Origin of the sequence: Chryseobacterium sp. (assembly GCF_045629545.1) — a bacterium.
GTDB lineage: Bacteria > Bacteroidota > Bacteroidia > Flavobacteriales > Weeksellaceae > Chryseobacterium.
In genome coordinates this window covers 57,672-173,014 of sequence record NZ_JAZQRK010000026.1, presented here as the reverse complement: position 1 = coordinate 173,014, position 115,343 = coordinate 57,672, and the positions used below count along the sequence as shown (strand labels likewise).

General features: G+C 33.4%; 116 protein-coding genes, 3 tRNA genes and 1 pseudogene (2 of these 120 cut by a window edge). 53 read left to right on the top strand and 67 right to left on the bottom strand.

Annotation, left to right across the window (positions count from 1 at the left end):
* On the bottom strand, positions 1 to 1,167 hold the 5' portion of the coding sequence (locus ACKI42_RS06225) for a carboxypeptidase-like regulatory domain-containing protein (protein ID WP_407403533.1). It extends 594 nt beyond the left edge of the window; the window shows 1,167 of its 1,761 coding nt (coding positions 1-1,167); it begins with the start codon at positions 1,165 to 1,167; its stop codon lies beyond the left edge, outside the window.
* A 267-nt stretch (positions 1,168 to 1,434) separates the two neighbouring features.
* Here ACKI42_RS06225 and ACKI42_RS06220 point away from each other — a divergent pair, with 267 nt between their 5' ends.
* From ACKI42_RS06220 to ACKI42_RS06205, 4 genes are all read left to right on the top strand, one after another.
* The gene (locus ACKI42_RS06220) at positions 1,435 to 3,669 is read left to right on the top strand and encodes a TonB-dependent receptor domain-containing protein (protein ID WP_407403531.1); all 2,235 of its coding nucleotides are present in this window, start codon (positions 1,435 to 1,437) and stop codon (positions 3,667 to 3,669) included.
* 444 nt (positions 3,670 to 4,113) lie between these two features.
* A complete protein-coding gene (locus tag ACKI42_RS06215) occupies positions 4,114 to 5,115 on the top strand; it encodes a class I SAM-dependent DNA methyltransferase (RefSeq protein WP_407403529.1) in 1,002 nt (333 codons plus the stop codon).
* Between the two features lie 23 nt (positions 5,116 to 5,138).
* Positions 5,139 to 6,212, top strand: coding sequence for a restriction endonuclease subunit S (locus tag ACKI42_RS06210; protein ID WP_407403768.1), 1,074 nt, complete (start codon positions 5,139 to 5,141; stop codon positions 6,210 to 6,212).
* A 118-nt stretch (positions 6,213 to 6,330) separates the two neighbouring features.
* A complete protein-coding gene (locus ACKI42_RS06205) occupies positions 6,331 to 7,047 on the top strand; it encodes a hypothetical protein (RefSeq protein ID WP_407403527.1) in 717 nt (238 codons plus the stop codon).
* A gap of 353 nt (positions 7,048 to 7,400) precedes the next feature.
* On the opposite strand, the gene ctlX is transcribed toward ACKI42_RS06205, so the two are convergent.
* The 4 genes from ctlX to eno all read right to left on the bottom strand — a co-directional run bounded on the left by ctlX (position 7,401) and on the right by eno (position 12,359).
* Positions 7,401 to 8,324 carry a citrulline utilization hydrolase CtlX gene (gene ctlX / locus ACKI42_RS06200; protein WP_407403525.1) on the bottom strand — a complete coding sequence of 308 codons (924 nt, stop codon included), beginning with the start codon at positions 8,322 to 8,324 and terminating at the stop codon, positions 7,401 to 7,403.
* A gap of 117 nt (positions 8,325 to 8,441) precedes the next feature.
* Entirely contained in the window at positions 8,442 to 9,356 is a 915-nt protein-coding gene (locus tag ACKI42_RS06195) for a dimethylarginine dimethylaminohydrolase family protein (protein WP_407403523.1), read from the bottom strand.
* A 340-nt stretch (positions 9,357 to 9,696) separates the two neighbouring features.
* A complete protein-coding gene (locus ACKI42_RS06190; RefSeq protein WP_407403521.1) occupies positions 9,697 to 10,983 on the bottom strand; it encodes a citrate synthase in 1,287 nt (428 codons plus the stop codon).
* 83 nt (positions 10,984 to 11,066) lie between these two features.
* Complete coding sequence (gene eno, locus ACKI42_RS06185; protein ID WP_407403519.1) at positions 11,067 to 12,359, bottom strand: phosphopyruvate hydratase; 1,293 nt, start codon at positions 12,357 to 12,359, stop codon at positions 11,067 to 11,069.
* A 147-nt stretch (positions 12,360 to 12,506) separates the two neighbouring features.
* Between eno and ACKI42_RS06180 the strand changes: the two genes are divergently transcribed.
* On the top strand, positions 12,507 to 12,926 hold the full coding sequence (locus ACKI42_RS06180; protein ID WP_407403517.1) for a hypothetical protein: 420 nt from the start codon (positions 12,507 to 12,509) through the stop codon (positions 12,924 to 12,926).
* A gap of 56 nt (positions 12,927 to 12,982) precedes the next feature.
* Here ACKI42_RS06180 and rplQ read toward each other — a convergent pair whose 3' ends face one another.
* From rplQ to rplC, 28 genes are all read right to left on the bottom strand, one after another.
* Entirely contained in the window at positions 12,983 to 13,483 is a 501-nt protein-coding gene (gene rplQ / locus ACKI42_RS06175; RefSeq protein WP_407403515.1) for a 50S ribosomal protein L17, read from the bottom strand.
* Positions 13,484 to 13,489: 6 nt separating this feature from the next.
* Positions 13,490 to 14,485, bottom strand: a complete 996-nt coding sequence (locus tag ACKI42_RS06170; protein WP_407403513.1) for a DNA-directed RNA polymerase subunit alpha — start codon at positions 14,483 to 14,485, stop codon at positions 13,490 to 13,492.
* A gap of 33 nt (positions 14,486 to 14,518) precedes the next feature.
* Positions 14,519 to 15,127 (bottom strand): 30S ribosomal protein S4, encoded by a 609-nt coding sequence (gene rpsD, locus ACKI42_RS06165; RefSeq protein WP_407403511.1) that lies wholly within the window; start codon positions 15,125 to 15,127, stop codon positions 14,519 to 14,521.
* Between the two features lie 19 nt (positions 15,128 to 15,146).
* Positions 15,147 to 15,536 carry a 30S ribosomal protein S11 gene (gene rpsK, locus ACKI42_RS06160; RefSeq protein ID WP_407403509.1) on the bottom strand — a complete coding sequence of 130 codons (390 nt, stop codon included), beginning with the start codon at positions 15,534 to 15,536 and terminating at the stop codon, positions 15,147 to 15,149.
* Positions 15,537 to 15,548: 12 nt separating this feature from the next.
* Positions 15,549 to 15,926 carry a 30S ribosomal protein S13 gene (gene rpsM / locus ACKI42_RS06155; RefSeq protein ID WP_407403507.1) on the bottom strand — a complete coding sequence of 126 codons (378 nt, stop codon included), beginning with the start codon at positions 15,924 to 15,926 and terminating at the stop codon, positions 15,549 to 15,551.
* Between the two features lie 9 nt (positions 15,927 to 15,935).
* Positions 15,936 to 16,052, bottom strand: coding sequence for a 50S ribosomal protein L36 (rpmJ, locus tag ACKI42_RS06150; protein WP_007839480.1), 117 nt, complete (start codon positions 16,050 to 16,052; stop codon positions 15,936 to 15,938).
* 63 nt (positions 16,053 to 16,115) lie between these two features.
* Positions 16,116 to 16,331, bottom strand: coding sequence for a translation initiation factor IF-1 (infA, locus tag ACKI42_RS06145; RefSeq protein ID WP_034684855.1), 216 nt, complete (start codon positions 16,329 to 16,331; stop codon positions 16,116 to 16,118).
* Positions 16,332 to 16,334: 3 nt separating this feature from the next.
* The gene (gene secY, locus ACKI42_RS06140) at positions 16,335 to 17,714 is read right to left on the bottom strand and encodes a preprotein translocase subunit SecY (RefSeq protein ID WP_407403504.1); all 1,380 of its coding nucleotides are present in this window, start codon (positions 17,712 to 17,714) and stop codon (positions 16,335 to 16,337) included.
* Positions 17,715 to 17,724: 10 nt separating this feature from the next.
* Entirely contained in the window at positions 17,725 to 18,174 is a 450-nt protein-coding gene (gene rplO, locus ACKI42_RS06135) for a 50S ribosomal protein L15 (RefSeq protein WP_407403502.1), read from the bottom strand.
* Between the two features lie 20 nt (positions 18,175 to 18,194).
* Positions 18,195 to 18,371, bottom strand: coding sequence for a 50S ribosomal protein L30 (gene rpmD, locus ACKI42_RS06130; protein WP_034756449.1), 177 nt, complete (start codon positions 18,369 to 18,371; stop codon positions 18,195 to 18,197).
* Positions 18,372 to 18,381: 10 nt separating this feature from the next.
* On the bottom strand, positions 18,382 to 18,903 hold the full coding sequence (rpsE, locus tag ACKI42_RS06125) for a 30S ribosomal protein S5 (protein ID WP_407403499.1): 522 nt from the start codon (positions 18,901 to 18,903) through the stop codon (positions 18,382 to 18,384).
* Between the two features lie 19 nt (positions 18,904 to 18,922).
* A complete protein-coding gene (gene rplR, locus ACKI42_RS06120; RefSeq protein ID WP_407403497.1) occupies positions 18,923 to 19,276 on the bottom strand; it encodes a 50S ribosomal protein L18 in 354 nt (117 codons plus the stop codon).
* A gap of 14 nt (positions 19,277 to 19,290) precedes the next feature.
* Entirely contained in the window at positions 19,291 to 19,836 is a 546-nt protein-coding gene (rplF, locus tag ACKI42_RS06115; RefSeq protein WP_407403495.1) for a 50S ribosomal protein L6, read from the bottom strand.
* 17 nt (positions 19,837 to 19,853) lie between these two features.
* Entirely contained in the window at positions 19,854 to 20,252 is a 399-nt protein-coding gene (gene rpsH, locus ACKI42_RS06110; RefSeq protein WP_407403493.1) for a 30S ribosomal protein S8, read from the bottom strand.
* 147 nt (positions 20,253 to 20,399) lie between these two features.
* Positions 20,400 to 20,669, bottom strand: coding sequence for a 30S ribosomal protein S14 (rpsN, locus tag ACKI42_RS06105; RefSeq protein ID WP_407403491.1), 270 nt, complete (start codon positions 20,667 to 20,669; stop codon positions 20,400 to 20,402).
* A 3-nt stretch (positions 20,670 to 20,672) separates the two neighbouring features.
* Positions 20,673 to 21,224, bottom strand: coding sequence for a 50S ribosomal protein L5 (rplE, locus tag ACKI42_RS06100; RefSeq protein ID WP_407403489.1), 552 nt, complete (start codon positions 21,222 to 21,224; stop codon positions 20,673 to 20,675).
* 13 nt (positions 21,225 to 21,237) lie between these two features.
* Entirely contained in the window at positions 21,238 to 21,564 is a 327-nt protein-coding gene (rplX, locus tag ACKI42_RS06095) for a 50S ribosomal protein L24 (RefSeq protein WP_407403487.1), read from the bottom strand.
* A gap of 21 nt (positions 21,565 to 21,585) precedes the next feature.
* The gene (gene rplN / locus ACKI42_RS06090; protein WP_407403485.1) at positions 21,586 to 21,954 is read right to left on the bottom strand and encodes a 50S ribosomal protein L14; all 369 of its coding nucleotides are present in this window, start codon (positions 21,952 to 21,954) and stop codon (positions 21,586 to 21,588) included.
* Complete coding sequence (rpsQ, locus tag ACKI42_RS06085; protein WP_123905735.1) at positions 21,954 to 22,211, bottom strand: 30S ribosomal protein S17; 258 nt, start codon at positions 22,209 to 22,211, stop codon at positions 21,954 to 21,956. The genes rplN and rpsQ overlap by 1 nt, the downstream gene beginning before the upstream one ends.
* An 11-nt stretch (positions 22,212 to 22,222) precedes the next feature.
* Positions 22,223 to 22,411 (bottom strand): 50S ribosomal protein L29, encoded by a 189-nt coding sequence (gene rpmC, locus ACKI42_RS06080; protein ID WP_407403483.1) that lies wholly within the window; start codon positions 22,409 to 22,411, stop codon positions 22,223 to 22,225.
* Positions 22,412 to 22,423: 12 nt separating this feature from the next.
* Positions 22,424 to 22,849 (bottom strand): 50S ribosomal protein L16, encoded by a 426-nt coding sequence (gene rplP / locus ACKI42_RS06075; protein ID WP_407403481.1) that lies wholly within the window; start codon positions 22,847 to 22,849, stop codon positions 22,424 to 22,426.
* A gap of 81 nt (positions 22,850 to 22,930) precedes the next feature.
* On the bottom strand, positions 22,931 to 23,659 hold the full coding sequence (gene rpsC / locus ACKI42_RS06070; RefSeq protein WP_407403479.1) for a 30S ribosomal protein S3: 729 nt from the start codon (positions 23,657 to 23,659) through the stop codon (positions 22,931 to 22,933).
* Between the two features lie 7 nt (positions 23,660 to 23,666).
* On the bottom strand, positions 23,667 to 24,065 hold the full coding sequence (gene rplV, locus ACKI42_RS06065; protein ID WP_034713017.1) for a 50S ribosomal protein L22: 399 nt from the start codon (positions 24,063 to 24,065) through the stop codon (positions 23,667 to 23,669).
* A gap of 2 nt (positions 24,066 to 24,067) precedes the next feature.
* A complete protein-coding gene (gene rpsS, locus ACKI42_RS06060; RefSeq protein ID WP_002983209.1) occupies positions 24,068 to 24,346 on the bottom strand; it encodes a 30S ribosomal protein S19 in 279 nt (92 codons plus the stop codon).
* Positions 24,347 to 24,348: 2 nt separating this feature from the next.
* On the bottom strand, positions 24,349 to 25,170 hold the full coding sequence (gene rplB / locus ACKI42_RS06055; RefSeq protein WP_407403476.1) for a 50S ribosomal protein L2: 822 nt from the start codon (positions 25,168 to 25,170) through the stop codon (positions 24,349 to 24,351).
* Between the two features lie 22 nt (positions 25,171 to 25,192).
* Positions 25,193 to 25,483 (bottom strand): 50S ribosomal protein L23, encoded by a 291-nt coding sequence (gene rplW, locus ACKI42_RS06050; protein WP_407403474.1) that lies wholly within the window; start codon positions 25,481 to 25,483, stop codon positions 25,193 to 25,195.
* A 3-nt stretch (positions 25,484 to 25,486) separates the two neighbouring features.
* On the bottom strand, positions 25,487 to 26,116 hold the full coding sequence (gene rplD, locus ACKI42_RS06045; RefSeq protein WP_407403472.1) for a 50S ribosomal protein L4: 630 nt from the start codon (positions 26,114 to 26,116) through the stop codon (positions 25,487 to 25,489).
* A complete protein-coding gene (rplC, locus tag ACKI42_RS06040; protein WP_407403470.1) occupies positions 26,107 to 26,733 on the bottom strand; it encodes a 50S ribosomal protein L3 in 627 nt (208 codons plus the stop codon). Before rplC ends, rplD begins: the two co-directional genes overlap by 10 nt.
* 578 nt (positions 26,734 to 27,311) lie before the next feature.
* On the opposite strand from rplC, the gene ACKI42_RS06035 reads away from it, so the two are divergent.
* Positions 27,312 to 28,190 carry a hypothetical protein gene (locus tag ACKI42_RS06035; RefSeq protein ID WP_407403468.1) on the top strand — a complete coding sequence of 293 codons (879 nt, stop codon included), beginning with the start codon at positions 27,312 to 27,314 and terminating at the stop codon, positions 28,188 to 28,190.
* Positions 28,191 to 28,216: 26 nt separating this feature from the next.
* On the top strand, positions 28,217 to 30,922 hold the full coding sequence (locus ACKI42_RS06030) for a hypothetical protein (RefSeq protein ID WP_407403466.1): 2,706 nt from the start codon (positions 28,217 to 28,219) through the stop codon (positions 30,920 to 30,922).
* A 77-nt stretch (positions 30,923 to 30,999) separates the two neighbouring features.
* On the opposite strand, the gene ACKI42_RS06025 is transcribed toward ACKI42_RS06030, so the two are convergent.
* Positions 31,000 to 31,485, bottom strand: coding sequence for a low affinity iron permease family protein (locus tag ACKI42_RS06025; protein WP_407403464.1), 486 nt, complete (start codon positions 31,483 to 31,485; stop codon positions 31,000 to 31,002).
* Positions 31,486 to 31,830: 345 nt separating this feature from the next.
* Here ACKI42_RS06025 and ACKI42_RS06020 point away from each other — a divergent pair, with 345 nt between their 5' ends.
* From ACKI42_RS06020 to ACKI42_RS06010, 3 genes are all read left to right on the top strand, one after another.
* Entirely contained in the window at positions 31,831 to 33,027 is a 1,197-nt protein-coding gene (locus ACKI42_RS06020; protein ID WP_407403462.1) for a hypothetical protein, read from the top strand.
* A 151-nt stretch (positions 33,028 to 33,178) separates the two neighbouring features.
* Positions 33,179 to 34,597: a hypothetical protein gene (locus ACKI42_RS06015; RefSeq protein WP_407403460.1), complete on the top strand. Its 1,419-nt coding sequence runs from the start codon at positions 33,179 to 33,181 to the stop codon at positions 34,595 to 34,597.
* Positions 34,598 to 34,705: 108 nt separating this feature from the next.
* Positions 34,706 to 35,182 carry a hypothetical protein gene (locus ACKI42_RS06010; RefSeq protein WP_407403458.1) on the top strand — a complete coding sequence of 159 codons (477 nt, stop codon included), beginning with the start codon at positions 34,706 to 34,708 and terminating at the stop codon, positions 35,180 to 35,182.
* A gap of 123 nt (positions 35,183 to 35,305) precedes the next feature.
* Here ACKI42_RS06010 and ACKI42_RS06005 read toward each other — a convergent pair whose 3' ends face one another.
* The 8 genes and pseudogenes from ACKI42_RS06005 to rpsL form a co-directional block, all read right to left on the bottom strand.
* On the bottom strand, positions 35,306 to 35,461 hold the full coding sequence (locus ACKI42_RS06005; protein ID WP_407403456.1) for a hypothetical protein: 156 nt from the start codon (positions 35,459 to 35,461) through the stop codon (positions 35,306 to 35,308).
* 693 nt (positions 35,462 to 36,154) lie between these two features.
* Positions 36,155 to 36,982 (bottom strand): annotated as a pseudogene (locus tag ACKI42_RS06000) (GLPGLI family protein).
* Positions 36,983 to 37,099: 117 nt separating this feature from the next.
* On the bottom strand, positions 37,100 to 37,927 hold the full coding sequence (locus ACKI42_RS05995; RefSeq protein WP_407403767.1) for a GLPGLI family protein: 828 nt from the start codon (positions 37,925 to 37,927) through the stop codon (positions 37,100 to 37,102).
* Complete coding sequence (locus ACKI42_RS05990) at positions 37,917 to 38,192, bottom strand: hypothetical protein (RefSeq protein WP_407403454.1); 276 nt, start codon at positions 38,190 to 38,192, stop codon at positions 37,917 to 37,919. Before ACKI42_RS05990 ends, ACKI42_RS05995 begins: the two co-directional genes overlap by 11 nt.
* A 273-nt stretch (positions 38,193 to 38,465) precedes the next feature.
* On the bottom strand, positions 38,466 to 38,771 hold the full coding sequence (rpsJ, locus tag ACKI42_RS05985) for a 30S ribosomal protein S10 (protein WP_034756512.1): 306 nt from the start codon (positions 38,769 to 38,771) through the stop codon (positions 38,466 to 38,468).
* A gap of 18 nt (positions 38,772 to 38,789) precedes the next feature.
* Complete coding sequence (fusA, locus tag ACKI42_RS05980) at positions 38,790 to 40,907, bottom strand: elongation factor G (RefSeq protein ID WP_407403451.1); 2,118 nt, start codon at positions 40,905 to 40,907, stop codon at positions 38,790 to 38,792.
* Positions 40,908 to 40,913: 6 nt separating this feature from the next.
* A complete protein-coding gene (rpsG, locus tag ACKI42_RS05975) occupies positions 40,914 to 41,390 on the bottom strand; it encodes a 30S ribosomal protein S7 (protein WP_407403449.1) in 477 nt (158 codons plus the stop codon).
* Positions 41,391 to 41,413: 23 nt separating this feature from the next.
* Complete coding sequence (gene rpsL, locus ACKI42_RS05970; protein WP_407403447.1) at positions 41,414 to 41,824, bottom strand: 30S ribosomal protein S12; 411 nt, start codon at positions 41,822 to 41,824, stop codon at positions 41,414 to 41,416.
* A 311-nt stretch (positions 41,825 to 42,135) separates the two neighbouring features.
* On the opposite strand from rpsL, the gene ACKI42_RS05965 reads away from it, so the two are divergent.
* Positions 42,136 to 42,612 (top strand): Dps family protein, encoded by a 477-nt coding sequence (locus ACKI42_RS05965; RefSeq protein WP_407403445.1) that lies wholly within the window; start codon positions 42,136 to 42,138, stop codon positions 42,610 to 42,612.
* A 39-nt stretch (positions 42,613 to 42,651) separates the two neighbouring features.
* Here the strand turns inward: ACKI42_RS05965 and ACKI42_RS05960 are convergent, their stop codons facing one another.
* Positions 42,652 to 44,043, bottom strand: a complete 1,392-nt coding sequence (locus ACKI42_RS05960) for a hypothetical protein (RefSeq protein WP_407403443.1) — start codon at positions 44,041 to 44,043, stop codon at positions 42,652 to 42,654.
* Positions 44,044 to 44,139: 96 nt separating this feature from the next.
* Here ACKI42_RS05960 and pncB point away from each other — a divergent pair, with 96 nt between their 5' ends.
* The 3 genes from pncB (at position 44,140) to ACKI42_RS05945 (ending at position 47,708) form a co-directional block, all read left to right on the top strand.
* Positions 44,140 to 45,318, top strand: coding sequence for a nicotinate phosphoribosyltransferase (pncB, locus tag ACKI42_RS05955; protein ID WP_407403441.1), 1,179 nt, complete (start codon positions 44,140 to 44,142; stop codon positions 45,316 to 45,318).
* A 125-nt stretch (positions 45,319 to 45,443) separates the two neighbouring features.
* Entirely contained in the window at positions 45,444 to 46,943 is a 1,500-nt protein-coding gene (gene rmuC / locus ACKI42_RS05950) for a DNA recombination protein RmuC (protein ID WP_407403439.1), read from the top strand.
* 3 nt (positions 46,944 to 46,946) lie between these two features.
* On the top strand, positions 46,947 to 47,708 hold the full coding sequence (locus ACKI42_RS05945; RefSeq protein ID WP_407403437.1) for a TrmH family RNA methyltransferase: 762 nt from the start codon (positions 46,947 to 46,949) through the stop codon (positions 47,706 to 47,708).
* A gap of 76 nt (positions 47,709 to 47,784) precedes the next feature.
* Here the strand turns inward: ACKI42_RS05945 and ACKI42_RS05940 are convergent, their stop codons facing one another.
* Positions 47,785 to 48,036, bottom strand: a complete 252-nt coding sequence (locus tag ACKI42_RS05940) for a hypothetical protein (RefSeq protein WP_407403435.1) — start codon at positions 48,034 to 48,036, stop codon at positions 47,785 to 47,787.
* Positions 48,037 to 48,216: 180 nt separating this feature from the next.
* Here ACKI42_RS05940 and ACKI42_RS05935 point away from each other — a divergent pair, with 180 nt between their 5' ends.
* On the top strand, positions 48,217 to 49,398 hold the full coding sequence (locus ACKI42_RS05935) for a hypothetical protein (RefSeq protein WP_407403433.1): 1,182 nt from the start codon (positions 48,217 to 48,219) through the stop codon (positions 49,396 to 49,398).
* A complete protein-coding gene (locus tag ACKI42_RS05930) occupies positions 49,382 to 49,969 on the top strand; it encodes a hypothetical protein (protein WP_407403431.1) in 588 nt (195 codons plus the stop codon). The genes ACKI42_RS05935 and ACKI42_RS05930 overlap by 17 nt, the downstream gene beginning before the upstream one ends.
* On the opposite strand, the gene ACKI42_RS05925 is transcribed toward ACKI42_RS05930, so the two are convergent.
* Together ACKI42_RS05925 and ACKI42_RS05920 are read right to left on the bottom strand one after the other, a co-directional pair.
* Entirely contained in the window at positions 49,921 to 50,493 is a 573-nt protein-coding gene (locus tag ACKI42_RS05925; protein WP_407403429.1) for a 5-formyltetrahydrofolate cyclo-ligase, read from the bottom strand. The two genes, ACKI42_RS05930 and ACKI42_RS05925, sit on opposite strands and share 49 nt — an antisense overlap.
* A 2-nt stretch (positions 50,494 to 50,495) precedes the next feature.
* Complete coding sequence (locus ACKI42_RS05920) at positions 50,496 to 51,866, bottom strand: rhodanese-related sulfurtransferase (RefSeq protein ID WP_407403427.1); 1,371 nt, start codon at positions 51,864 to 51,866, stop codon at positions 50,496 to 50,498.
* A 286-nt stretch (positions 51,867 to 52,152) separates the two neighbouring features.
* On the opposite strand from ACKI42_RS05920, the gene ACKI42_RS05915 reads away from it, so the two are divergent.
* On the top strand, positions 52,153 to 53,682 hold the full coding sequence (locus ACKI42_RS05915; RefSeq protein WP_407403425.1) for a trypsin-like peptidase domain-containing protein: 1,530 nt from the start codon (positions 52,153 to 52,155) through the stop codon (positions 53,680 to 53,682).
* 59 nt (positions 53,683 to 53,741) lie between these two features.
* Here ACKI42_RS05915 and ACKI42_RS05910 read toward each other — a convergent pair whose 3' ends face one another.
* From ACKI42_RS05910 to ACKI42_RS05900, 3 genes are all read right to left on the bottom strand, one after another.
* Positions 53,742 to 54,191 (bottom strand): hypothetical protein, encoded by a 450-nt coding sequence (locus ACKI42_RS05910; RefSeq protein ID WP_407403423.1) that lies wholly within the window; start codon positions 54,189 to 54,191, stop codon positions 53,742 to 53,744.
* Positions 54,191 to 54,571, bottom strand: coding sequence for a RidA family protein (locus ACKI42_RS05905; protein ID WP_407403421.1), 381 nt, complete (start codon positions 54,569 to 54,571; stop codon positions 54,191 to 54,193). Before ACKI42_RS05905 ends, ACKI42_RS05910 begins: the two co-directional genes overlap by 1 nt.
* A gap of 138 nt (positions 54,572 to 54,709) precedes the next feature.
* The gene (locus ACKI42_RS05900) at positions 54,710 to 57,298 is read right to left on the bottom strand and encodes a putative LPS assembly protein LptD (RefSeq protein WP_407403419.1); all 2,589 of its coding nucleotides are present in this window, start codon (positions 57,296 to 57,298) and stop codon (positions 54,710 to 54,712) included.
* Positions 57,299 to 57,352: 54 nt separating this feature from the next.
* On the opposite strand from ACKI42_RS05900, the gene ACKI42_RS05895 reads away from it, so the two are divergent.
* The 5 genes from ACKI42_RS05895 to ACKI42_RS05875 all read left to right on the top strand — a co-directional run bounded on the left by ACKI42_RS05895 (position 57,353) and on the right by ACKI42_RS05875 (position 59,698).
* A complete protein-coding gene (locus ACKI42_RS05895; RefSeq protein WP_407403417.1) occupies positions 57,353 to 58,645 on the top strand; it encodes an N-acetylmuramoyl-L-alanine amidase in 1,293 nt (430 codons plus the stop codon).
* Positions 58,646 to 58,702: 57 nt separating this feature from the next.
* Positions 58,703 to 58,777 (top strand) — tRNA-Glu (locus ACKI42_RS05890).
* A 387-nt stretch (positions 58,778 to 59,164) separates the two neighbouring features.
* Entirely contained in the window at positions 59,165 to 59,419 is a 255-nt protein-coding gene (gene rpsT, locus ACKI42_RS05885; RefSeq protein WP_407403415.1) for a 30S ribosomal protein S20, read from the top strand.
* A gap of 12 nt (positions 59,420 to 59,431) precedes the next feature.
* Positions 59,432 to 59,503, top strand: a tRNA-Glu gene (locus ACKI42_RS05880).
* A 123-nt stretch (positions 59,504 to 59,626) separates the two neighbouring features.
* Positions 59,627 to 59,698: transfer RNA gene (locus tag ACKI42_RS05875), tRNA-Glu, on the top strand.
* A gap of 109 nt (positions 59,699 to 59,807) precedes the next feature.
* Here the strand turns inward: ACKI42_RS05875 and ACKI42_RS05870 are convergent.
* From ACKI42_RS05870 to ACKI42_RS05855, 4 genes are all read right to left on the bottom strand, one after another.
* Complete coding sequence (locus ACKI42_RS05870) at positions 59,808 to 60,482, bottom strand: superoxide dismutase (protein ID WP_407403413.1); 675 nt, start codon at positions 60,480 to 60,482, stop codon at positions 59,808 to 59,810.
* Between the two features lie 49 nt (positions 60,483 to 60,531).
* Positions 60,532 to 61,197 carry an SCO family protein gene (locus tag ACKI42_RS05865; protein WP_407403411.1) on the bottom strand — a complete coding sequence of 222 codons (666 nt, stop codon included), beginning with the start codon at positions 61,195 to 61,197 and terminating at the stop codon, positions 60,532 to 60,534.
* Complete coding sequence (locus tag ACKI42_RS05860) at positions 61,184 to 61,462, bottom strand: YHS domain-containing protein (RefSeq protein WP_407403409.1); 279 nt, start codon at positions 61,460 to 61,462, stop codon at positions 61,184 to 61,186. Before ACKI42_RS05860 ends, ACKI42_RS05865 begins: the two co-directional genes overlap by 14 nt.
* A 163-nt stretch (positions 61,463 to 61,625) precedes the next feature.
* Positions 61,626 to 63,593 carry a heavy metal translocating P-type ATPase gene (locus ACKI42_RS05855; RefSeq protein WP_407403407.1) on the bottom strand — a complete coding sequence of 656 codons (1,968 nt, stop codon included), beginning with the start codon at positions 63,591 to 63,593 and terminating at the stop codon, positions 61,626 to 61,628.
* 570 nt (positions 63,594 to 64,163) lie between these two features.
* Between ACKI42_RS05855 and ACKI42_RS05850 the strand changes: the two genes are divergently transcribed.
* Complete coding sequence (locus ACKI42_RS05850; RefSeq protein WP_407403405.1) at positions 64,164 to 64,580, top strand: type II 3-dehydroquinate dehydratase; 417 nt, start codon at positions 64,164 to 64,166, stop codon at positions 64,578 to 64,580.
* A gap of 34 nt (positions 64,581 to 64,614) precedes the next feature.
* Here the strand turns inward: ACKI42_RS05850 and pckA are convergent, their stop codons facing one another.
* The 11 genes from pckA to rimP form a co-directional block, all read right to left on the bottom strand.
* Complete coding sequence (pckA, locus tag ACKI42_RS05845; RefSeq protein ID WP_407403403.1) at positions 64,615 to 66,231, bottom strand: phosphoenolpyruvate carboxykinase (ATP); 1,617 nt, start codon at positions 66,229 to 66,231, stop codon at positions 64,615 to 64,617.
* A gap of 129 nt (positions 66,232 to 66,360) precedes the next feature.
* A complete protein-coding gene (locus tag ACKI42_RS05840; protein WP_407403765.1) occupies positions 66,361 to 67,263 on the bottom strand; it encodes a GYDIA family GHMP kinase in 903 nt (300 codons plus the stop codon).
* A 9-nt stretch (positions 67,264 to 67,272) separates the two neighbouring features.
* A complete protein-coding gene (gene fabD, locus ACKI42_RS05835; RefSeq protein WP_407403401.1) occupies positions 67,273 to 68,148 on the bottom strand; it encodes an ACP S-malonyltransferase in 876 nt (291 codons plus the stop codon).
* 57 nt (positions 68,149 to 68,205) lie between these two features.
* Positions 68,206 to 69,933, bottom strand: a complete 1,728-nt coding sequence (locus ACKI42_RS05830) for a LysM peptidoglycan-binding domain-containing protein (RefSeq protein WP_407403399.1) — start codon at positions 69,931 to 69,933, stop codon at positions 68,206 to 68,208.
* Positions 69,934 to 69,970: 37 nt separating this feature from the next.
* Positions 69,971 to 71,557, bottom strand: coding sequence for a bacillithiol biosynthesis cysteine-adding enzyme BshC (bshC, locus tag ACKI42_RS05825; protein ID WP_407403397.1), 1,587 nt, complete (start codon positions 71,555 to 71,557; stop codon positions 69,971 to 69,973).
* Between the two features lie 12 nt (positions 71,558 to 71,569).
* Complete coding sequence (locus ACKI42_RS05820; RefSeq protein WP_407403395.1) at positions 71,570 to 73,507, bottom strand: putative porin; 1,938 nt, start codon at positions 73,505 to 73,507, stop codon at positions 71,570 to 71,572.
* A 90-nt stretch (positions 73,508 to 73,597) separates the two neighbouring features.
* A complete protein-coding gene (locus ACKI42_RS05815) occupies positions 73,598 to 75,082 on the bottom strand; it encodes a RagB/SusD family nutrient uptake outer membrane protein (RefSeq protein ID WP_407403393.1) in 1,485 nt (494 codons plus the stop codon).
* Between the two features lie 14 nt (positions 75,083 to 75,096).
* Positions 75,097 to 78,117, bottom strand: a complete 3,021-nt coding sequence (locus ACKI42_RS05810; RefSeq protein WP_407403391.1) for a SusC/RagA family TonB-linked outer membrane protein — start codon at positions 78,115 to 78,117, stop codon at positions 75,097 to 75,099.
* A gap of 338 nt (positions 78,118 to 78,455) precedes the next feature.
* The gene (infB, locus tag ACKI42_RS05805; RefSeq protein WP_407403389.1) at positions 78,456 to 81,410 is read right to left on the bottom strand and encodes a translation initiation factor IF-2; all 2,955 of its coding nucleotides are present in this window, start codon (positions 81,408 to 81,410) and stop codon (positions 78,456 to 78,458) included.
* Between the two features lie 73 nt (positions 81,411 to 81,483).
* Entirely contained in the window at positions 81,484 to 82,719 is a 1,236-nt protein-coding gene (gene nusA / locus ACKI42_RS05800; RefSeq protein WP_407403387.1) for a transcription termination factor NusA, read from the bottom strand.
* Between the two features lie 18 nt (positions 82,720 to 82,737).
* Positions 82,738 to 83,205: a ribosome assembly cofactor RimP gene (rimP, locus tag ACKI42_RS05795; protein WP_407403385.1), complete on the bottom strand. Its 468-nt coding sequence runs from the start codon at positions 83,203 to 83,205 to the stop codon at positions 82,738 to 82,740.
* A gap of 297 nt (positions 83,206 to 83,502) precedes the next feature.
* On the opposite strand from rimP, the gene ACKI42_RS05790 reads away from it, so the two are divergent.
* The 15 genes from ACKI42_RS05790 (at position 83,503) to ACKI42_RS05720 (ending at position 98,492) form a co-directional block, all read left to right on the top strand.
* On the top strand, positions 83,503 to 84,816 hold the full coding sequence (locus ACKI42_RS05790) for a UDP-glucose dehydrogenase family protein (RefSeq protein ID WP_407403383.1): 1,314 nt from the start codon (positions 83,503 to 83,505) through the stop codon (positions 84,814 to 84,816).
* 99 nt (positions 84,817 to 84,915) lie between these two features.
* Positions 84,916 to 85,995: a dTDP-glucose 4,6-dehydratase gene (gene rfbB / locus ACKI42_RS05785; protein ID WP_407403381.1), complete on the top strand. Its 1,080-nt coding sequence runs from the start codon at positions 84,916 to 84,918 to the stop codon at positions 85,993 to 85,995.
* A 78-nt stretch (positions 85,996 to 86,073) separates the two neighbouring features.
* Complete coding sequence (locus ACKI42_RS05780) at positions 86,074 to 86,442, top strand: four helix bundle protein (RefSeq protein ID WP_407403379.1); 369 nt, start codon at positions 86,074 to 86,076, stop codon at positions 86,440 to 86,442.
* Positions 86,443 to 86,490: 48 nt separating this feature from the next.
* Positions 86,491 to 87,354: a glucose-1-phosphate thymidylyltransferase RfbA gene (gene rfbA, locus ACKI42_RS05775; protein ID WP_407403377.1), complete on the top strand. Its 864-nt coding sequence runs from the start codon at positions 86,491 to 86,493 to the stop codon at positions 87,352 to 87,354.
* A 104-nt stretch (positions 87,355 to 87,458) separates the two neighbouring features.
* Positions 87,459 to 88,316, top strand: a complete 858-nt coding sequence (locus ACKI42_RS05770) for an ABC transporter permease (protein ID WP_407403375.1) — start codon at positions 87,459 to 87,461, stop codon at positions 88,314 to 88,316.
* Between the two features lie 49 nt (positions 88,317 to 88,365).
* On the top strand, positions 88,366 to 89,628 hold the full coding sequence (locus ACKI42_RS05765; protein ID WP_407403373.1) for an ABC transporter ATP-binding protein: 1,263 nt from the start codon (positions 88,366 to 88,368) through the stop codon (positions 89,626 to 89,628).
* On the top strand, positions 89,613 to 90,782 hold the full coding sequence (locus tag ACKI42_RS05760) for a glycosyltransferase family 61 protein (RefSeq protein WP_407403371.1): 1,170 nt from the start codon (positions 89,613 to 89,615) through the stop codon (positions 90,780 to 90,782). The genes ACKI42_RS05765 and ACKI42_RS05760 overlap by 16 nt, the downstream gene beginning before the upstream one ends.
* Entirely contained in the window at positions 90,772 to 91,185 is a 414-nt protein-coding gene (locus ACKI42_RS05755) for a sugar 3,4-ketoisomerase (protein WP_407403369.1), read from the top strand. The genes ACKI42_RS05760 and ACKI42_RS05755 overlap by 11 nt, the downstream gene beginning before the upstream one ends.
* A complete protein-coding gene (locus ACKI42_RS05750; protein ID WP_407403367.1) occupies positions 91,175 to 91,954 on the top strand; it encodes a DapH/DapD/GlmU-related protein in 780 nt (259 codons plus the stop codon). The genes ACKI42_RS05755 and ACKI42_RS05750 overlap by 11 nt, the downstream gene beginning before the upstream one ends.
* A gap of 6 nt (positions 91,955 to 91,960) precedes the next feature.
* Positions 91,961 to 93,844 carry an acyltransferase family protein gene (locus ACKI42_RS05745; protein ID WP_407403365.1) on the top strand — a complete coding sequence of 628 codons (1,884 nt, stop codon included), beginning with the start codon at positions 91,961 to 91,963 and terminating at the stop codon, positions 93,842 to 93,844.
* Positions 93,845 to 93,851: 7 nt separating this feature from the next.
* On the top strand, positions 93,852 to 94,955 hold the full coding sequence (locus ACKI42_RS05740) for a DegT/DnrJ/EryC1/StrS family aminotransferase (RefSeq protein WP_407403763.1): 1,104 nt from the start codon (positions 93,852 to 93,854) through the stop codon (positions 94,953 to 94,955).
* Between the two features lie 186 nt (positions 94,956 to 95,141).
* The gene (locus ACKI42_RS05735) at positions 95,142 to 95,633 is read left to right on the top strand and encodes a hypothetical protein (RefSeq protein WP_407403363.1); all 492 of its coding nucleotides are present in this window, start codon (positions 95,142 to 95,144) and stop codon (positions 95,631 to 95,633) included.
* Between the two features lie 199 nt (positions 95,634 to 95,832).
* Positions 95,833 to 96,741: a glycosyltransferase gene (locus ACKI42_RS05730; protein ID WP_407403362.1), complete on the top strand. Its 909-nt coding sequence runs from the start codon at positions 95,833 to 95,835 to the stop codon at positions 96,739 to 96,741.
* A gap of 45 nt (positions 96,742 to 96,786) precedes the next feature.
* Positions 96,787 to 97,659, top strand: a complete 873-nt coding sequence (locus tag ACKI42_RS05725) for a glycosyltransferase family 2 protein (protein WP_407403360.1) — start codon at positions 96,787 to 96,789, stop codon at positions 97,657 to 97,659.
* Complete coding sequence (locus ACKI42_RS05720; RefSeq protein ID WP_407403358.1) at positions 97,656 to 98,492, top strand: glycosyltransferase; 837 nt, start codon at positions 97,656 to 97,658, stop codon at positions 98,490 to 98,492. Before ACKI42_RS05725 ends, ACKI42_RS05720 begins: the two co-directional genes overlap by 4 nt.
* On the opposite strand, the gene ACKI42_RS05715 is transcribed toward ACKI42_RS05720, so the two are convergent.
* The gene (locus ACKI42_RS05715) at positions 98,477 to 99,367 is read right to left on the bottom strand and encodes a hypothetical protein (protein WP_407403356.1); all 891 of its coding nucleotides are present in this window, start codon (positions 99,365 to 99,367) and stop codon (positions 98,477 to 98,479) included. The two genes, ACKI42_RS05720 and ACKI42_RS05715, sit on opposite strands and share 16 nt — an antisense overlap.
* Positions 99,368 to 99,780: 413 nt before the next feature.
* Between ACKI42_RS05715 and ACKI42_RS05710 the strand changes: the two genes are divergently transcribed.
* From ACKI42_RS05710 to ACKI42_RS05695, 4 genes are read left to right on the top strand one after another with little or no spacing between them, the layout of a single operon-like run.
* The gene (locus ACKI42_RS05710) at positions 99,781 to 100,572 is read left to right on the top strand and encodes a glycosyltransferase family 32 protein (protein ID WP_407403355.1); all 792 of its coding nucleotides are present in this window, start codon (positions 99,781 to 99,783) and stop codon (positions 100,570 to 100,572) included.
* Positions 100,569 to 101,618, top strand: a complete 1,050-nt coding sequence (gene wecB / locus ACKI42_RS05705; protein ID WP_407403353.1) for a non-hydrolyzing UDP-N-acetylglucosamine 2-epimerase — start codon at positions 100,569 to 100,571, stop codon at positions 101,616 to 101,618. Before ACKI42_RS05710 ends, wecB begins: the two co-directional genes overlap by 4 nt.
* Positions 101,615 to 102,295, top strand: a complete 681-nt coding sequence (locus ACKI42_RS05700; RefSeq protein WP_407403351.1) for an NAD-dependent epimerase/dehydratase family protein — start codon at positions 101,615 to 101,617, stop codon at positions 102,293 to 102,295. Before wecB ends, ACKI42_RS05700 begins: the two co-directional genes overlap by 4 nt.
* Positions 102,296 to 102,351: 56 nt before the next feature.
* Positions 102,352 to 103,347 carry an SDR family oxidoreductase gene (locus ACKI42_RS05695; RefSeq protein WP_407403349.1) on the top strand — a complete coding sequence of 332 codons (996 nt, stop codon included), beginning with the start codon at positions 102,352 to 102,354 and terminating at the stop codon, positions 103,345 to 103,347.
* A gap of 40 nt (positions 103,348 to 103,387) precedes the next feature.
* Here ACKI42_RS05695 and ACKI42_RS05690 read toward each other — a convergent pair whose 3' ends face one another.
* Positions 103,388 to 104,386: a glycosyltransferase gene (locus ACKI42_RS05690; protein ID WP_407403347.1), complete on the bottom strand. Its 999-nt coding sequence runs from the start codon at positions 104,384 to 104,386 to the stop codon at positions 103,388 to 103,390.
* Between the two features lie 171 nt (positions 104,387 to 104,557).
* On the opposite strand from ACKI42_RS05690, the gene ACKI42_RS05685 reads away from it, so the two are divergent.
* From ACKI42_RS05685 to ACKI42_RS05675, 3 genes are read left to right on the top strand one after another with little or no spacing between them, the layout of a single operon-like run.
* On the top strand, positions 104,558 to 105,391 hold the full coding sequence (locus ACKI42_RS05685) for a glycosyltransferase family 2 protein (RefSeq protein ID WP_407403345.1): 834 nt from the start codon (positions 104,558 to 104,560) through the stop codon (positions 105,389 to 105,391).
* Positions 105,392 to 105,393: 2 nt separating this feature from the next.
* A complete protein-coding gene (locus ACKI42_RS05680; RefSeq protein WP_407403343.1) occupies positions 105,394 to 106,356 on the top strand; it encodes a glycosyltransferase family 2 protein in 963 nt (320 codons plus the stop codon).
* Complete coding sequence (locus tag ACKI42_RS05675) at positions 106,353 to 107,378, top strand: glycosyltransferase (RefSeq protein WP_407403341.1); 1,026 nt, start codon at positions 106,353 to 106,355, stop codon at positions 107,376 to 107,378. The genes ACKI42_RS05680 and ACKI42_RS05675 overlap by 4 nt, the downstream gene beginning before the upstream one ends.
* 83 nt (positions 107,379 to 107,461) lie before the next feature.
* Here the strand turns inward: ACKI42_RS05675 and ACKI42_RS05670 are convergent, their stop codons facing one another.
* Positions 107,462 to 108,232, bottom strand: coding sequence for a class I SAM-dependent methyltransferase (locus ACKI42_RS05670; RefSeq protein ID WP_407403339.1), 771 nt, complete (start codon positions 108,230 to 108,232; stop codon positions 107,462 to 107,464).
* A 225-nt stretch (positions 108,233 to 108,457) separates the two neighbouring features.
* Here ACKI42_RS05670 and ACKI42_RS05665 point away from each other — a divergent pair, with 225 nt between their 5' ends.
* The 8 genes from ACKI42_RS05665 to ACKI42_RS05630 form a co-directional block, all read left to right on the top strand.
* Positions 108,458 to 109,003 carry an acyltransferase gene (locus tag ACKI42_RS05665; RefSeq protein ID WP_407403337.1) on the top strand — a complete coding sequence of 182 codons (546 nt, stop codon included), beginning with the start codon at positions 108,458 to 108,460 and terminating at the stop codon, positions 109,001 to 109,003.
* A 110-nt stretch (positions 109,004 to 109,113) separates the two neighbouring features.
* Complete coding sequence (locus ACKI42_RS05660) at positions 109,114 to 110,274, top strand: glycosyltransferase (protein ID WP_407403335.1); 1,161 nt, start codon at positions 109,114 to 109,116, stop codon at positions 110,272 to 110,274.
* Positions 110,275 to 110,838, top strand: coding sequence for an acyltransferase (locus tag ACKI42_RS05655; RefSeq protein WP_407403333.1), 564 nt, complete (start codon positions 110,275 to 110,277; stop codon positions 110,836 to 110,838).
* Complete coding sequence (locus ACKI42_RS05650) at positions 110,839 to 111,996, top strand: glycosyltransferase (RefSeq protein ID WP_407403331.1); 1,158 nt, start codon at positions 110,839 to 110,841, stop codon at positions 111,994 to 111,996.
* 31 nt (positions 111,997 to 112,027) lie between these two features.
* Positions 112,028 to 112,588 carry a serine acetyltransferase gene (locus ACKI42_RS05645; RefSeq protein WP_407403329.1) on the top strand — a complete coding sequence of 187 codons (561 nt, stop codon included), beginning with the start codon at positions 112,028 to 112,030 and terminating at the stop codon, positions 112,586 to 112,588.
* 155 nt (positions 112,589 to 112,743) lie between these two features.
* Positions 112,744 to 113,412, top strand: a complete 669-nt coding sequence (locus tag ACKI42_RS05640) for a carbonic anhydrase (protein ID WP_407403327.1) — start codon at positions 112,744 to 112,746, stop codon at positions 113,410 to 113,412.
* Between the two features lie 26 nt (positions 113,413 to 113,438).
* On the top strand, positions 113,439 to 113,738 hold the full coding sequence (locus ACKI42_RS05635; protein WP_407403325.1) for a hypothetical protein: 300 nt from the start codon (positions 113,439 to 113,441) through the stop codon (positions 113,736 to 113,738).
* A 136-nt stretch (positions 113,739 to 113,874) separates the two neighbouring features.
* On the top strand, positions 113,875 to 115,343 hold the 5' portion of the coding sequence (locus ACKI42_RS05630) for a SulP family inorganic anion transporter (protein ID WP_407403323.1). Its footprint extends 127 nt past the window's final position; the window shows 1,469 of its 1,596 coding nt (coding positions 1-1,469); it begins with the start codon at positions 113,875 to 113,877; its stop codon lies beyond the right edge, outside the window.

The window sequence follows — 115,343 nt, the reverse complement described above, 5'->3', positions numbered from 1 at the left end:
ACCATTGGTAACATTATTTCCAGCACACGTTTTCAATGTACCAAAAATAGTAACCGTTGAAGCTATTGGTAAAATTATATCAGGTAGTACTGTAGTTGTTACTGATGGAAATGGCCCAATATTACCAGTTTGTACAGCCACATTGCAAGAATTATATATTCTAAGTTCTATATTTGCGTTAGCAGGTACAAAACCTGCAACCATCCCAGTATTATCTGTGTACTGAAACAATTCATAAGTCATGGAAGGAAGTTTCAATCCAACTTTTACATTGGATATAGGCAATCCATCTGGAGTTTTCAAACTTAATTTTATTTGGCTTAAATCCATTTGAACATCACAATTCCACCAAGAAAAATGTTTCACATTTCCTACATAGGTATTTCCTACTTTCGAGGCGCTACCTTCCTCCTTCCACATTCCTGTAATCTCGTCGAAAGACCATAATGGTATTGTAGATGGCGCAGTACCAGCTTGTGTTGGATTTATAGCCACAGTCATTTCGGCTTGATGCCCTTTTTCAATCTGTAAGTTTTGTCCAGCCGCGCCAGTAAGTTGCACATGAAGCATCCCAAAAGTTTCCATTAATTTTGCTTCACCTTGTGCATTACTTGCAAGTAGAGATCCAGGCATCAACTCGTTAAGATAAGTATCAGAAGGTTTTAGGTGAAACAAAGCTACATTCACTTTTCCAGAATATGGTGCGCCTGTATCATCTTTAAAACTACCATCGAATTTTACCTTCGTACCGTTGGGTAAAGAAACCGTAGATGTAATCCCAGAATCCACAGTTGCTGTATTGGTAATTGGGATCATCATGATTTTAATCAAATTGCTCCCATTAGTTGGCAAAATAGTCCTAGATCCTACCACGTAACCTTGCTTCGTTACTTTGGCATACGCGTAGTTCTCTTTCACGTTTGCATCTTTTATAATGAAAAATCCATCAGCATTAGTTAGCGCCGTTTTGCTCCCAATTACTACTGTTGCACCCGAAATAGGATCACCACTTGTGTCTAAAATGAGACCATGAAAATTTCTTATAGCTGCGTTTCCGTAATTGTAATTCGATGAGATTTTTACCGAATCGTCCGTTTCCATATTGAATTCTTCGGTACAGGAAAACATAAAGAATACCATTAAAAGTAAAGAGTAAATTTTAGACATATATAACAAATTTAGTTTCATCTAATGTACTTAAAAATTACCTTATCATTATTAATCCGTCGTGCCGCTACCATTTTTTTTTATTACCAAAGGATGATCTCCTTCAAATACTAAAAATTTAACTAAAAATTACATACCTGATAATCAATTATATAAATACATTATGTAAAATATATGAGTACTTTGCATTACATATTACTAAATTTATTATATATATTTGCAATGTAAAGTAGTTACAAACACCATCCTCTATAAAATTTAATAATCATGAAAAAAACGATACTTATATCTGCTCTATTCTTTACAGGATTGGCATTGGCACAAGAGAAAAAAGTAGACTCTACAAAAACTAAAAATATTGATGAGGTAACGCTTACCAAAAAAGTATTTAAAAAAGAAACAGATCGTTTCGTGTACGATGTAGCCTCGTCACCTGTAGCAAAAGGAAATACCACCTTCGAACTTCTAAAGCAAACGCCTCTACTATCCACTACCGATGATAAAACACTGATGATTGCTGGTAAAAGCAATGCCGTAATTTTCATCAATGGTAGAAAATCTACGATGGATGCCGAGTCGTTGGCTCAGTTTCTGAAAAGTACACCTGCTGATAATATCCAGAAGATTGAAGTGATTACGGTACCGGGAAGCGAGTTTCAAGTAGAATCATCAGAAGGAGTCATCAATATCATTTTAAAGAAAAAAATGACGGATGGCCTTAATGGAAGTATGAGACTATCTAACATCCAAAACAAATACAATGCTTCTTCATCTAGCTTTTCTGCTAATTATAGAAAAGATAAGTTGGGAATAAGTGCCAACCTTAGCGGGGGTGAAAATACAGAAGCTCAAAGTTATATTCTGAAAAACGGGAATCAAACCATTATGAACGAATCTGTAGGTAATGTAGATGATCCTAATAAAAATCTTGGTGGATATCTTAATATAGATTATCAACTTACGGATAAAAGCAATATAGCTTTATCTTGGAATACTTGGGCAAATAAAAGCAATAATTCTACCGTAGATCTTAATAACACAAGTACAAAGTATGATGATGCCAACAATTTGCTTAATACTGCCTACTCTCAATCTAAAAATAGTGATAATAGCAGATCTTATAATAATTCTTTTAACTTAAACTACGAACTAAAAACAGATTCTCTAGGAAGTAAATTGAACATAAATGCTGCTTACCTTAATTACAGAAAATTTCAAACAGCAGATAATAATACCATTGCTTCCAACTCCAATTGGGATAATCTAGGAACAACCTACCAAATTTTACAAAGTACCCCACAGCAAATCAATAATTATTCTGCGATGGCAGATTATATTCAGAAGTTTAAGAACGATTATACGGTTGCTATTGGTGGTAACTATAATAACACCAATACCGATAATGATACCCAATATTTCAGCAACGATTTTATAAACCCGATTGCGAGTAAACCCAATTACTTTGTTTATAAGGAGCATATTTATGGTTTATATTTAAATGTAGAAAAAAAATTCTCAAATCGCTTTTCAGGAAAAATTGGAGCTCGCTACGAAATGACAAACAGTCTAGGGACATCGGACCATGCACAAGACGAAAGCCTAAAAAGAATTGAAAGAAAATACAATAACTTTTTACCTTTCCTAAATTTGAATTTTGCCATCAATGAAAACCACAATCTATCCTACGCATTTTCTAGCCGTATGAGAAGACCCAGTTTTTGGGAGCTGAATCCTGTGAAAAATATTCTTACCAGAGATAATTATGTTCAAAATAACCCTTTTGTAAAAGCTTCTGCCAACTACAACCAAGAGCTTACTTATATGTACAAAAGTTCTTACTTCTTGATTCTAAGTCATAATTATGCTAAAGATAAAATTACGCAAGTCCCATTGCAAAGAGAGATAGAGAGAGATGGCGTGAAGTATCAGCAATTGGCTTACATCAGAAATAATTTTGGCAACAAACAAGAATTTTCTGCAATGTTGGGAATGCAAAAATCCTTTTTCAAACAATATCTTACTAGCAATTTCAATATAGGAGTTCAGCACAATAGAAATAACGGTTCTCTAAATACAGATCCTACTACAGGGGATATTTTTGATATTTACGAAAATCATAAAAACTCTACAAGTTTTGTGATACAAACCAATAACACGGTAAGATTGGATAAAGCTAAAACTTGGTTCGCGGGCGTAAATTTCTTCTTCGTAAACAAACAGCAGATAGAACTTGGGCAACTACAAGCATTATCTAGCTTGGATCTTAGCATCAAAAAAATATGGAATAGTTGGACGTTCTCTGCCAATTTCTCGGATATCCTAAAAAAGAATGTTGTCACGATAGAAGACAGACAAGTAGATGGTAACTACAACTACGTAAAAAATGATACCTACAATAGAGGAGCAACTATTAGCATTTCTTATAGTTTTGGAAACCAGAAAGTGCAAAAAATGAGAAATATAGATACCGCAGATAAAGACATAAAAAACAGAACCAAATAAAAAAAAAGCTTCTTCAACGCATTATTTTTACAGCAAAGCAAACGGAATATTTCTAGTGTGTTTTTTATTTTAAATCATTTTGTCATACCGAACGTAGCAAAGAGAAGTGAGGAAACTCTGGCTACTTGAGATTTCTCCTGCGTCGAAATGACAATATTCAGGAAAAGTATCAATCAAATTATCCACACTGTCATTCCGAATGGAGCAAAGCGGAATGAGGAATATATCACAACAAAAGATTTCTCCTTCGTCGAAGTGACAATATTCAGAAAAAGTATTAATCAAATTATCCACACTGTCATTCCGAATGGAGCAAAGCGGAATGAGGAATCTCTCACCATATTACACTACTTTTATATTCTTTTTGTTTTCATTATACTAAATTTATTTTAATATTACAAAATTGGCTTAACTACCGATTTTACAGGGAAACTATTCAACGAAATGTACGGTTGGTTGGGCTTCTCCCAAGACAAACTAAACGATGTAGTCCTCACACCATCTTATGTAGCTACTTTATTGGTAAAGTTGGCTCGTGTCAACAAAGACTCTTATGTTTGGGATTTTGCAACGGGTTCTGCGGGGCTTCTAGTAGCCGCGATGAACGAAATGTTGATAGATGCCAAAAACACAATACAATCTCCAGAAGAACTTCATCAAAAAGAAATTGCCATCAAAGCAGAACAACTACTAGGGCTAGAATTACTATCTAATGTCTATATGTTGGCTATTCTTAATATGATAATGATGGGAGATGGAAGTTCTAATATTTTAAACAAAGACTCCTTATCAGATTTTGATGGGAAATACGGATTTGGCAAGACAGATAATCATTTCCCAGCAAATGCGTTTATCCTAAATCCGCCCTACTCTGCTAGTGGTAATGGGATGAATTTTGTAGAACGAGCATTGGGTATGATGAAGAACGGTTATGCCTCTATCATTATTCAAAACTCTGCGGGTTCGGGTAAAGCAAAAGAGTATAACAAAAACATCTTAAAAAACAATACCCTTGTTGCAAGCATCAAGATGCCTATCGATATATTTATTGGTAAAAGTAGTGTACAAACCAATATCTATGTATTCCAAGTAGGGCAACCGCATCATAAAGACGAAGTAGTGAAGTTTATAGACTTTTCTTATGATGGCTACACACGTACCAACCGCAAGAAAGCAAGCAACAACCTAAAAGATACCGACCATGCAAAACAACGCTACCAAGAAGTAGTAGATTTGGTACGTTTTGGCAAAAGCAAACTCAAACTATTTACCGGAAAAGAATACCACGAAGGGCATATAGACCCAACCTATGGTGCCGATTGGAACCAAACCGCACCCATAGATGCCGAACCTACCCTAGCCGATTTCAAAAAAACAGTTAGCGATTACCTCGCTTGGGAAGTATCTAACATCATCAAAGGACAAAACGAAACGCTGGGAAAGTAGATGCCCTACTCAACGAAAAATTAATAAATGTTGAGTGGGGAGAATTTAAATTTATTCAAATTTTTAGGATTTTAAATGTTCCAAAAATGTACAATAAATCTATGCTAACCAAAATTGGAAATACACCTGTATATTCGTCAGAGTCATCCAACAATGGTATTATTGGTTATACAAATGATGAACCTGATTTTATTGTAGATGACACAATTCCATTATATATAGTTTTTGGTGACCATACAAGAACATTTAATTTAGCTTCAAACAGTTTTTCAGTAGCAGATAATGTTAAAGTACTACATACAAGAACAAAAATATCTCTTAAAACATTATTATTTATTGTTTCGTCTTGGCAGAAAAACATTCCCAATTTAGGATATTCAAGACACTGGAGTATTGCAAAGAATGTTCAGTTTAAATTACCTAAAACCAAAAACGGTGAGATTGATTTTGATTTTATGGAGTCTTTCATTGCCGAATTAGAGCAAGAACGTATGCAAACCCTACAAGCCTATTTACAAGCAACAGGTTTAGACAATTACGAACTAACTAAAGAGGAAGAAAAGGCAATAGCTGATTATGAGAAATTGGAATTTGCAGAATTTCCTATTACTCAAGTTTTCAATATTAAAAATACAGGCAATATATTATCTAGAGATATTGTCCTTAATAGTGGCAACACACCTTATCTGGGCGCAGGTTCAGAAAACAATAGTATAAGCTCCTATATAAAAAATGATGAAAAATACTTAGATAAAGGAAATTGCGTATTTATAGGTGGAAAAACATTTGTTGTTACATACCAAGAATCAGATTTTTTTTCTAATGATAGTCATAATTTAACATTAACACTAAAAAATGAAGCGTTTAAAAATAAACTTACTCAGCTATTTTTAGCCACATGTGTTAATAAAAGTTTAGGTTATAAATATTCTTGGGGCGATAGTGTAAGTAATAAGAAAATTCAAAAAGACTTAATTTCATTACCTACTGCTAATAATGAAGCTATTTATAAAGTGATGGCACCATTTATAAGAGCTATACAAAAGCTCGTTATAAAAGATGTAGTACACTATGCAAACAAAAAACTAGCAATATAAAAATAAACCAAAATGTAAAAAAAGCCAACTTTACCGTTGGCTTTTTTATTGAGCATCAGGTCTTTGTATTGCATTTTTTATTAACTTTAATTCTCAAAACAATTAAAATAACACACAAATGGCAACAGAAACAGGACACGCAAAAAATGTAGCAAACTTCCAAACTCTTATTTCTTTTATCAAAGGGTACGGAGATCGCTACAATCCCTCAAAGGAAATCCTAAAAGTACCCCAACTAGAAGCATTGCTTACTGATGCAAAGTCAAAACTAGAAGATGTTGTAGCGCAAAAAACAGCCTACAATACCAAAGTAAATGACAGAGCTACCGCTTTTGAGAATCTAAAATCATTGTCTACCCGCCTTATCAATGCACTACAAGCTACCGATGCTACAGACAAAACCATAGAAGACGCAAAAGGTTTCAATAAAAAAATACAAGGGCAAAAACCTTCTACACCAATTTCCAAAGATCCCAACATTATACCTCAAGACACAAACTCTACCAGTCAGCTATCATATGTACAGCAAATAGAGCATTTGTCTGGGCTTATCTCTATCCTACAATCAGAGCCTAGCTATGCACCCAATGAGGTAGATCTAAAGGTAGACACCCTACTCGCAAAACATACAGATCTTACTACCAAAAACTCCGAAGTAGCAACATCTTATACCAACATCAGCAATGCAAGAATAGGCAGAGACACCACACTATACAAAACCGAAAATAGTGTATTTGAAGTGGCATCAGAAGCAAAAAAGTATATCAAATCTGCATTCGGCGCTACGAGCCCAGAATTTTCTCAGGTAAAAGGCATAGAGTTTAAAAAACCTTAGATACATATCCCTTCAAAAGCAAATAAAGCTTACCCCTTTCAAGATATCTTATTCTCATTTTCATTGGTTTGTTCCGCAAACCTATTTTTTTTGTCCGTATTTGTAGATATTCTTTCCGAGGAATAAGATATAGCTTCCGCAATTATAGATAGGGTTTCCGCAATTATAAATCTAGCTTCCGCAATTACATGTAGAGCTACTTCCCATAGCAATATACCTTCTGCCTTTACAGTTTTTATTTTTGCTAAATAGTATTTGTTTTAAAATAATCAATACCATCCCAACCACATAATAAAAGCCCCAACTATCCATTGGATAATTGAGGCTTCGCTATATAAAAAGTGATGTTGGGTCTATTTTTTTGGCAGAAAAATTTCGGCAAGCATGCAACGCGCACTTCCACCCCCATTGGTTTCTATCGTTGAAAGATCTGCGTAGATAATTTCGTTGTATTTTTCAATATTGGCTATTTGTTCTTGGTTTAAAGATTGATAAGCACTTTGGCTCATTACTAGATATGGAGTGCCTTCTGTATTTTGTACTTGAAGCATATTTCCTGCAAATTGTTGCATTTGCTCCTCAGTAATTTCAATAATCTCCTTACCCGAATTTTTAATAGTTTCTATTACCTTACTTCTTTCCAATTCTTTATCGATGCAATCTAAACAAATCACTACGAAACGATCTGCAACACACATCATCACATTGGTATGATAAATTGGTAATCTCTCGTCGCCTACAGTTTGGTAAGAATGAAATACAATTGGTGTATAATTATATTTTGAACAAAATTCGCGGAAAACTTGCTCATCTAGCCTTAATGAAACCGAACCATAAGCCAATCTACAATCATGGTCGAATATCATACTTCCCGTTCCTTCTAGAAATTTGCCTTGCGTTTCTGAGAACGACCAATCGTCAATATCTTTTACTACAAATCCTTTTTCAGAAATGGTGTCAATAATATCTTCTCTGCGTTCTACTCTACGGTTGGAAGCAAACATGGGATATAAAACTACATTTCCGTCTTGATGAAAGCTTACCCAATTGTTCGGAAATATAGAATCTGGAGTATGTGGATCTAAGGTATCTTTGATGATAATTACATCAATTCCCTTGCTTCGAAGTTGATCTACAAAAGCATTAAACTCCCTTAAAGCCTTTTCCTGAATATCAGCTCCAGTTTGCTCTACTTGAAAGTAATTATTCTCTGCAGTCTCTGCGTTATAACCGAACGCTATCGGCTCTATCATTAGTACGGTATCTGTTGTTTGCATATTTGTTGTGTTGTTTAGCCCCGATTGTAACGAAAATCCTTTTTTGGGTGACTGAGCGGAGCCGAAGTCACCCAAAAAAGATTGTAGTGAAAAGCGGGAAATAGCTTCAAAAAAAAATCACTCTCTCACAAGTGGCATGGTAGAACATCTTAGTAAACCTCCCATTTTTGAAATTTCACGATAAGGGATTTCTTCAACTATCATTCCCCATTCGTTTTTGAGATGATTATTCATCCTTACAAATGTTTGATCAGAAACAACTACTTCGGGTGAAATAGAAAATATATTAGGATTCATTTCAAACATTTCCTCTGACGTCACATTGAAACAGTTTTCCTCTCCGAAAATATCTACGATAAGATTATAATCGCTTTCATCTACAAAACCCTCTTTATAGATGATGCATTTATCTTTACCTACAGGATTGAACGTACAATCTAGATGCAGAATCCCTTCGTAGGGTATTTGATCATTCTTTTTGAGTTCTAGATCAATAATTCTTTTTTTGGGGAAGTATTCCTTAAGAATATTAATCGCATATTCATTGGTTCTTGCCGTCTTATAATTTCTATAATCTTGGCTAAAACATGTACCTACAAATAGGAAATCACCCCACACAATGACGTCGCCTCCTTCTATATGAGCGGATTCTGGAAGATTGATAATATCGCGCCATTTTACCGTCTCGAAAATACCTTTGTAAGCATCTTGTTCGTCTGCACGATCTGAAATGACATTAGAAATAATCATTTTATCATCTATCACAAACGCTACATCTCTTGCAAAAACCTGGTTATATTCTTCTATAATACTTGGTCTCAAAACTTCAACGTCGTATTTTTGTAGAACATTCTCAAAGGCCTGCATCTCCGCAATTACATCTTTCTCCACAGGATAAATATTGTGTAGTATAGAATGATAAGATTTGGCATCATAGCTTTCCTCTAACGTAGGAATGGGTCCCATAGAATTGGGTTGTCCTAATACGACAGATTTTAGTCTGCCTGTTTCGTTTTTGATATTTAGTTTCATAAAAACAATTCTTATGTAGTCATCTTATAATAAAGGATTGCATACATACCATTTCTACAAATATAAACAAACACGCGAGATGTGTACAACTTTTATAAAACAAAAATCTTTGTAAACCCTTACCTAGTAGGCATTTGTTTATCTTAAAAATCTTATTTTCACTGCTGTTTTTATCTGCAATTGTCATATTGTATAGATAAATACAGCCTATTTATGCCTTAGCGCTGTAGATATTACCTCTGCAAAAATTGTTCTATCGATTTACATTTAAACTAATGATTATAAAGACGAAAAAAACCCAAAGAAATCTTTGGGTTTTTTTCAATTTGAAAATCAAATATTATCTGTTTGAAATATCAACGTAGTCTCTCAATTGAGAACCTTGATATACTTGTCTTGGTCTACCAATTGGGTCACCTTTCAATCTCATTTCTTTCCACTGAGCGATCCATCCTGGAAGTCTACCCAATGCAAACATTACTGTAAACATTTCTGTAGGAATTCCTAATGCTCTGTAGATGATACCAGAATAGAAATCTACGTTTGGATATAATTTTCTCTCGATGAAGTATTCGTCTTCCAGTGCTACTTTTTCTAGTTGCATTGCAATATCTAATGCCTTATCTTGGATACCTAATGCAGCTAACAAGTCGTCAGCAGCTTTCTTGATAATTTTTGCTCTTGGATCGAAGTTTTTGTAAACTCTGTGTCCGAATCCCATCAATCTGAAAGGATCTTGCTTGTCTTTCGCTTTAGCAACCCACTTGTTTACATCTCCACCATCTTTTTCGATCAACTCTAACATCTCGATTACCGCTTGGTTTGCACCACCATGAAGTGGACCCCAAAGTGCAGAAATACCAGCAGATACTGAAGCAAAAAGACCTGTGTGAGCAGAACCTACCATTCTTACTGTAGATGTAGAACAGTTTTGCTCATGGTCAGCATGTAAGATTAATAATTTGTCTAATGCAGCTACCACTACAGGATTCATTTCAAACTCTTCGTTTGGTAATCTGAACGCCATTTTGTAGAAGTTCTCAACATAGTTTAAGCTATTATCACCGTGGTTAAGTGGAAGACCCAAAGTTTTTCTGTAAGTCCAAGCACATAAGTGGGAGAATTTAGCAATTAGCAATTCTGCTGCGTGATCCATCTCTTCTTTAGAACTCACGTCTACGGCTTTCGGGTTGAATGCAGTAAGTGCAGAAGTAAGAGTAGATAAAACTCCCATTGGATGAGCAGAACGAGGGAAAGCATCGATGATTTTTTTCATCTCTTCCGCAACGAAGTTATAACTTTTAATGTTTCCATTGAAAGTATTGAATTGCTCTTGGTTTGGTAAGTTTCCATTAAGCAATAGGTACATTACCTCAGTAAAGTTAGACTTATCAGCAATTTGCTCGATAGGATATCCTCTATAGAATAACTCTCCTTTGTCACCGTCTAGATAAGTGATGTCACTAAGAGTAGCACCCGTATTTTTGTACCCTAGATCTAGAGTAATTAGACCTGTCTGGTCTCTTAATTTTGAAATATCTATTCCTCTGTCTCCGATTGTACTATCAACGATAGGGTATTCATATGAACTACCATCGTAGTTCAATATAACTTTGTTGTCTGACATTATATAATATTTTTATAATAATTTTCCTAAAAGTACATAAAAAAATAGCAACCAAAAAAATTGTTGCTACTTTTTTTTATTTATTATTTCTTGAATTTAAAAGCATGCAGTCCAGGGAAATAAGCAGTTTCTCCCAATGCCTCCTCTATTCTTAGAAGTTGGTTGTATTTTGCCATTCTATCTGATCTAGATGCAGAACCTGTTTTTATTTGTCCACAGTTCATAGCTACTGCAAGATCAGCAATGGTAGCATCCTCAGTTTCACCAGATCTGTGAGACATTACAGAAGTAAACTTATTGTGTTGTGCCATCTGTACCGCAGCCATTGTTTCAGAAAGAGAACCGATTTGGTTTACTTTTACCAAAATAGAATTTGCTATACCTTCATTTACTCCTTTAGCTAGTCTTTCTACATTAGTTACAAACAAATCATCTCCTACCAGTTGTACTTTGTCACCTATTTTCTCAGTAAGTAATTTCCATCCATCCCAATCGTTTTCTTGCATACCATCTTCAATAGAGATAATTGGATATTTGTTGACCAATTCTGCAAGATATGATACCTGTTCGCTACTGCTAAATTGTGCAGCATCTGGAGTTTGGAATTTTCTGTAATCGTAGATTCCATCTTTGTAGAATTCTGAAGCAGCACAATCTAATGCAATCATTACATCGTCACCAGGTTTATATCCTGCTTTTTCAATAGCTTGTAATAAGGTATCTAAGGCATCCTCGGTTCCTTTAAAAGTGGGTGCAAAACCACCTTCATCACCTACAGCTGTAGATAATCCTCTAGAATGTAAAATAGCCTTCAAACTATGAAAGATTTCAGTCCCTTTTCTTAAAGAATCTGAGAAAGATTCTGCCTTTACTGGCATTACCATAAATTCTTGGAATGCAATAGGAGCATCTGAATGCGATCCACCATTAATTACATTCATCATAGGTACAGGTAGTGTATTTGCATTGACACCTCCAACATACTTATATAATGGCATTCCAATTTCATTTGCAGCAGCTTTTGCCACTGCTAGGGAGGCACCTAAAATTGCATTAGCGCCAAGGTTTCCTTTATTCTTAGTTCCGTCTAGGTCAATCATTAAAAGATCAATAAAATTCTGATCGAATACTGATTTTCCAATTAATTCTGGAGCAATTACTTCTCTTACATTTTCAACAGCTTTTAATACTCCTTTTCCGTTGTATACAGATCCACCATCTCGTAACTCTACCGCCTCATGTTCACCAGTGGATGCACCAGAAGGAACAGCAGCACGACCCATCGCACCACTTGCTGTATATACATCAACTTCAATTGTAGGATTCCCTCTAGAATCCAAGATTTGTCTAGCCTCAATGTTTGAAATGTAACTCATTCTTATGTTTATTATATTTTACACAAATTTAATCAATTTTTAAGTTCACTCATAAGATTTATTCATGTTTTTAATTAGTTATCCGTTAAAATTTAGTTAATTTTACCTGTATATTTAAATCTTCAATTTTAATAAATAATAAATTCTATGATAAAAAAAGTCACCGTATTAATTCTGTTGTTTGGGATAATAATAGGATGTAAACAAGAAGGTAATAAAGCAGTATTGAAAACGCCTACTACAGACACATTGATACTGGCAGACAACGGTAAGGTAGATTCTACAATTAGCTATAACATAGATGTGAATGGAAAAAAGTCTTTAAAGACCAATTTTGTCTATGCAGCAACCGATGGCACTTTGGTAAAAGTAGTTTTCAACTATGATCCTAAAGACTATAAGGTTGCAATTACCAATAATAACAAAACCTTTACTTTGGATAAAAAATTGGCAAAGGGTAATGAAACAATCTATGAGAAAGATGATATGAAAGTTTTGGTAAAAGGGGATAGTTTAATTATACATCAAGGTAAAAATATAATAGAATTGGTAAAAACCAAAATATAAGGCACAAAAAAACCGTTCAGAATTCTGAACGGTTTTAAAATATATCTGTAAGAATATTATTCTCCAGCTTTTTCTTCAGTAGGTTCAGTAGCTTCAGCTGCTGTTTCATCTACCTTAGCAGCTTCAACAGCTACTTTAGGAGTAGATCTTCTACTTCTTCTTGTTACTTTTTTCTCCTCAGCATTAGGATTGTAAAGTTCGTTAAAATCTACAAGCTCAATAAGAGCCATATCAGCAGCATCTCCTTTTCTGAAGCCTGTCTTGATAATTCTTGTATAACCACCGTTTCTCTCAGCGATTTTAACAGCTACAGTTCTGAATAATTCAGTAACTGCTTCTTTACTTTGAAGATATGAAAAAACAATTCTTCTATTGTGTGTAGTATCTTCTTTTGCTTTTGTTAATAGAGGCTCAACATATACTCTTAAAGCTTTTGCTTTAGCTACAGTAGTGTTGATTCTTTTATGCTCAATTAGAGAACAAGCCATATTAGAAAGTAAAGCACTTCTATGAGAAGTTGTTCTTCCTAAGTGATTGAATTTTTTACCGTGTCTCATTATTATTTATTTATCAGCGTCTAACTTATATTTTGCAACGTCGAAACCGAAGTTAAGACCTTTTGAATGCACTAGTTCTTCTAGTTCTGTCAAAGATTTTTTACCAAAATTTCTGAATTTCATCAAATCAGACTTACTATAAGAAACAAGTTCACCAAGAGTTTCCACTTCAGCAGCTTTAAGACAGTTTAGGGCTCTTACAGAAAGATCCATATCTGCTAATTTAGACTTAAGAAGTTGTCTTGTGTGTAATGTTTCTTCATCGTATTGGATAGATGCCTTTACTGCTTCAGTTTCCAAAGTAATTCTCTCATCGGAGAATAACATGAAATGATAAATTAATATCTTTGAAGCTTCCGTTAAAGCATTTTGAGGGCTAATAGAGCCATCAGTTTCGATATCTAATACTAATTTTTCGTAGTCTGTCTTTTGCTCTACACGATAATTTTCAATGCTATATTGTACTTTCTTAATAGGTGTGTAAATAGAGTCAATAGCAATAGTACCTACAGGTGAATTGTTTGACTTATTAAGGTCAGATGGCACATAACCTCTACCCTTCTCTATATTGAACGTAATTTCAAAAGTAACATCAGAGTTTAGATTACAAATCAACAACTCAGGATTTAAAATCTCAAAGCCATTGATCGATTTACCCAAATCTCCAGCAGTAATAATATTTTTACCAGTAACTTTGGCAACCACCTGCTCATTAGATTGGTTTTCTGCCGTAGCTTTTAATCTCACCTGCTTAAGGTTAAGAATAATTTCGGTAACGTCTTCTATTACTCCTGAAATAGTTGAAAATTCGTGCTCTACACCTTCTATTTTGATAGATGAAATAGCGTATCCTTCTAGAGAAGAAAGCAACACTCTTCTCAAAGCATTACCGATTGTAAGCCCGAAACCTGGTTCTAAAGGTCTGAATTCGAATTGACCTTTAAATTCATCAGAGTTAAGTAGAATTACTTTATCGGGTTTTATGAATTGTAAAATTGCCATATTATTGGGTTGAGCAAAAATTTGATTAAAAAATTATTTAGAGTAAAGTTCCACGATAAGCTGTTCCTTAATGTCCTCCGGTATCTGGATTCTATCAGGTGCAGATACGAAAGTACCTTGCTGTTTCTCATCGTTGAATTGTAACCACTCATAGTTTGCTTTAGCAGCTAAAGAATCTGCAATTACTTCAAGAGATTTAGATTTTTCTCTTACAGCGATTACATCTCCAGCTTTTACCAAATAAGAAGGGATATTAAGAATTTCCCCATTCACAGTGATGTGTCTGTGAGAAACCAATTGTCTTGCACCAGATCTAGTTTTACCAAAACCTAATCTGTATACAACATTATCCAATCTTGATTCGCAAAGTTGCAAAAGAACTTCTCCTGTTACACCTTTACTTCTGTGCGCTTTATCAAAAAGATTCGCAAATTGCTTTTCTAAGATACCATAAGTATATTTAGCTTTTTGCTTTTCTGCTAATTGAATAGCATATTCTGATTTTTTAGCACCTCTTCTTTTATTAGGACCATGTTGTCCTGGCGGTTGGTTTTTTCTCTTTTCGAAGTTCTTATCATCTCCGTAGATTGCAGCACCAAACTTTCTAGCAATCTTAGTCTTAGGTCCAATATATCTTGCCATAATGGGTAAATTCTAAAAATTAAACTCTTCTTCTTTTCGGTGGTCTACATCCATTGTGTGGCATAGGAGTCACATCAATGATTTCGCTAACTTCAATACCTGAATTATGAATTGTTCTGATAGCAGACTCTCTACCTGCACCAGGACCTTTCACGTACACCTTTACTCTTCTTAGCCCAGCTTCGTGCGCTACGTTAGAGCAGTTTTCTGCTGCCATTTGAGCAGCAAATGGAGTATTCTTTTTAGAACCTCTGAAACCCATTTTACCGGCAGATGCCCAAGAGATAACTTCTCCTCCTTTATTTGTTAAAGAAATGATGATGTTATTGAATGATGCTTGAATATGCGCTTCACCAATAGCCTCAACTTTTACTTTTCTTTTTTTAACTACTTTACTTTGTTTTGCCATAATTCCTAACGATTATTTACTTGCTTTTTTCTTGTTAGCAACTGTTTTTCTCTTTCCTTTACGGGTTCTAGAGTTGTTTTTCGTTCTCTGGCCTCTTAAAGGTAGTCCTAGTCTGTGACGTATTCCTCGTTGGCATCCTATGTCCATCAATCGCTTGATGTTCAATTGCACTTCAGAACGTAATTCTCCTTCTACTTTGATGTTTTCAGAGATAAATGTTCTGATTGCAGCCAATTCATCGTCATTCCATTCGTTGACTTTCTTGTCTTCGCTAATACCAGCATTTTTTAAGATTTTAGAAGAAGTATTTCTTCCAACACCATAAATATAAGTTAAACCGATAACGCCTCTTTTGTTTTTTGGTAAATCAATACCTGCAATTCTCGCCATAATTTAATATTAGCCTTGTCTTTGTTTAAATTTTGGGTTTTTTTTGTTGATTACAAAAAGCACACCTTTTCTGCGTACAATTTTACAATCAGCACTTCTCTTTTTAATTGATGCTCTAACTTTCATTTGATCGTATTTATTTTTTTACAAATGTCAAATGGAAAACAAAAGATTCCATTTGACAAATTGTTAATATCTAAAAGTGATTCTTCCCTTTGTTAAATCATAGGGAGACATTTCAAGTTTTACCTTATCACCAGGTAAAAGTTTAATATAATGCATTCTCATTTTACCAGAAATATGAGCGATAAGAATATGCCCATTTTCTAATTCTACACGGAACTGAGCGTTCGAAAGTGCTTCCGTTATAACGCCGTCTTGTTCAATATGTTTTTGTTTTGCCATAAATTAATATCCAGTCGTTCTTGATAATTTAGACTGCATTAAGCCATCATAATGATGATTCAGCAGATAAGTGTTAATCTGTTGAACAGTATCTAATACTACCCCAACCATAATTAGCAAAGAAGTTCCCCCAAAAAATAGGGCGAACGCATCTGTCTGAACAAGGCTCCCATGCACTATTGCTGGAAGGACTGCAAAGATAGATAAAAATATTGCACCTGGCAAGGTAATTTTTGATAAAATATCATCTAAATAATCAGCAGTTTCTTTCCCAGGTCTTACTTTCGGTACTAAACCTCCGTTTCTCTTTAAATCATCAGCCATTTGGTTTACCGGAATTGTAATAGCGGTATAGAAAAATGAAAAAATAATAATTAGTAGCGCAAACAATACGTTGTATTGCCAGCTAAAAACATTTTTGAAACCTGCAAGAAAAGTATTTGTGTCATCAAACTTCGTTAATAAACCAGGTACAAACATTAATGCTTGCGCAAAAATGATTGGCATTACACCGGCAGCATTCACTTTTAATGGTATCCACTGTCTTGCTCCTTGCATAAGATTTTTATTGACACCTCCTCTAGCCTGAGCTCTACTTACATACTGAATAGGAATTTTTCTTACAGCAACAGAAAGTACCACTGCTAATAGAACCACCAACATCCAGAATATAACTTCAATTAGGATCATAATAGATCCCATTCCTCCTTTACCATTTTGAACTGCTATCTCTTGGACAAAAGCTTCAGGTAACCTAGATAGAATCCCTACCATAATAAGAATAGAAATACCATTTCCAATTCCTTTATCGGTAATTTTTTCTCCTAGCCACATTGCAAATACAGAACCTGCTACTAGTATAACAATACTTGGTAACCAGAACATAATTGAATTTGGATCTACAAAATATGCAGATTGAAACTGAGCATAAGGTAAAAATAATTGAGTAATAGAAGTTAAATACGAAGGTGCTTGTACAAGACAAACTCCGATAGTTAACCATCTAGTAATTTGATTCAAAGTATTTCTTCCAGATTCTCCGTCTTTTTGAAGCTTTTGAAGATAAGGAATAGCCATCCCCATCAACTGAACAATAATTGAAGCTGAAATATACGGCATGATACCCAACGCCATCACAGAAGCATGACTAAATGCACCTCCTGTAAACGACGAAAGCAAGCCAAGGAGACCTGCTCCTTGCTTGTTACCGCCTTGATTTTTATAATGCTCTAAGAGATCTCCCACCTCCGCAAGGTTAATTGCTGGCAGTGAGATAAAAGATGCGAATCTATACACAAGGATAATCCCTAAAGTAAAAAGAATTTTGTCTCTTAGTTCCTTAAGGCTCCATATATTTTGTAGGGTTTGTATAAATTCTTTCATTTAGTAAGTATTATAAAGTAATTGCTTTTCCGCCTGCTTTTGTAATAAGCTCTTCGGCAGATTTAGTAAATTTATCTGCAGAGATTGAAACCGCAGTTGTCAATTCTCCTCTACCCATAATTTTTACTAGTTCATTTTTACTAGCCAATCCGTGTTGTACCAATACTTCTTTTGTAATATCTCCAGTTATAGATTTATTTTCAATTAAAAGTTGAATACTATCAAGATTAACACCTCTATAGTCTTTTCTATTTACGTTCTTGAAACCAAATTTCGGTAATCTTCTCTGTAAAGGCATTTGCCCTCCTTCGAAACCGATCTTTTGAGAATAACCAGCTCTAGCTTGCTGACCATTGTGACCTTTCCCTGCTGTTCCACCTTTTCCACTTCCTTGTCCTCTACCAATTCTTTTTGAACTAAATGTAGAACCTGCTGCAGGTCTTATATTGTTTAAATTCATTTTAAATGTATTTTTTAAAATTATTTTTGAACTTCTAGTAAGTGACCAACTGCAGCTATCATACCTAAAATAGATGGTGTAGCTTCGTGCTCTATAACTTGGTGAAGTTTCTTAAATCCTAATGCTTCAAGCGTTCTCTTTTGGGTTTTTGTTCTACCAATAGCGCTTCTTACTTGCTTTACTCTAATTGTTGCCATTGTTTTATTATTAACCGTTAAACACTTTACTTAAAGAAACTCCTCTCATTCTTGCAATTTCTTCTGGTCTTCTGATGTCTAACAACGCTTTGAAAGTAGCTTTCACCACATTGTGAGGGTTTGAAGATCCTTTAGATTTTGAAAGGATGTCATGAATACCAGCTGATTCTAGTACCGCTCTTACTGCACCACCGGCAATAAGTCCTGTACCATGAGAAGCAGGTCTCAAGAAGATATCTGCACCACCATATCTAGCAGAAGATTGGTGAGGAATAGTGTGGTTCATTAAAGGAACTTTCACAAGATTTTTCTTTGCATCTTCTACTGCCTTAGCAATTGCAGATGCAACCTCTTTAGATTTTCCTAAACCAAAACCGATAGTTCCATTTTCGTCTCCTACAACAACAATTGCAGAAAATCCGAACGCTCTACCCCCTTTAGTTACTTTTGTTACCCTGTTTACGGATACGAGACGATCTTTTAATTCTAATCCTCCCGGTTTTACTCTTTCTATATTATCTAGTCCTAACATATTTTCCGAAATTTAATGATTAGAATTTAAGTCCTCCTTCTCTCGCACCATCAGCTAGAGCTTTCACTCTTCCATGGTATACGAATCCGTTTCTATCAAATACAATAGCTTCAATTCCTGCAGCGATTGCTTTAGCAGCGATTGCTTTACCTACTGCTGTAGAAACTTCACTTTTTGTACCGTTTGCATCAACTCCTTTTTCTCTTGAAGAAGCAGAAACTAATGTTTTACCATTTTTATCGTCTATTAACTGAGCGTAAATTTCCTTATTACTCTTGTATACAGATAATCTTGGCAATTCAGAAGATCCAGAGATTTTCCCTCTTACTCTTCTTTTTATTCTTATTCTTTTTTCTAATTTACTTAGTGCCATTTTCTTAAAATTTATTAAGCAGATTTACCAGCTTTACGTCTAACAATTTCTCCAACGAATCTTACACCTTTTCCTTTGTACGGCTCTGGCTTTCTGAATGAACGGATCTTTGCAGCCACCATTCCGATAAGTTGTTTGTCGAAAGACGTTAAAGTAATAATTGGGTTTTTACCTTTTTCAGTCAATGTATCAATTTTAACTTCTGAAGGAAGTTCCATTACGATACCGTGAGAGAATCCTAAAGCTAATTCAAGTTTTTGACCTGAATGTGATGCTCTATATCCTACTCCTACTAATTCTAGTTTCTTTTCGAAACCTTCTGATACTCCAACAGTCATGTTGTTGATCAACGCTCTGTATAAACCGTGAAGCGCTCTGTGTTGTTTAGAATCTGATGGTCTACTAAAAGTAAGAGTTCCATCATTATTTTCTAAAGTAATTCCCTCTGTAAGCTCCTGAGTAAGTTCTCCTTTAGGACCTTTAACTGTTACTACATTATCTTTTTGAGATACAGTAACACCAGCAGGAATTGTTATAATTGATTTACCAATTCTTGACATTTTCCTTTGATTAAAAATTAATAAACATAGCAGATTACTTCTCCACCAACTTTTTCTTGTCTAGCTTTCTTATCCGTCATTACTCCTCTTGAAGTTGAGATAATAGCTACACCCAAACCGTTCAATACTCTTGGAAGTTCGGTAGAACCTTTGTATTGTCTTAGACCTGGTCTTGAAGCTCTTTGGATAGACTTGATGGCAGGTTTGCTAGTTTGTTTGTCATACTTCAAAGCGATTTTGATAACCCCTTGAACTGCATTATCCTCAAACTTGTAGTTTAAGACATAACCTTGCTCAAATAAGATTTTCGTAATCTCTTTTTTGATTTTTGATGCAGGAATTTCCACCACTTTGTGGCCTGCGCTTTGTGCGTTCCTTACTCTAGTTAGGAAATCTGAAATTGGATCTGTTACCATTTTTCTATTTAAAATTATTGGTTAAAGACAATCAGTATTGAAAAGACTTAAAGAGTAAAATATCAGACTTCAGAAAATCTTAGGTCTGATATTTTGTTTCTTCAGTATCTAGACAACTTAATTGTCCATTTTTTTAATCAGTAAGTATTACCAACTAGCTTTTTTCACTCCAGGGATAAGACCATTGTTAGCCATTTCTCTGAAGGTTACTCTAGAAAGACCGAAGGTTCTCATGTAACCTCTTGGTCTGCCTGTAAGTTTACATCTGTTGTGTAATCTTACAGGAGAAGCATTTTTAGGTAATTTCTGTAATCCCAGGTAATCACCAGCTTCTTTTAAAGCTTTTCTTTTGTCAGCATATTTAGCAACTACTGCTTGTCTTTTGCGCTCACGCGCTTTCATTGATTCTTTAGCCATCTCTTAGTTCTTTTTGAATGGTAAACCGAAGTGAGTTAATAATGCTTTAGCTTCTTTATCTGTTTTCGCAGTTGTAACGAAAGTGATGTCCATCCCTTGGATTTTTTTCACCTTGTCAATTACGATTTCAGGGAAGATAATTTGCTCAGTAATACCTAAGTTGTAATTACCTCTACCATCGAAACCATCCGCTTTGATACCAGAAAAATCTCTAATACGTGGTAAAGCAGAAGAAGTTAATCTATCTAAGAATTCGTACATTTTGTGAGCTCTAAGAGTTACCTTAGCACCTACAGGCATACCTTTTCTTAATTTAAATGCAGCTTCATCTTTTTTAGAAATAGTACCTACCGCTTTCTGGCCAGTAATATTTGTAAGTTCTTCAACAGCATAATCAATGATTTTTTTGTCTGCAGTGGCATCACCTAATCCTTGAGATAGGATGATTTTTTCCAATTTAGGTACCTGCATTACAGATTTGTACCCAAATTCTTCCATCATTGCAGGAACAATTGTTTCGTTATATGCTTTTTTGGGTCTTGCGATATATTCCATGTGTTATTTAAAATTATAAAGTTTCACCCGTTTTTTTGTCGATTCTTACCTTCTTATCTCCTTCAGTTTTGAAACCGATTTTGATAGCTTTTCCGTCCTTATTAACTAAAGCTACGTTTGAGATATGAATAGAAGCTTCTTTTTCTACAATTCCTCCTTGAGGATTTGAAGCTGAAGGCTTAACGTGTTTTTTAACGATGTTAAGTCCTGCAACGATAACTCTAGGGTCTTTACCTTCTTTTTTGATCACTTCAATAACTTCACCAGTCTTACCTTTAATTTCTTTCTTACCGGTAGTGATGATTACGTTATCTCCTCTTTTTATTTTTAACTTTGACATTTTGTTTAAAAATTTTAAAAATTAAAGTACTTCAGGAGCCAATGAAATGATCTTCATATATTCTTTGTCTCTCAACTCACGAGCAACAGGTCCGAAAACACGTGTTCCTCTCATTTCTCCACCAGCGTTTAGTAATACACAAGCATTGTCTTCAAATTTGATGTATGAACCATCTTTTCTTCTTACTGCTTTTTTTGTTCTTACTACTACTGCTTTAGAAACTTGTCCTTTTTTTGCATTTCCTGATGGTGTAGAATCTTTAATAGTAACTACGACTTTATCACCAACTGAAGCATATCTTCTTCTGGTACCTCCCAGAACTCTGATTACTAGTACTTCTTTAGCACCAGTGTTATCAGCAACTTTTAATCTTGATTCTGTTTGTAACATTACTTAGCTTTTTCAATGATTCTTACTAATCTCCATCTCTTACTCTTACTCGTAGGTCTAGTTTCTTGGATAAGAACTGTATCCCCTTCCGTGCATTCGTTGTTTTCGTCGTGTGCAGTATATTTTTTCGTTTTCAAAACGAATTTACCGTACATCGGGTGTTTCACTCTAGTAGTCTCACTAACAACAATGGTCTTTTCCATTTTATTGCTGGAAACTATTCCGATTCTCTCTTTTCTTAAGTTTCTTTCCATAATGTATGAAAATCTTATTGTTGTTTAGTTGTTAACTCTGTATTTAGTCTTGCGATCGTCTTTCTCAAATCTCTGATTTGGATTGGATTTTCAAGTGGACTGATTTTGTGAGCCAGTTTCATTTTTGTGAATTCTGTCGTAGCTTCAGTCAATTTTGCTTGAACTTCTTCTGCGCTTAGATTTTTAATTTCAGCTTTTTTCATTGTATTCAGAGATTAAAGAGGTTTAACAAAATCGTTAGCAACTACAAACTTAGTAACTATTGGTAATTTCTGTGCAGCAAGTCTTAAAGCTTCCTTAGCGATCTCGTAAGAAACTCCTCCTACTTCGAACATAATTTTACCTGGTTTTACTACAGCTACCCAATATTCTACAGCACCTTTACCTTTACCCATACGTACTTCTGCAGGTTTTTTGGTAATTGGCTTATCTGGAAATATTTTGATCCATAGTTGACCCTCTCTTTTCATATATCTTGTAGCAGCAATACGTGCAGCTTCAATCTGTCTTGCAGTGATCCAAGCTCCTTCTGTGGCTTTGATTCCGAAAGTTCCGTAAGCGAGAAGACTACCTCTTTGAGCAATCCCCTTCATCTTCATCTTGTGAACTCTACGAAATTTGGTTCTTTTTGGTTGTAACATAATTTCTTAAATTTTAGATTTTAGAATTTAGATTTTAAAAAAGTAACGGTCATTTAAAACTATCCTCTAAAATTTTTTTAATTATTTTTTATCTCTTGAAGGTCTTCTGTTATCTCTATCACCTCTATTTCCACCTCCAGAAGGTCCTTTTTTCTGCTGTCCTACTAATGGCATAAGGTCTCTTTTACCGTACACTTCGCCTTTCATAATCCAAACTTTAACACCTAATTTACCGTAAGTAGTGTTAGATTCTGCAATGTGGTAATCGATATCAGCTCTGAAAGTAGACAATGGAATTCTTCCGTCTTTGAAAGATTCTGATCTTGCCATTTCAGCACCGTTCAATCTACCAGAGATTTGAACTTTGATACCTTCAGCACCCATTCTCATAGTACTAGCGATAGCCATCTTAACAGCTCTTCTGTAAGAGATTCTGTTTTCAATTTGCTTAGCAATACTATCAGATACTAAAACTGCATCAAGCTCAGGTCTTTTGATTTCGAAGATGTTGATTTGAATATCCTTACCAGTAAGTTTTTTCAATTCTTCTTTCAACTTATCAACTTCCTGACCTCCTTTACCGATGATTAATCCCGGTCTAGCAGTAGTAATAGTTACAGTTACTAATTTTAGAGTTCTTTCAATATAAATTTTTGAAATACCACCTTTAGATAATCTTGCTTCAAGGTATCTTCTGATTTTGTAGTCTTCAGCGATTCTGTCTCCATAATCGTTACCACCAAACCAGTTTGAATCCCATCCTCTGATGATACCTAATCTGTTACCAATTGGATTTGTCTTCTGTCCCATACCTTGATTAATTTTCTTTATTACCTAAGATTAGTGTAATGTGGTTAGATCTTTTTCTGATTCTGTGTCCTCTACCTTGTGGTGCAGGTCTTAGTCTCTTCAATTGTCTAGCACTATCTACAAATATTTCTTTAACGATAAGGTTTGCTTCTTCAATATCAGCACCTTCGTTTTTCGCTTGCCAGTTTGCCATTGCAGAAAGCAATACTTTCTCCAATTTGTTAGAAGCGTCTTTCTTAGAATATTTTAGAATGTATAGAGCTTTATCAACTTCTACCCCTCTGATGATATCAGCTACTAATCTCATTTTTCTTGGAGATGATGGGCAATCGTTGTGTAATGCTTTTACTACATCTTGATTTGTTAATTTACGTGCTAATGCACTTTCTCTTTTTCTTGATCCCATGATTATCTACTTCCTTTGTTTTTATTACCACCATGACCTCTAAAAGATCTTGTTGGAGAAAATTCGCCTAACTTGTGACCAACCATGTTTTCTGTAACATATACAGGGATAAAAGATTTCCCGTTGTGTACTGCAATAGTTTGTCCTACGAAGTCTGGAGAAATCATAGATGCTCTAGACCAAGTTTTGATTACTGTCTTCTTACCAGACTCTATATTTGCCTGAACCTTCTTATCTAAAGTATGATGAATGAATGGTCCTTTTTTAAGTGATCTTGCCATAATTATTTACGTTTAGATATGATATGACGGTTAGACGCTTTGTTTTTCTTTCTAGTCTTGTAACCTTTAGCCGGCATACCGTTTCTAGATCTTGGGTGACCTCCAGATGATTTACCTTCACCACCTCCCATTGGGTGATCTACAGGGTTCATTACTACTGGTCTAGTTCTAGGTCTTCTACCTAACCATCTGCTTCTACCAGCCTTACCTGAAACAGTTAACTGATGATCTGAGTTAGAAACAGATCCAATCATTGCATAACATTCAGTAAGAATCATTCTAGATTCTCCTGAAGGCAATTTGATAATTGCATATTTTCCATCTCTAGAAGTTAATTGAGCTGAAGAACCAGCACTTCTTGCTAAAATTGCACCTTGACCAGGCTTCATTTCGATACAAGAAATTACAGTACCCAATGGAATGTTTTTCAATTTCATTGCATTACCGATGTTCGGTTCAACGCTTTCTCCTGAAACTACCTTTTGATCTACTTTAATACCGTTTGGAGCGATGATATATCTCTTCTCTCCATCTGCATACTCTAGCAACGCAATAAATGCAGTTCTGTTTGGATCGTATTCTACAGTTTTTACCGTTGCTTCAACATCATGCTTGTTTCTTTTGAAGTCGATAATTCTGTATTTCTTTTTGTGTCCACCTCCGGTGTAACGCATGGTCATTTTACCAGTTTGGTTACGTCCACCTGACTTACTAATACCAACAGTTAGAGATTTCTCTGGTTTGTTAGTAGTAATTTCCTCAAAATTGTTAACAATTCTGAATCTCTGTCCTGGGGTGATAGGTTTTAATTTTCTAACAGACATTACTATTATATATAATTAATAATTAATTTACAGCAAAAATGTCGATTACTTCTCCCTCAACAAGAGTAATAACCGCCTTTTTTAATTTATTTGTCTTTCCTACTTGAAGACCTTTTTTAGTGTGCTTTGAAGAAACTTTAGGCGCATAAATCATGGTTCTAACGTCTGCTACTTTCACACCGTAAGTCGCTTCTACCGCTAATTTAACTTGGATTTTATTCGCCTTAGGGTTAACTAAGAAAGTATAAGCTCCTCTTAAATCTGTAAGGTAGTTCGCCTTTTCTGAAATAACTGGTTTAATAATAACTGACATGATCTATTTCTTTAAATTTTCCTGGAATTTTTCAACTGCACCTTCTAAGAAAACGATCTCACCTGCATTGATTAAGTCGTAAGAAGAAATTTCATTAAATTTCATCACCTTAGTCTTAGGCAAGTTTCTTGAAGATAGATATACATTTTTATTTGTATCAGAAAGAACGAATAAAGATTTTTTGTCAGTTAATGCTAATGCATTCAATACTGCAATAAAATCTTTTGTTTTTGGAGCAGCAATGCTCAATCCTTCCACAATTCTAATACTGTTGTCTCTCATTTTTTGAGATAAAACAGATTTTTTAGCTAATCTCTTAAGAGCTTTGTTCAATTTGAATCTGTAGTCTCTTGGTTTTGGGCCAAAAATTCTACCTCCACCTCTGAAAACTGGAGATTTGATATCACCATATCTTGCAGAACCTGAACCTTTTTGCTTTTTCAACTTTTTAGTTGACCCAGCGATTTCGCTTCTTTCTTTTGATTTATGAGTTCCTTGTCTTTGTGCTGCAAGGTACTGTTTTACTTCTAAGTAAACCGCGTGCTTATTTGGCTCAATTCCGAATACAGATTCGTCTAGAGTTACTTTCTTTCCGGTTTCCTTTCCTAATGCATTTAATACTACTAATTCCATTTTCTGATAATTACATAAGAATTTTTAGCTCCCGGAACAGCACCTTTTACTACTAAAAGATTTTGTTCTAAATCTACTTTTAACACTTGAAGGTTTTGTACAGTTACCTGCTTACCTCCCATTCTACCTGCCATTCTCATTCCTTTGAATACTCTTGAAGGATCTGATCCCGCACCAATAGAACCTGGAGCTCTAAGTCTGTTGTGCTGACCATGAGTAGCTTGCATTACACCTCCAAATCCGTGTCTTTTAACAACACCTTGGAAACCTTTACCTTTTGAAGTTCCTGTTACGTCTACATATTCACCTTCAGCAAATAAGTTTACTTTTACTTCATCTCCTACACTAACAGTATCAACGAATTCTCTGTAGAATTCTACTAATTTAGCTTTTGGAGTAGAACCAGCCTTTTTGAAATGACCAGCTAACGCTTTACCAACGTTCTTCTCACTCTTGTCATCGAAACCTAACTGAACAGATTTGTATCCGTCGTTTTCAATGGTTCTGACCTGTAAAACCGAGCATGGACCAGCTTGAATAACTGTACAAGGAATGTTTTTTCCTTCTTCGTTAAACAAAGATGTCATACCGATTTTTTTACCAATAATACCTGACATTATTTATATAATATGTTATAAAATTTCCTGAATTACACTTTCATTTTCAAGTTTCAAAGCAATATCTAAGTTTCAATTAGGCATACTCTTCCCCTAAAATGAGTGTGCAAATGTAAGAATAATTTTCAAAATGACAAATTTTTCTTACAAAATATTTTGATTTTTAAACGTTTAGGTCTTTTTTAATATTTAAATTGACTAATTCGTAAATAATATAATTAAATAAGGATCTCATCTTCATTTTCTCTTTTTCCCTTCCCATAATTTTATTCTAATAAAAAACTTTCTCTCATCTCCTAAAATTCTACTTCAAGGAAATGAGTGAATATTATGGTTTATTAAAAATCACTAAAATTAGGTAATTTTTTATAAAAAAGGTGAGAATTACTATTCAAAACTATTTAATACCCTTCAAACAATTGTATTTTTGTTAATATCTTTTAGATGTAAAAAAAATACATGCAGTGCACTTTATGATTAGACTTTTTTCCATTTTTACTACTCTGTTATTGTTCATATCATGTGATCAAAAAAAATCACATTCCTATACTTTCTATTATTGGAAAGCCAAACTATCATTGAGTACCCAGGAGAAAAATGAAATAGAGAAAACCTCTACACCTCTACTCTACACACGCTATTTTGATATAGACAAGATAGACAACAAATTTCAACCACTTGGGGTTATTACCCATAATGAAACTTTTAGTTTAAAAAATAAGATTGCACCTACCGTCTTTATTACTAATAGATCATTCATCAATATTACAGACCACGAAATTACATTTTTGGCGAATCAGACTCATCAACTTATTATAAAAAAGAGTAAAGATTACAAACTCAATACCAACGAAGAGATACAGATTGATTGCGATTGGACCGCAGGAACTAGGGATGATTATTTTAAATTTTTAAACGAACTCAAAACAATATCTGGAAAAAATATAACCTCAACTCTAAGGTTACATCAGGTAAAAGATAAAGATATAATGGGAATACCGCCTGTTTCTGCAGTATTTTTGATGTGCTACTCCACTTCTTCACCTTTAGAATATTCTACTAAAAATTCAATTTTAGATGTAACAACGCTCAAAAATTATTTGTCAAAACTGGAAGAGTATCCCATTAAAGAGATTCATGTAGCGCTACCTATTTATTCTTGGGGCATTGTAACCAATCATCTTGGTAAGCACAAATTGATAAATGGTTTATCTAAAAAAGATCTTCAGAACCCTAATTTTAGATTGATCTCTGAAAACGAAATTGAGATAACAAAAGAAGGTTATTATTTTGGAAATTTGCTTAATAGAGGATTCAAAATAAAAGTGGAAGAAATATCAAATGAGCAAATAAATGAGGTTGTGAAGTTTTTGGACGGTAAAATAAATGACTTTCCTATTATCTATTACCAACTTGATGAGCCCTTTTTGAAAGGAAGAAATTTTAATTTATACTAAATCTAACATTACTTTAAAATAAAAACATGAAAAAATATATAATATCATTGGCATTTGCCACCATGTTTTACACCCAATCTAATGCTTGCGCATGGGGCGATCCAGACTCAGATTATTTTAATCTTTTTACCCAAAGTATAATTAAAGACAAATCTTACTTGCCATTCTTGCACACTTATACTTCAAGATTTTACCAAGATTACAAAACCTCACATATTGCAGATGAAAATATTGAAGCATGGCAAAAGTATTTTAATAATCAGCTAAATTATGCCGAAACCTCTGCATTGGTGAATACTATAAGCATGGCAGAACTTAATCTTTTAAAAAGTGGAGCGCCAAATAATCCACTGCTAAAAAAGTTGGGAAATGGATTTTACCAAAAGTATTTTGAGGGTATCGATTATTTAATACAAGCTAAATATTTGGAACCTTATATGAGAATAAATTTTGTAGAAAGTGCAGATACGTTTTATTACAGAGAAAATGAGGTTTCAAAAAATGCAACCCAACTCGATTATAATAAAACAATTTCGGCACTTACATCACTTTATAATGCCGCCAAAAATCCGGAAATAAAACAACGTTATGGCTATCAGTTGGTGCGTTTCAACCACTATACCAGAAATTATGAGGCTTCCATAAGTGCATTTAAAAATTATGTACAACCTATTTCCAATAGAGGCGCTGTCTACTATTTGGCCTTGGATCAATTGGGCGGCGCGCAGCGTGGTTTGAATTTGGGTACTGAAGCTAATTGGAACTTCTTTCAGGTGTTTAAAAATAGCAAAAGTCGAAAAGAATCAGCATTTGTTTCTATGACATTGTCGGATTCTGCTTCATTTAATAATATTTTAAAAAGAGCTAATACCAACGAGGAGAAAAATATGGCGTACTTCCTTTTGGGTTACGAGGATTTCACCAATCCCATACCTACCATGGAAAAGATGTTTGATATAGATCCTCAATCTGAAATACTAAAGGTTTTAGCCGCTCGAAGCATCAATGAAATCGAAAGATCTTATCTTCCTTCTTACTATTACAAAGATGATAATGAAGTATCCAAAAACGCGTCTTCTCCTAGCGATAACAAAGTTTCAACAGAAGTAGCAACACCTGTAAAAATAGGGTTTTGGGAGAGAATAGTTTTGTTTTTCAAGAAATTATTTAGTTCGAAATCCAACCATTCATCGAATGAGCAGAAAAATGAGGTCAGTGATGAGGAAATACTTAACAATCCTAATAGAATTCCTTTTTACAACAATAATAAATCCTATTTCTACACTGAAGATAATAAACAGAAAGACTACCTAAACGAGCTTGAAGAATTCACAGAGAAAACCAAAGAAAAATCCAGCGATGAGTTTTGGCAGATTGCAGATGCTTATCTTAAATTTTTAAAGAAAGAATATAAAGAAAGTGCTGAAGTGTTGGATAATATTAAAACCAACAATCCAGAATATTTGGAGGAAATAACCCGAATGAAAGCTTTGAATGATATTGTTTCTCAACCCAAAATAACTGCCGAATATGAAGATGCATTGATGAATAAATATGCTGAATATTTTTTAGAGGAAAAAATGCCTACCGACAGCACAAAAACAGACTACGAAATCTATTATGGTCCGAAACCTTCTACAGCATCTTTCTTAAAAGATGTGCTTGCAAACAGATATTTCTTGCAAGGTGAAGAAGGAAAATCTTATCTGATGAGCAACAAACTTTCGGATCTGCAATACAACCCCAACTCTAGTTTGGTGAAAAAGATTGAGGAATTTTATAAAAAACCCAATAAGACAAAATTTGAGCAACAAATAATTGCCAAAAACATGGATAATGTGGGAAATATAGAGGCATTCTTTAATCTTATTTACGGCGATCGCGCAATGCGTTTAGCGGATTTTGATCAGGCTAAAAGCTATTATCAAAAAGCAATTAACTTTTCTGGATTGCCAAGAGATGACTACGAAAAATACAATGAGAAAACGAAAACTTATGATAAGGTAGTCTATACAGGGCAAAACTACGATGGATATCACAATATCTCAAACTTGGTTTTCGGATATAACGTATGGGAAAGCTTTGAAAGCAACGAGCAGGTAAGCATGAAAGCTGGTGATTATAGTGCATTTCCTTTTATTAGACCTCTCATGAATAAACTAGAATTGGCAGATGCTATCTTACAACTAAAGAAAATAGGTAACGGAAAAGACGATATGGCTGCTAATGCCAATCAGCTGATTGGTAATCTACTATACAATACTTCTATTCTGGGCTTTTATAGACATATTTTTGTGATGGATATTGATAATAGCAATGGTGGTAAATATTATTTCAATACGTCTGCCACACAATCACCATTCAAATATTACTATAAAAACTTTACTAGCAATAGTTTTATAGAACCTGACAATTTCGATAAATCCATGGGCTATTATCAAAAAGCGTTTAACCTTGCAACCAATAAAGAACAGAAAGCAAGAATATTGTTCCAAATGGCGAGTGCCGAACAGGGGAAATACTATCAGTACGAAGCTAACAACGAATTTAAGGTAGACTATAGCGATCCCGATTATACTAAAAAATCTGATGAGTTTGGAAAGCAAATGGCACAGACCAAAAACCAAAAGTACAGAACGTATTTTGCATTGCTAAAATCTCAATATTCTGATACTGAAACTTCTAGAAACCTCATGGGAAGTTGTACTTACTATGGGTATTTTATGAGGTAAGATTTTAGTTTTATTTAAAAATTAATGCCTTCCCATGATCAGGAAGGCTTTTTTGTTTTTTTACATTTAAGGGCTTGCTATTTTTCAGATTTCTTCTTCAGCCATTCTTCATGCCTTCTTCTAAAGAATTCGTGCTTATAGTTTTGATTAATCTTTGCCGCATCTATAGAATGCGACATATGGATATCAGCATCTTTTTCGGCAAGAGCAGCAAGATGTTCGTAATACGTATGCAGCTGATCTAGTTCCTTTTCTGTGAGATCCTCTATATCAACAATCCTATTGCTCGCTTTTTCATTTGCGGCAAGCAACTCGTTCAGCTTTATTTGGATCGCTTTAGAATCTTTGTTTTGTGCCTTCTGAATAAGGAAAACCATAAGGAAGGTGATAATGGTAGTACCTGTATTTATCACCAATTGCCATGTTTCAGAATAATTGAATAAAGGGCCGGTAAATGCCCATATACTAACGATAAGACTCGCCCCTATAAAAGCGCTAGAACTTCCCGTGAATTTGGTTGCCCAATTGGAAAACTTCTCGAAAGGACTATTATTTTTTGGCATGCTATATATTTTAATAGAAATTGCAAATACCCAGCCGAAGTGGAAAATAATAATTGATTTGCGTGATTCCTTAGTTAAATAAAATGCTACTCTAAATATAAACGTAATGGAATTAATCTATATTTATTAATCATATTTCTAATCATGAAAAACCGGAATTATGCATGGGCTACGTTAAATATTTTGCATAATAATAGTTTTACTAAAATTAAGTTTTAGCTTTTATTGACATTATAACTAAAAATTAATATCATATAATTAATATGTTAAATTTATAGATATCTACTCATTAAGAATGTATTATAGTTATCTTTGCATCCAATTATAAACATAAATACTTTAAATATGAAAAAAAATCTGCTTACGATTAGCTTTCTATCTATATCATTATTTTACAATGCTCAAGTAGGTGTTAATACGGAGAGTCCAAACGCTACTTTAGACGTTAAAGAAAAAAGAGCAGGTACCACAAGTGATGCAATTGCGTCTGATGGTATCTTGATCCCTAAGCTTACAAAACTTGAACTTGCGGCAAAAGCCGTGTCAGCTTATACCGCTGCACAGAACGGAGCTATTATATTCGTTACAGATATTTCTGGAACACCTACGGGTGCAAGCATAGTAAAAGTAGCAAATATAGATTCTAGCGGATTCTATTATTATGACGCTACTGTTTCTCTTTGGAAGAAGATGGATACGAATACTAATACAAATCTATATAATACAGATGGTAATCTTACAAACCCAAGAGTGGTAACACAAGGTACTAATACATTAGCATTTACCGGTACTGCAACTAATGCTTTTTCAGTAGATGGAACTACTCTATCCGTAGATGCAGCCAACAATAGAGTGGGCATCGGTACCGCTACTCCATCACAACCATTGGATGTTAACGCAAACAGCAATCCATTACAGATTACTAATCTTGCTTTTTTACCTTCTAATACAACTTCTAATAGTATTGTTATAGATAGTAGTGGTAAAGTATACAAAAATACAACACAAAATGTTGAAGGACAGATAATGAGATATCCATTGACAGGAGGTGCAGTACTAAATAATGTTGAAAGTCCTATTAGATTAACAGCTACACAAAGTTTGGCACCTAATAATGCTGAAAATTTAATTAATACAATAATTGGTGGATCAATAACTTCTAATGTATCAGCTCCTTCTGGAGGTACGGGATCAGGGACAACTGCAAGAACAACTGAGCAAATTACTCTACCGGCTGGTATTTATAAAATTGAAGTAAGATTAATTGGATTTTTCGCTACTGCAAACTCTTTAAATCATATGTGGGTTAAAGCAATTGTTAACAATAAAGAATATTCAATTCAGCCATTCTCTAGTAATACAAGTGGTAATCAGTATTTAGGAACTGGATTTGTATTTTCTGATTATATAAATTTACCATCTCAATCAACTTTAGATTTTACAATATTAGTTGATAGAAATGATTTTACTATCGTTTCAAGTCAATCTCCTGGATCTGGAACATCATACAGAAGTTTAGTTTTAGTGCAACGTTTAAAGTAAAAACAGAAAATCCCAACAAAAATTGTTGGGATTTTATATTTAAATTGTATCGAAATTAGAAATTAGACACAATAATTAAATGTATGATACTTCATTGCAAAAGATAATATAATTATCTTTGCATCCAATTATAAACATAAATACTTTAAATATGAAAAAAAATCTGCTTACGATTAGCTTTCTATCTATATCATTATTTTACAATGCTCAAGTAGGTGTTAATACGGAGAGTCCAAACGCTACTTTAGATGTTAAAGAAAAAAGAGCAGGTACCACAAGTGATGCAATTGCGTCTGATGGTATCTTGATCCCTAGGCTTACAAAACTTGAACTTGCAGCAAAAGCAGCGTCTGCTTATACTGTTTCCCAGAATGGAGCTATTGTGTATGTTACAGATTTCTCAGGAACTCCAACGGGTACCAGTGCATCTCAGGTAACTAATATTAATGCAGTGGGGTTCTATTATTTCGATGCTACAGCTTCACCAATGGTATGGAGAAAGCTCGATACCGACACCAATACAAACCTTTATAATACAGATGGTACTCTTAATAGCGCGAGAGTGGTAACACAAAATATAAACTCACTTTCTTTTGTAAATTCTAGTGCGACACCTGCAGGTAATAAAGTGGGAATTGGAACAATTTCTCCAAATTCAACCCTTACTGTAGAAGGATCTTTAGAAACAGCCTACAAAGAAATTACGAATTCAACTACATTATCAGCTAGTGACTATTACGTAACATATAACGGAACGTCTAATGCCACTATTACGATGCCTCCAGTAGGAACTTCATCAACTACAGCTTTTACAGGAAGAACATATAAAATTAAAAATATTTCCAATAATGCCATCACTATAACTGGAGATGCTGGAAATACTTTTAGAAATTCGGGAACAGCATTGCCTAACTTTACATTGACACCTGGACAGTATGTAGAAGTGGTAAATAATGGAAATATTGCAGGTGCTACTTGGGATGTATCCTCTATTAATGTAGCTGCACCTCCTGCAAGTACATGGCAATTTGATAATATCTATGATTATACTGCTACAACGTTTCAAGATATTACTGTTAATGGTACGGACTTGGCGGGCTTTAGCCAAACTATCACAATACCTGCTAATAAAGAAGCTAAAATTGTACTATCTTACAGTATACCTTTAGGTACGTCTAACAATAAGTACAATTTTAAGGCTGGTAATAATAATCCTACACCTACAACAGTTGCTCAGGTACAACAAAATTTAATTAATTCAAATTTAGATACTGATGGAGGGTACTATGGAATAACTCTTATGAAAGGTAACACAGAATTCGCAGCAGGTTCTAGAAAATCAACTGTTATTCCAAGAAATAATTCTGCATTATATTCTATGGTAACTATTGGAGCTTCCGTAGCTGACAATATCCCATCATCTACAACTGCCCAAACGATTACGTATAACTTAAAAGCATATACAGAAAATGTACCGGGTACTACCAGGTTTTTAATGTACGATTCAGGAAACAATCCAAATTTTAACTGGGGTAGAGGATACTGGTCAATCATGGTCTATCTCAAATAATGATTGAATTATAATTTTCACAAATCCCATCAAAATTGTTGGGATTTTTTTATTTTATGTGAAAAACATTTGTAATTTAGGAAAACCAAATTTTAAAAAATATTTATTATGCCTATTACAAATCTCAACAACAGCAAGCACCTTTCTACAGCCAAACTTGCAGATGCCGAAAACGCACTTACCACTTTGGAGGATGCTCTTTCTGAAATAAAGTACAATCTTACCCCAGAGGAAAGACAAAAGTACGGAAGCATCAACGAGCAGAATAAATTGGTGGTAGCCAAAGTGAACGATTTCTATACCAACCAGCCTCAGCTGGGAGCTCCCGAAGTAGACTGGGATGAATTTGCGAAAGACTTTGCAAGTAGAAAAATGCTCGACAATCTTATTAACCGATTGGATGCCATTAACCAAAATCTCAAAAATGCTAAGATATTGCACGATTTTGACAACTATCAGGCAGCACTTACAGATTACTCCTACTCTACCTATAAAGCAGGATCGGCAAGTGCGGGATTTGAAACAAAATACTCAGAACTAAAACAGTTTTTCAGCAATAGAAGCAATATGAATTCTCAAGAATAACACTACATATTCAAAACTTAATAAGGCATGGAACTCTAACGTTTCATGCTTTTTTTTGGTTTAAATTTTCCCTTCTCTTTTTATTATTAAATTTAATTTTATCAATAGATATCCGCTATGTTCTCAACGTATATTACCACGTCCCGAACGTATATTTCCACGTTCGGAACCATGCATACGACGTTCCATACTATGCACTCTACGTTCCACAGTATGCGTGCATGGTACAACAACCATGTGTACCACCTCCCGAACGTACCCATTGCCGTACCGAACCATGTGTTCCTCGTCTCGAACCATGCGTTTGGCGTATAGCAACCATGCGCACTACCTCTAGAACCAGGCACGCATACAAAACAACCAAGCACGCATACTAAAGAACCTAGTCGGCATACCTCATAACCATGCGCGCATACTAAACAACGTAGTGAGCATACTCACAAACCGTGTTTGCATCCTAAAAAACCAAGCGAGCATGGTAAAAAACATGGTTTTTATACTATTGAGGTTATTACAGGTGGAGAAATATTCAATACCATTTTGTTATTTAAATCACTGTAAAATATTGAACTACTATGGAGTTCTTTTTTGTATCATCCATTTCTGCTACACAGATGATATTATTCCTTCGGAGTATTTTCAATTACGGAAAATTTAAAAATAAAATGGTATAATAATTTATTAATATGTAATATTTTATTCATCCGCAAAAGTATAAAAAGCTTTAGCTTAAAAATAAGTAGATCAAAGTAAAATAAATATTTAAAGGATTAGTCGATAAATTATGAATTCGTCTGTATAATTAAAACTACATTATTTCTTGATGGGTACTTGGATAGCCGTGATAGTAGCGGCATCCTTTTTTTTTGCAATGGCATTGGGAGGAAAAAAAAGATATAGCGAATAGCGCGAAAAAGCTCCAAAAAAAAAAAATCCCTAATCTTGCGAGGAAGGATTTTCAGTTGTATCGAATTACTTTATTGGATATTGGATGGCTTTATCTATTTCTATCGGATTGTTATTTTTCCTTATTCTTTCTCGGCTTTCATCTGCCATACCTTTTAGCTGATCTATGCTTTTTATCTGAACTCCAGACACATAAAATGTGTTGTCTGGATTGGTATTGGCTTTAAAGGATTCTGCTATATTTCGCAGAGGATCATTATAGAGCTCCAATTGTTTTTTATGGATTATTTTTTCGGACACTGGAATTGGGTTTTTCCCCATACTGCTATTAAGAAATGGTGTTTCATAGGTTTTAGGCAGTTGTCTACTTTTTATCAGTTTAAAAATGAAATTATTTTTATCATCTCCAATCTCAAAGATAAGCCCTGGAAGACCTCGAAACTTATAAGGACCTTCGGATATAGCAACTTCTTTCGAAAACTAAGCGATCCAGCTCCTACCCCCAAAATGAGCAGTGGCTTTTTGCAGTGTATAAGCTCCTTCTACTTTTGTATCATGATGTAATTTCCAATCCATCTTATCAGTAGTTTTCACCGAAAAAAAATCATTCAGTAATATAAGTGATGTATTATCATAAGATTCTCTTTTTCTAATGAGTGATGGTAAATGATCTTCCCATATTGAATTTCTTTGTCCTCTTGTTATATTCAGAGAATCTGTTTCAGCATAAGAGTAAGGATAAAATTTCACTTCTGATGGGTTGATATCCAAAATCATATTATCTATTAGATACCCTTTAGATAATGAATCTAGCTTATATTGAAATTCATAAATAAATCGGTGCGTTTGTGCCGAAAAGAGTATAGGAAATAATAGCAAAATTAGTTTCTTCATATTTTAATTTTAATAAAGATAAAGATAATTTTAGATTTAAATTTTTAAAACAAAAAAAATCCCCAATCTTGCGAAAGGGGATTGTGTTTTTATGTATTTTTTGAGAGTGATTGAATCCTAATAGGTACTTTCTAAATGAGTATTGTTGTTCTTTTGTTCTTCTTGTAATTGTTTAATTCTTTGCTCGCTTACACTTTCAGATATTACACTATTCTTAATTCTGGCAATCAAACCCTCTCTGTATTCATCTTTTGCTTTCAAGAATTTATCTTTTGTAGTAGTAATAAGTTTACGTTTTCTAAATGATGGGATTGATAATGAAACTTCATTTTGATTTTTAGCATATCGTACCAATGAAAAATTAAAATACTGCTCGTCGTCATAAATTTCAACAATAAGACCTGGAAGTCCACGAAACTTGTAGGGACCATCACTGATCGGAATTTCCGAAGTAAACCAAGCGATAAAATTTTTTCCGAATGCCTTTACAGTAGCTTTTTGGCAAGTAAAACCAGCAATGTTTTTCTTTTCTTGGTGTAATTCCCAATTCAATATTGCGTCATCATTATAAATAAAATTATGAGTTCCAATTTTATCAATTACTTGTAAAGAACTTTTGGTGTCATTAAGATTTTTGGAAATATAGTATTTAAATTTTGCTTTTGGTAATCCTTTAAAACTTATAGACGAACTATTGTTTGCGGTATAATTTTTCCAAATAATTGCTTCTAAAGAATCCGCTTTCATATTCTCAATTTGAGTAAACAATAAGCTATCATTCTTTTTTATTAACACAAAATCAAATTCAAGTTTAGAATTTTTATTTAACGAATCCGTCTGCTGAGTAAGTTTATAATAAAACTTTGAGCAAGAACTACATTCTTGCCCAAATAATATCATTGAAAAACTTAATAAAAAAAATGAAAATATATTTTTAATCCCCATAACCACAAAAAGCTTCATTTAATAGTTGTCTCATCTCATCCAAAACTTCCCAATCTAATGTTCCTTCAGAATTTGATTCACCGCATGCTAAACCAGCTTCACCACAATCTGACTCTACAAAAGAGCAAAGTCGTTTAATTGCTGCTTTTTGAGAATTCTCGCTTTTACATTCATTATCAATCCTATCTCTTTCTACTAAAGAAATATCTTTAGCGCTTACAATACCTGCAACTCCTATCATTGCTACTGATAATAATTTTTTCATAAACGATAAATTTTTAATTTGGTTAACATTAAAGTTAAAATTATTTTGAAACATACCAAAATTACATTCATAAATGTTAGTAAGTTTATTTTATGTTAAATAAAATTTAATCGATATGATAAAATAAACGTTTATGAATTGACAATATTAAAAAGTAAACATTTTCTTTATAAAAAATAAAAATGCAAAATGTTAATAAATCTTAAATTTTTACAACAAAAAAATCCCCAATCTTGCGAAAGGGGATTTATATAATGATAATAGTTTACACTATCACACTTTAATTTCAACATCAACACCTGAAGGTAACTCTAATTTCATTAGAGCATCCACAGTTTTAGAAGAAGAAGAATAGATGTCCATTAGTCTCTTGTGAGCTGATAATTGGAATTGTTCTCTTGCTTTTTTGTTAACGTGTGGAGACTTCAATACAGTGAAGATTCTCTTGTTAGTTGGCAATGGTATTGGTCCGTTTACAACAGCACCAGTAGCCTTTACCGTTTTTACGATTTTCTCAGCAGACTTGTCTACCAAGTTGTAGTCGTAAGATTTTAGTTTTATTCTGATTCTTTGTGACATTTCTTGAATTTAAAAAAATTAACCTTTTGCTTTAGCAATAATATCTTCAGCAACGTTTTGAGGAGTAGCTTGGTACTTCTCTAATTCCATAGAAGAAGTAGCTCTTCCTGATGAAAGTGTTCTTAGAGTAGTTACATAACCAAACATTTCAGAAAGTGGAACTGAACCCTTGATAACAACAGCACCGTTCTTTTCTTCCTGACCACTGATAGTCCCTCTTCTTTTGTTAAGGTCACCAATGATGTTACCCATATATTCTTCTGGAGTTACAACCTCCAATTTCATAATAGGCTCCATAATTACTGGTTTAGCAGCACGTCCCGCTTCTTTAAATCCTAATTTAGCAGCCATTTCGAAAGAAAGGGCATCAGAATCCACTGCGTGGAAAGATCCATCTTTAAGAGTAACTTTAATACCTTCAACTTCGAAACCAGCCAATGGACCGTTTTTCATTGCAGCTTTAAAGCCTTTTTCAATTGCAGGAACAAATTCTCTAGGAACGTTACCACCTTTGATCTCGTTAACGAATTCTAAACCGATTTTACCTTCTTCAGCTGGTCCTAGTTCAAATACGATATCCGCAAATTTACCTTTACCACCAGATTGTTTTTTGTAAACTTCTCTGTGCTGAGCAACTCTTGTAAGATTTTCTTTGTATTCTACTTGAGGCTGACCTTGGTTCACTTCAACTTTGAATTCTCTTCTCATACGATCTACAATGATATCCAAGTGAAGCTCACCCATACCAGAGATAATCGTTTGTCCTGAAGCCTCATCAGTTCTCACTGTGAAAGTAGGATCTTCTTCAGCTAATTTAGCCAAAGCGTTACCCATCTTATCTTGGTCAGCTTTTGTTTTAGGCTCTACAGCGATACCAATTACTGGATCTGGGAAAACCATCGATTCTAATACGATTGGGTTTTTCTCATCACACATTGTATCACCAGTTTTGATAGATTTGAAACCTACAGCAGCACCAATATCACCAGCTTCAATATATTCTACTGGGTTTTGCTTGTTTGCGTGCATTTGGTAGATTCTAGAGATTCTTTCTTTATCACCAGAACGAGTGTTCAAGATATAAGAACCTGCATCTAATCTTCCAGAGTATGCTCTGAAGAATGCCAATCTTCCTACGAAAGGATCAGTAGCAATCTTAAATGCTAAAGCCGCGAAAGGCTCGTTTACGTCTGGTTTTCTGAATATTTCAGCATCTGTTCTTGGATCAGTACCTTTGATATCATCTTTATCTAATGGAGATGGTAAGTACTTACATACTGCATCTAGCATAAACTGTACTCCTTTATTCTTGAATGAAGAACCACAAGTCATTGGGATAATAGATAAATCGATAGTAGCTTTTCTAAGAGCGATGTTAATTTCTTCTTCTGAAATTGAATCTGGATCTTCGAAGAATTTCTCCATCAAAGTATCATCATAATCAGCAACAGCTTCTACTAACTTCTCTCTATATTCAAGAACTTCTTCTTTCATATCCTCAGGAATTGGAACTACCTCGAAAGTAGCACCTTGACCCGCTTCGTCCCAGATAATAGCTCTGTTCTTAATCAAGTCTACAACTCCTTTAAAATCTTCTTCAGCACCGATTGGTAAAACGATTGGAACTGCATTAGATCCTAACATAGACTTAACTTGGTTTACCACGTTAAGGAAGTCAGCACCTTGTCTGTCCATTTTGTTTACGAATCCCATTCTTGCAACTTTATAGTTGTCAGCAAGTCTCCAGTTTGTTTCAGACTGAGGCTCTACTCCATCTACTGCAGAGAATAAGAATACCAATCCATCTAATACTCTCAAAGATCTGTTAACCTCTACTGTAAAGTCAACGTGTCCTGGTGTATCGATGATGTTGAAGTGATAAGCTTTAGTATCAGCTAAAGGCTTACCTTGATCTGTAGGGAAATTCCAAGAACAAGTAGTTGCAGCAGAAGTAATTGTAATACCTCTTTCTGCTTCTTGCTCCATCCAGTCCATTGTAGAAGCACCATCATGTACTTCACCAATTTTGTGGTTTACTCCTGTATAGAATAATATTCTTTCTGTAGTGGTAGTTTTACCTGCATCGATGTGTGCAGCAATACCAATATTTCTAGTAAATTTAAGATCTCTACTCATTTCTAATTAGAATTTAAAGTGAGAGAAAGCTTTGTTAGCTTCTGCCATTTTGTGAGTATCAGATTTTTTCTTGTATGCAGCTCCTTCTTCTCTAGCAGCAGCAACAACCTCGTTAGCTAATTTCAAAGCCATTGATTTATCATTTCTCTTTTTAGAGTAAAGAATTAACCATTTCATTGCCATAGAAATTTTTCTATCCGCTCTGATTGGCATAGGAATTTGGAAGTTAGCTCCACCTACTCTTCTAGAACGTACTTCTACGTGAGGCATAACGTTAGTTAATGCATCTTTCCAGATTTCTAGAGCAGTCTTTTCAGTTTCTCCTTTTTTAGTTTCTACGATATCTAATGCATCATAGAAAATTTTAAATGCGATAGATTTTTTACCATCTAGCATTAAGTTATTTACAAATCTAGTTACCAATTGATCATTAAACTTCGGATCTGGTAACAACGGTCTTTTTTTTGCTTTCGTCTTTCTCATTGTTTCTGTACCTTATTTAATGATTATTTTTTCTTTCCTTTAGCTGGCGCTGCTGCTTGACCTGGTTTTGGTCTCTTAGCTCCATACTTAGATCTTCTTTGTGTTCTTCCACTAACACCAGCGGTGTCTAATGCACCTCTTACGATGTGATAACGTACTCCCGGTAGGTCTTTCACCCTTCCGCCTCTTACCAATACTATCGAGTGCTCTTGAAGATTATGTCCTTCGCCCGGGATGTAGGCGTTGACTTCTTTACCGTTAGAAAGTCTTACTCTCGCTACTTTTCTAAGTGCTGAGTTAGGTTTCTTTGGTGTGGTAGTATATACTCTCGTACATACACCTCGTCTTTGTGGACAAGAATCAAGGGCAGCCGATTTGCTCTTCTTGGCAAGTGAGACTCTTCCTTTTCTTACTAATTGTTGAATAGTAGGCATTTAATTGCTTTTTATTTTAGTCTGCAAAAGTAGTAATAATTTTTTAATTTGCAATATGTTAGCTATAAATATTCAGAATTATTTATTTTAAAACTAAAAATAGTTCGTTGATTATCATATGTATATATCGTATTCATTTTAAACATCTTCTGCAATACTTTACAATCCAATAATGTGTGAAATACTATATTTAATAGAGGTTATATGTAAATAAAATCTATTTAAACAACCGTTAAGATAACTTTTATCAATCGGAATTGAGGTAACAAAGCTGAAATAAATTCCTACTTTAGCGTATCAAAAATAAACTTATGAAAAATTCAAATATTATTGGTCTTCAAGAAGATGACTGCAAGAAAATCGCCGAAAAACTAAATACACTTTTAGCTAACTATTCTGTTTTTTATCAAAATACAAGAGGTTCTCATTGGAATATCAAGGGAGATCAGTTTTTCACTCTTCACCCAAAATTTGAAGAACTTTATAATAATTTAGTTTTAAAAATTGATGAGATCGCTGAGAGAATTTTAACATTAGGAGGAGTTCCAGCGCACAATTATAGTGACTATCTGAAAACGTCTACCATCAAAGAATCTACAGATGTAAGTAATGCCACCAAAGATGTAGAAAATATTTTAGCCTCTTTTAAAATTGTAATAGATCTGCAAAGAGAATTATTAGATATTACAGACAAAGCTGGTGACGAAGGTACAAACTCTCAGATGAGTGGATACATTGCTGAGCAAGAAAAAGAAGTTTGGATGTACAATTCTTATCTTGGAAAATAATTCTATTCAAAATTAAAAGCAGAGGACCATTAAAATTATTTAGTGGTTCTTTTTTTTGGTTAAATCTGAAGCGTACACTACTCTACTTTTATCCTTTACTGTATCCTCCACCATCCATTCAATCTTAGGATTTTTTGCCATCAATATATTACCATCAATATATCCGTCTTGCTGATTGACGTGTTTGTATTCTATCTCCTTGTTAACAAGGGGTATTTTATATTTTACAACCTTTCCTTCGTTCACAAGATCATCATAGAAATATTCTTTATCCTTAAAATGTGAAAGAGAATTTTCCACCTCGCTTTTTCTTTTTAGATAATCTGAAGGAATTTTTAGTACATATAAAGAATTAAACAAAAGAGAAATTACGGCTAGACAAAAAATGATTTTTTCAAATTTCAAATTTTTATAATACAAAATAATTACAGAGATGAAATAGAAAAAGGAACTTTCGGCTAGCATTCTCATATTGAGTTCTTCTATGCCTTGATAAAATTGCGTTACAAAAAGAAAGCCCGTGTAAACCAGGCCACATAATATTAGGAGAAGATGAAAATATCCTTTATTATTTTTAAAATAATCTCTCCAAACTTTATAAAAGAGATATATAAAGGATATGTTTATGACCCCTAAAAATAATTCTATAACGACAATCAAGGTAGAACTCCCATTCAATTTGATACCAAGAATCGGATTAAATGAATTGAATACACTTGCTATATTTCTTATTATGTTTTCCCAAACAAGAGTTGGAGGGGCATTTCTATATCTCTCGCCCATAAAATCTCCAAAGCTGAAATAATTAAACATACAATAAGCAACGATACCTAAACCTGAAACTAATAAAAATTTAAAGAAATCGTGCTTCCAAAAATTGATTTCATTTCTTTGTTTATAATAGAAAATTAGATAAAATAATCCCATTGCTACTCCTATATATATTGAAGAATATCTCACTACAAATGAAAATATAAGACAACAAGCAGCAGGTATTATAAAACTTGACCCTTTTATTTTACCGCTAAAAAAACCGTTTAGATAATAGATGAGTAGATAAAAAACTGCCAACCATAATCCTTCTGAAATAGCGTTGAAAAAACTGAAAAAGAAAATCTTTGTCGTTAGAAGAATTACGGTCTCTTTAAAGTAAAACTTTCTCCAATAAGCAAATAGTGCAATTGAGGTATAAAGCAAACAATTCAGGATTCTACTAGACCAAAAAAAGTCATTAGTGAAAAGATGAAAAACCTTTAGTAATAATGGATATCCCAGTGGGAATAAGCTCCATTTCGCATGCGGTAAATCATTTGCCAATCTAAAATAAGAGATAGAATCTGCAGTAATACCACCCGCCGGAATCCACAAAGGAACCATTACTATACTTAGGATAGAACAAAATAATAATAGAAAATAAGCTTTGATATTCATTCTTCAAAATTAAATGCACAAATTGCAAAAATAGCAGAATAAGTAGATTTTCAGATAGGTTTTTACTATATTTGTTAGGGTCAACAACAAAAAAATATGACAGAAACACATCTTAATTCTATTCTAGATAACGATTTTTATAAAATTACCATGCAAAATGCTGTGGTAAAGCTTTTTCCAAGTCAAATCGTAAAATATGAATTTATCAACCGAGGAAAACACCAATTTCCGGAAGGTTTTGACGTTGCGCTAAAGCATGCTGTCAATAAAATGGCAGAACTCAAATTATCTAAAGACGAAAAGAAATTTTTGGCGAAAACTTGCCCTTACTTAGATTTGCCTTATTTGGATTTCTTAGAAGGCTATCATTATGACCCTTCCGAGGTGAAAATTACCCAAACAGGAAGCGATCTTTCGGTTTCGGTAGAAGGACTTTGGTACCGTACCATTTTGTGGGAAGTTCCTCTACTCGCTCTTATCAGCGAATTGCATTACGAGATGAATCATATGGAAAGAGATTCTAACGAAATTGTAATGAATAAAACGCTAGAAAAAGCAGAATCACTAAATAAATTGGGTGTAACTTTTGCTGAATTTGGGACAAGAAGAAGACATTCTTTCAAAGTGCAAAATCTAGTAATGGATGCTTTGATCCGTGATAAAAACTCAACATTCATCGGAACTTCGAATGTGCATTTTGCCATGAAATACAATGTAAAACCTATCGGAACTCACGCTCATGAATGGTTTATGTTTCATGCCGCAGAATATGGTTTCAAGATGGCTAACAAGATTGCCCTAGATCATTGGGTAGACGTCTACAGAGGAGATTTGGGCGTTGCCTTATCTGATACTTTTACAACGGATGTATTCTTCCAACAATTCGATAAGAAATTTACCAAACTATTTGATGGTGTAAGACATGACAGTGGTGATCCCTTAGAATTTGCGGACAAAACTATTGCTCATTACGAAGCAAATGGCATTAATCCTTTATACAAATACATTATTTTCTCGGACGGACTAAATCTTGAGAAAGTAGAAGAAATTACCAACTATTGCAAAGGAAAAATAGGAGTTTCTTTTGGCATTGGTACGAATCTTACAAACGATGTCGGACTAAAACCAATGAACATCGTTATGAAATTAATTGGTGTACAAGCCATGAACAAAGATTGGATCCCAACGGTAAAACTTTCAGACGAGCGTGGAAAATACACTGGAGACCCTAAAATGATAGAATTGGCGAAGGAATTCTTGAGAATTAAGGATTAAAATAACTTAATTATCGTTCAATATATTGAAACCTGTCTTTATTGGCAGGTTTTATTTTTATGCAAATCTAATAAGAGTTTTAAATAAATATTTTTTAAACTTTTATCTTTTCGTAATTTTGAAAAATGGAAATAACGTATCTGATTTTTGGGTTTTTGATAGGCGGACTAATTGGAGCACTTGTAATTTATTTTGTTTTAAAATCTTCGATGATTGCAAGATCAGCGTATGAAGAATTGAATCATTTGCAAATAAAAAATAAGTCGGACTTAGAAAATTCTCAGAATAAAATAAGCGAGCTCAATGAAGAAATTGAAAAAGAAAAGAATAATTTTCTACAACAAAATGATTTGTATGACGATCTTAAAAACGAGTTTTCTAAAATTTCCGCAGAATACACTTCACTACAGCAGCAATATACAGAGCAAAAACACTATTCTACAAAACTAATTGCCCAACTTGAAATTGTTCAGAATGAGAAGCAAACAATATTTGCAAAAAATGTAGAATTATCCGCGCTAAATGAAAACTTCAAGCAATCTTTAGATAACCAAAAAGAAGAAATTTCAAAAATTCAAGAGGATAGCAAAATTCACTTTGAAAATTTGGCCAATAGAATTTTGGAAGAAAAAACCCAGAAATTCACCGCTCTCAATAACACGAATCTCAAAAATATTTTAGACCCATTTCAGGAAAAAATAAATGATCTAAAGGATAGAGTAAATGAAGCCTACGCCCAAGAAAACAAAGAACGTTTTTCACTTTCTGAAAAAGTAAAAGAATTAGCACTCCTCAACCAACAGATTTCTGAAGACGCTAAAAAATTGACACGTGCATTAAAAGGGGAAAGCAAAACGCAAGGTAATTGGGGCGAAATGATCTTGGAGAGTATTCTAGAAAAGTCAGGTCTTGCAAAAGGGCGAGAATATTTCTTGGAGCATGAACTTCGCGATGAAGATAATAAAGCTCTTTTTTCTGAGTTTTCTGGTAAAAAAATGCGTCCAGATGCAGTTATCAAGTACCCAGATGAACGAAACGTAATTATTGATTCTAAAGTTTCTTTAACGGCTTATATAGAATTGGTAGATGAATTGGATCCGGATATTTATCAAATAAAAATCAATCAGCATCTTCACTCTATCAAGACGCACATCAACCAATTGAGCCAAAAGGCCTACGATGATTACGGAAAATCTCTAGACTTCGTTATGATGTTTATCCCAAGCGAGCCCGCTTATATTGCAGCCATGCAAGCTGACCAAAATCTGTGGAACTTTGCTTATGAAAAACGAATTCTGCTGCTTAATCCTAGCAATCTTATCACTTCTCTGAAGTTGATTGCTGATCTTTGGAAAAGAGAATACCAAAATAAAAATGCCATGGAAATTGCAGAACGTGGCGCCAAACTCTATGATAAATTTGTCAATTTTGTAGAAAATCTAGAGAAAGTAGGTAAAAACCTAGACAATGCCAAAAACGTGTACAATGATGCATTCAAGCAATTGCATACAGGGAATGATAATTTAATTATTCAAACTCAAAAATTGAAATCATTGGGTATCAAAAACAAAAAAGACTTGCCTCAAAGTCTAATCGACAATTCAGATAATCTATTAGAATATTAAAGTATGATTGAAAGTTTTCAAAACGAAAAGATAAAGCACATCACCAAATTACTTACAGACAACCGTTCTAGAAAAAAATCTGGTGTGTTTGTAGTGGAAGGACAACAAGAAAACGAAAGAGCACAAAATTATCAATTCGAACCTGTAGAATTTTTCATTTGCGAAAGCATTTTCAAAGGCACATTACCGCAAGAGAAAATACATTATGTTTCTGAAAAAATCTACGAAAAAATAGCCTATCGTGGCACATCAGAAGGAATTATAGGGATCTATAAAACCAAAGAACAAAACCTTAGCGATTTTCAACCAAGTAAAAACTCCACTATTATTATTGTTGAAGGAGTGGAAAAACCTGGGAATTTGGGTGCTATTATTAGAAGTTGTGAAGCTTTTGGAATTGACGCATTAATAATTGCTGATGCTAAAACTGACTTTTATAATCCGAATGTCATCAGATCTAGTGTTGGATGTTTGTTTGGGATGAATGTTTACCAAGCAGAAAACCAAGATACCTTGAAATTTTTGCAAGACAATGACTATAATATCTACACTACCATAATGGATGAAAGTTCTGAAATGATACAAATTAGAGATTTCACCACCAAATCAGCAGTATTATTTGGTACGGAACATTCTGGACTCAGCGATTTCTGGTATGGTAAAGGTGAAAATACTTTGATCCCAATGGTGGGAAGTATAGACTCTCTGAATCTTAGTAACGCTGTGGCGATTACTTGCTATGAAGCTTTGAGACAGAAAAGTTAAATGTAAGACCAATTTTAAGCATAAAAAAACCGCTTTGCAATGCAAGGCGGTTTCTTTATGTTTAGAGAGTTGCTAATTATTTCTTAGCAGCATCTTTTACTTCTTCTTTAGCAACTTCAGTTGCAACTTTTACTGAATCAACAGCAGCGTTAGCGTTAGCTTTTACTGAATCAACAGCAGCACCAGCAGTAGAATCGATAGCAGCGATAGTAGAATCACCTGCTACAATTGTAGAATCAACAGCGTTTTCAGTAGTAGTAGCTTCAGTTTTTTTACAAGCAACTAAAGAGATTGCAGCGATAGCAGCTACGAATAATGACTTTTTCATAATAAATTAAATTTAATTTTGTTAATATTGTTTAATATTGTATTCTGTTCTGATATTTGAACAAGACAAAGGTATAGCAACTACAAAATTTGTTTATGAAAAATAATTGTAATACCTTTGTAAAACAGTTTTACAAATAAATACTACTGTAAATCAATAACTTAATCATTTTTAAATAAATTGACAGATTTAGATTTATTGCATTTTGAGCAACTCAAAAGAGAGGTACAAGCTCAATATCTTAAAGAATACACTCCTTCCTTTGATGATATATCAAAATGGAAAGGGATAGATATCATCTATTTTCAAGAAGATCTTAGAAAAAAAGCTAAAGGAAACATCAGCGAAAAGTCATTTTATACTTACTTCAAAAACTCTCCGGTGACCAAACTGCCACGAATAGATATGCTTAATTTATTGAGTATCTATACGGGTTACAATTCATGGTACGAATTTAAAAAACAACATCTTTTTGCAGGAGAATCGCTGACTAACGAGCATGAGATTGATGAAAATATAACTGAAGAAACAGAAGTTGTAGGTACACATCAACTCGATTCAACAAAAATTAAAGCTGTAGCAGAAAAGCATGATGAAATCACGTTAAAAAAACCAATTTTACAAAATAACCCAACTGATAATCAAACAATTGAACACAATCAACAACCAATTACAAATACTACTTTTGAGCGTGAAAAAACATTAAGAAAATCTATTTTAAAATACATTTTAATCTCTGCTGCAGTAATTATTGCTATTTTGGTAGGATTATTTATTTTTAAAGATGAATTATTCCAAAAAACATATACCTATTGTTTTACTGACGCAGATAGAAACCAAAATGTAAAAAGTGTGATTGAAATAAAGGTTATTAAACAAAATGAATCTCCCCTCTTTTATCGCATAAAACCTGGAGAGTGCTTTCATTACCAGACCAAGGACAAAAACCTCAAAATGCAGATAAGCTCTACAGTGTATCAAAATCTAGAAGTGAATAGAAATCTTGAGAATGCCCCTGAAGAAGAAACAATAGAAATGAAACCAGACGACTATAAAATGGCGGTGGCTTACTTCTCTACAAAAGATGTTTCTGGTGGATCATCAGACCAAATAAATCTCGAGCAATTAAATATAAAAAGGAAACAACTAGAGGATCGCATTAGCAATAATGCAGTTATTTATCAAGTGTATGATAATGAAATTTATGGTATTGAAACTTTAGATAAACAAAAATACATTACCTTAGTCACCACCCCGACCACTTCATTAAAAAACCTTTCTGTAATCGAGATGAAGACCGATCAGAAGGGAAAAATAGTTTCAATTAAATTTAAAATATCTTCCAATGAAAGTAATCAGTAAATTTTTGGCTTTTGTTATGCTGCTAGGAATAGTCGCTTCTTGTGTAAAAAAAGATGAGAAGACCGTTAGTGATTTGGATAAGCTGAGAAATAGTAATAATAAATCTACCTATCCAGCCATGCAGTTGGATAGCGCACAAGTAATAAATGATATAACGAGACAAAAGGTACAGGAAGTATTAGAATTATCCACATTATATCTTTCTGGAAACAAAAACACCGTGATAGATTCTACCATTTACAACCAAATGAAAGGTTATTTTCACCAGCCAGATAGCCTTACGTTCAAACCTCTATTTAAGGAATTGGAAAGTCTAAAAGTGAAAAAGGTATATGTAAATAACCTGAAGGTTAGTCAGGAAATAAAAAACTCTGACACTTTAGATTATGCCAACTTCAGTGTTGAATATTTTGATAGTAAAAACAAGTCGTTAGGAATTTTCCAAAGGAATGCTCAGTATACATTGGTGTCAAAGCCAGTACAATTTAAAAAAGAATTCAAATTTTATTTTGTCAACTTCTTTCAGAAATCTTCTCCGAAAGACAGCACTTCAGTCGGTGTAACGAGATAATCTAATCGGATATCATTTACCCAGACATCATCAATAGATTCATCGGGATTAAAATAATTGATTCCGATTTTTTTTGTTTTATCTGTTAGGTTTTTGAAAAATCCATCATAAAATCCCTTGCCATATCCAACTCTATTCCCTAAATGATCACAATATAAAAGTGGTGTGATCACAAAATCATAGTCATTAAGCCCTACATCATCATTTGAAATAGGTTCTTGTATTCCCCAAGAACTTGTTTCATAGATAGAGTCTTCAAATATTTCAACAGATATTAAATCATCTCCAACTACTTTAGGGACAAAAACTCTTATTTGATTTTCTAAGCAATTGTTTAGGATAAATTTTGTTTCAATCTCTACAAATTTTGCAATAGGCAAAAATAGATGAAGCTTTTGATTTTTTTTAGGCTTAAAAAATTGGACGAACTGCTGAGAAATTTTCTCAGATAACAATAAAACCTCATCAGATGACAAGGTTTTTCTTTGTTGTAAATATATTTTTCTAAGATCAGATTTCAGCATTACTATGCGTTTTCTTCGATTTTTTCTAATTTATAAATTTTGTCTGATGGACGTACTTTAAAAGGAAGTACAAATGTAATCTGATCTTGCTCTTGTGCTTTGTCGCTTGGCTGACCATCCACGAAAAGATTGGTAATGGTTACATGCTCTTCTCCTGTAGTGGGTCCCAAAATAAGAATCTCATCTCCAACTGCCAATTCATTTTTCTCTATTAAAAATTGAGCGATCTGAGACTTTGTATAGTAATGTTCTGCTTTACCAAGATAAATTTTCTTAACCTTACTTTTCTTAGAAACATTTTTGGGATCTATCTTCGCCAATGGCTTGTTTGCCATATCTCCAGAGATTTTAAACTTCAGAGATTCTGATCTACCTTTACGGAAAATTTTATTTCCGACTTGTAAACCTTTTCTAAGTTCAATCTGAGTTTCTACTGGCAGATGTATTGTTTCTAAACATTCTGAAGAACATGTATTCTCCATCGCAGCTTTGCATTCATCACATTGAATAAATAGCAAATGGCAAGCATCATTCGCACAATTGGTGTGATTATCGCAAGGCTTACCACATTGATGACATTGAGAAATAATATCATCTGTAATACGCTCACCCAAACGATGATCGAAAACGAAATTTTTACCAATAAATTTGCTCTCTATATTTTCTTCTTTGATCTGACGAGTGTACTCTATAATCCCACCTTCCAGCTGATATACATTTTTAAAACCTTGATGTTTGAAATAAGCACTGGCTTTTTCACATCGGATACCTCCTGTACAATACATCAGAAGGTTCTTGTCTTCTTTGTAATCTTGTAGTTGCTCGTTGATAATAGGTAAACTTTCTCTGAAGTTTTCTACATCTGGTGTTATGGCTCCTTCAAAATGTCCTACCTCACTCTCATAATGATTTCTAAAATCTACCACTATTGTATTCGGATCTTCTAGGAGATTATTAAACTCTTTAGCTTTGAGGTGAATCCCTCTGTTGGTTACATCAAAAGTTTCATCATTAAGACCATCGGCAACAATTTTGTTTCTTACCTTGATCGTTAATTTTAAAAAAGAATGATTGTCTTGCTCTACAGCTACATTAAGACGTATACCTTTCATAAAATCGTATACCTCTAATGTATTTCTAAACTCCTCAAAATGATCTGCAGGAATACTCATCTGAGCATTGATACCTTCATGCGCTACATAAATACGGCCTAATGCATCTAATGCGTTCCAAGCTATAAATAAGTCGTCGCGAAATTTTTTGGGGTTTTCAATTTTGGCATACGCATAGAAAGACAATGTAAGACGATCCTTACCAGCTTCATCAATAAGTTGAGCTCTTTCTTCTGCGCTTAATGTGTTATACAGTTGCATGCTATAAACGGTTTAAGTGAGAAAATTTATTATTTTGCAAATATAGTAATTTTTAGAAATTAAATAAAAGTCTATTCAAATAGAATAGATTTGACAGTTTTTAACCAAATTTTTCAGGTAAATTTAAATAAATGTTAAAAAAAGAAATACTTTTATGACAAAATGTACAAAAGTAAGATATAGCCGTTAAAAATTAGTTAAAAATAAATTATAGCATAGTAATTGTATATAAATTTAACAGTAAATTCGTGTTCAACTAAAACCAATAATAAAAAGAATATATACAATGAAGGATTCTTTAAAAAAACTACTACCTTTTGTCGTTGTTGGTGTACTTTCAGGAGCAACCACAGTTGGCGTACAACAATACATCGGAAATAGCTATAGCAATTCTGATGATACTTCTTATTTTACAAAATCTAATAATGCCTCATTTGTAGGGCTCAATACAGCAGGTATTGGCGACGATTTTGTAAATGCAGCAAAGACCACAGTTCCTGCTGTAGTAACCATAAAAAATTATAAGACCAGATCTACTTCAAATAGAGCATCTGATCAAGATATTTTCGATTTCTTTTTTGGCCCTCAAAATGGTAGAGGACAACAGAGACAACAACAACAGCAAGTACCAGATAATATGCCTTCTGGGATGGGGTCTGGTGTTATTATTTCGCCGGACGGTTATATCATCTCAAATAATCACGTAGTTGCTGGAGCCAATAAGCTAGAAGTAGTACTTAGTAACAAAAAAACATATATTGCAACCTTAGTTGGTACAGATCCCAACACAGATATTTCGTTACTAAAGATTGAAGAAAAAGGATTACCTTTTTTGAACTTTGCTAACTCTGATAATATTCAAGTAGGTCAATGGGCAATTGCTGTTGGTAACCCTATGGGACTTAACTCTACAGTAACAGCGGGTATTATTTCTGCTAAAGGTAGAGGAATTGGAATCTTGAGTCAACAGGGAAAAGCAAGCAATCCTATTGAGAGTTTTATACAAACTGATGCTGCAATTAACCCTGGGAATTCTGGGGGTGCACTTGTAAACGTGAATGGTGAATTAATAGGGATCAACTCTGCAATTTCTTCTACTACGGGATATTACCAAGGTTATGGCTTTGCGGTTCCAGCTAATTTAGCTAGAAAAATTGTAGAGGATATTAAGAAATTTGGTATTGTACAAAGAGGTTTCTTAGGTGTAAATTCTATTGACCTATCTAATGACCAATTGGTAGCTGCTTACAATAAAGAGAAAAAAGTCAACCTTAAAGTAGGATCTGGTATGTATGTATCTGGATTCTCTAATAAAAGTGGTGCAGAAGATGCAGGCCTAAAAATTGGAGATATCATTACTAAAATAGATGGAAATGCTATTACTGACTTTGCAGATCTTTCTGTAGCTGTAGGAAGTAAAAGACCTGGCGATAGAGTTCAGATTACTTATTTAAGAGATGGGAAGGAAAATATAACTACAGCAACTCTAAAAGATCAGAATGGTGGAACCTCATCTAGATCTAAATCTGACCTTACCATTACTGAGAAAATAGGAGCAGAATTTGAGATTATAGATGATAAAGCGAAAGCATACTATGGGCTAAATAGCGGGGTTATAGCTAAGAATGTAGTGGAAGGTAGCGAAATGGCTAAATCAGGAATTGTAGATGGATATATTATCACGGAGATCAATGGCAAACCTGTAAACTCTCAAAAAGATGTTGAAAATATCCTAAATAAATTTTCAGGAACCGTACAGATTAAATATATGGATGATTATGGTAGAGGCTATCAAAGAGGCTTTAAAATGCCTTAATACCCTTCAGAATTAAACAAAAAAAAAGCGCTGCAAATTTGCAACGCTTTTTTTTATTTTTATTGATTTAGTTTTTCTAAAATTTTTCTTTTCTTCTTTCTTTCATAAATTACTTCTACAATTTTTCCTCCAATCCAGGAGAATGGAAAAAATACAAGAAAAATAGAGATTTTGTAAAAGGTAGGGTGATAAGGAAATATAATGACATCTAGCATTGCAATAAACAACATGATAAACCCAATGAGAATCGCATAAGCAACTTTAGCGTACTTCACAATAAGTGCCGTTACTACACCACCAAAGGTTGTTCCTAAACCTGAAATAAATAATAAAAAACCAAAAAAAGCACTATCATGCTGTAAGCTTTCTAAAAATCTTTGCCATTGCTCGAAGGGGGCAAATGCATCAAAAGTATTCCAACGAGGAAATACTCTTATCCCAAAAGTAATAATGAGGCCTGCAATAGCTAGACCTACCAGAACGGCAAATGTATTTCTAAGAAAATTCATTACTCTTGATGTGCAATCATAGAAATTTCTACATCTACATCCTTTGGCAAGCGAGACACTTGTACCGTTTCTCGGGCAGGATAAGTACCTTCTTCCAAATAGGAAGCATATACTTCATTTACTGCTGCAAAATCGCCCATATCTTTAAGAAAAATAGTTGCCTTCACTACGTTTTTAAAAGTCATCCCAGCTTCAGTAAGGATAGCTTGTAGATTTTTCATTACCTGATGAGTTTCATTTTCAATACCTTCTACCAGTTCGTTGGTTGCAGGATCTACAGGTATTTGTCCAGAAATATACAAAATACCATTTGCAAAATTAGCTTGAGAATAAGGACCAATTGCTGCAGGAGCATTTTTTGTAGAAATTATTTTTTTCATATGAAGTTAATTAATTTTTCTATGATTTTATGCATTCACTTCTATCTTTAAAATATAAAAATTCTGTTTTAGAAGTGAAATGTATGAATTTTATTTTCGCTGCAAAGATAAAATTTAAATTCAAATATCATGATTATACTAGAAAGGAGCATTGGGTTGGGTAAAACTTCTATCCTTATACTTCAAGGCATCACTCAGGATATTAGCTTTTATCCCAATAAAGAAGTCGTACACTTTATACTGACCGAAAGGAACCCAATTGAAATTAATAGTAAAACTACGCTGATCTCTAGAGAAACCAATTCTAGTATACGCCAAATCTTTGGTTACCATATCGTAATGTGTACTTCCATTAATATTCCAATAAGGAGTTAGTTTTACACTACCATCTAGCCCAATAGAAGCTATCTTATTGGCAGTTCTAGATAAGGATTTAGAATAGGCGTAGTTTGCATTAATGTTAAGCGTCCAAGCTTGATCGAAATGGGCATAATTGTCATTATCAAAATAATAATTTTCGTTCCGTATTTCTCCTTTAGTAGAATATTTTTTGCTGTAATCTGTTTTCTCACCAAACAACTCGCTACTTAAGGGATAAGAAAGTTGAACATTAAATCCTTGCAAACTGAATGCTCCAAATTCTTCGCTCCTTACCCCTATCTCCTCTCCTGGTGCAAATACTGTTTTGTATGGATCTAGCATAAGGCTCGTATTAACGCTCAGTTTATTATCAAAAAAAGAAGATTGTCCACTGATAGAAATCACAGACCACGGGTGAGAGTCGGCAGCAAAGTTATAATTACCAGAAATATTAAGAGACTCAAAAATTTTCATTTTTTTTACTCCCGTAGAATCACTTTTAGATTTTACTTTCATTTCAATATTATTGCCAATATTAAATCCTAGCGCTCCAACCATACCAGAAGTAGGTCGACCTATGTTTCCTCCATCAAAAATAGAATAAGGAGTAAGAGCACCATTGGCATCAGAATAATTTTTGAAATAACCGTATTTCATCTCCCCAAAATCTGGTGCATAGGTAAAACTCACACTTGGGGTTACCATATGTCTTATTGCTTCTACAGCAGAACCTTTTTTAAACTTTAGCATTCCGTATAACATCGTTTGCAAACTTGCACTGGTAGAAAAAGTAGAATATCCTGCAATTTTTTTATTCACTTTATCTACCACCACATTTTCTATTGGATCATAGAACTTAGTAAGAGTTTTTGTAGTTAAAGCATTATCAATAGTAGCATTAAGGCTAAATGTAAAATATTTGGCAAAGGTAGTATTGGTACCCAAAGATATGTTATTTTTAAGTCCAGTTTGCATCTTATCCCACATTGCTTTTTTGAAAAGCTCTCCCTCCTCCGTACTTACATAATTGGTAAAATTCAGACCCGTATTTACAGTAATATTTTCCAATAAACCTTGTCTGACACCCGTTTTTGAACCGAAAAGATAAAATTGATTAATAGCAACATTCATTTGTGGTAAACGTAAATCTGCCAATCCTGTAGCAAAATTTTGTTGATAGGATGCGGTTCCAGTGATAGTAGCAGGAAGTTTTAAGAATCTTTTGGTAAGAGAGATCGTAGAATTCTGTTGTGTTCTCAGAACACTTTGATCCATGATATAACTGTTGTTAACTGTATTATTATAAAAAGTTTGGCTTGTTACATCCACAGAAGCTGAAAAAGTAAGAAATGGGTTGGCTTTCAAATCCTGAGAATGTCTCCAAGCAATTCTATAGGTTCCCGTCTTAGTATAATTATCAAGACCTTTTATACCTCTTACGGTGCTTCCGATATCGGCAGCGAAGTTTCCAGAGTAACGGTATTTTTTAAGATAGTTCATTTCTGGTCTTAGAGTCCAACTTCCTTTGGTATAGATGTCCGCTAGCACTTTCATATCGAAATGTTCTCCAATTGGCTGGTAATACCCAATTCCATTCAAGAAAAAGCCTACATCTTCTCTTTCTCCAAAACTGGGGATCAAAATTCCCGCAGATCTCTTCTCTGAAAATGGAAGTATAGCAAATGGCATTACCAATGGGGTAGGAACCTGCTCTATAAACATTTGCACTGGACCTGTAATTACTTGAGATCCATTTTTTCCCTTCACCAATTTGATATGAGAAGCTAATAGATGATAATCTGCTGCTGTATCTTTCTTTTTAAGAAAATAATCGTCTGTGGTAAATAATGCTTTTCGCATCACAAATACAGAATCATTGTATTTTTTTGTCTTTTGAGCCACAATGACCCCTTCACTTTCTTCAGTTCTAGCGTTGTAAGCAATTGCTTGGCGTGTTTTAGTATTATAACTAAAATCTGTGGTCTCATAGGTTTTCCCTCCTTGTGTCACTTTTATCAGTTCTACAATTTTACCTAAAGAATCCTGTTTTCCTCTTGCGAAGAATATACTTTTCTTATCATCAATGGAGATGTAATCTGCCTCAATCTGCATATCCTGATATTTTACCTGCGCATTTTTCAGGAGGTAGGTCATTCTATTGGGTATATCTCTTCTCATATTATCAGATTTTGTTTCCAATATATCTTGTAGAGATTCTGTTTTTACAACTACGGTGTCCTTTTTGGGAATGGTATCATTAACTACCGTGTTTTTAAGCATTTCTTTAGGTTTTTGTTGTGCTAAAAAACTGTTAAAAATTAGGATAATTAAAAATTGTAATATATTTTTGAAGACGGTTTTGTCCAATTTTTTATTTATATAATTAAAGGTCAAAATTAGTATAATTTTTAAAACTGTAAGATGTACAAACTAAATTTTAGAATAATTTTAGCATTTCTCTTTTTTCTTTCTACACAATTTGCTGATGCTCAAAAAAAATTCACTGTTGTTTTGGATGCAGGACATGGAGGAGGAGATCATGGTGCCAACCGTAATTATGCAGAAGTAGGTAATGTATTAGAAAAAGAAGTTACCCTAGCCGTAGTGTTGAAATTGGGAGCCATGCTAGAGAAAAACAAAGATTTCAAGATTATCTATACTAGAAAAATAGACGAGTATCCATCACTTACTGACAGAACCAACATTGCAAATAGGAGCAAAGCAGATTTGTTTATATCAGTTCACGTTAATTCTTCAGCAAGCAAGTCTGCTACTGCAAAAGGAACTGAAACATTTGTACAGGGACCCGCACAAAATAAAGAAAATCTGGAAGTTGCAAAGCAAGAGAATAATGTGATCTATTTGGATGAAAAAGATAGAGAAACTTTCTCATCTTATGATCCTAGTTCTCCAGAATCACTTATAGCATTAAAAATTCAACAAAGCAAATACCTAGAAAACAGTTTGATTTTAGGAAGTTTTGTAGAAGAAAATTTTGTAAAATCTGGAAGATTTTCTCGAGGTGTAAAGCAAGCTAACCTTCACATTCTAAGAAGAAGTGCCATGCCATCTGTACTCATCGAAACTGGATTTGTAAATAACTACGAAGATGCAATATATCTAAGTTCAGCAAGCGGACAACAGCAAGTAGCAGAAAATATTTATAATGCTATTATCAATTATAAAAAATTGTTCGATAGAAAATCTGGGTATGTAGCGAATGTGAAAAAACCAGAACCTGAGAAAAAAGTTGAGGTACCTTTAAAAAATGATTTTAGAATTCTACTGATGACTTCTGCTATAAAATACAACGAAAATGATCCTGCACTAAAGGGTCTTAATTACATTCTACCATTAAAAGAGAATGGGATCTACAAATATTACTATGGAGTTACCAATATGGCTAGCATTAAAGATATTAATCTAAAAACAGCTAAAGATGCAGGCTTTAAAAATGCCTACGCAGTTGGATTTATGCCCAATCAGAAAATGAGCACTGGATATTACACTATTGAAGTTTATATAGGGAAAGATAAGTTAAGCGCAAATTCTCCACTAATTTTAAGTTTGAAAGACATGCAAAGAGAAAAGAAGAATGGCATGTTTTATTATACTTATGGGAGAGTAAACTCATTAGAGGATGCTGTAAAATTGCAAAAACAAGTAGAAGAAAAAGGCATTAGAAACACGATTATTCAAAAAAGTTATAAATAATCGTAAAATAATTTTGAAGTTTGAAACTTTATCTTTAGTTTTGCAAACTCAAAATTTGGCCTATTCGTCTAGTGGTCAGGACTCCAGGTTTTCATCCTGGCAACAGGGGTTCGATTCCCCTATAGGCTACCAAATTTGATTGTGCTTTAGTGAAAAATATTCATGTTTATTGATTATTTTTAGCTAGAAAAAAACAGTAAAATGCGAGTTTAAATTACTCAAAATGAATGGTTTTGAAAGAGCAAAGTTGAGGAGAATTTTGAAGGGTAAAAAATCTAAAAATTAAGAAATAATTAAAATTTAATAATTGAGATGATTGCCCAACTAGAAGAAGTTGTAGATGATTTGATTGTAAAAAAAAGATCGTTTGCTAGAAAAGGAGCTTAATTAATTTAATAATAAAAAAACAAGCATTAGATAAACTGCTAAAAGCCTCAAAAAATATTTTTTTAAAATTTTTAAAAATAAATTTGGCTGGAAAGAAAAAAGTTTATACATTTGCACTCACATTTGAACGATATGGCAAATCATAAATCAGCACTAAAAAGAATTAGACAAAACGAAAAGAGAAAAGTTCGTAACAGATACTACCACAAAACAGCTAGAACTGCTTTGAAAGTATTAAGAAACGAAGACAACAAGGCTGCAGCTGTAGAGCAATTGCCAAAAGTTATCTCTTTATTGGATAGATTAGCTAAGAAAAATATCATCCACAAGAACAAAGCAGCTAACTTGAAAAGTAAATTAACTAAGCACGTTAACAAATTAGCGTAATTAATTATAGTTGGCCCGTTCGTCTATCGGTTAGGACCTCAGGTTTTCATCCTGGTAAGAGGGGTTCGACTCCCCTACGGGCTACTAAATAAAAGAGACTTACCTTAAAGTCTGTCTCTTTTATTTACTCTTTTTCAATTTTAGAAAAAGAAACTCTGCGAAAGCAAACAAAATTTAGTTAGGTTTGGAATAACATAACACATAGTAGGCCCGTTCGTCTATCGGTTAGGACCTCAGGTTTTCATCCTGGTAAGAGGGGTTCGACTCCCCTACGGGCTACTAAGCAAAAGCACTGAAATCATTCAGTGCTTTTTTTATGTCTTATATTTTATGTCAAAATCAAAAAAAATGCGCTTACAAAATGTAAACGCATGATCAGTAACTGTTATTATTTCTTGCTTATTGCATTCTCATATCTTTTACTAACTTCCTTCCAGTTCAACACATTCCAGATTGCTGTAAGATAGTCTGCTCTTTTGTTTTGATATTTCAGGTAGTATGCGTGTTCCCAAACATCAATACCAAGAATTGGTGTTCCTTTTTCTTCTACAACATCCATCAAAGGATTGTCTTGGTTTGGAGTAGAGGATACAAACAACTTACCATCTTTACCTACAGACAACCAAGCCCAACCTGATCCGAAACGATCTGCACCAGCCTTGCTTATTTTTTCTTTAAGAGCATCTACTGTACCGAATGATTCTGTAATTGCTTTTAATAACTTTGGAGAGGGTTTCGTGTTTTTCTCAGGGGTCAACATCGTCCAGAAAAGTTCGTGGTTAAAATGCCCACCCGCATTGTTTCTGACTGCAGGACTAAGTGTAGAAACTTCAGACAAAATTTTCAATAGTGTTTCTTTTTCTTGTGGAGTTCCTGCAATCGCTTTATTAAGATTGGTAGCATATCCGGCAGCGTGTTTTGTGTAGTGGATTTCCATTGTCTTCGCATCTATGTTGCCTTCTAATGCATTATAAGCATATGCCAAAGGAGTCTGAGTATATTGTGCAAAAGCAAACTGAGTTGCGAACACAGCGCTAAGTGCGGCTATTTTATAAAATTTCATAAGTATATGTTTATGGGGTTTAACTATTATATTTTAAAGTTACACTTTTTTATTTCAACAAAGATTTGATGTCTTCTATCAAGAAGTCTCTATCTGGATGAAATTTGCCAGTAAATTTGGGTATTTTTCCAGCAGCATCAGAATAATTTAAGCCAGAATAATACAAAATGGGCATCTTATGGTCATCAAAACGACAACGGATATTTCCCTCTTCATCTACCAGTGCAATCATTCCGCTATGGTTGAGTCCTTCCCCATCTTCTTCTTCATCTCCTACATAGATATTGAAAGAGTCTGCAAGTTTTCCAATATAAGTTCTATCACCAGTAAGAAAATGCCAATTGGCTGAAGTGACACCAATTTTTGTAGCATGCTGCTTTAAAACTTCGGGTGTATCATTGTAAGAATCTATGCTGATAGAGATAATTCCAAATTTCGGATTATTAATCTCCTTCATTATCACTTTCATATTAGAATTCATTACAGGGCAAATAGTAGGACATTTACTAAAGAAAAATTCTACCAAATACACTTTACCAAGCATATCTTTGTTAGATATTTTTTGGTTATTCTGATCTGTCAGTTCAAAATCTGGAACTTTCATCACCGTAAATAAATTATTTTTAAAAAGTCGGCTCCCAAAAATAATCCCTATAATTAAAATTGCGATAATACCAATCGGCAATAGTACACTAGTTTTTTTATTTTTCAACATACTGTTCTGGATTCTTCTTAAATTCATCTTTACAATAGGTACTGCAAAAACCGTACGTTTTTGTTTGATATAGTATAGTATCTTGCAAAAAACCTTCTACTTCCATATTACAAATCGGATCTATTTTGTTTACAACCTTTATATTTTTCAGTTGAGAAGAAGTAGAACCACCCATCGATTGATGTTTTACTGTAGGCGTTTCTTGTTTACAAGAAAGGATAATAGAAGATAATATTGAAATGTATAAGATGATTTTCTTTTGCATAATGATAATAATTTGAGTGAATAATTTATAAGCTACACCAATCATATAGCTATTTAAATAAAATAGAAAATTACAAATCTTTACTACAAAGATACCTCTCAAAAATCAGTTAGAATCACTTTCTAATAAATATCATCTTTAGATTAATATAAAAAATAACCGACTAAAATTTCATCCTTTGAATTCTTACCGCATTCAGTATCGCTAGAAGCGCGACTCCAACATCTGCAAATACAGCCTCCCACATGGTGGCAATTCCGCCTGCGCCCAATAATAAAACGATTACTTTTACAGAGAATGCCAAAATGATGTTTTGCCAAACTACTTTTTTGGTTTGTTTTCCTATTTTTATAGCCATTGCTATTTTACTTGGCTTATCATCTTGTATTACGATATCTGCAGTTTCTATAGTTGCATCGCTTCCCAATCCGCCCATCGCAATTCCAACATCACTAAGAGCAACCACAGGAGCATCATTCACGCCATCTCCCACAAAGGCTACAGATTCTTTATGCATTTTTATTGCTTTCAGTTTTGCTACCTTATCTTCTGGAAGCAAATTTCCAAACGCTGTTGTGATACCCAAATTATTTGCGACTTCTTGCACTACCGCGTTTTTATCACCACTTAGCATTGTTGTTTTCACTTTGAGAGCGTGCAATTGATCGATAGCCAATTTTGCATCCTCTTTTATACGATCTGCAATGGTAATATATCCCACGAACTTTTTGTCCCAAGCAACTGCGACGACAGTAGAAACGATGTCGTCTAATTTTACATTATAATTTATTTTAAACTGATCTAGCAATTTAAAATTTCCAACCAAAATTTCTTTACCATCAACATTGGCTTTCAAACCTTTTCCAGCAATTTCTTCAATCTGCTCAATGGGCAAAGCATGATCTATTTCTCCTACAAACTCGTAGATTGCAGTTGCTATTGGATGTGTACTTTTGCTTTCTAAAGCGTTTACTATTTTTAAAATATAAGATTCGTCATTATCTTTATTAAATTTGACTTCTTGTACTTTAAAAACACCTTCCGTCAGCGTTCCTGTTTTATCCATCACTACATTCTGGATGGTTGCTAGAATATCTAGAAAATTGCTTCCTTTAATTAAAATTCCGTTTCTACTTCCCGCTCCTATTCCACCAAAGTATCCCAACGGAATAGAAATTACCAAAGCACAAGGACAAGAAATCACCAAAAATACCAATGCCCTATACAACCAATCTCTAAAAATATAATCTTGATCAAAGAAATAAGGCAAAAATGTTACGCATAATGCGAGTAAAACAACGATTGGTGTATATATTTTTGCGAATTTTTTGATGAATAACTCTGTGGGAGCCTTTTGAGAGGAAGCATTCTGAACTAATTCTAAAATTTTACTCAATTTGCTATCTTGATAGGTTGCTGTAACTTTTATTAGTGAAATTGTATTTAGATTGATCATTCCCGCCAATATTTTGTCTCCTTTTGTCTTGCGATCTGGTTTGCTTTCTCCCGTAAGTGCAGAAGTATTGAATGAACCAGTATCAGAAATTAGTTCTCCATCTAACGCTAACTTTTCGCCAGATTTCAATTGAATAATAGAATCTACGATTACCTCATTAGCTTTCACTAATTTTGGTAAATTATTTTCAAGTATCGATACTTCATCAGGTCTTTGGTCCAGTAGAGTTTTTATATTAGACTTAGCTTTGATCACAGCCAATGACTGAAATATTTCGCCAACGGCATAAAATAGCATAACGGCTACCCCTTCTGGATATTCTCCAATGACAAAAGCTCCCAAAGTAGCAATACTCATTAATAAAAATTCTGAGAAAACATCTCCTTTGGTAACCCCTTCAAATGATTCTTTAAGAACTGGCAAACCTACAGGAATATAGGCTACAACATACCATATTAAACGGATGTAACCAGAAAACCAATCTAATTTCAACCAATGATCTGCAATAAAACCAACAATAAGCAAGGTAAAAGATAGCGAAACAGGAAAAAATAATTGAAAATTGCTCTGTTCTCCATTTTCGTGATTATGAGAATGCTCATGAGAATGCTCATGATCGTGCTCCTCATTATGGTCGTGTGTAGTTTTTGGCTTTGTCTTGCAACAATCTTCCATAATTAATTAGATTAATTTAAACAAATGTAAAACGTTATATTATGCAATACTATTGCACACGCTCTAAACGGTTTTCACAGATTCCTTTGGCAAATAATCGCACTTCATCAATTCTTAAGCTAGAAGCAGATGTTTCTGGAAATATGATATCTTCTATACAAGTGGTTTGTTTGCAAATTTTACAATAAAAATGCAAATGCCAATCTTTGTGTGTGTGCTCATTGCAATCGTCATGTCACTATTTTTATTTGGTAGTATTATTTTTTTTTATGCTGTGTACAATTTATTTTTCTTCAAAAGTTTTTAACGTTCTGTATAATGTTGTTCTATCAGCATGTTCGAAATAAAGTTCTATTTCAGATAAAGATAAAGCAGTAGTTTGTACACTCAAGTAATCTTACACCAAAACCCGCATATTGATGGGTTTTGTATTTTTGGTGATGAGCTTATTTTCAATTTCTTCATTCATAATTCGTTTAAATTTAATTTGAAAATAATAAGTTATCTAACAAAGCTAAATCTAAAAAACAAATAAACACTTCTCTTGAAAAAAAATATTACTTTTATCCTATGAAAGTTTTAATAGTAAACGGACCGAATCTCAATCTATTGGGTAAGAGAGAACCTGAAATATATGGAACAACGTCCATGGAAGATTATCTATTAGATTTAAAATCTGAATTTCAAAATCATGAAATCTCCTATTATCAATCTAATATAGAAGGTGAAATTATCAATAGACTACAAGAAGACAATTTTGATGTAATAATTATCAATCCAGGAGCTTATACTCATTATTCTTATGCAATTGCAGATTGTTTAAAAAATATTAGAAAGCCGAAAATAGAAGTTCACATCAGTAATATCTACAAAAGAGAAGAATTCCGACAAAAATCGGTAACGGCTGCTTCCACCGATAGTGTGCTTTCTGGGTTTGGAATGCGAGGATATCGCCTGGCTTTATTCAGCTTAAATGATTTTATATAAAAAAACCTCATCTTTCGATGAGGTTTTGTATGAATTAGATTGTTTGTTGTTGCAATTGTGGTCCGCTTGCTACTAAACTTCTTCCAGCCTCTGTATCGCAATATTGCTCAAAATTCTGAATATATTTTGCAGCAAGATCTTTTGCTTTTACTTCCCATTCTTCTACTGAAGCATAAGTTTCTCTAGGATCCAAAATTCCTTCAGATACATTAGGTAACGCAGTAGGAATCTCAAGATTCATAATTGGAACTACAGTTTTTTCAGCATTTTCTATAGATCCATCGATGATAGAGTCTATGATTGCACGGGTATCTTTAAGAGAAATCCTTTTTCCAGTACCATTCCATCCTGTATTTACCAAATAAGCTTTAGCGCCATGTTCGTGCATTTTACTAATTAATGTTTTAGAATACATTGTTGGGTGTAAAGTAAGGAAAGCTTCCCCAAATGCAGGCGAGAACGAAGGTTCTGGAGCAGTAATTCCTCTCTCAGTACCTGCTAATTTAGAAGTATATCCGCAAAGGAAGTGATACTGAGCTTGGTTTTCATCCAAGATAGATACTGGAGGTAATACTCCAAATGCATCCGCTGATAAATAAACAATTTTCTTAGCGTGTCCAGCTTTAGATGGCAATACAATTTTGTTGATATGATAGATTGGATAAGATACTCTTGTATTTTCTGTGATAGAGTTATCAGAGTAATCTGCTACTCCATCTTTCACGACAACGTTTTCTAAAAGAGCATCTCTTTTTATAGCTCTGAAGATATCTGGTTCTTTTTCTTCAGAAAGGTCAATTACCTTTGCATAGCAACCTCCTTCATAGTTGAATACTCCATTGTTATCCCAACCATGCTCATCATCACCAATAAGGTATCTTTTAGGATCTGCAGAAAGTGTAGTTTTACCCGTACCTGATAAACCAAAGAAAAGAGCTACATCGCCTTCTTCACCTACGTTTGCAGAACAATGCATTGAAGCCATACCCTTCAATGGAAGGTAATAGTTCATGATAGCGAACATTCCTTTCTTCATCTCTCCACCGTACCATGTACCTCCAATAATTTGGATTTTCTGAGTAAGGTTGAACATTACAAAATTCTCAGAATTTAGGTTTTGCTCTTCCCAATTTGGATTGGTAGTTTTCGATCCGTTGATAACTACAAAATCTGGCTCACCGTAATTTTCTAGCTCATAGTGAGAAGGACGGATAAACATATTGGTAACAAAGTGTGCTTGCCAAGCCACTTCTACGATAAATCTTACTTTTAATCTTGTATCTACGTTGGTACCACAGAAAGTATCTACTACGTATAGTTTTTTTGATTTAGAAAGTTGGTCTAAAACCAAATCTTTACAAGATTGGAAAATTTCAGGAGATGTAGGTAAGTTGACTTTACCATCCCAGAAAATAGTGTCTTTGGTTACATCATCAAGGACAATATATCGATCTTTTGGAGAACGACCTGTAAAAATACCTGTTTGTACAGACACCGTACCTGATTCTGTAACTACTGCTTTTTCAAAACCTTGATTTTCAGATGATATTTCATCCTGATATAACCTCTCGTACGATGGATTATAGATTAATTCGTAATCACCCGTTATACCTAATTTTTGTAAATCTTGGTTAATTTTAGCGTTTTTCATTTTACTTATATTTTGTAATTTTATTCTTGGCTAACAAAATTAAATATTAATTAATTGTTAATCGTGGATAAATATAATGATATAAGTCAGAATCGCAAAGAAAAAATAGAGCTTTTAATCAATTGAAAATCAGCCTATTAATTCCTTCCAATCAAAAATAGTGGTAAATCCTTTTCCCCAAAAATAGTCTTTATAGCCTGGAAATTTGGAGCTCATCACAAAATCTCCGCCCCAAGCACCCAAACTTTTTACGAAAACGGGACAGTCATTGAAATAGAGGCTTTTAACTGTCGGAATTTCAATAAAATCTGATATTTTACGTTCATGTAATGACATTAATTCAGAAAAAATATTCAATTCGCTACAATTTAAAACTTTCGTTGTAATATCAGAAAATTCGTTTATAAGATTTTCAGACTTTAATTTTGTTTTATAAAGATTGATTCCTTCTCTACTATCTTGCTTCTGATTAAGATGAATAAAGATGAGTTGATCTGAAAAAATGGGATCAAATTTTAGGGTTTTATAATTGTTTGTTGGTTTGTTTTTGTAAAGGACGGCAGATTTTGCTTGTGCCACGGCAATATCATATCCACTTCCGCCCAAGCTTATTGCATTGAGATGAAAAGGATCTATATTTGCCCATTCTGCAAGATTATTCATTAAGGTAGAACTGCTGCCCAAACCATAGTCTGGAGGAAACTGCAAGTTGGTTTTTAAATGATAAGATTGGTTAGATTTAAATTTAAATTCAGAAAGAGCCTGAACATTTTTTAGAACTTTAAGTATAAACTCGGCACTAGCTGATATGTTGGTTTCTATTATTTGCCAAGATGTATAATTTATAATCACCTTTAGCCATGGTTGATTCTGATGAAAAGCCTCCCAAATTATAATAGACTGAGCATCTTCTATTTCATTAAAAAAAAACTCTTGTCCTAGCTTGGTAGGTACCGCTAAGACAAGAGCTCCGTCTACAGCGAAATATTCAGAGGTAAGCATTAGCTTTCCAGGTGAAAAAATCTCGCCCATCATTATATTTTATATTGCAGAAGCAACTTCAACTGAATTATCAATTTTTTTGATAAGTCCTTGAAGTGTTTTTCCAGGACCGACTTCTATAAACTTAGAAGCACCGTCTTTTATCATATTTTCTACAGATTGAGTCCATTTAACTGGGCCTGTAAGTTGAGCAATCAGATTTTGCTTAATCTCCTCTGGATTTGTGACAGCTGTTGTAGTAATGTTTTGATAAACAGGAATAGTTGGTTTTCTAAATTTTGTAACTTCTATAGCAGCAGCTAATCTTTCTTGTGCTGGCATCATTACTGGAGAATGGAACGCTCCGTTCACAGGTAAAAGTAATGCTCTTTTTGCACCAGCTTCTTTCATTTTTACACAAGCTTCTTCTACAGCTTCAGTTTCACCAGAAATTACCAATTGTCCAGGACAGTTGTAATTTGCAGGTACTACAATACCACCAATAGATGCACAAATTTCTTCAATTTTCTCATCTGCCAATCCAAGTATTGCTGCCATAGAGCTAGGGTTTGCATTACAAGCATCTTGCATTGCTTTAGCTCTTTCGGAAACCAATTTAAGACCATCATCGAAAGACAAAACGCCATTAGCTACTAGTGCAGAAAATTCTCCCAAAGAGTGTCCAGCTACCATTTCTGCTCCAAGACCATTAACTGCTTTAAGTGAAGCAACAGAATGGATGAAAATAGCGGGTTGCGTAACTTCAGTCTTTTTAAGATCCTCATCGGTACCATTAAACATAATAGAAAGAATGTCGAATCCTAGAACCTCATTAGCAAACTGCATCAAATCTTTAATGTCTTTACGGGAATCGTATAATTCTTTTCCCATACCTACAAACTGCGAGCCTTGCCCAGGAAATATAAGTGCTTTCATTTATTTATTTAAAAATTGCTACAAAGATAAGCATTTAAATGTTGAAAATCTTTCAGATTAAGGAACAAGTCTCACTACTCTTAATCCTGTATTTACATAAGCACCATTGGCTTTGGACTTTACAAATTCAAATTTGGTAGCCAACTGAGTTTGCACCTTATCCATTTGTTTAAAGATTTCGCCTTTTTTGTTTTCACGAGATAGCATATCATTTACTACATCAAAACCAATTATAGCGTATTTGCCAGGTGTTTTACAATATTTTGCTTTGTATGCTGCCAATGTTTCTTTTTCGAAACTACCTTCAGTATTTATTTTTCTATCCATTAGATAAACCAAATTGGCTTGACTTAGCTCATCTATTTTCTTTTCGAAACTCGGAACTGAATACATACTAAATGCTCTCATCCCTTGTACTTCTTTGGAAAGTGCAATCATCTTAGAAGAAAAAGCTTCTCCTACACTATCATTATTATTAGCTAAAATTGCAATTACAGGTGCAGATTGCCCAGTCATCATATTTTGATCCAGTTGGATATCTGCAGCTGAATTTATAATCACAACATTAGGGTCTTTCACTGCTTTCTCTAGATTTCCTTTGATATAATTGGCATTGTCTTTTTTAGAATCTGCTACAATATATATTTTCTGGTTAGAATAAATTGTTTTTACTTCCTCTACAATTTTATCAGAATACGTTTGATCATTTGTTTCAACAATAATTAAATTGCTATAGTTGTATAATTCTGGAGAATTGGCAAATGGGGCAACTACCGGAATTTTCTGAGTTTTCGTAAAATCTAAAAGATCGATAACATTCGACTTGAAGAATGGACCAATTATAAGATCGGTATTGTTTGGATTGATCTGAGTAAGAGAACTCTTGAAAGTCGCCTCATTACCAGAATCTACAATCTTGATATCTAATTTTTGTCCTTTAGATGTATTTTTCTCTATAGCAAGTTTAGCACCAGTAAGGAAATCCAACGCCATATTTCTATACTGTGCCTCGTTAGAATTATATCCAAATGGCAACATTAATACGACATTAAGTGCATCTCCACTTTTCTTAACATATGCTGCATCCAGTTTTTTAATTTTTAATACCATTCCTGCTTTCAATCCTTTGGAAAGTTCTGGATTGAGTGCAATCAGCTCGTCTATTGTTACACCATATTTATTCACAATAGAAAACACAGTGTCACCAGATTGCACTTCATATGTTACATATTCGTCCTGGGAAGATGAAGATACAGTGGATGTTGCTCTTTCGTTGCTAGAATCAATTTTGGTTTTTGTGTTGCTCACTGGAGTTGGCTCAGTAATGATTGGGGAGGCAGTGGCAGACTGCTGGTTTCCACCATATTTTTTTATGCTAGCAAGTGGCAATGTAATCTCGTCACCTATTTTCAGGTGAGAATCTAGTTCAGGATTTAATTTTCTAAGATCGGTCTCCGAGATTTTATATTGCTTAGTAATACCATACACGGTCTGTTTTGGTTGCAATATAATAACGCCCAATTTTGAACTGGTAACCACTGGAGTTGGAGTCGCCTTTGCAACTGATGTGGACACAGGAGTTGCCTTCTTGATATTTAGGATATCTCCAATGGCTAACTTTCCATCTTTATATTTGGGATTATTTTTCAGTAGTTCGTCGACAGTGATACCATATTTTTTCGAAATATTGTATGGGTTATCACCTTTTTCAACAGTATGAGTTTTCTGAGCTGATATACCCAAAAATACACATAGACTAGATAGTAAAAAAAACTTTTTTATCATAGCTGACATTATAATGTACAAAAATACTTCTTTAAAATTAAATGGCAATAATTATTAATTTAGACTCTGCCACGTCCATCTCTTTCAAGCAAGCATCAAGCCAAGAATAACCATTGTCAGAGAAAAACATGCTGAAATTAAAAATCCTTTCTTGCCATGTTTTCGCGGGATGTACTTCCAAAAATAGCATTTCTAATCTTTCTAGAAGCTCACTTTGTTTTACTTTTTCCGCCTTGAGCAATCTCTTTTTCAATCTCTTGAAAGATTTCAGTTGTCTTACTTCTTCAGCGGCCACCATGTTTCCAAAAGATTTTTCTGTACTTTCTGCCAATATTTTTAGCGAATCAAAATGGTTGATAAGCATTTTTTCTTGTTCTTGCAAAGTTTTCAAGATTTCAGAATGATCCAAGATTTTTTCATTGGTAATGGTTGTAAAATTGGTGAAGAAATTCTCTAGTTTTAAACTCAACTTCTCTATTTTACCTAAAGTTTTCTGTTTGATAAATAACATGGAGTTCCTTGGGATCAAAATAGGAAATGATAATTCTAAAAATTCAAAATAATCTTTAAGCTCTAGCCAATACATAATCTCTGCATTACCCCCAATATAAGCTAAATTCGGCATTACCTTTTCCTGAAAAATAGGACGCATTAATGCATTTGGACTAAATCTTTCGGTGTTGTTGTCAAGCTCAAATAAAATTTCATCTTTTGTAAAAAATTGATCCGAATCAACAATTTGGAATTGATCTCCTACACCTTCTATTCTATTTCTACTTTCAGACAAATAAAATAGATTGATATCACGAGGATTTACTTGAACCTTACCATATTTTTCCGTCAGGAATTTTACTTTTTCTTTAGACCAATTTTGCAATTGGTTATGCAGAAGTTCACCCTTAAAGACAGTAATCATCTGACGCTTCAATGCCAGAGAGTCTCCATCTAGGATAAGCAATCCGTAGGCTGAGAAAAGTCTATTAACAAATAATTGTATGGCTTGTGTAAGTGTATTTCCGGAGTGATAAGATTCCTTTAACATTAAGATAAGTTCGGTTCCAAAAATAGAATCTTTAAATTCTTTTTCGAAATCTGAAATAAATGCAGTGTCTGTAATCTTTATTCTCCCAACTGCACCTCCGAATTTCTCGTTAAACTCGTAATAATTATTTTCTGTCTTGAAATGATTAATTTCAGCAAAATCATGATCTTCGGTTGCCATCCAATATACAGGCACAAAATTGTATTCTGGAAAATGATTCTTTAGAAATAAACAGGTCTTAATCGTCTGCAAAATTTTATATACAAAAAAGACTGGTCCAGAAAAAAGATTCAGCTGATGCCCAGTAGTAATAGTAAAAGTATCACCAGACTTTATCAGTTCTATATTTTCCTTTTGCTTTATCGAAAGCGTAAGGTAAGAAAGCTGACGGCTAAATTCTTCTGATAAAATTTCTCTTTGGAAATCCTCAAAAGTACTTTTTTTATGTTGAATTTGCTTTGCGAAATTCTCAAGTGAAAAGGTAGAGTCCTCAAATCCATCAATACTGTGGTTCAGGAAATCTTTTACCAATTGCGGAATTGTATCTATTTCTGTGAAAGCTATTTTATTAACTGTTTTCAAGTTGTTGTTTTTTTAATTAAATAAATACCATACAATACCCAAATTCAGTCTGAAATCATACACTGGATAATGCGGAAAAGCATAAGATTTGTTGTGGGCGATCACCGTTCCTATTTGTTGTCCTTCTATAAAGAAAAACATCTTTTTCACCTTTAGGTTAAAATAGATATCTGCAATAGGTTGCCCACCAATAGAAAAGGAATTTGCATTGGGTAAAATATATTCGTTGATGAGTGGTAAATATTCCCTGGAGGCAAACTTTGTGAAATAATATACTTTTATACCTGTCTGAATTTCTGCTGCATTTTTAAAGGCTTTAGACTGAAAAAAGAGGTTCCCTCTCCCAATGAATGAGGGTAATGGCAATAAATCTTTGTTGGTAAGATTATTCTGAAACTGCACTCTTGCATTCAGGTGAAATTTGCCAAAACTAAAAGTAGCGTCTCCACCAATTTGTGAGATATTAAGAGGTGTATCGCTTTGCAAAGGCATTGCATCTTCATTGAAATAAGTATAATTATCAATCCTAAAGTAGTTGGCAAAGATTTGCGTTTTAAACCACTTCAGGTCTACACTTCCTCCAATTTCTGTTACATTCTGATTCTTGATATCGGCTAAATAATAATTGAATTTACTGTAAACCGAAGCATTAGCTAAATAATTGAATGATGGATAAACGCTTTGAAAATTCACTTTTGCATTGATAGAATAATCTTTGATGGGTTCAAAATGAAAATAATTAGTTGTTTTCAGATAATTACCAAATTGATTTCCTTTTGATATTTCCAGAAATGAATTTAGCTGCAATTTTTCAAATAATTTTATCTGCAAATTGGCCACTGCCCCCAATCTATTCTCTTTTGTCTCTGCTGGAAAATCTGATAATGGAACAGATAACTCATTAAGTCCGAATTTCAGAATCTGATAACGCACTCCAGCATCAAGCTTAAATTTTTCATTATCCAAAACCAAACTTACCGTATTGCTAAAATTGCTAGAATATTTTTTGGTAGACAAAGGGAATGAGCTATCTACTTCCGTCGGCAACTCAAACCAATAGTTTTCTAAAGCATCTTGATGAAAATAATATTTGTTGCTTTGGTTGGACAAAGTGTGTCTAATCCTGAAGGGAAATTTTTCAGAATTAAAAGGTGTATACTGATGACTCAGATAATATCTTCGGTAAGAAAACTGAGTACTTGTAGATGCCAGATTTACTTGTGCATTCCAACGGTTACTAAATTCATTGTCTCCTGATTGGAAAAGTTCATCATTTACAATTCCTCCATTCTCTTGGTTATTCACATTTTGATGTAAATAATGAGCGAAGAGTTCATATCTACCACTTTTTGAAGTATAGTGTCCTGAGAATAATGTATTGTTATTAGCCGCCAAAGAATTTCTATACATTCCTTGAGAGCGTAGTCCGAAATATTCTATAGCAAAATTGAATTGTTTACCAATATTCTGAGTGTAAGTAGAATTTAGAGCTGCACCATTTTTCATGGCATTATGGTAGATGAATGTTGCAGTGGGAGTTTTTACATCATAATATCGAATGTGATTGGGACCCAGAATTCCATAAGACTTATTGGTAGGCAACATAGAGAGATTCTGCTCTGCGTTAACCTCATAAGAAAGCGGATTGAAACCTGCACCTATGTTTGCAAATTGTACTTTTCCGAAATTATCTTTATCGTTAAACTGCGAGAATATATAGGTTTTATCAACACTTAAAACTGTGTCGAAAACTTTCTTTTCGCCATATTGTTTTTGAAATTGATAATCCTGAATGGTGGGTTTAAAAATTTTCATAGAATCTTTCTTACCAGAATCTATGACCAAAGTATCCTCAATTTTTTTTTCAGATGCAATAACTTCTGTTTTATTAACAATCACTTGAGCTTTGGCAGTGAAGCCAAAAAATATGATAAGAATGATGTATTTCATTATAAATAGTATAATGCAAAAATAAATAAAAAATCCTCGCAGTGCGAGGATTTATAAAAACAGTATAGTAAAATAAAATTTACTAGATTATTAGAAGTTTGGATTATTCAAAACTTCTTGTTGTGGAATTTTCATATATAATCTTTCATCATCATAAGAAAAAGATTGACCTGCCAAAAATCGGTGATTTGTACCTCTAGTCACAGTTGCTTTATTCCTTTTCAAAGCAAAATAAGATTTACCTTCTCCCCAAAATTCTATACGTGTATTCTTATAAATTTCAGTTTGTAAAGCAACTCCAGAAAGAGTATCAATATAACTTACATCTGTAATTCTATTTTGCAAATAATTTTTAAGTATTTGTTTAGCCTCTCCTTCTTGTCCAGATTTTGCTAAAGATTCAGCAGCTAATAAATGAAATTCATCAACTCTCATATAGATATAATCCGCATCAATTTGTCTCTGTTTTTGAAATATTCTATCAGGCGCATAAAACTTATTACCAGGATAATTTCTTGCAGGAGTTGCAGCAATATTAGCTTGAACATCATTTGCCATTACAAACTGATTTTTTCTCGCATCATCTGCTCTCATACTATTGTATAAGTTTAAATCTATTCCTTTTCTATCTCCTACAGAAGCATAGCTATAAGTAAACATATCAACTTGTCCCCACCAGCTTATTAAATCTAAACCATTCACGACTTCAATATCATAACCCCACATCCAACTTGGCGTTTCTAAGTCATTAAATCCACCGCCACTAGGGGCAGCTCCCGCAGAATGAGCCATTCTTATGGCTTGAGTTTTAGATGTTATTGGATAACCGTAATTAGTTATGATATCTTTAGAAAGTGTTGCAGCTAAAGCATATTGTTCTGTCGCTGCATAAGTATATGCTAAAAGACCTTTCGCAACAGATTGATCAATTTGTCCTTTATTTTCTCTATTGAAGCCTTCTAAGTAATCAATAGATTTAGTCAAATCGTCTGTTATCTGACCATAAACTTGTTGCTGCGTTGCCTTAGGACCTGCTGGTGATTGAGATGTTGTATATAATGGGATTGACGGCTCGTTTGCACTATATCCTTTAGTGTACATTTGCATTAGTTGAAAATAGGCTAAGCCTCTAATTGCTTTTGCTTGACCCATTGCATATCTCTCATCTGAACCAGAGGGAACTGCATTTGTTCCACCCAACTCATCAATTACATCGTTTGCCCCTGCGATTAATCTATAATAAAATCTCCAAGGTCTATAATTTTCTTGTTGAGTAAAATCTGCAGGTGCAGACAAACTTGCCATATTAGAGTACCAACCATAGGTTACTCCTTCTAAAACAAAATCTTGTGACAGAATATCCGTATAAATATCATATCCTTTGTGACCCATATCATCATGTGCAGTCGTTCCTCCAGATTCTGCTGTAATCATTAAATTATATAAACCGTTTAATTTAATTTGCAATGGTGCATCTCCTATTGTTTGTGTAGGTGAAGTTTCAAGAAACTCATCCTTACAAGAAATAGTAAGTGTTGCCAATGCAATACTTGATAATAGTAATATCTTTTTCATTTTTAGTTTAATCTTTAGAAGTTAATTTTTGCACCAAAGGTAATAGTTGATAATGGAGCATACGCATAAGTATCACTACCACCTGTTTCAGAAACACTTGGGTTTAAACCTTTTCTTTTACTTGTAATCCATAAATTATCACCAGTTATAAAAAGATTAAATCCGGTCATACCCAAAGCTTTGACATAATTTTGGGGAAGAGAATATCCAACTCTTAAATTATTAAGAGCAATAAAATCTGATTTAATAAGAAATCTACTTGATCTTGCATTAAAATTAACATCAGCAGCATAATTAGATGAAAGTCTTGGAACATCAGTTACATCACCTGGATTTTGCCATCTATTAAGAATGTCATCATGCCAATTGTTTCCACCTACTTGTCTATTATGCATAAGCCCTGCATAAGCTCCATCGTATGCATAACCTCCTACACTATATAGAAATTGTACACCTAGAGAGAAAGATTTGTATCCAAAATCTAAATTAAATGCTCCTCTAATATCAGGAATTGCAGATTTATCTAGATATTTTTGTGTCGCTTGTGCATAGTTTTCGGTTGTTCCAGTTCTAATGTCAGCATTAGGATTTTGTGACTGATATTCATATAGTGATGTTATCTGTTCGCCAGCATCGAACCCACCATTTCCATTCTTATCTAAGTAATTTACATACCATTGTGCTGCTCCAGTAGCCGAATTCACACCCGCATATTCTCTCATATAATAATCGTAAATAGATCTACCCGCTGCACGTCCAAAACCAGCTTCTGATAAATCTAATAATTTACGTTCTCCAGTACTAATATCTACTGGCATTTGAGCTAGTTCATTTTTTAGAACTTCTCCATTAAAGCCAAAATCTAGTCTAAAATCGTTTTTATTAATAATATGTGTATTTACTGTAAATTCTAATCCTTGATTCTTCAAAATACCATCGTTAACTTTCAAGATAGCATTACCTGTAGATGGTGCTAATCTATTGTCAAAAATTAAATTATTTGTTTTTTTCGCATAATAATCAACCGTTATTTCAACAGCACTATTTTTAAATAAATTAAGTTCTATACCTCCTTGGAAATTATTTGCTTTTTCCCATGTTAACTCTGGATATCCATTTCTATCGAAAGCTGCACCGGGTAGTCCCATAAAATTACCAGGATTATATACATTGTAGCCAGGATAGAATCCTACTCCTCCTTGATCTCCCACAGTTCCATAACTAGCTTTTAACTTCAGATACTTAATTGTCTTATTATCTTGGAGAAAGTTTTCTCTTGAAGCTAACCATCCGATTCCTCCAGATGCAAAGGTATCCCATTTTTGGTTTAAAAATCTAGATGATCCATCTCTTCTTACTGTACCATCAAAAAAGTATTTGCCTTTAAAATTATAACTTAACTGGCCAAAATAACTTTCTAACATATAGCTATTAAGGTATGAGCTAGATTGAGACTCACCAATTCCAATATTCAATTCAGGAATCATATCTATAATATTGGGTCTTCCAGCCGACATATATTTCTGTTCCCAACTATTACTTTCATGAGCAACAAATGCTTGAACACTATGATCGTCAAACTTTTTGTTAAATCTCAATAACTGAAGCCAGTTGTATGACATAAGCTCTGTCTTCGTCTTAAAGATATATCCATTTTGACTCGCAGCACTTCCATAGTATGGATTATCAACCTGATCATTACTATTATTATAATACTGCCCTCCAATTCTTGTTTCAAAACTTAGGAATTTTGTAATATCAGCTTTTAAAAACATATTCGCATTTAGCTCATGCTTATAAAAATTATTCTGATTATATGTTGCGTCGGCTATTGAATTGGTTAGAGCACCAAAGCCTCTTCCGTTTGGACCATCCCCATAATCATATTGGAAACCACCGTAACGTGGATCTGCAACCTTATTACCCGCAGCATCTCTTAAAAATAAAGGATATATTGAAGGTATATTATCTACAAACCAAAAAATACTTCCAGAATCTGCCGTCTGACCATTTCTTTTAGCTTTTGAATAAGAATATCCTAAATTAAATTCACCTTTTAACCAGCTTTTAGCTTGATGAGATAAATTTAATCTACCATTATATCTTTCAAAATTTGAATTTATTGAATAACCTTCATCACTTAGATATCCAATATTGGTGTAAAAAGTTGTTTTATCACTACCACCACTTATACTTAAATTATTCTCAGTTCTAACTGAAGTTTGAAATGCATAATCTTCCCAATTCTCAGGATCATATTTTCTGCTCAATCCAGGTCTTACCTGACCTGTTGCAGGATCTATTAATTGTGATCCAGAAAGTCCCCATAAGTTATAATCGGGGCTAATACCTGTACCACTGAAAAGATTATTATTAGCATATGTTATTGGATTAGCATTATTTAATAATCTTCCTTGATTTCTTAAAGCTTCCCAACTTAAACCTACGAATTGTTCTGGAGATTTTATTGTTTCATAACGAGGTAACAACCCCATATTAAATCCAACTTTAGACTCTATTTGAATTACTGATTTATTAGCTCTACCTTTCTTGGTATTCATTACAACAACTCCGTTTGCTCCTCTTGCACCATAAATTGATGTTGCAGTGGCATCCTTAAGAATTATCATATTTTCGATATCATCAGGGTTAATTGCACTTACATTTCCTGTGTAAGGAACTCCATCTAATACATAAAGTGGACTTCTGTTTCCATTTACTGATCCAAAACCTCTAATTCTAATTGTAGCATCTGTACCAGGTTGCCCTGAAGTGTTTATAACTCTTACACCCGCCGATTCTCCAGCTAGAGCCTGACTAACTGTAGATACATTTTTAGCTTCAATTGATTTGGCATTTACTTTGGAAGCTGTCCCTACATAACTCTCTTTTGGAACACTACTATAACCAATCATTACTACCTCTTCAATTTGAGTTTCATTATCAGCAGTATCTTTTGGTTTTTGTTGTGCAAATGCAACTTGTCCCAAAAAGAACAGAGCTCCAGCACTTAATACACGTAATTTAACATTCATATTAACAAATTTTAATATATTTTATCGGCAAATATGTTAATAAATATTAACATATGCAAATTTAAATTCAAATTTATTATTTGTTATTTATAGAATTATCTTCAATATGTATTTGTTCCTGCACTATTATGATAAAAAATGAATCAAAACACAGTATAAACTTAGTAATTTCATATAAAATTGATAATTTTTAACTGTTTTGATATTATTTATAATCTTTCTATTTTATTGCATATACCTGTTAAATTCTAAAAAAAAAGACTGTTTTCGTCAGTAACGAAAACAGTCTATTATATAGAATCACAACACTTGCTGTGACTTTGAGGGTCTTCAAGAAATTATTTCAGTTTTTTCTTCACTGCAACTTCTTCATATACTTCAAGGATATCATATTGTTCGATATCGTTGTAGCCTTTAAGGTTCAATCCACATTCGTAGCCTTTTGTAACTTCTCTTACATCGTCTTTGAAACGTTTTAAACTCTCTAGTTCACCGTCAAATTTCACGATACCATCACGAAGTACTCTTACTTTAGATTGTCTTGTTACTTTACCAGAAAGAACCATACAACCCGCAATTGTACCAATCTTAGAAATCTTGAATACTTCTCTGATCTCCACATTACCAATTACTTGTTCTTTAATCTCTGGAGATAACATACCTTCCATTGCATCTTTTACCTCTTCAATAGCGGCATAGATTACAGAATAATGTCTGATTTCTATTTCTTCTTTATCTGCAAGCTCTTTAGCATTAGCACCAGCTCTTACGTTGAATCCAATAATGATTGCGTCTGAAGCTGCTGCCAAGTTGATGTCTGATTCAGTAATCTGACCTACACCAGAGTGAAGGATATTTACGCTGATTTCCTCTGTGGAAAGTCTTTGTAATTGGTCTGATAATGCTTCTACAGAACCATCTACATCACCCTTAAGGATTATATTCAGTTCTTTGAAATCACCAATAGCAATACGTCTACCCAACTCTTCTAATGTAGTATGTTTCTTAGTTCTGATAGAAAGCTCTCTTTGTAGTTGTTCTCTCTTGTTAGCAATAGATTTTGCTTCACTTTCGTCTTCAAATACTTTAAACTTATCCCCAGCAGTAGGTGCTCCATCTAAACCTAAAATAGTGACTGGGATAGAAGGTCCTGCTTCTGTAAGATTTTTACCCCTTTCATCAAGCATAGCTTTTACCTTACCATGGTTTTTACCTGCTAATACATAATCTCCAACTTTTAGAGTACCAGATTGTACCAACATTGTTGCTACATATCCTCTACCTTTATCCAGTGAAGCTTCAATTACAACACCCTGAGCATTTCTATTAGGATTTGCTTTTAGCTCTAACATCTCTGCCTGCAATAATACTTTTTCTAAAAGAAGATCCATATTATTCCCAAATTTAGCTGAGATTTCTTGTGCTTGTACAGTACCACCCCACTCTTCTACAAGAATATTCATTCCAGAAAGTTGCTGACGTACGTTGTCTGCATTTGCACCTTGCTTATCTACTTTGTTAAATGCTATAATCATTGGTACACCTGCAGCTTGTGCGTGAGAAATAGCTTCTTTCGTTTGAGGCATTACATCATCATCAGCAGCAATCACAATAATTGCAATATCTGTGATCTGTGCACCTCTCGCTCTCATCGCGGTAAACGCTTCGTGACCTGGTGTATCCAAGAATGTAATTCTCTGTCCACCTTCTAATTTCACATTGTAAGCACCAATGTGCTGTGTAATACCTCCAGATTCCCCAGCGATGACATTAGTTTTTCTAATATAATCTAGTAGAGATGTTTTACCATGATCTACGTGACCCATTACTGTCACAATTGGAGCTCTAGGTAGTAGATCTTCTTCAGTATCTACATACTCTTCAGTATCTGCTTCTTCTAGATCTGCATCAGAAAATTCAATTTTATATCCGAATTCATCTGCAACTAATAATAAGGTATCCGCTTCTAATCTTTGGTTCATGGTAACCATTACCCCAAGAGAGAAACATGCTGAGATTACTTCCGTAGGAGAAACATTCATCAAACTTGCCAATTCACCTACAGTGATGAATTCTGTTACTTTTAATGTGATATCTTGCGCATCAATTTCTTGCTGACGCTCATCTTGTTCTCTACGGTATGTTCTCTTGTCCTTTCTATGTTTAGACGATTTGGATTTTCCTCCTTTATTTGTTAATTTCTCAAGAGTTTCCTTGATTTGATTTTTAACTTGTTCGTCTGTCAACTCAACCGGCATTGTTCTTTGCCCTGGTCTATTATTATTTCCTCCTGGAGCTTTCTTGAAGCCTCCACCTTGTCCTGGTGGACGGTTTCCTTGGTTATTACCAAAACGGTTTGGTCCTGTACCCGCTTGTCCTGGTGGACGGTTTCCTCCTGAACCTGCTTGTCCTGGTGGGCGGTTTCCTCCTGGGCCATTTTGTCCTTGAGGACGGTTGGCACCACCTGATGGGTTGTTACCCGTGTTAGGTTGGTTAGTTCCAGGTTTTTCTATTCTTTTTCGCTTCTTTTTAGCACCCGCATTAGGCTTTGGTGCAAATTGAGACAAATCAATTTTTTCACCTACAATTTTTGGCCCATCCAGTTTCTGATATACAGTTTCTATCTTCTGAGATTCCTGAGGTTCGTCTACTATGGGTTCCACTTTTTTCTGCTCCACTTTTTCAATTGGTTTTTCAACCGGCTTAGGTGTTTCCACAATTGGCATTACTGCTTTCACTTCTGGCTTTGCTACCTCAGCTTTAGGTTTATCTTTTTTTGCAGGTCTATTTCTATTTCCCTCAATCTGAGACAAATCAATTTTATCCAACACTTTAAATTCCTGCTTTTCTTGTATTGGTTTGGTTACCGCAACCTGAGTTGGCTCTTCTTTTGCCACCTCTATTTCTTTTACTTCTTCTTTCTTCTCTTCTACAGGAGCAGAAGTAGGAGGAGTTTCTACCACAAACTCAGTCTTTTTAGGTTCAAGATCTATCTTACCTAAAATTCTAGTTTCCGGTTTTGTATTAGCTTTAGCTCTTATTACTTCAGGTGCTTTCTCTTCTACTATTTCCAACTTTTCTTCTGGAACTTTAGAAATAACCACCTCATGAGAAGCCTTACGTTGCTCGCCATCTTTGGCAAACTCAGCTTCTAATGCAGAATATGCCGCTTCTTCTAATTGAGCGTTAGGATTACTTTCAACCACGAAGTCTTTTGACTGCAAAAATTCTACTAGTCGCGTCATCGATATGTTAAATTCCTTAACCGCTTTATTTAATCTTATTTTTGGCATCTATATTATTTACTATTTTTTAATTTTTAAAATTAAAGTATTTTTACTTTTTATTAAAATTTATTATGAAATTTTAATCTTCAAATTCCTCTCTCAAAATACGTTTTACGTCTTCGATTGTTTCTTCTTCTAGATCAACCATATTTAAAAGACTTTCTGTTTCCTTATCCAATACAGATTTTGCAGTTGTAAGACCCACTTTCTTAAACTCATCTAAAACCCATTGTTCAATATCATCGTTGAACTCTCTAAGATCAACGTCATCATCTTCACTCGCTTCTCTGTGTACATCTATCTCGTACCCAGTAAGCCATGAAGCCAATCTGATGTTTTGCCCTTGTTTACCAATTACCTTAGAAATTTCTTCGATAGGCGTGTATACCATCGCATACTTTCTCTCCTCGTTAATCTCGATTTTATTAATCGTTACGTTTCCTAAAGCTCTCTTTACAAAAATTTCAGGGTTTTTGGACCACTGAATAACATCTATATTTTCGTTTCTTAATTCTCTTACTACACCATGTATTCTAGAACCTTTCACTCCAACACAAGCTCCTACTGGATCTATTCTATCATCGTAAGCATCCACAGCAATTTTGGCTTTTTCACCAGGTATTCTCACTGCTTTTTTTAGAATAATAGTTCCGTCTTGAATTTCAGGAATTTCTAATTCTAATAATTTCTCTAAGAATTTAGGAGCCGTTCTTGAAATAATAATTTGTGGTTTAGATCCTTTGAAATCTACAGATTCTACTACTGCTCTGATGTTTTCTCCTTTCTTGAAGAAATCTGAAGATATTTGGTTTTCTTTAGGTAAAATAAACTCATTCTCTTCATCATCTAATAAAATAACGTGCTTGTGACGGATATGGTGTATTTCGCCCATTACGATCTCGCCAATTCTATCTTTAAACTGCTCGTAAAGCATTGCATTATTGTGTTCCTGCAATTTCGTAGCCAAAATTTGTTTCAAAGTAAGGATACTTCTTCTTCCAAGCTGTGCTACAGGAATTTCCATAGTGAAATCTTCCCCTACTTCAAAAGTAGGATCTATTTTCTTTGCTGCAGTGATTTCTATTTCCAAATCATCATCTTCAGACATCTCGTCTTCAACGATCGTTTTATTTAAAAAAATCTGAAAGTCACCTTTATCAGGGTTTACAATTACATCAAAATGATCATCAGAATCAAATCTTTTTCTCAAAAGAGTTTTTAGAGAATCTTCAATAATTGCCATAAGATCAATCTTACTGATCCCTTTCTCGTCTTTAAAATCACCAAAGGATTCAATCAACGCTATATTATCCATTTATTCTTTTTTTTCTTTTTAAAATTTAATTGCGACTAACGCTTTTTTGATATCAGAGTATACAATTTCTCTTTCCTCTTCCACGTCTACCTTTCCTTTACCTACTTCTTTCGGTTTTCTGTAACGTAGTACCAGCGTTATCTTTTCCTCATCTACGTCTACTAATTCTCCTTCAATTTCAGAAGAATCTTGTAGCATAATCTCTATATCTCTACCAAGATTTTTATTAAATTGTCTTGGCGTCACCAATGGCTCACTAAGCCCTGCAGACATTACTTGAAGGCTAAAATCATGCTCCTCACGATCCATATTGAATTCTATAGCGCGGCTTGCGTCTAAACAATCCTGCAAAGTGACACCATTATCACCGTCCAAAATTACGGTAACATCGCTTGCCGTAGAAATCTTTAAATCAATAAGAAATAAATCTTCTCTTGTTGCCAAGAAATCATTTAATAATGTTTCAATATTTTTTCTAAACTCCATATCGTATGTAATGATGATTTACCCGTACGAAAAAAGGCTTTCTCTCGAAGCCTTTTCATTTTTTCCGTAAATCTCCTGCAAATATACAACAAATTTATAAAAAACGCAAATACTGTTCATAATCAACGCAATAACAATACCTAATAAAATCAACATTAAGAGAAAGAAAAGATAAAATATTTTATGATTCTCATAATAAACACAGCATTTTGTTTGAATTATACACAAGTTATTGGTTGTTTAAGAGGATTTGGAACTATTTTTAGTATTTTTGTCAATAATTAAAAAACATATATTTTGAATATAACAATCGTAGGAACAGGTTACGTAGGTTTGGTAACAGGTACTACCCTGGCAGAGCTTGGAAATTCTGTATACTGTGTTGATATCGATGAAAAAAAAGTAGAAGGAATGAAAAAAGGGATCGTGCCGATATACGAACCCAATTTGGAAGAAATGTTCCTTAGAAATATACAATCTGAAAGATTATTTTTTACTACAGATCTTCAAGAAGCTTTAGAGAAAAGTGAAGTCATTTATCTTGCTTTACCTACTCCACCAGGAGAGGATGGATCTGCGGATCTTTCATACGTTTTGAGCGTTGCCGATAAAGTAGGCGAAATGATCACCGAGTATAAAGTAATCGTGAACAAAAGTACAGTTCCTGTAGGCACAGCCGATAGAGTAAGAGAAGTGATCTCGGCTAGAACCAATATAGAATTTGATGTAGTTTCTAATCCCGAATTTCTGAGAGAAGGATTTGCCGTAGAAGACTCTATGAACCCTGCACGAGTTGTGGTAGGATCTAGCTCTGAACGAGCTAAAGACATTATGTCTCAAATTTACCAGCCTTTTACCAATACTGGTATACCTATTATCTTTATGGATGAGAAATCATCCGAATTAACGAAATACGCATCCAATTCATTTTTGGCAGTAAAGATTACCTTTATGAATGAAATTGCCAACTATTGTGAAAAAGTAGGCGCAGACGTAGATAAAGTAAGATTGGGCATGGGAAGTGACGACCGTATTGGAAACCGTTTTCTTTTCCCAGGAATTGGATATGGAGGAAGCTGCTTCCCAAAAGATGTGAAAGCATTAATAAGATCTGGAAAAGATGAAAACTTCGATTTTGAAATTCTTGAAGCAACCGAAAAAGTAAACATTTCGCAAAAAGTAATTCTGGTTTCGGAAATAGAAAAATATTTCAATGGCGATATTGCTGGGAAAACAATTGCTGTATGGGGACTTGCCTTTAAAGCCAATACAGACGATATTAGAGAAGCCTCTTCATTAGATAATATAGAAATATTATTAGAAAAAGGGGCAAAAGTAGTTGCCTATGATACTGTAGCAGAGAAAAATGTAAGAAAAATCTTAGATGATAAAATACAGTATGCAAAAAGCATGTATGAAGCTTTGGAAAATGCTGATGCATTATTGATTGCTACAGAATGGCCAGAATTTAAAAACCCTAACTTTAAGATGATGTCGGAAAAGATGAATAATAAAGTCATCTTTGATGGTAGAAACCTTTACCCTCTAGAAATACCTGAGCAAAACGGATTCTTCTACAAAAGTATCGGTAGAAAGACAATTTTGGGATAATACTTCAATACCCAACGTAGATTAATATAAAAACTATAAATCGTCATTATAATATTTTAATATCTTTGGCGCTTCATTTTATCATAAAAACACAGAATAATGCAAAATATAATCATCACAGGAGGAGCTGGATTTATAGGCTCACATGTTGTTAGAGAATTTGTGATCAATAATCCCAATACTAGGATCATCAACCTTGATGCACTTACATACGCAGGAAATCTAGAAAATCTAAAAGACATAGAAAATGAACCTAATTACGTTTTCGAAAAAGCAGATATCACAAAACCTGAAGAACTAAGAAAGGTTTTTGAAAAATATTATCCAGATGCTGTAATTCACCTTGCTGCAGAAAGCCATGTAGATAGAAGTATTACAGATCCTATGGCGTTTATTAACACAAATGTGAATGGAACAGCTAATCTTCTCAATCTTTGTAAAGAATTTTGGACGCTAAACCCAGATCATCAACATGGTAATTTCCCTGATGGACCAAGAACAAATCTTTTCTATCATGTTTCAACCGATGAGGTATATGGAAGTTTGGGCGAAACAGGTTTCTTTTTGGAGACTACTGCTTACGATCCACAATCTCCGTACTCAGCATCTAAAGCAGCATCAGACCATTTGGTAAGAGCTTATGGTAATACGTATGGTATGCCTTTTATCTTGTCTAATTGTTCTAACAATTACGGTCCAAATCATTTTCCAGAGAAACTCATTCCGCTTTGTATTTCGAATATCCTTAATGGTAAATCTTTACCTATATACGGAGATGGAAAATATACGAGAGATTGGCTTTTCGTAATCGATCACGCCAAAGCAATACACCAAATCTTCAATGAAGCTAAAACGGGAGAAACTTACAATATTGGTGGTTTCAACGAGTGGCAGAATATTGATTTGGTAAAAGAACTGATCAAGCAGATGGATGAAAAACTAGGTAATCCTATTGGTTATTCAGAAAAATTGATCACTTATGTGAAAGATAGACCAGGACACGACAAACGTTACGCCATTGATGCAACCAAACTCAATAAAGATTTGGGTTGGAAACCATCGGTTACCTTTGAACAAGGACTAAGCAAAACGATAGATTGGTTTTTGGATAACAAAGAATGGCTAGACAACGTAACTTCGGGCGACTATCAAAAGTACTATGATAAGCAATATTCTTAGTTAATTAGAATGTTAGAAAGACTAAAAGGTTAGAGAGTTAGAGAGTTAGAGAGTTAGAGAGTGAAATTGTAAGATTTAATGAATATACAATCACATAAGGATTTGAAAGTTTGGCAAGAATCAATGCTTCTTGTGGAGGATATATACAAAATAACTTCTAGCTTTCCCAAAGAAGAATTATTTGGTCTGACGAGCCAAATGAAAAGAGCCGCCATTTCAGTTCCTTCAAATATTGCAGAAGGTTCAGGAAGAAAAGGAAGCGCTGAATTAATGCGATTTCTATACATTTCGTTAGGCTCTTTAAGTGAACTCGATACTCAATTAGAAATAGCAGAACGTCTTTCATTTATAAAAAGGAATGACGATACAATAAAAAGAATTTATTACATCAAAAATATGTTGGCAAAGTTAATAGCAAGTTTGAAAGAAAAAGGCACCCAAATGTAACGCCTTATCTCTCTAACTTTTTAACATTCTAACCACAAAAATTAAAACATGAAAGGAATTATATTAGCTGGAGGTTCTGGCACAAGATTATACCCACTTACTATAGCCGTTAGCAAGCAATTGATGCCGGTGTATGACAAACCCATGATTTACTATCCATTGTCTACCCTATTATTGGCGGGCATTAGAGAAATATTGATTATTACAACTCCTCACGATCAAGAAGGATTTATCAAACTATTGGGCGATGGTTCTCAATTGGGTTGTCATATACAATATAAAACACAGCCAAGTCCAGATGGGCTAGCACAAGCATTTATATTAGGAGAAGAATTCATTGGGGACGATTCCGTAGCACTTGTTTTGGGAGATAATATCTTCTACGGTGCAGGATTACCAGAATTACTTACCAGCAAAACCAATGTAAAAGGCGGTTGTGTGTTTGCGTACCAAGTATCGGATCCCGAAAGATATGGCGTGGTAGAATTTGATGATGAACTAAAAGCAATCTCTATTGAAGAAAAACCAGAACATCCGAAATCTAATTTTGCTGTTCCTGGTTTGTACTTCTATGATAATTCTGTGGTAGAAATTGCTAAAAATCTAAAACCTTCACCAAGAGGAGAATTAGAAATCACTGATGTAAACAGAGTTTACCTAGAACAAGGAAATCTAGAAGTGGGCGTTATGAGTCGTGGTACTGCATGGCTAGACACTGGGACTTTCGATTCTTTGCATGATGCTTCAGAATTTGTAAAAGTGCTAGAAAAAAGACAAGGATTCAAAATTTCTTGTATTGAAGAAATTGCATATAAAAAAGGCTATATCAACGAAGAGCAACTTCTAGATGCAGCCAAAAAATATGGCAAAAGCGGATACGGTGGTTACCTTAAAAATCTGATTGGTAAATAGTACCTATCTAAAACAATTACTACCAACATGGTAGTTGTTGTTTTTGGTATTAACTATCAGAATACACAATATTAATTAAAATTTATAATACAAATCCCTCACAAATGAATACACCACAACAAAAGTGGACCGATGTAATAGAGTCTAAAGACTCATTATTTCGACTGAACCTTAAGGAAGTCTGGCAATATCGCGATTTGGTTTTCATGTTTGTGAAAAGAGATTTTATTTCTTCTTTCAAGCAAACCATATTGGGACCACTTTGGTTTTTCATCAATCCTATTCTTACCACCATTGTATTTACACTTGTTTTTGGTAATATCGCAAGTTTGCCTACAGATGGCATTCCGCCTGTACTATTCTACCTTGCAGGAAATACACTATGGGGGTACTTTAGCACGACAATGCTTAGTGTTTCTAATGTTTTCACTGGTAATGCGGGGATTTTTGGTAAGGTCTATTTCCCAAGATTGGTAACACCTATCTCTACTATTATCTCTAGTTTTATGAGATTGGGCGTACAGCTTATTTTATTTTTTATTGTACTGGCTTACTTTATATACCGTGGAGAAGTACAACCCAATTTGTGGGCATTGTTCTCACCTGTATTAATTATCTTTCTTGCTTTATTTTCTTTAGGGCTTGGGATGTTATTTTCTTCACTTACCACCAAATATAGAGATTTGTCTTTGTTATTAGGCTTTGGAGTAAGTTTATTTATGTGGTTTACACCTGTTATTTTGCCTACTACATTGGTAAAACAAAAACTAGGAAGCTATGGATATTTAGCGGACCTAAACCCTTTAACTCCAATATTCGAGTGTTTTAAATACGGTTTTATAGGCTCTGGAGATTTCAATGTAGCTAGATTGCTGATGAGTTTTGTTTTTATCATTGTCGTATTACTATTTGGGCTTGTAGTATTCAACAAATCCGAAAAATCGTTTATCGATACCGTATAATGATTGCTTGGTGATAATGAATCAGTATAACCTCTAAAATAAAAATAATATGCTTGCTTTAAAAGCTGAAAATATATCAAAACAATACCGTCTAGGACAAGTAGGAACAGGTACACTAACCCATGATCTTAATAGATTCTGGCACAAAGTAAGAGGAAAAGAAGATCCTTACTTGAAGATTGGAGAATCAAATGATAGAAGTTCTAAAGGAAATTCCGACTACGTTTGGTCTTTACAAGACATCAATTTTGAAATTGAGCAAGGCGATGCCGTAGGGATAATCGGACGTAACGGTGCCGGAAAATCTACTCTCCTTAAAATTCTTAGTAAAGTAACTCAGCCTACTACCGGTAAAATATTTACACAAGGTCGTATCGCTTCATTGCTAGAAGTAGGTACAGGTTTTCACCCTGAAATGACGGGTAGAGAAAACGTTTTTCTAAACGGTGCCATCCTTGGGATGACCAAGAAAGAAATCACTAGAAAATTTGATGAGATTGTAGCTTTCTCAGGTGTAGAGAGATATATTGATACCCCTGTAAAAAGATATTCTTCGGGGATGTATGTACGTCTTGCTTTTGCCGTAGCGGCGCATCTAGAATCTGAAATTCTTATAGTAGATGAGGTTTTAGCTGTAGGAGATGCCGAATTTCAAAAGAAATGTTTAGGAAAAATGGGTGATGTAACGAAAGGAGAAGGAAGAACTATCTTATTTGTGAGTCATAATATAAGTGCTATAAAATCTCTTTGTAACAAAGGTATAGTAATGGCGAATGGTAACATAGTTTATAATGGGTTAATTGATCGCGCTATTAGTGCCTATAATGGTGAAAAAGAAAGTTTTGGTAATGGCGTTCAATTTGGGGATCATAAGGATTTTAAAAATTCAATGTATTCCTTAAATAGTATAGAGTTAGTTGATGGTAACTATCTTACCAAAGATGAAGATTTCATTGAAGATGAAAAATTTAATTTATTAACCGACATAGAAATTTTTGATAGCGGCAGTAATTATCATTTATCATATGTGGTTAAAAATTTTAATAATGATGTGTTATTTACAATAAACAATGCTTTCAATACTAAATTAAAAACGGGTAAAAATAGATTAATTTGCGACATTCCTAAAGGATTTTTTAATGTAGGAGAATATATTTTGGATATGTATATAATTAAAGATTTACAAGATTCTGTACTCATTGAAGAAGACGTACTAACGTTTCGAATTATTGAAAAACAAAAAGAATTAGGACAATGGCTGGGTGTTGAGCCTGGTTTTATTAAGACAAGCTTTGAATGGAGGCAATTATAAAAAGATGTTTACAATTCATCAATAATGATTCTGCTATTTCTAATTACTTAATTAGATTTATATTCAATATTATATATTATAGACGCTCAAAGATTGCAAAAATTAAAGACTATGAATTCATTAATGGGAAAGAGTTAATAGAAGGATCTATATTTGAATCTTTCCCACCCATATCAGGTAAATGTGAAGTTCAAAAAAGCATAAAAACACCAACTCCAGATGTTAAACTATTTAAATTTAATAATGCACTTATCCATGCAGATAGTTCATCTATATTAATAGGTTCTAATTTATTGGTTAATAGATACCAAGATGAAAGATATAACGAGGGGTTTGTAAAAGTACATAATCAACAATATGCCAAAATTAAATATGATGATGTAGAAACAATTAGTGAAGGTTTTTTTCTTGGTGGAAATGGATCTTGGAATTGGTATCATTATTTAATAGAAATACTTCCAAAAATATTGTTGTATGAAAAATTACCTAGTACAATATTAATTAGTGATGTTGTAAAGAAATTTCCAACGATGCAAGCCGCACTAGATTTATTGATTGGAGATAATTGTAAAATTATTTATCTTTCAAGAAATAAATCTTATCGAGTAGGCGAGTTATATTATATTAATAATTTTAATCATCTACAGTTTAATAGATTTGACAACCAAATATTAGGAATAGGTACTTATTATAATAAAAAAATATTAACAAGATTTTCTGATACCCTACTTAGAAAAATTAATCCAGATTCAAGAAGCGATACAAAATTTTTCTTGTATAGAAAAAACACTCATAGGATTGCTAAAAATCAGGAAGAACTTAAATACTTTTTAGAGAAAGAAGGATTCATAACGATATGTTTAGAAGAACTTACATTAGAGCAACAAGTTTCAATATTTTATAATGCCACTTTCATTGTAGGTATTTCTGGTGCTGCTTGGACTAATCTAATATTTTGTAGAAATAAAGCCAAAGCAATATGTTTTATTCCAGATAATGCTAAAGAATTTTCTGCATTTTCAAATTTGGCAAAGTTATCAGGAGTTGAATTTTATGGTAGTTATTATAAAAATGAAGGAAATCATATTTCTAATAACTTTGATTTAGATTTATTTACATTTAAACAATTATATTCACAAATAAATGAATTATAGAGAACCACAGATTATAAATATCAACAGAATTGGTTCTTCAGAGCTAGGATTCATATCCATAGCCGAAGAACATCACAATATACCTTTTGATATAAAACGAGTGTATTGGACGTATTATACCCCTCAAGATGTAACGAGAGGTGGGCACGCACATAAAGATCTTCAACAAGTTATTTTTGCAGTTTCTGGTACGATTACCTTTAATCTTACAGACCAATTGGGTAACAAAAAAACAGTTGTACTATCCAATCCATCTGAAGGTTTGTATTTACCCAAACTTATTTGGAGAGATATCCATTTTACACACAATGCTGTACTACTTTGCTTAGCTTCTGAGCACTATTCGGAAGCAGATTACTTTAGAGATTACGAAGATTTTAAAAACTATTGCAATGAAATTTAATAATAGAAACGTCTATATAAGTCCAAAAGCTAGAATTGGACAAAATGTAAAAATTGGAGATAATACTACTATTTACGATAATGTTATTATTGGAGATAACTCGATTATAGCAAATGACTGTATTATAGGAGAACCTCTACATGACTATTATCACAATGAGAATTATGACAATCCCGAAACAATAATAGGTGAAAATGCAATGATTCGTAGTCATACTATAATTTATGCAAATTCTACATTTGGCAAAAACTTTTCTACTGGTCATAGAGTTACTATTAGGGAACACTCTAAATTTGGAGATAACTGCCGACTAGGAACGGTAACGGATATTCAAGGATATGTAGAGTTTGGTAACAATTGTTGGCTTCATAGTAATGTGCATATTGGGCAAAAGTCCAAAATCGGAAATTTTGTATTTATCTATCCTTATGTAGTTCTTACTAATGATCCTACTCCACCTTCTGACATCTGCATTGGGGCTACAATAGGAGACTTCTCTCAAATTGCAGTAGGTACCGTATTATTACCAGCAACAAAAATTGGAAAACATTGTCTAGTAGGTGCACAATCCTTAGTAGGTGGCGAATATGAAGATTACTCTCTGATTATTGGAAATCCTGGGAAGCGCATAAAAGATGTGAGAGATATGAAAAATAGAGAAACTGGCATATCTCATTATCCATGGCCTTATAATTTTGATAGAGGGATGCCTTGGATCGAGGAAGGATTCGAGAAATGGAAAGTAAAAAACGGATTTGAAAATGATTAAAATTTTATGACGCCAAAAAAAGCAAATTTCCGCTACGACATCTCTTTTTTAAGAGTTGTCGCTGTTTTATCCGTAGTACTCTATCATTTCCATTTTCAGTATTTCGAAGGAGGCTTTATTGGAGTGGATATTTTCTTTGTAATCTCTGGTTATTTGATGACGAGTATTATTTGGGGTGGAATTAGTAATAATAAATTTGATTTATTAGATTTTTACAGCAAACGTATCAATAGAATTATACCTGCATTGTTATTTGCTATAATAACTACTGGGATAATGGTTTACATCCTATTGCCTATACAATTTTTATCTTATCTCAATTCTGCATTCTCTAGTAGTCTGTTATTTTCTAATATATATTACTATTTACAATCTGGATATTTCGAAGCGAGCTCTCATACCAATTTTTTATTACATACTTGGTCGCTATCTGTAGAATGGCAGTTTTATATAATTTTTCCCCTTCTTGTTCTGTTGGCAAAGCGTTTGGGCATTGTAAGCAACTTTGCATTTAAGACATTATTGATTGTTATGACCATAGCCTCATTTGCAATTATGTATGCATATACTCATACAGATAAAAGTTTTGCTTTCTATATTACTTATACTCGCATATGGGAAATGCTAGTAGGAGGTTTGGTCTTATTTTATGCTAAATATACAGAGCTACTAAGCAAAAAGTTAAAATTAATATTGAGTTTCATCTGTTACTTTGTATTAGCCTATTTCATCGTCAATGCAAATCCTATCTATTGGCCATCTTATAAAACGGCATTCCCTGTACTAGCTACTTCAATCATTATCGCCATGAACTTTGATGGGAAATTATATCATCTGTCTATTTTCAAATATTTGGGAGATATATCTTACTCTTTGTACTTATACCATTGGCCAATATCCGTATTTTTAGTTTTTTTTGCTTACAATGAGTCATTACAGTTTAAAATTTTTGCGGTATTGTTCTCCATACTATTAGCAATAGCATCTTTTGAATTAATTGAAAAAAGAAATTATAAAAATCATACACTGAAAATTGTAACAGCAATATTTGCTATATTTTTGGGCTTTTGGGGAGTCAAAAATATTAATCCCTTACTATTTTTGGGTGAAGATGGTAATCTTGCAAAATCTGTAACTAATTACAAAACAGATGAAGCAAGCAAGCAATATCATTTTAAAAAGAAAAATGAGCAAGGCACTTCCAAGCATATAACTGATTATATGGAACCAAAGGATTTTGATGTTCAACAACTTAAAAATTTGGATAATGGAAAACCCAATATAATATTATTAGGAGATAGCCATGCGGGTATGTTTGGTAAAACATTTGATAATATTGCAAAATCTGCAGATATAAATGTAATTCAGATGACGGCTGATGGTACCTACCCTTCTTATCCCGCAAAAGGTAAAATTGAGGGATCAAAAGAATTTTTCAATACTCAGTTTACTCAATTCTTTCCCAAAAATCATCAAAAAATAGACTTAGTAGTTATTTCCTCTAATTACTCTGCTTATGATAAATCAACAATTGATAAAAATATTAAATGGTCACAGCAGTACTTTGCTAAATATAAAATTAAATTATTATTTTTAGGCCAAACTAATATCTATAAAATTGATTATCCTACCACATATTATGTATATAAAAACTATAATATAATATATCCTCAAAACACTAATTCAGAGCTTAAATTAAAAGATAAAAATGCTTCTTATCAACAAATAATAGGTAAGGATGAGTATATTAACCTCCTGAATTATCCCATACAAAAAATATCAAAAGATGGGGAACCTTATATCTATGATAACAACCATCTTAGCTATTATGGGACAGAGCAGTATAAAAATATAATCGCAACTAGAATACAAGAGGCAATAAAAAAATAAAAACATGATGATAAAATTCTTAGACCTACAAAAAATCAACCTCCTACATCAGGAAGAGATAGAACAAAGAATACTTAATACTTTCCGCTCTGGATGGTACCTAATGGGGAATGAGCTGAAAACTTTCGAGCAAAACCTAGCTCAGTATAACGGTTCTCAACATGCCATTGGTGTAGCCAATGGGTTGGATGCTCTTCGTTTAATCTTCCGTGCTTATATAGAAATGGGCATTATGGCAGAAGGAGATGAGGTAATAGTACCTGCTAATACTTATATCGCTTCTATACTTGCCTTATCAGATAACAAACTAGTTCCTGTCTTGGTAGAACCAGATCCACAGACCTATAATCTAGATCTAGATTTGGTAGAAGCAGCTATTACGCCAAAAACCAAAGCCATCCTATTGGTACACCTACAAGGGCGTATTGTTTTCAGTGAGGCTTTGCAAACTTTAGCAAAAAAACATCAATTAAAGATTGTAGAAGACAATGCCCAAGCGATAGGCGCAATGTGGCAAGGTAAAAAATCTGGAAACCTAGGTGATGCCGCAGGCTTTAGCTTTTATCCTGGGAAAAACCTTGGCGCTTTAGGCGATGCTGGTGCTGTAACTACCAATGATGATGCTTTGGCAACTACCATAAGAGCCATTGCCAACTACGGATCCAACCAAAAATATGTGAATATCTATAAAGGACTCAACTCTAGACTAGACGAGATACAAGCGGCTGTTTTGGATGTAAAACTAAAATATATAGACGAAGAAAATGCCATAAGAACAAAGATTGCTTCCCGCTACCAAGCAGAGATTACCAACCCTAACATTATACTGCCAGAGCATCCAGCAGATGCAGCAGAACACGTTTGGCATGTGTATGTAATAAGAACATCTCGTCGAGATGAGTTGCAACAATACCTTACCGACAAGGGTGTACAAACCATTATCCATTACCCTATACCACCTCATCAGCAAAAAGCATATCCAGAACTCAATCATCTTTCTTTCCCGATTACGGAGCAAATGCACAATGAGGTTCTGAGCTTACCGATAAGCCCAGTAATGACGGATGATGAAGTAGCAGAAGTAATAGCAGCAGTCAATTCTTTCGCATAATATTTACCTCTTATCTAAATATAAATAAAGACCAATACTTTCGTGTTGGTCTTTTTTCTTTATAAAACCTCACCTCTATTGATAATGTGTTGCTTATTTTGAATTTTAATTAAATATTTAATACATAAAAGATAAATCAATTGAATTATTTATTACATTTATGCTACAATCTTTAAAAACAACAAGATGAGTCTAAACAATTTAGCGAGTGTATCTTTCACTCCCGCAGAACTATCCCAACTGGATGATGCTATAAACAGTATCAATACCGTTCTACAAAATAAAACCTACAATCTCAACCCAGAGCAAAGGCAAGAGTATAGCCGCATCAACGAGCAAAATAAGCTCTTTGTGAACAAGGCAAAACTCTTTATGGAGCAATATCCACAGCACCTCCCCGCTTTTGTAGATAAGGCAGAGTTTGATAAGGACTATAATGCAAGAGTAGATCTAGAGAAAAGGATGCTACAACTAAAAAGCATTACAGAGCAGTTGTCTGACACTAAAATCCTACTGGATCACGACAATTATCATGATAGCATTAGCTTTTATAGAAACGTAAAATTTTTATCGAACGAAAATGTGCCTGGAACCAATACCTTGTATGAAGAGCTAAACCAATTTTTCGGTTCATCTGGAGGCAGTACCCCACCACTAAGCACAGAATCTAAATCTTAATTTCAAATTTTTCCCTAACCCTAGTAGTTAGGGATTTTTGCTTATTTTTAAGTCCCTAAACCCACTTCAGAAGTCCCTATACCCCACTTCAGAAGTCCCCTTACCCCACTTCGGAAGTCCCTAAGGTTCTATCTCTCAATATGCTCTACTTCTTTATTTTTACTATATTTGCTCACACAAATAACCCTCAATTACACAAATGACTCCTCTCGTTAGCATACTATGCCTTTGCTATAACCAAGCTACATTCATCCGTGAATCTTTGGACAGCATCAAGAAACAATTGTATACAAATTATGAAATACTTATATGTGATGATTTTTCTAAAGATAATTCGGTAGAGATTATAGAACAATGGATTTCTGAAAACCCTACTCTACCTATTACATTTGTAAAGCATGAGGAAAATAAAGGAATTTGTAAATCACTCAATGAGTTGCTGTCGCTATCTAGAGGAAAATACATCCAGCTATTGGCATTAGATGATCTTTTGGAAGAGGACAAATTGCAAAGACATGTATCATTATTAGAGCGATCTAAAGAAACGGAGGCATTGGTATTTTCGGAGGCTCATCTTATTGATGATTATAGCAAGAGGTATCAAAACAAATTTATCGCTTACCATCATCAGTATCTAAGTTTGGAATCTCGAAACTACTATCACGACATCTTAATGAAAAATTTCATTCCTGCGATGTCTACCCTACTGAAATCTAGTATTATTAAAGAGATGGGAGGATGGGACGAAACTCTTTCATACGAGGATTACGATATGTGGCTAGGACTGAGTAGAGATTTCGATTTTATTTTTGATGATAAACCTTCTTGCTCCTATAGACTTCATGCCTCCAATACGCATAAGAAAAAGAATTTCACCGAAGATTCGAACTTTGATATTTTTATAAAACACAAAGAGCATCCTATTGCAAAACAACGCTTATTTAGTATTGTAAAAGATAAATATTTCAAAAGAACGCTAAAAAACGAACATATCCGATATTATTCCATCTATAAAGATTATCCCTCAGAACAGTATTGTATAAAGAAAAATATATCGCCAATGACCTATAAAATATGGGCGAGTGTAAAGCAAGTATTAGGAAAATAGCAGCAATATCAAAATCACCATTGCAAAAGTGTATATAAAAAAATTATGAGTCCATTAGTTACCATCGTCGTAGTATGTTACAATCATTCGAAATACATTAAGGAAAATCTCGAGAGCATTAAATCTCAAACCTACCCCAATATTCAGCTAATTGTGGCAGATGATGCCTCGCCGGATAACTCTGTGGAAGTGTTTGAAGAATGGCTAACCGATAACAATTATCCTGCGCTAAAAAATTATCACAAAAAAAATAAAGGATTAGCAACAACGCTAAACGAATGTATAGAATTGGCTAAAGGTAAATATATAAAGTTGATTGCGGCTGATGATTGCTTAGAGCCTACTTATATTGAGAAATGTATAGATCAATTTATGAATAGCACCGCTGAAATTGTTTTTACTAACGCTTCTGAAATAGATGATAATGGGGTAATATTATCCGAATCTTATTTTAAAGTTCCAAAATTTTCTACCCAATTTGAGCTGGAAAATTTATTATTGGACGGAAATTTTATATCTGGAGCTACTCTCATGACTACTCGTAGCATTTATGCAACACTTGGCCCATACAATCCTGCTACATTATTGGAAGATTACAACCTAATCTTAAGAGCATTAAAAAAGAATTTATTTGTATCGTACATCCCTGAGAATTTGATCCATTATAGAAGACACGAAAATAATATTACCCTAAAAAGGTTTCACAAACTTGAAGTTGAAACTATTAAGGAAAAAATATTATTTGATAAAAAAGGGAGATATGCCGATATAATACATTCTAACATAAAAAAACAAGTAAATAATAACAATCCAGAAATCAAAGACTTAAAGTATTTATATATAAAGTATAAAAGCTTTGATTTTAAATTTTATATTATTCATTTTTATAGTAAACTTTATTCATTTTTTAAAGCATGATTTCTCTAATAGTATCATCCTATCAAAAGGATAAATTTTCCAATTTTAGTAAAAATATAAGAGAAACTATAGGTATTGGTTTCAGTTATGAAATTATCGCCATAGAGAATCCTGGTCTTATGGGCATATGTGAAGCTTATAATAAAGGAGCAGAAAAATCCTTATACAGCAATTTGCTTTTTATACACGAAGATGTGCTTTTTACCACTCAAAACTGGGGTGAAGTATTAATAAGGCATCTTGGGCAACCAAATTGTGGATGTGTAGGAGTAGCAGGAAATGCCATAAAAACTAGATTTCCTATTGCATGGTGGGATATAAAAGAAAGCAAATTTACACATATAGACCAATCTACTAAGAGCGGTACATTAATAAAAAAAAGGTTAGCTACCAATACTAATGACGCTGTATTATTAGATGGTGTATTTATAGGTGTAAAAAAAGAAGTTTGGAATAAAATAAAATTCAACGAAGGACTTCTTAAAAATTTCCACGGATACGATATTGATTTCTCTATTCGTGTATCAAGATATTACAACAACTATATTATTAATGACATCCACCTCACTCATTTTTCTGAAGGAACCCCCAACAAAAAATGGTTTGAAGAACTAACAAAAGTATATCAATACAATAAGGGATTCATTAATAAAAGCCAAATAAAACTTGATGACATCAAACATATAGAACTTTATTTTAGATATCTAAGAGCATATAATTTTACTAAGAAAAATAGAATACGTCTGTTTCTGAAATTTTATAATCCATTAAGATATAGCCTAATAGACAATTATAGAATTTTGAAGATGTTGCATTTTTATACATTCAAATAAGGATTATGTATGGGTATGCAATTCTTAGACTCTATAATATTTTCAAACCAATTGCTGAAAGAGTATTTATTTTTTATATCATCCGTATAATCAACAAATGGTGTATTAATAAATTCTTTTATATCATTATCTAAATTATCATTCAGCACCAAAATATTGTTTGGGTTATAAAAGTCATATTTTTTCACATGAGTATTGGTTGTAACTATCTTCTTATTCAGTTGAATACACTCAAAAAATCGAAATGATAAGCCATCGTGTATATCAGCTTTTAAATCTAAAATCACGTTGCTTTCGTTATGAATTTTCAATAATTCAGAGTACGTATAAAAGTGATGGAGATCTTTAATTGTATTACTAGATTGTAAAAGTAGTCTATCATGATGAGAGAATGCCTTTAGTATAAAATTGGTAATTACAGAAGAATTATGGTCAGATAATTGATGCAGGATATCAAACCTCTTAGTAGTAAAATATCCTATATAGGTGAGATCCCACTTAGTTTTTTTGGATTCTTTGATATCAATGACGTCAAAATAAAAATTAGTGATGAATTTTAGGTTATTATTAATGGCGTCCATAGGATCGAAAGAGAAAAATGTATCAAAATATTTTATCTTAGAAAAGATATTTGGAGTACGCTTTAATCCGTCCCAATGAAAGGCTATCATTTTCTTAGAATTTTGTTTTAGATTTAATAATAAATCATCATCATATTCATCTGCTCTAAAAACCAAGGTATAATCATACTTTTCTTGATAAATCTTTTGTAAATGATCATCATTATTTTTATGATTGATTAAATTATATTTATTTTGCTTTGCTGATATATAGTTGCCATTTTTGTAGAATGGAAATGTAATAAAATTTAACAATTTGACCCAAAGGTTAATTTTTAAAGTTTTTTGATCTGGACAGGGAAAAGTAGAAACATTATAATTATTTTTTTTTAAATTCAGTTCTATCAAATCAACGAATGCGTTTTTGGTTTGGAGTAATATTAATACTTTTGGTATCATAATATGAGGATATATAAAACTTCTAATAAAAATCAGACATCATTCTATACTATTTTCTAAAAATACTATGTAATAACGACATCTATATTAAAAGTAAGGACGTAAAAGTAAAAAATAATAATTACTATAACTTAATTATACATTAAAAAAGGTGAAAAACTAAAACTATATTTCTTAAAAAAAATAATTAACTCGCTGATATAATAAAATTAGCACCCAACTTTTACAAGATTAAAAAGAATATAAATATCTGAAAACTAAAACATCAAATGATCCCAAAAAAAATACATTATTGTTGGTTTGGCGGCAATCCTAAACCAGAGTCCTTTTACATTTGCCTAGATAGTTGGAAAAAAGCATTACCTGATTATGAAATTATAGAATGGAACGAATCTAACTTTGACATTAATTGCTGCATCTATGTAAAATTAGCTGCAGAAAGTAAAAAATGGGCTTTTGTTTCGGACTATGCTCGTGCATTAGCACTATTTCAGCAAGGAGGCATCTATATGGATATTGACGTGGAAGTAAAATTTTCATTAGATGAATTTTTACATCACAGAGCCTTTTCAGGGTTTGAAATAAAAGGTTCCCCTTTCACAGCATTATGGGCTACAGAACCTGGGCATCCTTGGCCCAAAAAAGTTTTAGATTTTTATCATTTAAAAACTGATTTCGATCTTACAACAAACACAGTTTTTGTGTCTGATTTGCTAGTAAAAGAATATGGAATAAATCCTGAAAAAGACGAATACCAAGAAGGTAAAGACGGAATTGTAATATATCCATCAACTTACTTCTGTTTAGATTTGCCAAAAAATTATGCTACTCATCACTTTGTGGGGACTTGGCACGATAGAGAAACACCTAATCCTTATAAAGATTATGTACATGCTTATTATAAATCCAAAGAATTCTCTGATATCCGAAATGGAAAGAGGGAAATAAATAATATCATGAATAATATGAAAATGTTATCTGCAGATGATATTTTAAATCAGATTCCTTTAAAAGTAATCATTAAATTTGTACTGAACAAAATAATGAAAAAAAACGAATGATCGCTATAATTTATGGTACTAGGCCCGAATTTTTAAAAGTATATCCATTAATACTTGAAGCCAAAAGAAGAAAACTAGAATTTATCACAATCAATACAGGACAACATAATTCTATGCTTCAAGAAATGGAAAATATTTTCCAGTTTAAAGCAAATAACTATCTATACTGCCAAAATAATGATTTTAGTAATTCTAATCTTGTTGCAAAACTTATAGATTCTATTTCTGCTGTTATAAAAGAAAAAAATGTTAAAAAGATTATTGCTCAAGGAGATACTTTTACCGTTTTAGCTTCCTCTATTGTTGCATTTTTAGAGAAGAGAAATTTTTATCATATCGAAGCTGGTTTAAGAACCGATGATATAAGATTTCCTTTTCCAGAAGAGTTCAACCGAAGAATTGTCTCTTTAACATCGCATATCAATTTTGCTCCTACCCAACTTTCTAAAGATAATTTGCTTAAAGAAAATATTTCTGAAGATAAAATAGTAATTACAGGAAACACTATAATAGACCTGCTAAAATATGTGTTAGCTAATGAAAGTATAGAAGTATATAAAGGTAAAAATATATTTATAACTGCCCATAGAAGAGAAAACCTAAATGAGAATATGTCTGCTATTTGTGATGCAATAAAAGAATTGGCAACAGAAAATCCAGAGTTTACATTCCATTGGAGTTTACATCCTAATCCGTCTACAAGAAAATTTATTTTTGAAGCATTTTTAGATTTCCCTGAGAATATAAAATTTATAGAGCCCTTGAATTATATTGATGCTGTAAGACTAATGGCATCTTGTGCTATGATTATATCTGACTCTGGAGGTATACAAGAAGAAGCTCCTACATTACAAAAGAAGGTAATAGTACTAAGAGAAGAAACCGAAAGACCAGAAGTAATCAATTGTGGTAGTGGAGTTTTGGTAGGGGCAAGTAAGGAAAAAATAAAAAAAGAATTTTACAAAGAGTTGGCTATAGGAGAGAATCATTTTGTTAACCCTTTCGGAAATGGCAATGCATCATCCATAATATTTGACCATATATGATAGTTGGCAGTGGACTTATAGCATCTCTTTTTGCAAATATTGATAACGAAAATATTATTTTTTTCGCTTCTGGAGTTTCTAATTCTTCCGAAACAGATCCGCAGCAATTTCTCCGCGAGGAAAATCTTATTAGAGAAACTATTCTAGGGAATAAGGACAAATTATTTTTATACTTCAGCACTTGTAGCATTTATGACTCCTCCAAAATGAATAGTCCATATGTTTTGCATAAACATAAAATGGAAGAAATAATCATGCAAGAGATGATGTATTTTCTAATCTTGCGGATAAGTAATGCAGTTGGAAATGGTGGAAACCCAAATTTACTAATGAATTATCTGGTTAGATCATTAAAAAAGGGTGAGAAAATTACTATACACGAGAAAGCAACTAGAAATCTAATTGATGTAGAAGACATTAAAAAAATAACTCAGAATCTAATAGAAAATAAAATGCGCAATAGCATTATTAATATTGCGTATCCTACTAATTATAATATTAAGAATTTAGTAGATATCATAGAGAATTATTTTAATAAAAAAACAGATCACACTTTCTTAAATGCGGGTTCCGATTATGGAATTAATATTTCAGAAACTGAAAATTATTTCGTTGAGAATCATCTGTTGGATAAGGAAGAGTATATTATCAATATTCTTAGAAAATATTATTCCTAAAATCTGAATATGAAAAATACTGAGAAGAGTTTTATCTTTGAATATAAATTGAATACATGCAAAATTTTAAAAACACATTAGAAAATAAAAATATTCTTGTTACTGGAGGAGCCGGTTTTATCGGCTCTAATCTTTCCGAAGAACTCCTAAAATTGGGTGCAAAAGTTACTTGTTTGGATAATTTTTCTACGGGTAGAAGAGAAAATTTAGTTGCCATTATTAATCATCCTAATTATACGCTTATCGAAGGTGACATTAGAGATATAGAAACTTGCCATAGAGCTTGCGAAAGTAAAGATTTTGTTCTCCATGAAGCAGCTTTAGGTTCTGTCCCAAGATCTATAAACGATCCTATTACAAGCAACGATGTAAATGTGGGTGGATTCCTTAATATGCTTGTATCCTCAAGAGATGCAGGTGTAAAAAGATTTGTTTATGCTGCAAGTTCATCTACTTATGGAGATTCTGAAACTTTACCGAAAGTTGAAGACAAAATCGGGCGTCCCTTATCTCCTTATGCAATCACTAAATTTGTAAACGAGTTGTACGCGGATGTTTTCAAAAAGACCTACGATTTCGATACCATTGGTTTAAGATACTTCAATGTATTTGGGAGAAAACAAAATCCTGGTGGAGCTTACGCAGCCGTAATCCCGAAATTTGTAATGCAGTTTATGAATTACGAATCGCCCGTAATTAATGGTGGTGGAGAATATTCTAGAGATTTCACATACATCGATAATGTGATTTTAATGAATATTTTAGCTATCACTACAGAAAACACGGAAGCACTGAACCAAGTCTACAATACTGCTTTTGGCGAAAGAACAACCTTAAATGATTTGGTACAATATCTGAAAGAATATTTGTCGGAATATGACCCAAAAATTGCTGATGTAGAAGTAATCTACGGAGATTATAGAAAAGGTGATGTTCCGCATTCTTTAGCAAGCATAGACAAAGCAAAATCATTATTAAGTTACAATCCTGAATTTTCTATGAAAAACGGACTAAAAGAAGCCGTAAAATGGTATTGGGAAAATTTAAAATAAAAACAAAAAAGCAGTTCTAAGATTTTAGAACTGCTTTTTTTTATCTTTCGTATCTCCATTTAAATATTTTGAAGGAAACATTTTTCGGTATGGAAGTGAAAAAATTATTTTTCTTCAACTCTTTAGTATATGCTGAAGAAAAATATTGAGAGAATGTAAGTTTAGATAATTTCGAGTATGCATCATAACTTCGTTTCCACAAATCTTCATTTTTTTGTGCCTTCCAATTCATCTGTAAAGTCATTGCCTTAAAATCGATAAGATATTTTAGAAGCAATTTCTTTTTCTCGGGATTTGCTTGCTCTTTCACTGCTCGATCCATATAGCCAGCAATCGTTATCCAATTTCCAAAATGTCTTTCTCCTCTGTTATGGATAATCGATGCATCGTGAAAATAATAGATGTAAGTATCTTTTCTAAGGAATGCCACTTTGGTAAGCTTCAATGAGCTTTGGAAGCTCCACAAAACATCTTGAGAAAACAAATCTTGAACAAAATACAATTGGTTTTTAATTATAAAATCTTTTCTTACCAACTTATCACAAGCCATCACGGGATATTTGTTTTCAACAAAATGGGTTAAAATTTCTTCATTTCCTTCAAGAACGTCCTTTTTCGAATTGATCGGAAAATAATCCCTCTCCCAACCTTCTTTTTCATTCACGCAGATACAATGTCCTAGCGTTAATTCGGCTTTAGTGCTCTCAGCAAGTGTAACCAAATCTTTTATCGCATCAATTGTAATTTCGTCATCACTATCAAGAAAATACAAATATTCTCCCTTAGCTTCGTCTATCCCAGCATTTCTAGCCATGGACAAACCTAAATTTTTGGGTTGTTTTAAAATTCTAAAATGAGTAAGATGATTTTCATTAATGAAATTCTGGGATATTTCAATTGAACGATCTGGACCACAATCATCTACCAAAATACATTCTATGGCAGAATAAGATTGATTTTTGACAGAAGTAAGACAACGGATAACAAAATTCTCAACTTTATAAATGGGAATAATGATACTAACTAGAGGGAAATGCATTTGTGTGATATTTTCAACAAAAATAAATAATTAGAATGTAAAAACATATATTTGTAGGCATATATAAACAGCTAAATAATCTTTGTACATTGAGTTTTATTAAAAAAAACAGTAAACAGATCAACTCCCTCATTTAGCTTTAATTTTTTAAAACACAAAAAAAGAAAAAAGATGTCGCAACCTACAGTCTCAATTATAATGCTCACCTATGGCCATGAAAAATATATCGAAAAAGCCATCAGAAGTGTTTTTATGCAGAAAACAAATTTCGACTGTGAACTCATCATTGCCAATGATAATTCTCCAGACAACACAGATGTTGTAGTAAAAAAAGTAATCTTGGATGCTCCTGAAAATATCTCTGTGAGGTATGTAAAACATGAGAAAAACATGACCATGAATCCCAATTTTCTTTGGGCTTTAAAAGAATGTAAAGGCAAATATATAGCATTATGTGAGGGTGACGACTATTGGCTAGATGATCATAAACTTCAAAAGCAAGTGGATTTCATGGATAAAAATTCAGATTTTTCTATGTATTTTCATAAGTCTCAGGATGATCATGCAAAAATCCTTCAAGATCTAGAAACTAAAATTTACTCTGAACAAGAGATTTTAAATAGTTGGTATATCCATACCGCAAGTGTTTTATTTCCTAATTCTTTTGAGGAACCAGATTACAAACTTTTAGCATCAGATAAAATACATTTCTATGATTTGATTCTTTTTCTAATTTTAGCTAATAAGGGAAAAGTATGGGGAACTAATGAAAATATGTCCTTCTACAGATATATAGAAACTAGTATTACTAATACTTCCAAGAAGATAGAGTATTATGAAAGTCTTTTCAATCATTTGGATTTAATTTCTACAATTTATGATAGCAAGTACAAACCTTATAATAAACATAGAGTTAAAAGCCAAGCATATAAACTCTTTAGACATTATGCGCTGAAAGGAAATCCTAAAACAATAAAATATTTGCTTCACTATATAAAGAACTAAATATGCAGGTAAACCCAATAGTGAGCATTGTAATGTCCGTCTATAATGCTGAAAAACATCTGTCTTTAGCAATAGAATCTATTTTAAATCAAAGTTTTTCAAATTTTGAACTCATCATTATTGAAGATTGTTCTACTGATGAATCTCTGTCGATTATAAAAAAATATCAAGCGAAAGATTCTAGGGTTTTTGTTATCAAAAAAGATAAAAACAAAGGATTCAAAGGATTTGTGGAAAATCTTAATTTGGGAATAGAAACAGCACGAGGAATATATATTGCGAGAATGGATGCTGATGATATTTCTAATATTGATCGTTTAAAAAATCAAGTAGAATATCTAGATAATCATCCAGAATGCTTTTTGGTAGGCAGTTCTGCAGTACATATTGATGAAAATGGGGAAAAAATAGGTGCATTTTTATCTGAAACGAATGATAAAAAACTGATGAATCTTTTAAAGAAAAGAAATACAATTTATCATCCCACTATAATGTTCAGAAAAGAACTTGGCTTGCATTATCGTGATAAAATGAATGGATGCGAAGACTATGATTTTTATCTAAGATTACTTTCCAAGGACAAGATATTTCATAATTTGGGAGAGCCACTACTTCAATACAGAATATTAGACAATTCTATTTCTAGAAAAGATAATTATTTTGTAAAGTGGATGTTTGTAGAAAAAGCCAAAGAGTTTTATTACCAAAGAAAATCTACAGGTAAAGATTTGTATCACCAATTTGATGAACAAGAATTGAAACAGTTTTTCGAAATAGAAAATCCATCTTCGGAAAATATTATTTTAGGATTAAAAACTGCAATATCTCTTCAAGATATTGATTATTTGAAGCAATTATCTCATAAATTTTCTACTCTATATCCAAGCCATAAAGAGTCTAAAAAGTATGCTCTGTTTTCAAAATTTCCCATTTTTATTTTAAAAATTATCAATAAAATATCATGACTCATATTTTCATCAAATCCTTCAATAGACCTTATTATTTAGACCGTTGTATTGCTTCTATATATCAAAATGTTAGTGGTAATTTTGAAATTATTGTGTTGGATGATGGTACTCCCGAGAAGTATATAAACAAAATAAAACTTAAATATCCATCTATTTTTGTAAGAATTTCTAAACAAGCGATAAAAAAAAGAATCGCGATAAAAGAAAATTTAGAAACAGGCAAAAAAATAAATGGTTTTGAAATCCCTACAGATCTATGGAAATCTGAAGTGCAAATTGCAAAAGATTACGTGCTAGTAACGGAAGATGATGTATGGTTTACTACACCAATAGATTTAGATGATCTTATTAAATGTATTTATAAAGAAAATATTCCATTAGTGAAACTAGGATGGCTCGGGATGAATTATAATGCAGATAAATGCTACACAAATATCTTAAGCGAAAACATAGTAAATGCGACTCCAAAAAAACTTTTTACCTCCAACAAATTGATAATGAATTTGTTTATGTATAATAAATACAAATTTTTTACTATCCTATACAAATTAGGTTATGTAGATAATAATACAAAAGAGGAGTATTGGCATCTAAACTCAATTCTAATGGGCCTATATAAAAAGGAATATTGGCTAACGATTTGGAAAGATGCCATTGGCCAAGTAGACGAAAAACAACAGCTAAGAAATGCCGCAGCTTGGTATCATAAAAATAAAAATGCAATATTTGCGAGAACTAAACAAGAGGTTCTAAAAACTACTTTCAAATCTTCTGCTACAAGTTCTTATCACGAATATGGAAATCCCTTTGATGTGAATAGATTCAATTTTATTTTGAATGAGTTTTGGTTAAATGATGATTTTAATAGCCTAGAAAATTACCCTAATGACTTTTCAGATGGGTATATACAACAGAAATTAGAGAAAGCCAATCATCCCGATGCACAATATACTGAATGGTACATTTGGGCTGAAAAATTCAGGCAACAATATAGAAATATTGGTTGTATTGTAGAATAATTATCAATTTTATCTACATTTAAAAAACCAAAAACCACCAATTGAACGATTGGTGGTTTTGTGTAATATATTTTTCTGGTAAATTATTTAATGAATAACCCGATGTATTTATCTTCATAAGCCACCACAGTTGGTGTAATATCATTTTGTGTACAAAAATCTTGAAATGCAGAGTTATCATTAATATCATCACTAATGAAAACACCTCCTTTTCTAAGGTTCGCGTATAATTGTTGGTAAGCCCACATCATACCGTTGTAAGCTTTATCAGAATCATAGTGGACAACATCATAGTTTTTGGCTTCACCGAATATTTTAGGTAAAGATTCTTTATCTGCAAAACGAAATAATTTCCAGAATTTTTTAAGGTTTTCTGGTACTACATATCCTACATACTGATCTCCATCTTGTCCTAGATAAGGCATATCCGAGCTATAAAGCATTCCGCCTCTTTTCTCCAAGGATAACAATGCTGCCAATGAAGACCATCCATACGCAACACCAGTTTCTACCATCGCTTTTGCATTGGTAAATTCGCAAGCATAATAAATTAATTCTAACGCTCCTGGACCACCCATCTTGATAGGACAAGTATCCTGACGATTCTGAGAAAACTTCATCACATCGGGGAAAATAGATGCTACAGAATTTGGGGTGATAGAGAATAATTTTTGGATAGCTTCATCTTGTGATAATGCTAAAGAAGCTGCCCATTGGTTGGTTTTCTCCTTACCTTTTGTAGCATTTCCTCTATTTACTGTATTTTTTATTATTTTTCTACCTAATTCTGGATATAGGTCGGGCCTCTTAAGATAGGCTACGAACGTCTTTAATACTCGGGATATTTCACTCATTGCGTTTTTTGTAAGCAGCAAAAATATATATTTTTAATGTATATTTAAATTATATTTGCATAAAATCAAAAACCAATGACGAAAAAGAGTTGGAATAAAGAACAAATCCATACTTTACATTAGGAATCTTGCATCATTATAAACCATTACTTTTTGTGCAGTCACTTTGGGAGTTTCACTATTTTTTTTGAATATTGAAATGTATGATTTATAAAAACACACTTTATGATCAGTTCCTTATTACAAAAACTTCAGCGCAAATCTCAGTTTTCTATTCTCAGCAAACACCCAAATGTAAAATACGGGGCAGTGAGGATGGGAATTGACAATCATTTCAATATTCATCCACGCGCCAAAAATCTCAATATAGGAAGCAAACTAAATTTGAGAAATTACGTTCACTTTTTAATCGGCGAAAATGCTGAATGCGTTATTGAAGAAAACGTTTTCATGAATAATTTTTGTTCTGTAAATTGTCTACACCAAATTTTTATTGGCAAGAACACTCTGTTTGGAGAAAATGTAAAAATTTACGATCACAATCACGTTTATACACGTTCTGAACCTTTACTAATACAGCATCAAGAATTCACTTCTGCGCCAATACATATTGGCAAAAACTGCTGGTTGGGTAGCAATGTGACTATTCTGAAAGGTGTTACCATTGGTGACAATGCTATTATTGGTGCTGGTTGTACGATCTTCAAAGATGTACCAGCTAATACAACTGTAGTTAACTCCCAAGTTTTAATAGAAAAAAGTAGGTTATAGTCTACCAATTTGAATTTTAAAATTAGAAAAAAGATTTCCCCTCTTTTATTTTAAATTAAATTCGAATACGTATTATGTAGAATTTGCAGCTCAATTAGAAATTAAACACAATGAAAAACACAAAAAAAATAAAAGTTCTCTTTAGGCATCGCTCCATGGAGATGGGTGGTGTAGAAAAAGTAGTTCTCAGCATGCTCAATAATCTGAATAGGGAGAAATTTGAGATGACAATTTGCTTAAATATTAATCAAGGTGAACTTAGAAATGAAATTTCTACTCATGTAAGAAAAGTTTTTATTGCTGATGGAAAAGAAGATTTATCTAAAAATCCTTTGCTTCAAAAAATACAATTGGTAAAGCGAAAGCTTAGACTAGAAGCTGCGCAAAAAAATCCAACTATTGCTCAAAAATTATTGGGAGAAGATTATGATGTGGAGATCGCTACCACATATGCAGCTTTTTCTTCGGTCCTCAATTCTAGCAATCGCCTATCAAAAAAAATTGGGTGGTTTCATTCTGATATTACCTTACCAAAACTACAACCCCTTGTTCCTAAAATACTCGAACAAATTCCTCAATTCGATTATTTCATTTTTGGATCTCAGCAAACTAAGGAAATTTTTGTAGAAACGTATCCAAATATAAAATTGCCAGAAAATCAGGTAATACTTAATGCAATACCGATTGAGGAATTAAAAAGGAAAGCCAAAGACTTTGTTCCTAATCTACCCCAAAAACCTGTTTTTTGCTCAGTTGCTAGATTGCATAGTAGAAAGGGATTTCACAAACTAATGGATGCACATGCACAACTTCTCAGAGAAGGATTTGATCATCATATAGTGATTGTTGGAGACGGTGATGAAAAAGAAAATTTAAAGAAACAAGCTGCAGGATTGGGAGTCACAGAAAGTTTCGAATTTTTCGGCTCTCTGATGAATCCTTATCCTTACGTAAAGAATGCAGATTTCTTTATCCTCCCTTCAGAATCGGAAGGTTGGCCTCTTATCATTGCAGACACTTTAATATTACAAAAACCTATAATTTCTACCAATGTGGGAGGAGTTCCGGAGATGATAGAACATCTGAAAACGGGCTATCTGATCGATTATGAAACAGAACAAATGTATGAAGCAATGAAAAAGTTTCTTACAGATAAAGCTACAGTTTCTACCCTACAGGAAAACCTAAAGAATATTGAAAAACAATTTGATAACCAGAAAATTTTTGATGCCGTAGAACAAATTATTGTGCAACTTTCCAAAAACAACTAGATGACTATTGTATACAGAATTATCATTAAGCTACATACCCTTTGGCAAAACATTTACAAAAATGCCTATATAGAAATCTGTAAAAAAAGAGGACTTATAGTTGGCAAAGATGTCATTTTCATAGAAGCTCCAGCGTTTGGGTCTGAACCTTATTTAATAGAGATTGGAGATCGAACAAAAATTACGGCTGGCGCTACTTTTATCAATCATGATGGAGCAATGTATACCATTCGAAGTATGGATAAATATAAGGATGCCAGAAATTTTGGAAGAATAAAAATTGGCAAAAATTGCTTTGTAGGAAATAATTGCATATTTCTACCAGGTTCACAGATGGGCGACAATTGTATATTGGGAGCGGGATCTACGCTTAATTCTTCAATGCCACACAACACTGTGTATGCTGGTACACCTGCAAAGTATATTTGCACTATTGAAGAGTATGGTGACAAAGCACTTGCCAACAATGTGATGTATCCTAGAGAATTGGAGAAAAACAGAGCTCAGCTAGATGATTATATCAAAAAAAATCTACCTCGTACTTTCAAACCCATAAAGAAATAAATGAGATCGAAGAAAAAAATCCTTATCCGTATTGGTTCTCTGCGTCATGGTGGTGCCGAAAAAGTATTGGTAACTTTCCTGAAAAATCTACCTCAAGATAAATATGAGATCGATTTGCTACTCAATCTTTATTCTGGTAAATATCTTGCTGATGTACCAAGTTGGATCAATGTATTGCATCTGAATAAAGGAGAAATGATCACTACCAATCGTCCAAAAGATATTCCGAAGAAGGCTTTTAGAAAGGTGTATCAAGGAATGCTAAAAAAATACCCTCATCTGTTGTATCAATTTATTTTAAAAAATAAAAAATACGATATCGAGTTTGCGGCAATTCATGGTTTTCGGGATGAAATTTTAAATTCGCCTATTCGATCTTCAAAAAAAATCATGTGGATTCATAATGATTTAAGAAAAACCGAATTTCACGATTATACGGATAACGAAGTTAGAAAATTCTTCGGTTATGATAAAGTGATGGTGATTTCTGAGCATATTCAGAAAGATTTTGAATCGATGGCAAGAAATGAAGATGAGAAATCTAAAATTGTAAGAATCTATAATCCTTTGGACACTCATGAAATTCTTTCGAAAGCCGAAATTCCAATTCAGAAATATCAATTTAATAAAAAAGTACCTACTTTCATTTCTATCGGAACGATTTTTCCACAAAAAGGCTTTGATCGACTTTTAAAAGTGCATAAAAAACTTTTAGACGAAGGTCTTCTACATCACTTGCTAATTGTTGGCGATGGTTATGATTTTGAAAATATAAAAAATTTAAAAACCAAATTAGATGTAGATCATACTGCAACTATGTTGGGTTTTAGCGATAATCCATATCCTTACATTAAGGAAGCCGATTTTTATGTTTTGAGCTCTCGATATGAAGGATTTCCTACCGTTTTGTTTGAAGCCATGACTTTGAAAAAGAAAATTATTGCAACAGATGTTTCGGGAGTTTCTGAAATGCTACAAAAAGGAAAACTGGGCTTGATTGTAGACAATTCTGAAGAAGGTCTTTATCTAGGGATGAAAAAAGCACTCAGTCAACCAGAAGAATTCAACCACTATACAGATTTGCTGAAGGTTTATGAAATGCCTTTTGACCTAGAAAATTCTGTATCTCAAATTAGTTCTATTTTAGATTCTATATAAAATAATAAATTCTATTACCTAAATTTGTTTTATGGCAGACAACCATTCAATTATTCAAAAGGATTTTTATAGGGAGAGCGGAAAATGGCTTTCTACATTTTCTATTTGGAAAAAATGCATCAGCCCAAATTTGCACTTTATCTATATTTTAAGAAAGACTCAGGCTTCAATGAATACTCCTATTTTGGGATTAATTTGGAGATTGAGACTCAGACATTTTCAGATAAAATATGGTTTTCAGATTTATCCTGAAACCCAAATTGGAGAAGGATTTTACCTTGGACATTGGGGAAGTTTGGTGATTAATCCGAAAACCATTATTGGCAAAAATTGCAATATCGCTCAGGGAGTTACCATTGGGCAACAGAATCGTGGTAAAAATGAAGGTTTCCCAGTGATTGGTGATGAAGTTTGGATTGGTACAAATGCTGTAATCGTTGGGAATATTAAGATTGGCAACAATGTTCTGATTGCACCGAATTCTTATGTAACTTTTGATGTTCCCGACAACTCAATTGTTATGGGGAATCCTGCAACCATTATACCCAATATAAGTGCTACAGATGGATATATTAATAATTGTGTCGGATGAATATTAACAGTAATTTAAATTTCATATTAAATTTTGTTAAAAAAGGTAAATCATTCGATAAAAATTATATTTTTGCATAATTATTGATTCAGTCTATTGAAATTCAAAATAATTTAAACGAAATAAATAACTATAAACTTTTTAAATTTTATTGTATGTCACAATCGTACGAAGCTATTTTTGAAAACAATAAAAAGTGGGTAGAATCTAAAATTGCTAAAGATCCAAGTTTTTTTCAAGAATTAGCAAAGACACAAACACCCGATTATTTATATATAGGATGCTCTGATAGTAGAGTTACCGCTGAAGAATTGATGGGTACAGAGCCTGGTGAAGTTTTTGTAACAAGAAACATTGCTAATGTGGTAAATACTTTGGATATGAGTTCCACAGCCGTAATACAGTACGCTGTAGAACATCTAAAAGTGAAACATATTATTGTATGCGGACATTACAATTGCGGAGGTGTGAAAGCTGCGATGACTCCTCAAGATTTAGGATTACTGAATCCTTGGTTGAGAAACATTCGTGACGTATACAGATTACACCAAGCCGAGCTAGACGCTATTTCTGACGAAAGTAAACGTTATGATAGATTGGTAGAACTAAATGTTCAGGAACAATGTATCAACGTTGTAAAAATGGCATGTGTACAAGAAAGATACATTTTAGATGAATCTCCTGTAGTACATGGCTGGGTATTTGACCTTAGAACGGGTAAAATTATTGATTTGGAGATCGACTTTGAGAAAATTTTAAAAGACATCCAAAAAATCTATAACCTTACAAGTTCAGATTGGGTAATGAGCAGAAAGAACAAATAATCTTTCTAAAAAATAAAAAATTGAAAATGAAATTCTGGAGTACAATTACATTACTGTTTTTCCTAAACTTTACAGCGTTGCCTTGCATTGCTGCAATTTTTGGTTGGGAACTTCAACGTATGAATATTGTAATAAACGAAGAAGAACCTCATTCTCAATACTCATCTCTGTCTGTGTACGAGAAGACAATCCCAAAAACTTTAACGGTATATGATTATCTGAAGTTTTTTGAGCCAGATTTGTCTGGACAATCTTATAATCTAATAGATGATGATTTTCATCTATCGCCTTTACTTACTATATTTTCTCCGCCTCCAGAGGCATAGTTTTTTCTTTAACGCAATTTCATATTCATATCAATTATTTGATCTTGAATAGTATACTTTTAATTAATTATTAATCAATCTCGGTTGGTTGGTTTTAATCAATCAGTCATTGATATAATCGTATTTTTCAATTGTCATGAAAAAACAAACCTCATTTTTCGGAGAAGTTAAAGAAAACTTCCCCTCAGGACTTGTTGTCTTTTTAGTAGCTCTACCACTCTGTTTGGGAATAGCATTAGCCTCTGGCGCTCCACCCTTATCTGGAGTTATTGCAGGTATAGTAGGAGGATTATTAGTAGGATTTCTAAGTAATTCTAATATCTCAGTCTCAGGTCCTGCGGCTGGTCTTACTGCCATTGTTTTAGTAGCAATTACTGATCTAGGAGCTTTCGAGCTTTTTCTATGTGCGGGTATTATTGCAGGTATCATACAACTTTTCTTAGGCTTTATAAGAGCGGGAAGTATTTCCAATTATTTCCCTAATAATGTAATTGAAGGGATGCTTGCGGGTATCGGTATCACTATAATCTTAACTCAAATTCCTCATGCTTTAGGATATGACAAGGAACAGATGAGCCAAGAAAGCCTTTTTGAAAATGGTATTAATATGAACTATTTTTCAGAATTGTTTTCCTCTATTCACCCAGGAGTAATCATTATTGCTTTAGTTTCTTTTGCTATACTTTTAGCTTGGGATAATATACCTGCACTGAAAAAACTTAAAATGTTACCTGGAGCTTTGGTAGCAGTGATTGTAAGTATTTTATTAAATGAGTTATTCAAAATGTGTGCAAATTCATTAGCGATAGGTTCTGAGCATTTGGTAAAATTACCAGTTCCACAATCTCTAGATGATTTCAAAAACCTTATTGTTTTTCCTGATTTTAACGGATTTCTAAATCCTAAAGTTTGGATAGCGGGTGCTACCATCGCCATTGTAGCTTCTATTGAAACATTATTATGTATTGAGGCGTCAGACCGTTTAGATAAAAAAAGAAGAATTACGGATACCAATTTAGAACTAAGAGCTCAAGGTATTGGTAACTTATTAAGTTCTTTTATTGGTGGTTTACCAATGACATCAGTTGTGGTAAGAAGTTCTGCCAATGCTAATGCAGGAGCAACTACTAAAGTATCTACAATGATACACGGGTTGTTATTATTAATCTGTGTACTTACAATTCCTTTCATTCTAAACTTAATTCCGTTTGCTACTCTTGCTGCAGTATTAATTTTAGTAGGTTACAAATTGGCAAAAGTATCTACCATTATGCATTTTTGGCACAAAGGGAAATATCAATTTATTCCTTTCATAGCTACCATTTTAGCAGTTGTCTTTTTAGATTTGCTGAAAGGTGTAGGTATTGGTTTGCTAATCTCAGTAATCTATATTTTGCAAGGAAATATGAAAAGAGCTTACTACCTAAGACGTGACCAAATGGAAGAAGGAGACGAGATCAATATTAAATTGGCTGAAGAAGTTTCTTTCTTAAATAAAGCGGCAATAAAGAAAACTTTGAAAAATGTACCTGCACACGCTATTGTAAAGATAGATGCTACCGGTACTTCTTATATCGCAACCGATGTAATAGAGATGATTGAAGA

Bases quoted from the DNA above. Each gene is read 5' to 3' on its own strand.
- ACKI42_RS05965 (WP_407403445.1), top strand. From the start codon at position 42,136: ATGAAAAATTCAAATATTATTGGTCTTCAAGAAGATGACTGCAAGAAA.
- ACKI42_RS05895 (WP_407403417.1), top strand. From the start codon at position 57,353: ATGTACAAACTAAATTTTAGAATAATTTTAGCATTTCTCTTTTTTCTT.
- ctlX (WP_407403525.1), bottom strand. From the start codon at position 8,324: ATGCAAACAACAGATACCGTACTAATGATAGAGCCGATAGCGTTCGGT.
- ACKI42_RS05640 (WP_407403327.1), top strand. From the start codon at position 112,744: ATGTCACAATCGTACGAAGCTATTTTTGAAAACAATAAAAAGTGGGTA.
- nusA (WP_407403387.1), bottom strand. From the start codon at position 82,719: ATGGATAATATAGCGTTGATTGAATCCTTTGGTGATTTTAAAGACGAG.
- ACKI42_RS05940 (WP_407403435.1), bottom strand. From the start codon at position 48,036: ATGAAAAAGTCATTATTCGTAGCTGCTATCGCTGCAATCTCTTTAGTT.
- ACKI42_RS06030 (WP_407403466.1), top strand. From the start codon at position 28,217: ATGAAAAAATATATAATATCATTGGCATTTGCCACCATGTTTTACACC.
- ACKI42_RS05925 (WP_407403429.1), bottom strand. From the start codon at position 50,493: ATGCTGAAATCTGATCTTAGAAAAATATATTTACAACAAAGAAAAACC.
- ACKI42_RS05850 (WP_407403405.1), top strand. From the start codon at position 64,164: ATGAAAGTTTTAATAGTAAACGGACCGAATCTCAATCTATTGGGTAAG.
- rplE (WP_407403489.1), bottom strand. From the start codon at position 21,224: ATGGAATATATCGCAAGACCCAAAAAAGCATATAACGAAACAATTGTT.
- ACKI42_RS05920 (WP_407403427.1), bottom strand. From the start codon at position 51,866: ATGCAACTGTATAACACATTAAGCGCAGAAGAAAGAGCTCAACTTATT.
- wecB (WP_407403353.1), top strand. From the start codon at position 100,569: ATGATCGCTATAATTTATGGTACTAGGCCCGAATTTTTAAAAGTATAT.
- rpsT (WP_407403415.1), top strand. From the start codon at position 59,165: ATGGCAAATCATAAATCAGCACTAAAAAGAATTAGACAAAACGAAAAG.
- ACKI42_RS06025 (WP_407403464.1), bottom strand. From the start codon at position 31,485: ATGCCAAAAAATAATAGTCCTTTCGAGAAGTTTTCCAATTGGGCAACC.
- ACKI42_RS05710 (WP_407403355.1), top strand. From the start codon at position 99,781: ATGATCCCAAAAAAAATACATTATTGTTGGTTTGGCGGCAATCCTAAA.
- fabD (WP_407403401.1), bottom strand. From the start codon at position 68,148: ATGAAAGCACTTATATTTCCTGGGCAAGGCTCGCAGTTTGTAGGTATG.
- fusA (WP_407403451.1), bottom strand. From the start codon at position 40,907: ATGAGTAGAGATCTTAAATTTACTAGAAATATTGGTATTGCTGCACAC.
- ACKI42_RS05730 (WP_407403362.1), top strand. From the start codon at position 95,833: ATGACTCCTCTCGTTAGCATACTATGCCTTTGCTATAACCAAGCTACA.
- ACKI42_RS05645 (WP_407403329.1), top strand. From the start codon at position 112,028: ATGGCAGACAACCATTCAATTATTCAAAAGGATTTTTATAGGGAGAGC.
- ACKI42_RS05650 (WP_407403331.1), top strand. From the start codon at position 110,839: ATGAGATCGAAGAAAAAAATCCTTATCCGTATTGGTTCTCTGCGTCAT.
- ACKI42_RS06020 (WP_407403462.1), top strand. From the start codon at position 31,831: ATGAAAAAAAATCTGCTTACGATTAGCTTTCTATCTATATCATTATTT.
- rpsH (WP_407403493.1), bottom strand. From the start codon at position 20,252: ATGGTAACAGATCCAATTTCAGATTTCCTAACTAGAGTAAGGAACGCA.
- ACKI42_RS05720 (WP_407403358.1), top strand. From the start codon at position 97,656: ATGATTTCTCTAATAGTATCATCCTATCAAAAGGATAAATTTTCCAAT.
- pckA (WP_407403403.1), bottom strand. From the start codon at position 66,231: ATGAAAAACGCTAAAATTAACCAAGATTTACAAAAATTAGGTATAACG.
- ACKI42_RS05735 (WP_407403363.1), top strand. From the start codon at position 95,142: ATGAGTCTAAACAATTTAGCGAGTGTATCTTTCACTCCCGCAGAACTA.
- rpsG (WP_407403449.1), bottom strand. From the start codon at position 41,390: ATGAGAAAGACGAAAGCAAAAAAAAGACCGTTGTTACCAGATCCGAAG.
- rimP (WP_407403385.1), bottom strand. From the start codon at position 83,205: ATGGAGTTTAGAAAAAATATTGAAACATTATTAAATGATTTCTTGGCA.
- ACKI42_RS06205 (WP_407403527.1), top strand. From the start codon at position 6,331: ATGGCAACAGAAACAGGACACGCAAAAAATGTAGCAAACTTCCAAACT.
- ACKI42_RS05670 (WP_407403339.1), bottom strand. From the start codon at position 108,232: ATGAGTGAAATATCCCGAGTATTAAAGACGTTCGTAGCCTATCTTAAG.
- ACKI42_RS05855 (WP_407403407.1), bottom strand. From the start codon at position 63,593: ATGGAAGATTGTTGCAAGACAAAGCCAAAAACTACACACGACCATAAT.
- rplC (WP_407403470.1), bottom strand. From the start codon at position 26,733: ATGTCAGGTATTATTGGTAAAAAAATCGGTATGACATCTTTGTTTAAC.
- ACKI42_RS05665 (WP_407403337.1), top strand. From the start codon at position 108,458: ATGATCAGTTCCTTATTACAAAAACTTCAGCGCAAATCTCAGTTTTCT.
- ACKI42_RS05870 (WP_407403413.1), bottom strand. From the start codon at position 60,482: ATGAAATTTTATAAAATAGCCGCACTTAGCGCTGTGTTCGCAACTCAG.
- ACKI42_RS06170 (WP_407403513.1), bottom strand. From the start codon at position 14,485: ATGGCAATTTTACAATTCATAAAACCCGATAAAGTAATTCTACTTAAC.
- ACKI42_RS05930 (WP_407403431.1), top strand. From the start codon at position 49,382: ATGAAAGTAATCAGTAAATTTTTGGCTTTTGTTATGCTGCTAGGAATA.
- ACKI42_RS05820 (WP_407403395.1), bottom strand. From the start codon at position 73,507: ATGAAATACATCATTCTTATCATATTTTTTGGCTTCACTGCCAAAGCT.
- ACKI42_RS06220 (WP_407403531.1), top strand. From the start codon at position 1,435: ATGAAAAAAACGATACTTATATCTGCTCTATTCTTTACAGGATTGGCA.
- rpsD (WP_407403511.1), bottom strand. From the start codon at position 15,127: ATGGCAAGATATATTGGACCTAAGACTAAGATTGCTAGAAAGTTTGGT.
- ACKI42_RS06015 (WP_407403460.1), top strand. From the start codon at position 33,179: ATGAAAAAAAATCTGCTTACGATTAGCTTTCTATCTATATCATTATTT.
- rplO (WP_407403502.1), bottom strand. From the start codon at position 18,174: ATGAATTTAAACAATATAAGACCTGCAGCAGGTTCTACATTTAGTTCA.
- rpsN (WP_407403491.1), bottom strand. From the start codon at position 20,669: ATGGCTAAAGAATCAATGAAAGCGCGTGAGCGCAAAAGACAAGCAGTA.
- rfbA (WP_407403377.1), top strand. From the start codon at position 86,491: ATGAAAGGAATTATATTAGCTGGAGGTTCTGGCACAAGATTATACCCA.
- ACKI42_RS05635 (WP_407403325.1), top strand. From the start codon at position 113,439: ATGAAATTCTGGAGTACAATTACATTACTGTTTTTCCTAAACTTTACA.
- rplD (WP_407403472.1), bottom strand. From the start codon at position 26,116: ATGGAATTAGTAGTATTAAATGCATTAGGAAAGGAAACCGGAAAGAAA.
- infA (WP_034684855.1), bottom strand. From the start codon at position 16,331: ATGGCAAAACAAAAACATATTGAACAAGACGGCGTTATAACGGAAGCA.
- pncB (WP_407403441.1), top strand. From the start codon at position 44,140: ATGACAGAAACACATCTTAATTCTATTCTAGATAACGATTTTTATAAA.
- ACKI42_RS05675 (WP_407403341.1), top strand. From the start codon at position 106,353: ATGACTCATATTTTCATCAAATCCTTCAATAGACCTTATTATTTAGAC.
- ACKI42_RS05740 (WP_407403763.1), top strand. From the start codon at position 93,852: ATGATAAAATTCTTAGACCTACAAAAAATCAACCTCCTACATCAGGAA.
- rmuC (WP_407403439.1), top strand. From the start codon at position 45,444: ATGGAAATAACGTATCTGATTTTTGGGTTTTTGATAGGCGGACTAATT.
- rplQ (WP_407403515.1), bottom strand. From the start codon at position 13,483: ATGAGACACGGTAAAAAATTCAATCACTTAGGAAGAACAACTTCTCAT.
- rpsM (WP_407403507.1), bottom strand. From the start codon at position 15,926: ATGGCGAGAATTGCAGGTATTGATTTACCAAAAAACAAAAGAGGCGTT.
- rpmC (WP_407403483.1), bottom strand. From the start codon at position 22,411: ATGAAAAAAGCTGAAATTAAAAATCTAAGCGCAGAAGAAGTTCAAGCA.
- ACKI42_RS06195 (WP_407403523.1), bottom strand. From the start codon at position 9,356: ATGAAACTAAATATCAAAAACGAAACAGGCAGACTAAAATCTGTCGTA.
- ACKI42_RS06180 (WP_407403517.1), top strand. From the start codon at position 12,507: ATGATAAAAAAAGTCACCGTATTAATTCTGTTGTTTGGGATAATAATA.
- eno (WP_407403519.1), bottom strand. From the start codon at position 12,359: ATGAGTTACATTTCAAACATTGAGGCTAGACAAATCTTGGATTCTAGA.
- ACKI42_RS05655 (WP_407403333.1), top strand. From the start codon at position 110,275: ATGACTATTGTATACAGAATTATCATTAAGCTACATACCCTTTGGCAA.
- rplX (WP_407403487.1), bottom strand. From the start codon at position 21,564: ATGTCAAAGTTAAAAATAAAAAGAGGAGATAACGTAATCATCACTACC.
- ACKI42_RS05750 (WP_407403367.1), top strand. From the start codon at position 91,175: ATGAAATTTAATAATAGAAACGTCTATATAAGTCCAAAAGCTAGAATT.
- ACKI42_RS05780 (WP_407403379.1), top strand. From the start codon at position 86,074: ATGAATATACAATCACATAAGGATTTGAAAGTTTGGCAAGAATCAATG.
- rplB (WP_407403476.1), bottom strand. From the start codon at position 25,170: ATGTCTGTTAGAAAATTAAAACCTATCACCCCAGGACAGAGATTCAGA.
- rfbB (WP_407403381.1), top strand. From the start codon at position 84,916: ATGCAAAATATAATCATCACAGGAGGAGCTGGATTTATAGGCTCACAT.
- ACKI42_RS05685 (WP_407403345.1), top strand. From the start codon at position 104,558: ATGTCGCAACCTACAGTCTCAATTATAATGCTCACCTATGGCCATGAA.
- rplW (WP_407403474.1), bottom strand. From the start codon at position 25,483: ATGTCAGTTATTATTAAACCAGTTATTTCAGAAAAGGCGAACTACCTT.
- rplF (WP_407403495.1), bottom strand. From the start codon at position 19,836: ATGTCAAGAATTGGTAAATCAATTATAACAATTCCTGCTGGTGTTACT.
- ACKI42_RS05680 (WP_407403343.1), top strand. From the start codon at position 105,394: ATGCAGGTAAACCCAATAGTGAGCATTGTAATGTCCGTCTATAATGCT.
- ACKI42_RS05865 (WP_407403411.1), bottom strand. From the start codon at position 61,197: ATGTTGAAAAATAAAAAAACTAGTGTACTATTGCCGATTGGTATTATC.
- ACKI42_RS05660 (WP_407403335.1), top strand. From the start codon at position 109,114: ATGAAAAACACAAAAAAAATAAAAGTTCTCTTTAGGCATCGCTCCATG.
- ACKI42_RS05860 (WP_407403409.1), bottom strand. From the start codon at position 61,462: ATGCAAAAGAAAATCATCTTATACATTTCAATATTATCTTCTATTATC.
- rpsL (WP_407403447.1), bottom strand. From the start codon at position 41,824: ATGCCTACTATTCAACAATTAGTAAGAAAAGGAAGAGTCTCACTTGCC.
- ACKI42_RS05995 (WP_407403767.1), bottom strand. From the start codon at position 37,927: ATGGGGATTAAAAATATATTTTCATTTTTTTTATTAAGTTTTTCAATG.
- rplP (WP_407403481.1), bottom strand. From the start codon at position 22,849: ATGTTACAACCAAAAAGAACCAAATTTCGTAGAGTTCACAAGATGAAG.
- secY (WP_407403504.1), bottom strand. From the start codon at position 17,714: ATGAAAGAATTTATACAAACCCTACAAAATATATGGAGCCTTAAGGAA.
- rpsJ (WP_034756512.1), bottom strand. From the start codon at position 38,771: ATGTCACAAAGAATCAGAATAAAACTAAAATCTTACGACTACAACTTG.
- ACKI42_RS05745 (WP_407403365.1), top strand. From the start codon at position 91,961: ATGACGCCAAAAAAAGCAAATTTCCGCTACGACATCTCTTTTTTAAGA.
- ACKI42_RS06010 (WP_407403458.1), top strand. From the start codon at position 34,706: ATGCCTATTACAAATCTCAACAACAGCAAGCACCTTTCTACAGCCAAA.
- ACKI42_RS06215 (WP_407403529.1), top strand. From the start codon at position 4,114: ATGTACGGTTGGTTGGGCTTCTCCCAAGACAAACTAAACGATGTAGTC.
- ACKI42_RS06190 (WP_407403521.1), bottom strand. From the start codon at position 10,983: ATGTCAGACAACAAAGTTATATTGAACTACGATGGTAGTTCATATGAA.
- rplV (WP_034713017.1), bottom strand. From the start codon at position 24,065: ATGGGATCAAGAAAAAGAGAAAGTGCATTAGCACGTAAATTAACAAAT.
- ACKI42_RS05945 (WP_407403437.1), top strand. From the start codon at position 46,947: ATGATTGAAAGTTTTCAAAACGAAAAGATAAAGCACATCACCAAATTA.
- ACKI42_RS05690 (WP_407403347.1), bottom strand. From the start codon at position 104,386: ATGCATTTCCCTCTAGTTAGTATCATTATTCCCATTTATAAAGTTGAG.
- rpsK (WP_407403509.1), bottom strand. From the start codon at position 15,536: ATGGCAAAACAAAGTAAAGTAGTTAAAAAAAGAAAAGTAAAAGTTGAG.
- rplN (WP_407403485.1), bottom strand. From the start codon at position 21,954: ATGTTACAAACAGAATCAAGATTAAAAGTTGCTGATAACACTGGTGCT.
- ACKI42_RS05695 (WP_407403349.1), top strand. From the start codon at position 102,352: ATGCAAAATTTTAAAAACACATTAGAAAATAAAAATATTCTTGTTACT.
- ACKI42_RS05990 (WP_407403454.1), bottom strand. From the start codon at position 38,192: ATGAAAAAATTATTATCAGTAGCAATGATAGGAGTTGCAGGTATTGTA.
- ACKI42_RS05760 (WP_407403371.1), top strand. From the start codon at position 89,613: ATGGAGGCAATTATAAAAAGATGTTTACAATTCATCAATAATGATTCT.
- rpsE (WP_407403499.1), bottom strand. From the start codon at position 18,903: ATGTTAGGACTAGATAATATAGAAAGAGTAAAACCGGGAGGATTAGAA.
- rplR (WP_407403497.1), bottom strand. From the start codon at position 19,276: ATGGCACTAAGTAAATTAGAAAAAAGAATAAGAATAAAAAGAAGAGTA.
- ACKI42_RS05840 (WP_407403765.1), bottom strand. From the start codon at position 67,263: ATGGGCGAGATTTTTTCACCTGGAAAGCTAATGCTTACCTCTGAATAT.
- infB (WP_407403389.1), bottom strand. From the start codon at position 81,410: ATGCCAAAAATAAGATTAAATAAAGCGGTTAAGGAATTTAACATATCG.
- ACKI42_RS05905 (WP_407403421.1), bottom strand. From the start codon at position 54,571: ATGAAAAAAATAATTTCTACAAAAAATGCTCCTGCAGCAATTGGTCCT.
- rpsS (WP_002983209.1), bottom strand. From the start codon at position 24,346: ATGGCAAGATCACTTAAAAAAGGACCATTCATTCATCATACTTTAGAT.
- ACKI42_RS05915 (WP_407403425.1), top strand. From the start codon at position 52,153: ATGAAGGATTCTTTAAAAAAACTACTACCTTTTGTCGTTGTTGGTGTA.
- ACKI42_RS05765 (WP_407403373.1), top strand. From the start codon at position 88,366: ATGCTTGCTTTAAAAGCTGAAAATATATCAAAACAATACCGTCTAGGA.
- ACKI42_RS05725 (WP_407403360.1), top strand. From the start codon at position 96,787: ATGAGTCCATTAGTTACCATCGTCGTAGTATGTTACAATCATTCGAAA.
- ACKI42_RS05815 (WP_407403393.1), bottom strand. From the start codon at position 75,082: ATGAAAAAGATATTACTATTATCAAGTATTGCATTGGCAACACTTACT.
- rpsC (WP_407403479.1), bottom strand. From the start codon at position 23,659: ATGGGACAGAAGACAAATCCAATTGGTAACAGATTAGGTATCATCAGA.
- ACKI42_RS05755 (WP_407403369.1), top strand. From the start codon at position 90,772: ATGAATTATAGAGAACCACAGATTATAAATATCAACAGAATTGGTTCT.
- ACKI42_RS06005 (WP_407403456.1), bottom strand. From the start codon at position 35,461: ATGGTTCGGTACGGCAATGGGTACGTTCGGGAGGTGGTACACATGGTT.
- ACKI42_RS05770 (WP_407403375.1), top strand. From the start codon at position 87,459: ATGAATACACCACAACAAAAGTGGACCGATGTAATAGAGTCTAAAGAC.
- ACKI42_RS05830 (WP_407403399.1), bottom strand. From the start codon at position 69,933: ATGATAAAAAAGTTTTTTTTACTATCTAGTCTATGTGTATTTTTGGGT.
- ACKI42_RS05810 (WP_407403391.1), bottom strand. From the start codon at position 78,117: ATGAATGTTAAATTACGTGTATTAAGTGCTGGAGCTCTGTTCTTTTTG.
- ACKI42_RS05960 (WP_407403443.1), bottom strand. From the start codon at position 44,043: ATGAATATCAAAGCTTATTTTCTATTATTATTTTGTTCTATCCTAAGT.
- ACKI42_RS05700 (WP_407403351.1), top strand. From the start codon at position 101,615: ATGATAGTTGGCAGTGGACTTATAGCATCTCTTTTTGCAAATATTGAT.
- rpmD (WP_034756449.1), bottom strand. From the start codon at position 18,371: ATGGCAACAATTAGAGTAAAGCAAGTAAGAAGCGCTATTGGTAGAACA.
- rpmJ (WP_007839480.1), bottom strand. From the start codon at position 16,052: ATGAAAGTTAGAGCATCAATTAAAAAGAGAAGTGCTGATTGTAAAATT.
- ACKI42_RS05910 (WP_407403423.1), bottom strand. From the start codon at position 54,191: ATGAATTTTCTTAGAAATACATTTGCCGTTCTGGTAGGTCTAGCTATT.